This is a genomic window from Micromonospora sp. CA-248260, assembly GCF_050942205.1.
Taxonomy (GTDB): Bacteria; Actinomycetota; Actinomycetes; order Mycobacteriales; family Micromonosporaceae; genus Micromonospora; species Micromonospora antibiotica.
Map to the genome: position 1 here is coordinate 2,852,411 of NZ_CP192021.1, position 114,369 is coordinate 2,966,779.

The 114,369-nt window shown below is 73.9% G+C and carries 101 protein-coding genes (2 of these 101 only partly in view); 74 read left to right on the forward strand and 27 right to left on the reverse strand.

What is annotated here, in order from left to right; translation table 11 throughout:
* The 4 genes from ACQP2H_RS12595 to ACQP2H_RS12610 form a co-directional block, all read left to right on the forward strand.
* A protein-coding gene (locus ACQP2H_RS12595) for a sensor histidine kinase (protein WP_219460727.1) crosses the window boundary here: on the forward strand, positions 1-444 show its final stretch. Its footprint begins 675 nt before the window's first position; the window shows 444 of its 1,119 coding nt (coding positions 676-1,119); the start codon falls outside the window, past its left edge; the stop codon is at positions 442-444.
* Entirely contained in the window at positions 441-1,103 is a 663-nt protein-coding gene (locus ACQP2H_RS12600; RefSeq protein ID WP_219460731.1) for a response regulator, read from the forward strand. Before ACQP2H_RS12595 ends, ACQP2H_RS12600 begins: the two co-directional genes overlap by 4 nt.
* Before the next feature lie 108 nt (positions 1,104-1,211).
* Positions 1,212-2,120 carry a DUF2336 domain-containing protein gene (locus ACQP2H_RS12605; RefSeq protein ID WP_219460734.1) on the forward strand — a complete coding sequence of 303 codons (909 nt, stop codon included), beginning with the start codon at positions 1,212-1,214 and terminating at the stop codon, positions 2,118-2,120.
* 235 nt (positions 2,121-2,355) lie between these two features.
* Positions 2,356-3,003, forward strand: coding sequence for a TetR/AcrR family transcriptional regulator (locus tag ACQP2H_RS12610; protein WP_208570612.1), 648 nt, complete (start codon positions 2,356-2,358; stop codon positions 3,001-3,003).
* A 108-nt stretch (positions 3,004-3,111) separates the two neighbouring features.
* Here ACQP2H_RS12610 and ACQP2H_RS12615 read toward each other — a convergent pair whose 3' ends face one another.
* On the reverse strand, positions 3,112-4,260 hold the full coding sequence (locus tag ACQP2H_RS12615) for an acyl-CoA dehydrogenase family protein (RefSeq protein ID WP_433233526.1): 1,149 nt from the start codon (positions 4,258-4,260) through the stop codon (positions 3,112-3,114).
* A gap of 120 nt (positions 4,261-4,380) precedes the next feature.
* Between ACQP2H_RS12615 and ACQP2H_RS12620 the strand changes: the two genes are divergently transcribed.
* The 6 genes from ACQP2H_RS12620 (at position 4,381) to ACQP2H_RS12645 (ending at position 8,840) form a co-directional block, all read left to right on the forward strand.
* Entirely contained in the window at positions 4,381-5,352 is a 972-nt protein-coding gene (locus ACQP2H_RS12620) for a nuclear transport factor 2 family protein (protein WP_219460736.1), read from the forward strand.
* 160 nt (positions 5,353-5,512) lie between these two features.
* Entirely contained in the window at positions 5,513-5,869 is a 357-nt protein-coding gene (locus tag ACQP2H_RS12625; RefSeq protein ID WP_433233528.1) for a nitroreductase family protein, read from the forward strand.
* Positions 5,866-6,576, forward strand: coding sequence for a nitroreductase family protein (locus ACQP2H_RS12630; protein ID WP_219460738.1), 711 nt, complete (start codon positions 5,866-5,868; stop codon positions 6,574-6,576). The genes ACQP2H_RS12625 and ACQP2H_RS12630 overlap by 4 nt, the downstream gene beginning before the upstream one ends.
* Complete coding sequence (locus ACQP2H_RS12635) at positions 6,573-7,529, forward strand: zinc-binding dehydrogenase (RefSeq protein WP_433232889.1); 957 nt, start codon at positions 6,573-6,575, stop codon at positions 7,527-7,529. The genes ACQP2H_RS12630 and ACQP2H_RS12635 overlap by 4 nt, the downstream gene beginning before the upstream one ends.
* A gap of 5 nt (positions 7,530-7,534) precedes the next feature.
* On the forward strand, positions 7,535-8,278 hold the full coding sequence (locus ACQP2H_RS12640) for an enoyl-CoA hydratase/isomerase family protein (RefSeq protein WP_433232892.1): 744 nt from the start codon (positions 7,535-7,537) through the stop codon (positions 8,276-8,278).
* 73 nt (positions 8,279-8,351) lie between these two features.
* Positions 8,352-8,840, forward strand: coding sequence for a MaoC family dehydratase (locus ACQP2H_RS12645; protein ID WP_219460746.1), 489 nt, complete (start codon positions 8,352-8,354; stop codon positions 8,838-8,840).
* A gap of 144 nt (positions 8,841-8,984) precedes the next feature.
* On the opposite strand, the gene ACQP2H_RS12650 is transcribed toward ACQP2H_RS12645, so the two are convergent.
* From ACQP2H_RS12650 to ACQP2H_RS12660, 3 genes are read right to left on the reverse strand one after another with little or no spacing between them, the layout of a single operon-like run.
* The gene (locus ACQP2H_RS12650; protein ID WP_219460750.1) at positions 8,985-9,500 is read right to left on the reverse strand and encodes a flavin reductase family protein; all 516 of its coding nucleotides are present in this window, start codon (positions 9,498-9,500) and stop codon (positions 8,985-8,987) included.
* A complete protein-coding gene (locus tag ACQP2H_RS12655) occupies positions 9,497-10,315 on the reverse strand; it encodes a VOC family protein (RefSeq protein WP_219460753.1) in 819 nt (272 codons plus the stop codon). The genes ACQP2H_RS12650 and ACQP2H_RS12655 overlap by 4 nt, the downstream gene beginning before the upstream one ends.
* Positions 10,312-11,049: an enoyl-CoA hydratase/isomerase family protein gene (locus ACQP2H_RS12660; protein WP_208566425.1), complete on the reverse strand. Its 738-nt coding sequence runs from the start codon at positions 11,047-11,049 to the stop codon at positions 10,312-10,314. The genes ACQP2H_RS12655 and ACQP2H_RS12660 overlap by 4 nt, the downstream gene beginning before the upstream one ends.
* Positions 11,050-11,240: 191 nt before the next feature.
* Here ACQP2H_RS12660 and ACQP2H_RS12665 point away from each other — a divergent pair, with 191 nt between their 5' ends.
* From ACQP2H_RS12665 to ACQP2H_RS12715, 11 genes are read left to right on the forward strand one after another with little or no spacing between them, the layout of a single operon-like run.
* A complete protein-coding gene (locus tag ACQP2H_RS12665; RefSeq protein WP_433232897.1) occupies positions 11,241-12,764 on the forward strand; it encodes an ABC transporter substrate-binding protein in 1,524 nt (507 codons plus the stop codon).
* 2 nt (positions 12,765-12,766) lie between these two features.
* The gene (locus tag ACQP2H_RS12670; protein ID WP_433232900.1) at positions 12,767-13,612 is read left to right on the forward strand and encodes an ABC transporter ATP-binding protein; all 846 of its coding nucleotides are present in this window, start codon (positions 12,767-12,769) and stop codon (positions 13,610-13,612) included.
* Positions 13,609-14,532, forward strand: coding sequence for an ABC transporter permease (locus ACQP2H_RS12675; protein ID WP_433232902.1), 924 nt, complete (start codon positions 13,609-13,611; stop codon positions 14,530-14,532). The genes ACQP2H_RS12670 and ACQP2H_RS12675 overlap by 4 nt, the downstream gene beginning before the upstream one ends.
* A gap of 2 nt (positions 14,533-14,534) precedes the next feature.
* Positions 14,535-15,425 (forward strand): ABC transporter permease, encoded by an 891-nt coding sequence (locus tag ACQP2H_RS12680; protein WP_219460764.1) that lies wholly within the window; start codon positions 14,535-14,537, stop codon positions 15,423-15,425.
* On the forward strand, positions 15,422-16,213 hold the full coding sequence (locus ACQP2H_RS12685; RefSeq protein ID WP_219460767.1) for an ABC transporter ATP-binding protein: 792 nt from the start codon (positions 15,422-15,424) through the stop codon (positions 16,211-16,213). The genes ACQP2H_RS12680 and ACQP2H_RS12685 overlap by 4 nt, the downstream gene beginning before the upstream one ends.
* Before the next feature lie 17 nt (positions 16,214-16,230).
* Positions 16,231-17,643 (forward strand): zinc ribbon domain-containing protein, encoded by a 1,413-nt coding sequence (locus ACQP2H_RS12690; protein WP_219460770.1) that lies wholly within the window; start codon positions 16,231-16,233, stop codon positions 17,641-17,643.
* Positions 17,633-18,817, forward strand: a complete 1,185-nt coding sequence (locus ACQP2H_RS12695) for an acetyl-CoA acetyltransferase (protein ID WP_357533943.1) — start codon at positions 17,633-17,635, stop codon at positions 18,815-18,817. Before ACQP2H_RS12690 ends, ACQP2H_RS12695 begins: the two co-directional genes overlap by 11 nt.
* Positions 18,814-19,734 (forward strand): SDR family NAD(P)-dependent oxidoreductase, encoded by a 921-nt coding sequence (locus tag ACQP2H_RS12700; RefSeq protein ID WP_357533941.1) that lies wholly within the window; start codon positions 18,814-18,816, stop codon positions 19,732-19,734. The genes ACQP2H_RS12695 and ACQP2H_RS12700 overlap by 4 nt, the downstream gene beginning before the upstream one ends.
* Before the next feature lie 29 nt (positions 19,735-19,763).
* Positions 19,764-20,258 (forward strand): VOC family protein, encoded by a 495-nt coding sequence (locus tag ACQP2H_RS12705; RefSeq protein WP_219460777.1) that lies wholly within the window; start codon positions 19,764-19,766, stop codon positions 20,256-20,258.
* The gene (locus ACQP2H_RS12710) at positions 20,258-21,781 is read left to right on the forward strand and encodes a class I adenylate-forming enzyme family protein (protein WP_357533939.1); all 1,524 of its coding nucleotides are present in this window, start codon (positions 20,258-20,260) and stop codon (positions 21,779-21,781) included. Before ACQP2H_RS12705 ends, ACQP2H_RS12710 begins: the two co-directional genes overlap by 1 nt.
* A complete protein-coding gene (locus tag ACQP2H_RS12715; protein ID WP_433232908.1) occupies positions 21,778-23,331 on the forward strand; it encodes a class I adenylate-forming enzyme family protein in 1,554 nt (517 codons plus the stop codon). The genes ACQP2H_RS12710 and ACQP2H_RS12715 overlap by 4 nt, the downstream gene beginning before the upstream one ends.
* Positions 23,332-23,364: 33 nt before the next feature.
* Here the strand turns inward: ACQP2H_RS12715 and ACQP2H_RS12720 are convergent, their stop codons facing one another.
* Complete coding sequence (locus ACQP2H_RS12720; protein ID WP_433232910.1) at positions 23,365-24,345, reverse strand: MBL fold metallo-hydrolase; 981 nt, start codon at positions 24,343-24,345, stop codon at positions 23,365-23,367.
* 68 nt (positions 24,346-24,413) lie between these two features.
* On the opposite strand from ACQP2H_RS12720, the gene ACQP2H_RS12725 reads away from it, so the two are divergent.
* From ACQP2H_RS12725 to npdG, 12 genes are all read left to right on the forward strand, one after another.
* Entirely contained in the window at positions 24,414-25,961 is a 1,548-nt protein-coding gene (locus ACQP2H_RS12725; protein WP_433232913.1) for an AMP-binding protein, read from the forward strand.
* A 33-nt stretch (positions 25,962-25,994) separates the two neighbouring features.
* Positions 25,995-27,146, forward strand: a complete 1,152-nt coding sequence (locus ACQP2H_RS12730; protein WP_219460794.1) for an acyl-CoA dehydrogenase family protein — start codon at positions 25,995-25,997, stop codon at positions 27,144-27,146.
* Between the two features lie 13 nt (positions 27,147-27,159).
* Complete coding sequence (locus ACQP2H_RS12735) at positions 27,160-28,191, forward strand: acyl-CoA dehydrogenase (RefSeq protein ID WP_363819573.1); 1,032 nt, start codon at positions 27,160-27,162, stop codon at positions 28,189-28,191.
* A 73-nt stretch (positions 28,192-28,264) separates the two neighbouring features.
* A complete protein-coding gene (locus tag ACQP2H_RS12740) occupies positions 28,265-29,356 on the forward strand; it encodes an LLM class flavin-dependent oxidoreductase (RefSeq protein ID WP_433232917.1) in 1,092 nt (363 codons plus the stop codon).
* Positions 29,353-30,354 carry an LLM class flavin-dependent oxidoreductase gene (locus ACQP2H_RS12745; RefSeq protein ID WP_357533927.1) on the forward strand — a complete coding sequence of 334 codons (1,002 nt, stop codon included), beginning with the start codon at positions 29,353-29,355 and terminating at the stop codon, positions 30,352-30,354. Before ACQP2H_RS12740 ends, ACQP2H_RS12745 begins: the two co-directional genes overlap by 4 nt.
* A 50-nt stretch (positions 30,355-30,404) precedes the next feature.
* Positions 30,405-31,157 (forward strand): AMP-binding protein, encoded by a 753-nt coding sequence (locus ACQP2H_RS12750; protein WP_433232920.1) that lies wholly within the window; start codon positions 30,405-30,407, stop codon positions 31,155-31,157.
* On the forward strand, positions 31,085-32,290 hold the full coding sequence (locus tag ACQP2H_RS12755; RefSeq protein WP_433233530.1) for a class I adenylate-forming enzyme family protein: 1,206 nt from the start codon (positions 31,085-31,087) through the stop codon (positions 32,288-32,290). Before ACQP2H_RS12750 ends, ACQP2H_RS12755 begins: the two co-directional genes overlap by 73 nt.
* The gene (locus tag ACQP2H_RS12760; RefSeq protein ID WP_433232923.1) at positions 32,287-33,282 is read left to right on the forward strand and encodes an LLM class flavin-dependent oxidoreductase; all 996 of its coding nucleotides are present in this window, start codon (positions 32,287-32,289) and stop codon (positions 33,280-33,282) included. Before ACQP2H_RS12755 ends, ACQP2H_RS12760 begins: the two co-directional genes overlap by 4 nt.
* 15 nt (positions 33,283-33,297) lie before the next feature.
* The gene (locus ACQP2H_RS12765; RefSeq protein ID WP_208566406.1) at positions 33,298-34,269 is read left to right on the forward strand and encodes an enoyl-CoA hydratase/isomerase family protein; all 972 of its coding nucleotides are present in this window, start codon (positions 33,298-33,300) and stop codon (positions 34,267-34,269) included.
* An 8-nt stretch (positions 34,270-34,277) separates the two neighbouring features.
* Positions 34,278-35,261, forward strand: coding sequence for an LLM class flavin-dependent oxidoreductase (locus ACQP2H_RS12770; protein WP_219460811.1), 984 nt, complete (start codon positions 34,278-34,280; stop codon positions 35,259-35,261).
* Positions 35,258-35,593, forward strand: a complete 336-nt coding sequence (locus tag ACQP2H_RS12775; RefSeq protein ID WP_219460814.1) for a VOC family protein — start codon at positions 35,258-35,260, stop codon at positions 35,591-35,593. Before ACQP2H_RS12770 ends, ACQP2H_RS12775 begins: the two co-directional genes overlap by 4 nt.
* 212 nt (positions 35,594-35,805) lie before the next feature.
* Complete coding sequence (gene npdG, locus ACQP2H_RS12780) at positions 35,806-36,468, forward strand: NADPH-dependent F420 reductase (RefSeq protein ID WP_219460834.1); 663 nt, start codon at positions 35,806-35,808, stop codon at positions 36,466-36,468.
* A gap of 267 nt (positions 36,469-36,735) precedes the next feature.
* Here the strand turns inward: npdG and ACQP2H_RS12785 are convergent, their stop codons facing one another.
* The 3 genes from ACQP2H_RS12785 to ACQP2H_RS12795 all read right to left on the reverse strand — a co-directional run bounded on the left by ACQP2H_RS12785 (position 36,736) and on the right by ACQP2H_RS12795 (position 39,207).
* Positions 36,736-37,395: an HNH endonuclease family protein gene (locus ACQP2H_RS12785; RefSeq protein ID WP_208566402.1), complete on the reverse strand. Its 660-nt coding sequence runs from the start codon at positions 37,393-37,395 to the stop codon at positions 36,736-36,738.
* A 103-nt stretch (positions 37,396-37,498) separates the two neighbouring features.
* Positions 37,499-38,398 (reverse strand): RNA polymerase sigma-70 factor, encoded by a 900-nt coding sequence (locus ACQP2H_RS12790; protein ID WP_219460839.1) that lies wholly within the window; start codon positions 38,396-38,398, stop codon positions 37,499-37,501.
* Positions 38,399-38,463: 65 nt separating this feature from the next.
* Positions 38,464-39,207 (reverse strand): SDR family oxidoreductase, encoded by a 744-nt coding sequence (locus tag ACQP2H_RS12795; protein ID WP_219460842.1) that lies wholly within the window; start codon positions 39,205-39,207, stop codon positions 38,464-38,466.
* A gap of 368 nt (positions 39,208-39,575) precedes the next feature.
* Here ACQP2H_RS12795 and ACQP2H_RS12800 point away from each other — a divergent pair, with 368 nt between their 5' ends.
* The 6 genes from ACQP2H_RS12800 to ACQP2H_RS12825 all read left to right on the forward strand — a co-directional run bounded on the left by ACQP2H_RS12800 (position 39,576) and on the right by ACQP2H_RS12825 (position 44,173).
* Positions 39,576-40,370: a dienelactone hydrolase family protein gene (locus ACQP2H_RS12800; protein ID WP_433232930.1), complete on the forward strand. Its 795-nt coding sequence runs from the start codon at positions 39,576-39,578 to the stop codon at positions 40,368-40,370.
* A gap of 102 nt (positions 40,371-40,472) precedes the next feature.
* Entirely contained in the window at positions 40,473-40,742 is a 270-nt protein-coding gene (locus tag ACQP2H_RS12805; protein WP_357533916.1) for a GlsB/YeaQ/YmgE family stress response membrane protein, read from the forward strand.
* Positions 40,743-40,855: 113 nt separating this feature from the next.
* Complete coding sequence (locus ACQP2H_RS12810; protein ID WP_204926517.1) at positions 40,856-41,125, forward strand: metal-sensitive transcriptional regulator; 270 nt, start codon at positions 40,856-40,858, stop codon at positions 41,123-41,125.
* Positions 41,126-41,251: 126 nt separating this feature from the next.
* Positions 41,252-42,652, forward strand: coding sequence for a rhodanese-like domain-containing protein (locus tag ACQP2H_RS12815; RefSeq protein WP_433232934.1), 1,401 nt, complete (start codon positions 41,252-41,254; stop codon positions 42,650-42,652).
* A gap of 28 nt (positions 42,653-42,680) precedes the next feature.
* The gene (locus ACQP2H_RS12820; RefSeq protein ID WP_357017947.1) at positions 42,681-43,280 is read left to right on the forward strand and encodes a rhodanese-like domain-containing protein; all 600 of its coding nucleotides are present in this window, start codon (positions 42,681-42,683) and stop codon (positions 43,278-43,280) included.
* Positions 43,277-44,173, forward strand: coding sequence for a sulfite exporter TauE/SafE family protein (locus tag ACQP2H_RS12825; protein ID WP_363819557.1), 897 nt, complete (start codon positions 43,277-43,279; stop codon positions 44,171-44,173). Before ACQP2H_RS12820 ends, ACQP2H_RS12825 begins: the two co-directional genes overlap by 4 nt.
* A 25-nt stretch (positions 44,174-44,198) precedes the next feature.
* On the opposite strand, the gene ACQP2H_RS12830 is transcribed toward ACQP2H_RS12825, so the two are convergent.
* From ACQP2H_RS12830 to ACQP2H_RS12840, 3 genes are all read right to left on the reverse strand, one after another.
* Complete coding sequence (locus tag ACQP2H_RS12830) at positions 44,199-48,992, reverse strand: caspase family protein (RefSeq protein ID WP_433232936.1); 4,794 nt, start codon at positions 48,990-48,992, stop codon at positions 44,199-44,201.
* The gene (locus ACQP2H_RS12835; protein WP_208566394.1) at positions 48,989-49,348 is read right to left on the reverse strand and encodes an effector-associated constant component EACC1; all 360 of its coding nucleotides are present in this window, start codon (positions 49,346-49,348) and stop codon (positions 48,989-48,991) included. Before ACQP2H_RS12835 ends, ACQP2H_RS12830 begins: the two co-directional genes overlap by 4 nt.
* 162 nt (positions 49,349-49,510) lie before the next feature.
* Entirely contained in the window at positions 49,511-50,797 is a 1,287-nt protein-coding gene (locus ACQP2H_RS12840; RefSeq protein WP_357533908.1) for a PucR family transcriptional regulator, read from the reverse strand.
* A gap of 83 nt (positions 50,798-50,880) precedes the next feature.
* Between ACQP2H_RS12840 and ACQP2H_RS12845 the strand changes: the two genes are divergently transcribed.
* Both ACQP2H_RS12845 and ACQP2H_RS12850 read left to right on the forward strand, forming a co-directional pair.
* Entirely contained in the window at positions 50,881-51,972 is a 1,092-nt protein-coding gene (locus tag ACQP2H_RS12845; RefSeq protein WP_357533906.1) for a ferredoxin reductase, read from the forward strand.
* Between the two features lie 14 nt (positions 51,973-51,986).
* Positions 51,987-53,132 (forward strand): fatty acid desaturase family protein, encoded by a 1,146-nt coding sequence (locus ACQP2H_RS12850; RefSeq protein ID WP_208566391.1) that lies wholly within the window; start codon positions 51,987-51,989, stop codon positions 53,130-53,132.
* Positions 53,133-53,354: 222 nt separating this feature from the next.
* Here the strand turns inward: ACQP2H_RS12850 and ACQP2H_RS12855 are convergent, their stop codons facing one another.
* Positions 53,355-54,371: a hypothetical protein gene (locus tag ACQP2H_RS12855; protein ID WP_219460870.1), complete on the reverse strand. Its 1,017-nt coding sequence runs from the start codon at positions 54,369-54,371 to the stop codon at positions 53,355-53,357.
* Between the two features lie 277 nt (positions 54,372-54,648).
* On the opposite strand from ACQP2H_RS12855, the gene ACQP2H_RS12860 reads away from it, so the two are divergent.
* A complete protein-coding gene (locus ACQP2H_RS12860; protein WP_208566389.1) occupies positions 54,649-54,969 on the forward strand; it encodes a DMT family transporter in 321 nt (106 codons plus the stop codon).
* Between the two features lie 336 nt (positions 54,970-55,305).
* On the opposite strand, the gene ACQP2H_RS12865 is transcribed toward ACQP2H_RS12860, so the two are convergent.
* Positions 55,306-55,485, reverse strand: coding sequence for a hypothetical protein (locus ACQP2H_RS12865; RefSeq protein ID WP_208566388.1), 180 nt, complete (start codon positions 55,483-55,485; stop codon positions 55,306-55,308).
* Between the two features lie 204 nt (positions 55,486-55,689).
* On the reverse strand, positions 55,690-56,403 hold the full coding sequence (locus ACQP2H_RS12870; protein WP_357017926.1) for a spermidine synthase: 714 nt from the start codon (positions 56,401-56,403) through the stop codon (positions 55,690-55,692).
* A 194-nt stretch (positions 56,404-56,597) separates the two neighbouring features.
* Here ACQP2H_RS12870 and eccB point away from each other — a divergent pair, with 194 nt between their 5' ends.
* A complete protein-coding gene (gene eccB / locus ACQP2H_RS12875; protein WP_357533898.1) occupies positions 56,598-57,983 on the forward strand; it encodes a type VII secretion protein EccB in 1,386 nt (461 codons plus the stop codon).
* A 24-nt stretch (positions 57,984-58,007) separates the two neighbouring features.
* Here eccB and ACQP2H_RS12880 read toward each other — a convergent pair whose 3' ends face one another.
* Positions 58,008-58,613, reverse strand: coding sequence for a class I SAM-dependent methyltransferase (locus ACQP2H_RS12880; RefSeq protein ID WP_219460876.1), 606 nt, complete (start codon positions 58,611-58,613; stop codon positions 58,008-58,010).
* Between the two features lie 150 nt (positions 58,614-58,763).
* Complete coding sequence (locus tag ACQP2H_RS12885; protein WP_091239114.1) at positions 58,764-59,378, reverse strand: methyltransferase domain-containing protein; 615 nt, start codon at positions 59,376-59,378, stop codon at positions 58,764-58,766.
* Positions 59,379-60,010: 632 nt separating this feature from the next.
* Between ACQP2H_RS12885 and ACQP2H_RS12890 the strand changes: the two genes are divergently transcribed.
* The 8 genes from ACQP2H_RS12890 to ACQP2H_RS12925 are packed head-to-tail and all read left to right on the forward strand — an operon-like array spanning position 60,011 to position 85,698.
* Positions 60,011-63,547 (forward strand): beta-ketoacyl synthase N-terminal-like domain-containing protein, encoded by a 3,537-nt coding sequence (locus ACQP2H_RS12890; RefSeq protein WP_433232941.1) that lies wholly within the window; start codon positions 60,011-60,013, stop codon positions 63,545-63,547.
* The gene (locus ACQP2H_RS12895) at positions 63,544-66,714 is read left to right on the forward strand and encodes a thioesterase domain-containing protein (RefSeq protein ID WP_433232943.1); all 3,171 of its coding nucleotides are present in this window, start codon (positions 63,544-63,546) and stop codon (positions 66,712-66,714) included. Before ACQP2H_RS12890 ends, ACQP2H_RS12895 begins: the two co-directional genes overlap by 4 nt.
* A gap of 58 nt (positions 66,715-66,772) precedes the next feature.
* Positions 66,773-70,327, forward strand: coding sequence for an amino acid adenylation domain-containing protein (locus ACQP2H_RS12900; protein ID WP_433232945.1), 3,555 nt, complete (start codon positions 66,773-66,775; stop codon positions 70,325-70,327).
* A 56-nt stretch (positions 70,328-70,383) separates the two neighbouring features.
* The gene (locus tag ACQP2H_RS12905; protein WP_433232947.1) at positions 70,384-75,861 is read left to right on the forward strand and encodes an SDR family NAD(P)-dependent oxidoreductase; all 5,478 of its coding nucleotides are present in this window, start codon (positions 70,384-70,386) and stop codon (positions 75,859-75,861) included.
* 24 nt (positions 75,862-75,885) lie between these two features.
* The gene (locus ACQP2H_RS12910) at positions 75,886-76,839 is read left to right on the forward strand and encodes a TauD/TfdA family dioxygenase (protein ID WP_219460903.1); all 954 of its coding nucleotides are present in this window, start codon (positions 75,886-75,888) and stop codon (positions 76,837-76,839) included.
* A complete protein-coding gene (locus ACQP2H_RS12915) occupies positions 76,839-77,027 on the forward strand; it encodes an MbtH family protein (RefSeq protein WP_208566379.1) in 189 nt (62 codons plus the stop codon). Before ACQP2H_RS12910 ends, ACQP2H_RS12915 begins: the two co-directional genes overlap by 1 nt.
* The gene (locus ACQP2H_RS12920) at positions 77,024-80,185 is read left to right on the forward strand and encodes a non-ribosomal peptide synthetase (protein WP_433232950.1); all 3,162 of its coding nucleotides are present in this window, start codon (positions 77,024-77,026) and stop codon (positions 80,183-80,185) included. The genes ACQP2H_RS12915 and ACQP2H_RS12920 overlap by 4 nt, the downstream gene beginning before the upstream one ends.
* Entirely contained in the window at positions 80,182-85,698 is a 5,517-nt protein-coding gene (locus tag ACQP2H_RS12925) for an amino acid adenylation domain-containing protein (protein WP_433232952.1), read from the forward strand. Before ACQP2H_RS12920 ends, ACQP2H_RS12925 begins: the two co-directional genes overlap by 4 nt.
* 163 nt (positions 85,699-85,861) lie before the next feature.
* Here ACQP2H_RS12925 and ACQP2H_RS12930 read toward each other — a convergent pair whose 3' ends face one another.
* A complete protein-coding gene (locus ACQP2H_RS12930) occupies positions 85,862-86,497 on the reverse strand; it encodes a hypothetical protein (protein ID WP_433232954.1) in 636 nt (211 codons plus the stop codon).
* Positions 86,498-87,274: 777 nt separating this feature from the next.
* Entirely contained in the window at positions 87,275-87,790 is a 516-nt protein-coding gene (locus ACQP2H_RS12935) for an NUDIX hydrolase (protein ID WP_208566375.1), read from the reverse strand.
* A gap of 54 nt (positions 87,791-87,844) precedes the next feature.
* Here ACQP2H_RS12935 and ACQP2H_RS12940 point away from each other — a divergent pair, with 54 nt between their 5' ends.
* The 5 genes from ACQP2H_RS12940 (at position 87,845) to ACQP2H_RS12960 (ending at position 91,054) form a co-directional block, all read left to right on the forward strand.
* Positions 87,845-88,357: a hypothetical protein gene (locus ACQP2H_RS12940; protein WP_433232956.1), complete on the forward strand. Its 513-nt coding sequence runs from the start codon at positions 87,845-87,847 to the stop codon at positions 88,355-88,357.
* Positions 88,300-88,731 (forward strand): hypothetical protein, encoded by a 432-nt coding sequence (locus ACQP2H_RS12945; RefSeq protein ID WP_363819524.1) that lies wholly within the window; start codon positions 88,300-88,302, stop codon positions 88,729-88,731. Before ACQP2H_RS12940 ends, ACQP2H_RS12945 begins: the two co-directional genes overlap by 58 nt.
* Before the next feature lie 98 nt (positions 88,732-88,829).
* Positions 88,830-89,249, forward strand: a complete 420-nt coding sequence (locus tag ACQP2H_RS12950; protein WP_219460922.1) for a YciI family protein — start codon at positions 88,830-88,832, stop codon at positions 89,247-89,249.
* The gene (locus ACQP2H_RS12955) at positions 89,222-90,529 is read left to right on the forward strand and encodes an RNA polymerase sigma factor (protein ID WP_308290691.1); all 1,308 of its coding nucleotides are present in this window, start codon (positions 89,222-89,224) and stop codon (positions 90,527-90,529) included. The genes ACQP2H_RS12950 and ACQP2H_RS12955 overlap by 28 nt, the downstream gene beginning before the upstream one ends.
* Positions 90,530-90,559: 30 nt before the next feature.
* A complete protein-coding gene (locus ACQP2H_RS12960) occupies positions 90,560-91,054 on the forward strand; it encodes a type II toxin-antitoxin system PemK/MazF family toxin (protein WP_208566372.1) in 495 nt (164 codons plus the stop codon).
* A gap of 43 nt (positions 91,055-91,097) precedes the next feature.
* On the opposite strand, the gene ACQP2H_RS12965 is transcribed toward ACQP2H_RS12960, so the two are convergent.
* Entirely contained in the window at positions 91,098-91,748 is a 651-nt protein-coding gene (locus ACQP2H_RS12965; RefSeq protein WP_208566371.1) for a GGDEF domain-containing protein, read from the reverse strand.
* Between the two features lie 267 nt (positions 91,749-92,015).
* Between ACQP2H_RS12965 and ACQP2H_RS12970 the strand changes: the two genes are divergently transcribed.
* From ACQP2H_RS12970 to ACQP2H_RS12980, 3 genes are all read left to right on the forward strand, one after another.
* On the forward strand, positions 92,016-92,255 hold the full coding sequence (locus tag ACQP2H_RS12970; RefSeq protein WP_208566370.1) for a DUF397 domain-containing protein: 240 nt from the start codon (positions 92,016-92,018) through the stop codon (positions 92,253-92,255).
* 144 nt (positions 92,256-92,399) lie between these two features.
* The gene (locus tag ACQP2H_RS12975) at positions 92,400-93,281 is read left to right on the forward strand and encodes a helix-turn-helix domain-containing protein (RefSeq protein WP_433233532.1); all 882 of its coding nucleotides are present in this window, start codon (positions 92,400-92,402) and stop codon (positions 93,279-93,281) included.
* A 94-nt stretch (positions 93,282-93,375) separates the two neighbouring features.
* A complete protein-coding gene (locus ACQP2H_RS12980) occupies positions 93,376-94,230 on the forward strand; it encodes an SAM-dependent methyltransferase (RefSeq protein WP_208566368.1) in 855 nt (284 codons plus the stop codon).
* 104 nt (positions 94,231-94,334) lie between these two features.
* Here the strand turns inward: ACQP2H_RS12980 and ACQP2H_RS12985 are convergent, their stop codons facing one another.
* Positions 94,335-95,153 carry an MOSC domain-containing protein gene (locus tag ACQP2H_RS12985; protein WP_357533878.1) on the reverse strand — a complete coding sequence of 273 codons (819 nt, stop codon included), beginning with the start codon at positions 95,151-95,153 and terminating at the stop codon, positions 94,335-94,337.
* 72 nt (positions 95,154-95,225) lie between these two features.
* Here ACQP2H_RS12985 and ACQP2H_RS12990 point away from each other — a divergent pair, with 72 nt between their 5' ends.
* The 3 genes from ACQP2H_RS12990 (at position 95,226) to ACQP2H_RS13000 (ending at position 98,072) form a co-directional block, all read left to right on the forward strand.
* Positions 95,226-96,020 (forward strand): DedA family protein, encoded by a 795-nt coding sequence (locus ACQP2H_RS12990; protein WP_357533876.1) that lies wholly within the window; start codon positions 95,226-95,228, stop codon positions 96,018-96,020.
* A gap of 105 nt (positions 96,021-96,125) precedes the next feature.
* On the forward strand, positions 96,126-97,049 hold the full coding sequence (locus tag ACQP2H_RS12995) for a cell wall-active antibiotics response protein (protein ID WP_255597546.1): 924 nt from the start codon (positions 96,126-96,128) through the stop codon (positions 97,047-97,049).
* 48 nt (positions 97,050-97,097) lie between these two features.
* Positions 97,098-98,072, forward strand: a complete 975-nt coding sequence (locus ACQP2H_RS13000) for a pirin family protein (protein WP_219460930.1) — start codon at positions 97,098-97,100, stop codon at positions 98,070-98,072.
* Between the two features lie 255 nt (positions 98,073-98,327).
* Here ACQP2H_RS13000 and ACQP2H_RS13005 read toward each other — a convergent pair whose 3' ends face one another.
* Entirely contained in the window at positions 98,328-98,600 is a 273-nt protein-coding gene (locus ACQP2H_RS13005) for a DUF2795 domain-containing protein (RefSeq protein ID WP_219460935.1), read from the reverse strand.
* A gap of 221 nt (positions 98,601-98,821) precedes the next feature.
* Between ACQP2H_RS13005 and ACQP2H_RS13010 the strand changes: the two genes are divergently transcribed.
* The 5 genes from ACQP2H_RS13010 to ACQP2H_RS13030 all read left to right on the forward strand — a co-directional run bounded on the left by ACQP2H_RS13010 (position 98,822) and on the right by ACQP2H_RS13030 (position 102,318).
* Positions 98,822-99,235 (forward strand): DUF2267 domain-containing protein, encoded by a 414-nt coding sequence (locus ACQP2H_RS13010; RefSeq protein ID WP_219460939.1) that lies wholly within the window; start codon positions 98,822-98,824, stop codon positions 99,233-99,235.
* Between the two features lie 289 nt (positions 99,236-99,524).
* A complete protein-coding gene (locus ACQP2H_RS13015) occupies positions 99,525-100,544 on the forward strand; it encodes a TerC family protein (RefSeq protein WP_219460943.1) in 1,020 nt (339 codons plus the stop codon).
* A 110-nt stretch (positions 100,545-100,654) separates the two neighbouring features.
* On the forward strand, positions 100,655-101,245 hold the full coding sequence (locus ACQP2H_RS13020; RefSeq protein WP_208566488.1) for a sulfite oxidase-like oxidoreductase: 591 nt from the start codon (positions 100,655-100,657) through the stop codon (positions 101,243-101,245).
* Position 101,246: 1 nt separating this feature from the next.
* Positions 101,247-102,008: a ferredoxin reductase gene (locus ACQP2H_RS13025; protein ID WP_374197497.1), complete on the forward strand. Its 762-nt coding sequence runs from the start codon at positions 101,247-101,249 to the stop codon at positions 102,006-102,008.
* Between the two features lie 16 nt (positions 102,009-102,024).
* Complete coding sequence (locus ACQP2H_RS13030) at positions 102,025-102,318, forward strand: DUF6510 family protein (protein WP_208566361.1); 294 nt, start codon at positions 102,025-102,027, stop codon at positions 102,316-102,318.
* 113 nt (positions 102,319-102,431) lie between these two features.
* Here ACQP2H_RS13030 and ACQP2H_RS13035 read toward each other — a convergent pair whose 3' ends face one another.
* Positions 102,432-103,463: a LacI family DNA-binding transcriptional regulator gene (locus ACQP2H_RS13035; protein WP_433232963.1), complete on the reverse strand. Its 1,032-nt coding sequence runs from the start codon at positions 103,461-103,463 to the stop codon at positions 102,432-102,434.
* A 226-nt stretch (positions 103,464-103,689) separates the two neighbouring features.
* Complete coding sequence (locus ACQP2H_RS13040) at positions 103,690-104,775, reverse strand: hypothetical protein (protein WP_208566359.1); 1,086 nt, start codon at positions 104,773-104,775, stop codon at positions 103,690-103,692.
* A gap of 296 nt (positions 104,776-105,071) precedes the next feature.
* On the opposite strand from ACQP2H_RS13040, the gene ACQP2H_RS13045 reads away from it, so the two are divergent.
* Entirely contained in the window at positions 105,072-106,373 is a 1,302-nt protein-coding gene (locus tag ACQP2H_RS13045) for an NAD(P)/FAD-dependent oxidoreductase (RefSeq protein WP_363819509.1), read from the forward strand.
* Between the two features lie 27 nt (positions 106,374-106,400).
* On the opposite strand, the gene ACQP2H_RS13050 is transcribed toward ACQP2H_RS13045, so the two are convergent.
* The gene (locus ACQP2H_RS13050; protein WP_433232966.1) at positions 106,401-107,489 is read right to left on the reverse strand and encodes an AI-2E family transporter; all 1,089 of its coding nucleotides are present in this window, start codon (positions 107,487-107,489) and stop codon (positions 106,401-106,403) included.
* A gap of 157 nt (positions 107,490-107,646) precedes the next feature.
* Between ACQP2H_RS13050 and ACQP2H_RS13055 the strand changes: the two genes are divergently transcribed.
* On the forward strand, positions 107,647-107,982 hold the full coding sequence (locus tag ACQP2H_RS13055) for a hypothetical protein (RefSeq protein WP_208566356.1): 336 nt from the start codon (positions 107,647-107,649) through the stop codon (positions 107,980-107,982).
* A gap of 155 nt (positions 107,983-108,137) precedes the next feature.
* On the opposite strand, the gene ACQP2H_RS13060 is transcribed toward ACQP2H_RS13055, so the two are convergent.
* Both ACQP2H_RS13060 and ACQP2H_RS13065 read right to left on the reverse strand, forming a co-directional pair.
* Entirely contained in the window at positions 108,138-108,491 is a 354-nt protein-coding gene (locus ACQP2H_RS13060; protein ID WP_219460958.1) for an STAS domain-containing protein, read from the reverse strand.
* A gap of 84 nt (positions 108,492-108,575) precedes the next feature.
* Positions 108,576-108,926 (reverse strand): STAS domain-containing protein, encoded by a 351-nt coding sequence (locus ACQP2H_RS13065; protein WP_219460960.1) that lies wholly within the window; start codon positions 108,924-108,926, stop codon positions 108,576-108,578.
* 265 nt (positions 108,927-109,191) lie between these two features.
* Between ACQP2H_RS13065 and ACQP2H_RS13070 the strand changes: the two genes are divergently transcribed.
* The 5 genes from ACQP2H_RS13070 to ACQP2H_RS13090 all read left to right on the forward strand — a co-directional run bounded on the left by ACQP2H_RS13070 (position 109,192) and on the right by ACQP2H_RS13090 (position 113,701).
* Positions 109,192-110,973 carry a SpoIIE family protein phosphatase gene (locus ACQP2H_RS13070; protein ID WP_433232969.1) on the forward strand — a complete coding sequence of 594 codons (1,782 nt, stop codon included), beginning with the start codon at positions 109,192-109,194 and terminating at the stop codon, positions 110,971-110,973.
* Entirely contained in the window at positions 110,970-112,016 is a 1,047-nt protein-coding gene (locus tag ACQP2H_RS13075) for a cobalamin B12-binding domain-containing protein (RefSeq protein ID WP_433232971.1), read from the forward strand. Before ACQP2H_RS13070 ends, ACQP2H_RS13075 begins: the two co-directional genes overlap by 4 nt.
* 86 nt (positions 112,017-112,102) lie before the next feature.
* A complete protein-coding gene (locus ACQP2H_RS13080) occupies positions 112,103-112,450 on the forward strand; it encodes an STAS domain-containing protein (RefSeq protein ID WP_208566351.1) in 348 nt (115 codons plus the stop codon).
* A 128-nt stretch (positions 112,451-112,578) separates the two neighbouring features.
* Entirely contained in the window at positions 112,579-113,025 is a 447-nt protein-coding gene (locus ACQP2H_RS13085) for a response regulator (protein WP_208566350.1), read from the forward strand.
* A 157-nt stretch (positions 113,026-113,182) separates the two neighbouring features.
* Entirely contained in the window at positions 113,183-113,701 is a 519-nt protein-coding gene (locus tag ACQP2H_RS13090) for an ATPase (protein ID WP_219460963.1), read from the forward strand.
* A 145-nt stretch (positions 113,702-113,846) separates the two neighbouring features.
* Here the strand turns inward: ACQP2H_RS13090 and ACQP2H_RS13095 are convergent, their stop codons facing one another.
* Positions 113,847-114,369 carry the 3' portion of a hypothetical protein gene (locus tag ACQP2H_RS13095; RefSeq protein ID WP_433232974.1) on the reverse strand. Its footprint extends 311 nt past the window's final position, so only the last 523 of its 834 coding nucleotides appear in the window; its start codon lies beyond the right edge, outside the window — the gene reads right to left on this strand; its stop codon occupies positions 113,847-113,849.

A 114,369-nucleotide genomic window follows, 5' to 3' on the forward strand; every position in this document is an offset into this window, starting at 1 on the left:
ACCCGGGAGCTGCGGGCCACCCTGGAGGTGCTACGGGACGACGGTGGGTCCACGCCGCGCGGTCTCGACCACGTCCCGGAACTGGTGCGTCAGGCCCGGGCAGCCGGGCTGGACACCACACTGACCGTCGGGGGAGACCCGCACGACGTTCCGACGGCGGTCGGTCGGACGGCGTACCGGATCGTCCAGGAGTCCCTCACCAACGTCACCCGGCATGCCGCCGCCGCCACGGCGTCGGTCCGGATCGACTACCGTCCGGGTGCGCTGGCCATCCAGGTCGACGACGACGGCAGCGCCCTCCCGACCGGCGTGCCGACGCGCGGCGTCGGACTGCTCGGCATGCGTGAACGGGTGGCCGCGCTCGGCGGCCGGCTGCGCGCCGGACCGCGCGGGGACGGCGGGTTCACCGTCCGCGCCGAGCTTCCCACGGGTGGCACGCCGTGATCCGGGTCCTGCTGGTCGACGACCAACCGCTGCTGCGTAGCGGCTTCCGTGCGTTGCTCGACATGGAGGACGACATCGAGGTGGTGGGGGAGGCCGCCGACGGTGTGGCGGCGGTGACGCTCGCCCGCCGGCACCGGCCGGACATCGCGCTGCTCGACATCCAGATGCCGGTGATGGACGGCATCGAGGCGACCCGGCGCATCGTCGCGGACCCGACCCTGACCGGGGTGCACGTGGTCATCCTGACCAACTACGGCCTGGACGAGTACGTCTTCGACGCGTTACGCGCCGGTGCGGCCGGGTTCCTGGTCAAGGACGTCGTGCCGGAGGACTTCCTGCACGCCGTCCGGGTCGCCGCTCGGGGTGACGCCCTGCTCGCGCCGTCGATCACCCGCAGACTCATCGACCGGTACGTCGCCGCCCGCCCCCGGGTCCACGCCGGCGTCGGGTTGGCCGGGCTGACCGGCCGGGAGCGCGAGACCGTCGTCCTGGTCGCGCGGGGGCTGTCCACCGCGGAGATCGCCGCCCGGTTGGTGATCAGCCCGTTGACCGCGAAGACCCACATCAACCGGGCGATGACCAAGCTCCACGCCCGCGACCGGGCCCAACTGGTGATCATCGCCTACGAGTCCGGCCTGGTCGCCCCCGGCGGAGGATGAGCGCCACGGCGGCCCGGGTGTGACGTACGGGCGGGGTCGGGAGGGTGGCGGGTCGGGGCACCGGTCGGCCTCGCGGCGTGCCCGGTGGGCCGTGACATGATGACGCCCATGGGCAAGCAGCAGGACGTCGGCGGGACCGACCGTCGCAGTGGGTCGGGTGCCGCGGCGCAGGAGGCGACGGACGGTGGGGTCGAGGCCCGGCTCGCCCTCGCGCAGGACCCCGGCACGGCCCATCTGACCCTGATCGACCTGGCCGCCGACCCGTCGCCGGTGGTCCGCCGGGCGGTAGCCACCCGGGCCGACGCGCCCGCCCAGGCGCTGCGTCCGCTGACCCGCGACCCGGACCGTGAGGTGCGGGAGGCGGTGGCGAGGAACCCGGCGACCTCGATCGCCAACCTCCTGCGCCTGGTCAAGGACGCCGACCGGTGGGTCCGCTGGGCGGTCGCCGGCAATCCGGCCTGCGACGAATCGGTGCGTCGGGTGATGGCGCAGACCGCGGACAAGGAGCTGCGTGGTCTGCTCGCCGAGTCGCGGGAGCTGGAGCCGGAGCTGGCCGCGCGGCTGGTCGACGACGTCTCACCCGAGGTGCGGGAACGGCTCGCCACCCACACCCACGACCCCGAGGTGATCACCGCCCTGCTGGCCGATCGGACGGCCCGGGTACGCAAGGGGCTGGCCCGCAATCCGCGGACCACCGCCGTGCACCGCGGCGCGCTCGCCCGGGACCCGGTGCCGGACGTCCGCGCCGCGTTGGTGCTGACCGTCGAGTTGGACGAGGCGGATCTGCGCGACCTGGTCGACGACCGGTCGGTGCAGGTGCGGATGGCGGTGGCGACGTCGGAGTTCGTCCCGCCGCACCTGCGGCAGGTGCTCGCCGACGACCCCGACGAGATGGTGGCCGGTGCGGCCCGGGAGTTCCGCCCCGGCGCGGCGACCTCCCCGGTGGTACGCGTGCCGCGCGTCGGTCACCGGGCCGGGACGCCCGGTCGCGGCCGGTCGGGCGACGCCCGGCGCTGAGTCCGGCCGGCGCCGGGTCCGGCCCGTTCCGCCGTTCCCGCCTGCGGCGGCCCTGTGCTCCGACACCGCTGTGGTGGAGGTCGTCGGTGGTCGTGACCACGGGCGTCGCCGCCGGTATTCCCGGCGACGGCTGGTGGCCGCCGAATCTCGGGCGGATTGACCGGGGTGGCTCTCTTCGTTTCCTTCCGACCGGACGGTAGCATTGTGTGGCTGTACTCGGGATAGGAGGCCACCAATGGCGCGCGCGACGTCTCGCCCGGAGTCGACCCGACGCCGGCAACGCTGGCCCGACGGGTACGACCCGGAGAACACCCGTAACTCGTTGATCACCAGTGCGCTGGGGTTGATCGAGCAGCGTGGCTTCGACCGCACCTCGGTGCAGGAGATCGCCGACCAGGCGCAGCTCACCAAGGGCGCCTTCTATCACCATTTCGCCAGCAAGGACGACCTGCTGCGGCACATCCAGGAGGAGTACCTCGAGGCGCAGCTCGCCGCGATCCAGAAGATCGAAGCCGACAGTGACGACCCGACCGTGCGGGTACGGGAGCTGATCCGGTTCAGCCTCACCAGCGTGGCCGAGTACCGGGCCCACGTGACGATCTTCTACCAGGAGCGGCGGTATCTGACCGGGGACCTGTTCGCCGAGGTGACCCGCAAGCGTGGCCTGGTGGAGGCCGCCTTCGCCGGGATGGTCGCCGACGGTGTCGCCCGGGGGGTGTTCCGCGCGGACGTCGACCCGCGTATCGCCACCTTCGGGCTGGTCGGCATGTGCGCCTGGGCGTACCAGTGGCTCAACGTCGGTGGTCCGCTCAGCGTCGACGAGGTGGCCCGCCAGTTCGGCGCGATGGTGCTGGAGGGGCTGACCGCCCGGCCGGGCAGCTGATCCGGTGGATGGTCGGCCCGGGTCGTCGGCCCGCAAACGCCGCCGTCAGGCGGGACGGCTCGTCAGGGGGGACGGCTCGTCAGCCGGGTGCCCGCAGGTGGTTGATCGTCAGCCGGCGAGCAGCTGGCGGGCCATGACGATGCGTTGGACCTGGTTGGTGCCCTCGTAGATCTGGGTGATCTTGGCGTCGCGCATCATCCGCTCGACCGGGTAGTCCCGGGTGTAGCCGTACCCGCCCAGCAACTGCACCGCGTCGGTGGTGATCTCCATCGCCGCGTCCGAGGCGAAACACTTCGCCGCCGCCCCGAAATAGGTCAGGTCGGCGTCGCCGCGCTCCGACTTCCCGGCCGCCGCGTACGTCAACTGCCGGGCCGCCTCCAACTTCATCCCCATGTCGGCGAGCATGAACTGCACCCCCTGGAACTCCGCGACCGCCTTACCGAACTGCTTGCGCTCCTGCACGTAGCCCTTGGCGTAGTCCAGGGCCCCCTGGGCGATCCCGACGGCCTGCGCGGCGATGGTGACCCGGGTGTGGTCCAGGGTCCGCATCGCGGTGCCGAACCCGGTCCCCGGCTCGCCGATCATCCGGTCCGCCGGGATCCGCACGTTGTCGAGGTAGACCTCCCGCGTCGGAGAGCCCTTGATGCCGAGCTTCTTCTCCGGAGCGCCGAAGCTCACCCCCGGGTCGGACTTCTCCACCACGAACGCGGAGATCCCCCGCGACCGCGCCGCCGGGTCGGTCACCGCGAACACCGTGTAGAACTCCGACACGCCGGCGTTGGTGATCCACCGCTTCACCCCGTTGAGCACCCAGTGATCACCATCACGCACCGCCCGCGTCGTCATCGACGCCGCGTCACTGCCCGCCTCCGGCTCCGACAGGCAGTACGAGAACATCCCCTCACCGGCGGCCACCGGCGGCAGGTAGCGACGCCGGAGTTCCTCGGAGCCGGCCAGCAGCAGGGGCATCGTGCCGAGCTTGTTGCCGGCCGGGATGAGGGCCGACGAGGCGCAGGCCCGCGCGACCTCCTCGATGACGATGGCGGTGGCCAGGGCGTCCGCGCCGGCACCGCCGTACTCGACGGGGATGTGCGGGGCGTGGAAGTCGGCGGCCCGCAGCGCGTCGTAGGCGGCCTGCGGGAACTCGCTGTTCTCGTCGGCGGTGGCGGCGTGCGGCGCGACCCTGGCGTCGCACACCGCCCGGACGGCCTCCCGGACCGCGTCGTGCTCCTCGGGCACCTGGTACGCCTCGAACACCACAAACCCCCTCGTCAACAAGCTGCCGGTGATAATACCAGCCGGTCGGTATGTAAACATCCCTTGAGTTGCCCGGTCCGACAGGGTTAGATACCCACCAGTCGGAATGTGGGAGGCCGGATGACCCGCGCGGTCCGGACAGGCATGGACTTCGTCTCCGCGCTCGACCGGGGCAGCCTCGGTGGCCTCGCCCGGTTGTGCGCCGTCGACGCGACCTGGTGGGTGGACACCGGCCCCGACCGACGCGGCGGCGACCCGGTCCTCGCCCCGCGCGGCAGCGGGCGCTTCCCGTTGCACGGCGTCATGCGGATGGACGACAAGCTCGCGTTGATGCGGTCCCTCGGCCCGAAGGCGTTTCCGACCGGCTGCCGGCAGATCCCGCGCCGGATCATCGCCGGGGACGACACCTGCGTCATCGAGGTCGAAGGGTACGGCGTGCACGCCAGCGGCCTGGAGTACGCCAACCGCTACGGCTTCGTCTTCGACGTGAACCCGGCCGGAGCCGTCGTCGCGGTCCGGGAGTACCTCGACACCAGCCACGCGCAGCACGTCGTGGGCGGCGGCGCGGCCGTCGCCCGCAGCAGCCTCGACGACCGTCCGGCCTGCCGCGCGCCCGACCTTGCCGACGCGCCCACGGCACTGGTGACGGCGCTGGCCCCGTGGCCGGCGCTGGCCCGGGGCGACCTCGACGCGTTCGGTGCCCACTTCACCGCCGACGCCACCTGGTGGACCGACTCCGGCCGCCGCCGTGACCTCGGCCGGCAGCACCGGTGGGGCGACCTCGACGCCAACGGGCCGTTGCACGGGCGGGTCACCATGACCGGCAAGCTCGCCGCGATGCGGGCGCGGCTGTCCGGCGGGGCGTACCGGTCGGCCGCCGTCGAGGTGACCGCCGAGCGGTGGGTCGTCGACGACACCCTGGTCGCCGTCGAGGCCCGGGGCGAAGCCACTCTCGGGGACGGCTCCCGCTACCAGAACCGCTACCTCTGGGTCGTCGACGTCCAGCCCGGGGGCATCGCCGAGGTCCGTGAGTACTGCGACACCCTGCACGTCGCCGACCTGATGGGCCACGACGCGGAGGTCGGCCGATGAGCCTGCCGTTCACCGACCTCAACCACGTGCTGACCACCACCTCGTCCGGGGCCGCCTCGGCGGTGTCGACGCCGACGGCACGGTTAGTGCCCGGACCGCACGCATCCTCGCCGGTGCCGAACACCTCGCGCGGAGCATCGGCCGGGCCCCGTACCTCGTCATCCCCTGCGCGACGCGGCCCGACCCGGCCACCGGCGGCCCCGGCACCAACTCCGCCCTCCACGGGTCGCTCTATCCGGCGATCTGGCAGGTCAACCTGGCGCTACGGGCCCGCGGGCTCGGCACGGTGATCACCACCCTGCACCTGCACCACGCGGCGTCCGTCGCCGCGCTGCTCGGCATACCCGACGGCGCGGTGCAGATCACCATGCTGCCCGTCGCGTACACCGTCGGCACCGACTTCAAGGTCGCGGCCCGGCGGCCCGTCGACGCCGTCAGCTATCTCGACCGGTGGGGGACGCCGTTGCCCTACCGGGACAAGCCCGTCGACCGCCTCACCGGAGAGGACCACGGATGAGCAGCGCAGTGATCACCGACATCGACGAGGTGTTGACCACCACCCGGGCGGTGCGCCACCGGATGGACTTCGACCGGCCCGTCGGCCGGGCCGTCATCGAGGAGTGTCTGCGCCTCGCGCAGCAGGCGCCGATGGGCTCCAACCTGGAGGACTGGCGGATCGTCGCGGTCGACGACCCGACGCTCAAACGGCAGCTCTCCGAGCTGTACACCGAGATCTGGGACGCCACCGTCGCGCAGCCGCTGGCCGACGGCGAGGCGGCCACCACCGCCCGGTTGTCGCCGGGCGTACGCGCCGACCCGCAGGCCCAGGCACGGCAGCACCGGGTCCTCACCGCCGTGAAGCACCTCGTCGACCACCTGGCGCGGGTACCCGTCCTCGTCGTGCTGTGCAGCACCAAGCCGATCCCGCAGCGGCCGGTCGGCGGCACCGCGTCCGGCTACTACGGGTCGATCTTCCCGTTCGCCTGGTCGTTCCAGCTCGCGCTGCGCTCCCGGGGCCTCGGCTCGGTGCTGGCCACCGCCATGGCGCACCGGGCCACCCGGGTACGCGAAGTGCTCGGCCTGCCCGACGACTGGCGACCGGTCACCCTCGTCCCGGTCGCCTACACCCGGGGACTCGACTTCCGTCCCGCCGCCCGGGCCGACCTCGCCGACGTGGCGTTCTGGAACGGCCCCACCGAACCGGCCGGATCGGCGACGCGATGAGAGCCGCCCACGTCCTGACACCCTGCGCCGACGACCCGGTCGGCGCGCTGCGCGTCGGCGACCTCGCCGCCCCGGCGGCGCCCCCGGGCTGGGTGGACGTCGACGTCCGGGCCGGCGCGCTCAACATGCACGACCTGTGGACGCTGCGCGGCGTCGGCACCGCACCGCACGACGGGCCCCGGGTCATCGGCAGCGACGCGGCCGGGGTCGCCGAGGGTCGCGACGTGATCGTCTACCCGGTGCTGCCCACCGCGCCGAACGGCCGGACCGTCCCGCACGCCACCCTGTTCCCCGACGCCGGCCACGGTGTCCTCGCCGAGCGGATCGTCGTGCCGGCGGCACACCTCGTCCCCAAGCCGGCCGGGCTGAGCTGGGCCGAGGCGGCCAGCCTCCCGACGGCCTGGCTCACCGCGTACCGGATGTTGTTCACCAGGGCGGCGGTCGCTCCCGGGCGGGTGGTCCTGGTGCAGGGCGCGGGCGGTGGGGTCGCCACCGCCGCGATCAGCCTCGCCGTGGCCGCCGGTGCCACCGTCATGGTCACCTCCCGTTCCCCGGCCAAACGGGAACGGGCACTGGCCCTCGGCGCGGCCGTCGCCCTGGACAGCGGCGCGCGGACGCCGGAACTCGCCGACATCGTCGTCGAGACCGTCGGCCCCGCCACCTTCGCCCACTCGACCCGCTCCACCCGGGCCGGCGGCACCATCGTGGTGTGCGGCGGCACGAGTGGCTTCACCGCCGAACTGGACCTGCCGCGGCTGTTCGCCCGGGAGATCAGCGTGCACGGCGCGACCATGGGCACGCTCGACGAGTTCGTGGCCCTGGTCGGTTTCGTCGACACCCACCGCCTCCGGCCCACCGTCGACAGCGTCGTCGACCTAGCCGACATCCGCGTCCAGGCCGGCCGGATGCTCGCCGGCACCGGGTTCGGCAAGTTCTGCGTGAGCCTGACGTGACCTCCGTGGCGCTGACCCGGCGGGGGCCCGCACTCTGGGCGCGGATCGACCGTCCCGGGGCCGGCAACGCCTGCGACAGCACGGTGCTGGCCGGGCTCGAACGGTGGCTCGCCGCCGCGACCGACCCGGGCGTACGGGTGCTCGTGCTCACCGGCACCGGCCGCAGCTTCTGCGCCGGGGCCGATCTCGCCGAGGCGACCGGCCTGCTCGGGGACCTGCCGGCGCTGCTGACCCACCTCGACCGGGGCCGCCGCCTGGTACGCGGCATCCGGGCGGCCCCGGTGCCCACCGTCGCCGCGGTGAACGGGGCGGCCTTCGGCGGCGGCCTCGAACTGCTGCTCGCCTGTGATCTCGCGGTCGCCGCCGACAGTGCCCGCATCGGCGACCGGCACCTCGCCGCCGGGCAGGTCCCCGGCTGGGGGTCAAGCGTCCTGCTGCCCCTCGCCGTCGGCCCGGCGCTCGCCCGCCGCCTGCTGATCACCGGGGAAACCTGGTCGGCCGACGAGTGCGTACGCCGGGGACTGGTCAGTGCGGCGGTGTCCGACGATCACCTCGTCGGGCACGTCGACGCGCTGGCCGACGCGGTGGCCGCCCTCGACGCGACGGCGGTCCGGCGGATGCTGGGCCTCGCCCGCCCGGTGCCCGACGACGCGGCCTGGGACCGGGAGTGGGCGACCCTGACCGCACACGTCACCGCCCAGGCGGCCGTCCGCACCGGGTCGACGCCTCCGGCGGCGACCCCCGACTGACCCGTTCCGCACCGCGCCGGCCCGCCGGAGCAGGGCCGACTCCCGTACCCACCACCCGAATTGGAGCACCCGGATGCGCACCACGAGGCGAACCACCATCGACACCCCCGACGAGCTGCTGGCACTGGTCGGCGCGGAGCTGGGGGTCAGCGCGCCGCAGGTGGTGACCCAGCAGCAGGTCGACCAGTTCGCCGACGTGACCGGGGACCACCAGTGGATCCACGTCGACGTCGAGCGGGCCCGGTCCGGGCCGTTCGGCAGCACCGTCGTGCACGGGTTCCTGACCCTGGCCCTCGTCCCCCGGCTGCTCGCCGACATCCTGGAGGTGCGGACCTTCTCGATGGGGGTCAACTACGGCCTGGACCGGGTCCGGTTCGTCCGGCCGTTGCCACCGGGTGTCGAGATCCAGGGCACCGCGACGCTGGTCTCGGCGACGCCGATCGCCCCGGCGGGGGAGGGCTCGGCCGCCGGGGTCCAGGCCAAGGCGTCGATCGTGGTGGAGTTCGCCGAGACGTCGCAGCCCTGCTGCGTGGCGGAGATCCTGTTCCGCTACCACGCCTGAGGCCGCCGACCGACCCGCACCCGGGCTGACCGGGTGCGGGCGTTCACCCGGTCGCCGGCCGGCGCTCCTCCGGCTGGGCCGCCGGCCGGGGCAGACCCGGAAGGCCGGTGGCCGGGGCTGACTCGGAAGGCCGGTGGCCGGGGCTCACTCGGTCGCCGGCCGGGACGGCGTGACGAACCGGCCCCGGTAGAACGACAGCGCCGGCACGTCCGTCGGCTTCAGGTGCACCTGGTCCACGTCGAGCAGGATGATCACGTGGTCGCCGCTGGCGATCACCTCGTCGCGCCGGCCGGCGAGGATCGCCGGGGTGTCGGGCAGCAGCGGCACCCCGTCGGGGCCGGGCACCCAGGAGACCCCGTCGAGCCGCTGCGCCCCGGTCAGGCCGGAGGTGGCGAACCGGCGGGCCACGTCCTGCTGGTCCTGGCTGAGGATGTGGATGGCGATCCGGTCGGAGCCCATCAGTACCGGGAAGCTCGACGAGAAGGTGGTGACGCAGAACAGCACCTTCGCCGGCTCCAGGGAGACCGAGGTGAACGAGTTGACGGTCAGCGCGGCGACGGCGCCCTCGGCGGTCACCGCGGTCACCGCCGTCACGCCGGTGGGGAAGTGTCCGCACACCTGGCGGAACTCGGCGGAGTCGAACAGGGGCTCGGCCATCATCGGTTCACCGCCGGGTCGCTGGAGTCGTGGTCGGGGCGGAGCCCGTCTTCGAGCTGGATGAGGCACAGGGTGTGGCCGCCGGGGTCCTTCACCAGGTGCAGCCGCCCGTGTGGGGTGTCGACCGGCCCGACCGTCGGTGATCCACCGAGGGCGGTCACCCGGGCCAGCGCGTCGTCCAGGGACGCGACGGCGAAGTAGGTGATCCACCTCGACGGGATGAGGTTCGGCCAGGCGTTGTCGAGTTCGAGGACCCCGGCGACCGGCACGTCCCCGAGCGTCAGGAGCGTGTAGGGCCGGGCGGTCGGGGAGTCGTCGCGCTGCCGGGTGGTGTAGCCGAACAGGGCGCGGTAGTAGGCCACCGACGCGGCGGGTTCACCGGTGTCCAGTTCGTTCCAGCACAGCGCGCCGACCGAGTTGACCGCCTGGACGCCGACGCGTGACTCACCCTGGTAGAGGCCGAAGGCCGCGCCGAACGGGTCGACGACCGCCGCGCCGGTGCCCGCCGCCGGCAGGTAGCGGGGCGGCGAGACCAGTTCGCCGCCGAGCGTCACCGCCTGCCGCGCGGACGCGGCGACGTCGTCGACGGCGAAGTAGGTGAGCCAGCCCCGGGGCCGGTCGCCGTGCAGTGCGGCGGCGTCGGAGATCCCGGCGACGTCCCGCCCGTCGCGGCTGCACATCCGGTAGGTGGTGGCGCCGAGGCGTTCGGCCCGGACGGTCCAGCCGAGCAGCGCGCCGTAGAACACCTCGGCCTGCTCCGGGTCGGGGGTGCACAGCTCCACCCAGACCGCCTCGCCGGGTCGGAATCGTGGTCTCATCCGGCTGCTCCCTGGGTGGCCGGGCCCGCGACGATCGTGCGGGCCGAGATGTCGTACGCCTGGTCGGCGGTGCCGGTGGTCAGGCTCGACTCGATCACCTCGACCACCGCCCGCAGGGTGGACCCCGGCACGGCCAGCAGGGTGTCGACGAGGTCGTCGACCGCCCGGTCCAGCTCGTCGGTGGCGACCACCCGGGCCACCAGGCCCCAGTCGAGGAGTTGGTCGGCGGTCGCCGTCGCCGCGCCGGTCAGCAGGTGGTAGGCGTGTGGCCGGGGCACCGACCGGGCGATCGTGTGGCCGACGCCGGCCGGCGCGAAGCCGTACCGGGCCTCCGGCAGGGACAGCTGGGCGTCGGCGGCGGCGACCGGCAGGTGTACGGCGCCGAGCAGGCCGACGCCGAACCCGATGATCCGCCCCCGGACGGCGGCGACGACGGGCACCGGCAGTTGCCGGATGCGCTGTAGTGCGGCGTCGCTGGCGCGCAGGTCGGCGGCGACGGTCTCCCGGGTGGCACCGGCCAGCGCGGCGAAGGAGGAGGTGTCCCAGCCGGCGCAGAAGTGCCTGCCGGCCAGGTCGAGGCGGATGAGCACGCAGCGCGCGTCGGCGGCGGCGGTCTCCAGGGTGTCGACGAGGTCGTGCAGCGTCGCGGTGTCGAAGCAGTTGCCGCGTGCCGCGTTGTCGTAGCGGATCCGGGCGAGGCGGCCGTCGTGCCCGGAGGTGCGGGTGATGGTCACCGCGGTATCATACATACCGGTCGGTATGAATACAACGGCGCTGGCCGGCGGCCCTGTGTCACGTGAATGTCACGAGCGGGATACCCAGCCGACCCGTTGACTTGATACCGGCTGGTCGGTACTTTGTGGCGAACGTCACCGCCGCCTCACGCGGAGACATGACGGGTCCATCGCAGTGAAGGACACCCATGATGATCATGAAATCCCTGCGCTCCCGGCGCTTCCTGGCATTGGCCGCCGCGCTGACCGTCGTGGGCGCCGGCCTCACCGGGTGCGGCGGCTCCGACTCCGACGACTCCGGCGCGTCGGGCACCGCCCCGATCCGGGCGCTGCTCGCCGCCCAACCGGCGACCCTCGACCCGATCGTCGGCGCGCGCTCCGCCCAGATCGTCTGGGCGACGATGCTCGAACCCCTGATCAACACCGGTAGCGACCTCGCGCCGACCAACACCGGCCTGGTCACGAGCTGGACCCGCACCGACGCCACGACCTGGACGCTCAAGGTCCGACCCGACATCAGCTTCAGCAACGGCGAGAAGGCCGACGCGGCGGCGGTGGCCAACACCATCACGCTCACCCGCGACAGCGCGGCCTCGCAGCTCAAGTCGTACTTCGGCAACGTCACCGCGATCGAGGCACCCGACGCCACCACCGTCGTGGTCAAGACCAAGACCCCGCAGTACGACATCCCCGACCTGCTCACCACCGTCTACCTGGTGCCGCCGAAGTACTACCAGGAGAAGGGCTCGGAAGGCTTCGCCGCCGCACCCGTCGGCACCGGCCCGTACGTCTGGTCCGGCGCGAACGCCGGCCGGGACATCTCGGTCAAGCGCAACCCCGACTACTGGGGCACCAAGGCGACCAACGAGGGTGTCACCTTCACCTGGGCCAACGAGGCCGCCCAGCGGCTCGCGCTGATCCAGAGCAAGAGCGTGGACGTCTCCTTCGACCTGCCGCCGGCCCAGGCCAGCGCCGCCAAGTCCGCCGGGGTCGAGGTGGTCAGCACCGAGACCGCCATGAAGATCATCGCCTTCCTCGACTCCACGAAGGCGCCGTTCGACGACCCCAAGCTGCGCGAGGCGGCGGCCCTGGCCATCGACCGCGACGCCATCGTCAAGGGCATCTTCGACGGCCAGGCGGTCGCCGACGCCGGCCTGCTCAACGTCAAGCCCGGTCAGCAGCCGACGCAGAGCGTGACCGCCGACGCCGCCAAGGCCAAGGAACTCCTCGGCGGGGCGACCCCGACCGTGCAGATCACCTACCCGGCCGCCCAGTACACCAACATCGAAGAGGTCTCCCAGGCCGTCGGTGGCAGCCTGGAGAAGGCCGGCTTCAAGGTCAGCTACGTGCCGCTGGACTACGGCACGCTGGTCAAGCGGATCGTCGGCCGCCAGGTGCCCGGCCTGTCGATCTTCGCCGGGGTGCCGAACGTCGCCGTGCCCGACTACTTCGTCAGCGGCTTCATGAAGACCAAGTCGATCACCGGCAACTGCCCCGACCCGCAGATCGACACCCTGGCCCAGCAGGCGCTGGAACAGAACGACGCCCAGCAGGCCGCCCCGCTCTACGAGCAGCTCAACACGATCGGCGTGGTCCAGAAGCACTGCTACGTGCCGCTGTACCGGCAGGTGTTCAACTACGCGACCGGCCCCGGCGTCTCCGGCGTGGTGTTCGGCCCGCTGAACACCGTGGACTTCACGAAGGCGACCCGCTGACGATGTCCGAGGCAGCGGAGACGGGGGTGCCGGGCGAGGTCGCCCGGCACCCCCGCACCCCGGAGTCGGACACCCCCGTGCTGGAGGTCGACGACCTCGTCGTCGAGCACCGCGACGGCGGCACCGGCGCGCTCTTCCGCGCCGTCGACCAGGTGTCACTGCGGATCGGGGCCGGCGAGAGCGTCGCCGTCGTCGGCGAGTCCGGCTCCGGCAAGACCACCCTCGCGATGGCCGCCACCGGGCTCGGCCCGCGCGGCCGGGGCGACATCCGGCTGCTCGGCCACTCGCTCGCGGCGGTCAGCCGCACCCAGCTGCGTCGGCTGCGCCCCGAGGTGCAGGTGGTCTTCCAGGACCCGCACGGCTCGCTCGACCCCCGCCAATCGGTCCGCTCCGGGCTGCGGGAACTGCGGGCGCTGCAACCCGAACGGACCTCCTGGATCGACGACGCCGACCTGCTCGGCCGGGTCCGGCTCGCCCCGGACCTGCTCGACCGCTACCCCCACCAGCTCTCCGGGGGCCAGGCGCAGCGGGTCTGCATCGCCCGCGCGCTGCTCATGCGTCCCCGCCTCATCGTCGCCGACGAACCGACCTCCGGCCTCGACGTCTCCGTGCAGGCCGACGTGCTGGCCCTGCTACGGCAGATCCGGGCCACCACCGGCGCGGCGCTGCTGATGATCAGCCACGACCTGGCCGTGGTCCGTTTGCTCTGCGACGTCGTGCACGTGATGTACCGGGGCCGGGTCGTCGAGGCGGGACCCTGCGACCGGGTCTTCGGCACCCCCGAGAACGACTACACCCGCGAACTGCTCGCCGCGATGCCCGGCGCGCGCTGGAGGTCCCGCCGATGAAGGCCAGCACCGTACGCCGCGTCGGCGGCCGGCTCGCGTCGCTGTTCGCCTCGCTGCTCATCGCGCTCAGCCTGGCGTTCCTGCTCGGCCGGCTCTCCGGCGACCCGACCGCCACCATCCTCGGCCCGATGGCCCCGCCCGAGCAACGCGAGGCGCTGCGCCACGAGCTCGGCCTGGACCTGCCCGTCGTCGTGCAGTACCTCGACTACCTCAAGGGCGTGTTCACCGGCGACCTCGGCCAGTCGTTGCAGTTCTACCAGCCCAACACCTCGATGATCGCCGACCGGCTGCCGTTCACCCTGCAACTGGTCGGTGCCGGCATGGCCCTCGCCCTGCTGGTCGGCATCCCGCTCGGGGTGCTCGCGGCCACCCGGGAGGGCACCTGGTGGGACCGGGGGGCCTCCACCCTCGCCCTGCTCGGCCAGTCCGTGCCGGTCTTCTGGTTCGGCATGATGCTGGTGGTGCTGTTCGCCGTCAAACTCGGCTGGCTGCCCGCCGGCCAGTCCGGCAGCCCGAGACACCTGATCCTGCCCGCGCTGACCATGTCGGTCTACCCGATGGCGCACATCGCCCGGCTCACCCGCGCCTCGATGAGCGACGCGCTGGCCGAGCCCTACATCGACTCCGCCCGCGCCCGGGGCATCAGCACCCGCCGGGTGGTGTGGCGGCACGCCTTCACCAACGCGATGATGCCGATCCTGACGATCGTGGTGCTCCAGACCGGCATCCTGCTCTCCGGCGCGGTCGCCGTCGAGTACGTCTACTCCTGGCCCGGTCTCGGCCAGCTCGCGTTGCAGGCCATCCAGTTCCGCGACTTCCCGCTGGTGCAGGCGATCGTGGTGTTCGGCGCGCTGGTGTTCGTGCTGCTGAACCTGCTCGTCGACGTCCTGCACTCGATCGTCGACCCGAGGGTGCGGTGAGCATGAGCCAACTCGAACTTGACCCGGTCACCGCCCCGGTGTCGCCACCGCGCCGGGCCGGCCGCCGGGCGCGTACCTCGGTGTTCTGGCTGGCCCTGCCACTGGCGGTGACCGCCGTCGCGGTGTTCGTGCTGCCGCTGACCGGGCTGCTGCCCGACGGCGGCCAGGACCTCGACGCGACCCGCCAGCCGCCCGCGTTCCTTTCCGGCGGCAGCTGGGCGCACCCGCTCGGCACCGACAAGCTCGGCCAGGACCTGCTCACCCAGTTCGTCTCCGCCGGCCGGTTGACCATCGTGATCGGCCTGGTCGGCGCGCTCGTCGCGATCGGCCCCGGCACGCTGCTCGGCCTGCTGGCCGGCTATTTCCGGGGCTGGGTCGACCGGGTCATCTCGATCCTCATCGACGCCCAGCTCGCCCTGCCGTTCATCCTGGTCGCCCTCGCCATCATCGCCAACCGGGGCAGCTCCCTGCCGGTGCTGTTCCTGGTGCTGGCGCTCACCGGCTGGGCGGTGTGCGCCCGGGTCACCCGCGCGGCGACCCTGGCCATCCGGGAACGCCAGTTCGTCGTCGGCCTGCGCGCCGCCGGCGCGTCCGAACCCCGGATCGTCTTCCGGCACATCCTGCCCAACCTCGCCGGCACCATCGTCGCGCTCGGCACCCTCCAGGTCGGCACCGCGATCCTGGTCGAGAGCGCGCTGAGCTTCCTCGGCCTGGGCGTGGTGCCGCCGATGAACAGCTGGGGCTCGATGCTCGCCTCCGGCCAGGACGAACTGAGCCAGGCCTGGTGGATCGCCTTCTTCCCCGGGCTCGCCATCACCGTGCTGGTGCTGCTGGTCAACCTGCTCGGCGACGCGCTGCTCACCCACCACGACCCGCGGAAGAGGCGGCGATGAGCGCACTGCTGACACTCTCCGGACTGTCCATCACCGCCCGGCTCGCCGACGGCGAGCTGCGCCTGCTCGACGACGTCGACCTGGAGATCCGCCGGGGCCAGATCGTCGGCGTCGTCGGCGAGTCCGGCAGCGGCAAGACCACCCTCGCCCGCGCCGTCGTCGGGCTGCTCGACCGCAACGTCCGGGTCGACCAGGGCACCATCGCGGTCGCCGGTGAGCAGGTGGTGGCCCCCGGCGTCGACCGCACCGGCCGGGTCCGGGGCAGTGCCGTCGGCATGGTCTTCCAGGACGCGTCCCGGTCGCTGAATCCGCTGCTGAAGGTCCGCACCCAGCTCGCCGAGGTGCTGCGCCGCCACGTCCGGGACATCACCCGCGCCGAGGTGGAACGCCGCTCGGTGGAGGTGCTGGCCCAGATGCGCATCGACGACCCCGGCCGGGTGCTGGCCAGCTACCCCCACCAGCTCTCCGGCGGCCTGCGCCAGCGGGTCGCCATCGGGCTCGCCGTCGTCACCCGCCCCGCGCTGGTGATCGCCGACGAGTGCACCACCGCCCTGGACGTCACCACCCAGACCAAGGTCGTCGACCTGTTCCGCACCCTGGTCGACGAACTCGGCATCGGCCTGCTCTTCGTCACCCACGACCTGATGCTCGCCAGCGACCTGTGCGACCGGATCGCGGTGATGAGCGGCGGGCGGGTCGTCGAACAGGGCGACGCCCTGACCGTGCTGGACCGACCGCAGCAGGAGTACACCCGACGCCTGCTCGCCGCCATCCCCTCGTGGAGCTGAAGGAGAACCCGCGACCCATGCCCGACCAACCCGGCATCGACGCCTACGCGGCCTACCTCCCGGCGTACGCGCTCGACGACAACAGGCTCGACCCGAGCGGCCCGGCCCGTGCCGGCGGCCGTGCCCGCAGCGTCGCCGGCTACGACGAGGACGCCGTCACCATGGCCGTCGAGGCGCTGCGGCACGTCGCCGCCGACACCCCGGCCGGGCGGCACCTGCTGCTGGCCACCACCAGCGCCCCGTACGAGACGAAGACGTCCGCCGGGGTGGTCCACGAGGCGCTGGGCCTCGACCCCGGCGTCACCGCCCTCGACCTGCGCGGCCACCGGGCCGGCGCGTCCGCCCTCGACCTGGTCCTGCGGGGTGTCGCCACCGCGGCCCTGGCCGACGTGCGCACCACCCGGCCCGGTGCCCCCGACGAACTGGCCCAGGGGGACGCCGCCACGGCGTTCGTCGGCGGCTGGCGGGCCGCCGTGCTCCTCGCCCGCGCCGGCCACACCACCGAACTGCTGGACCGCTGGCGGCTGCCCGGGGAACGGCACGACCGGGTCTGGGACGAACGGTTCACCGCCGAGATCCTCGTCGCCGCCGGCCTCGACACCGCCCGCCGGGCCCTGGCGCAGGCGTCCCTCGACAGCGTCGACCAGGTGGTCGTGTCGTCGTCGAATCCCCGTGCGGCGGCGACGCTACGCAAGGCGCTCGGCGGCACCGGGCAGGACGCGACCGTCGAACGGGCCACCGGCTTCACCGGGGCCGCCCACCCCGGGCTGCTGCTCGCGGACGCCCTCGACGAGGCGGAACCGGGGCAGACCATCCTGCTGCTGTCGGCCACCGAGGGCGCCGACGCGTTCGTGCTGCGGGTCGGCGACGGGGTCCGCGCCGCCCGGGGCGGGCCGACCGTCCGCGCCCAGCTCGCCGCCCGGCAGCGCCTCGGCTACGGCCGCTACCTGCGCTGGCGGGGACTGCTCGACGTGCAGGGCCCGGCCCGGCCGGCCGCCCCGGCCCCGGCCGCCCCGCCCATGCACCGCCGGGCCGGCTGGAAGTACCGGCTGGAGGGCAGCCGCTGCGACGCCTGCGGCCGGGTCACCACACCCCCCGGCCGGGTCTGCGCCTCCTGCGGCACCGCCGGGTCCGGCACCGCCCCGGTGTCGCTGCGCGACCGCACCGCCAGGGTGGTCTCGGTGACCCGCGACCACCTGACGACCATGCCGGAACCGGAGGTCGCGATCGTCGTCGCCGACGTCGACGGCGGCGGCCGGCTCAGCGCGTACGCCACCGACGTGGCACCCGGCGACGTGGCGGTGGGGATGGCGATGGCCCCCACCTTCCGCCGGCTCTGGACCACCGACTCGATCCACAACTACTTCTGGAAGCTCCGCCCGGCACCCGCGGACGCCGCGCCAGGGAAGGACACCGCCGATGGCCAGTAGGCGCACCACCCACGACGTCGCGATCGTCGCGATGGGCTGCACCCCGTTCCGGGACCACTGGAACTCCTCCGCCGACGACCTGCTCGTCGACGCCGTGCAGGAGTGCGTCGGGTCGCTGCCCGACGTCACCCTCGACGACGTCGACGCGTTCTGGGTCGGCACCCAGGGCTCGGGCATGTCCGGGCAGACCCTCGCCCGCCCGCTGCGGCTGACCGGCAAGCCGGTGACCCGGGTGGAGAACTACTGCGCCACCGGCTCGGAGGCCCTGCGCAACGCCGCCTTCGCCGTCGCCTCCGGCGCGTACGACATGGTGATGGCGACCGGGGTGGAGAAACTCAAGGACTCCTCGTACTCCGGGCTGTCGGCGGTCTTCCCACCCGCCGACGGCACCGACGTCGACTGGACCGCCCCGGCCGGATTCTCCCTGCTCGCCCCCGCCTATCAGGCGGCGTACGGGATCGACGAGCGACAGATGCGCGCCGCGATGACCCGGGTAGCGGTGAAGAACCACGCCAACGGGGCCCGCAACGACCGCGCCCAGTTCCGTCGGGCGGTGACCACCGAGACGGTCGAGCGGTCCCCCCGCATCGCCGGGCAGCTCGGCGTCATGGACTGCTCCGGCGTCTCCGACGGTGCGGCGGCGGCGATCCTGGTCCGGGCCGAGGACGCCCACCGGTACACCGACAAACCGGTCTACCTACGGGGGATGAGCTTCGTCGCCGGCTCCGGGTCGGGTCTGGCCGCCGACGGCTACGACTTCACCACCTTCCCCGAGGTGGTCACCGCCGCCCGCGAGGCGTACGCGCAGGCCGGGGTGACCGACCCGGCGACCCAGATCTCGCTGGCCGAGGTGCACGACTGTTTCACCCCGACGGAGGTGGTGCTGATGGAGGACCTGGGCTTCTCCGCCCGCGGCAAGGCGTGGCGGGACATCCTCGACGGCCGCTACGACGCCGACGGGGCGTTGCCGGTCAACACCGACGGCGGGCTCAAGTCGTTCGGCCACCCGATCGGCGCGACCGGGCTGCGGATGATGTTCGAGTGCTTCACCCAGCTGCGCGGGGAGGCCGGGCCCCGACAGGTGCCCGACGCCCGGCTGGCGGTGGCCCAGAACCTCGGCGGGCAACCGGGCTCCTGCGTCGCGTTCGTGGCGGTCCTGGGGAACGAGCGATGAGCGCCCGGGTCACCCTCGACGGCCGGGTCGTCGTCGTCACCGGCGCGGGCAACGGCATCGGCCGGGCGCACGCGCTGACCCTCGCCGCACGGGGCGCGTCGGTGGTCGTCAACGACCTCGGTGGGACGGTCGACGGCTCCGGTTCCTCCGGCGCGGCGCAACAGGTCGTCGCCGAGATCCGCGCGGCCGGCGGCACCGCCGTCGCCTCCACCGACTCGGTGGCCACCGCCGCCGGTGGTGCGGACCTGGTCGGCCGGGCGATCGACACGTACGGCCGGCTCGACGCGGTCATCCACAACGCCGGCATCCTGCGGGACCGGACGCTTGCCAAGATGTCCGACGAGGACGTCAGCGCGGTGCTCGACGTGCACCTGGCCGGGGCGTTCCACGTGCTGCGGCCCGCCTGGCCGCACCTGGTCGCCCAGGGCTACGGCCGGATCGTGCTGACCAGTTCGTCGTCCGGCCTGTTCGGCAACTTCGGTCAGGCCAACTACGGCGCCGCCAAGACCGGCCTGATCGGGCTGATGAACGTGCTCGCGCTGGAGGGCGCCCGCCGGGGCATCCTGGTCAACGCGATCGCGCCGACGGCGGCGACCCGGATGACCGAGAACCTGCTCGGCGAGTTGACCGACCGGTTCGACCCGCAGCACGTGGCCGCCGTGGCGACCTTCCTCGCCTCGGAGCAGTGCCAGCTCAACCGGCACATCCTCACCGTGGGCGGCGGCCGGGTCGGGCGGATCTTCCTGGGCGTCACCCCCGGCTGGTACGGCGGGACCGCGCCGGCCTCGCCCGACGACATCCTCGACGCGGTGGACGAGATCTGCCGACTCGACGACTTCATCGTGCCGGACAGTGGCGCCGACGAGGTCACCCTGATCCAACGGGTCCTCGGCGGGCCGTCCGGACCGTCCGCCTGAACCGCGAACCCCATCGGAAGGCAGGCATCATGCCGGTCAGCGAAGTGCACCACGTGGCCATGACCGTCTCGGACGTCGACCGCGCCGCGGACTTCTACGAACGCGCCCTGGGCTACCGCCGGACGCTGCGTACCGACGTCGGCGGGCCGGGGATCGAGGTGTCGCTGGGGTTGCCCGCCGGCACCACCGGCCGGGTCCAGTACCTCCAGGGCCCCAGCCGGGTCGGCCAGCTCGAACTCATCGAGTGGAACGGCGTGAAGACCCGCACCGCCACCGCCGGTCACCTGGAGCTGGGCACCTTCCTGCTCAGCTTCGAGGTGCCGCGCGACGAGCTGGACGACCTGCACCGGCGGCTGACCGAGCTGGGCGCGCAGTGCCTGTCCGCGCCCAACCGGGTGCTGCTGGACAACTACGGGTACATCACCGCCTTCGCCGCCCGCGATCTCGACGGCAACCTGCTGGAGTTCGTGTCGTTGCCGTCCCGGGAGGAGATCCTGGCCCGGCGGCGGGGGAGCGGCGACTGATGGGCGGCAGCAACTTCACCGAGACGCTGCGTCGCCAGGCGTTGCGCCGCGCCGACGCCGAGGCCCTGGTCGACGGGACCACCCGCTGGTCGTACGCCGAGTTGGACGCCGACGTGGACCGGCACGCCGCGGCCCTGCGCGACGCCGGCATCGCCGACGGCGACCTGGTCGGGGTGCTGGGGCGCAACACCGCCACCTACGTCATCGAGCTGTTGGCGCTGAGCCGGCTCGGCGCGGTCTCGGTGCCGCTGAACTGGCGGCTGCACGTCAACGAGCAGGCGTACGTCATCGACCAGGCCGGCGTCACCGGGCTGCTCTACGACGACGACTTCGCCGCCGACGCCGCCCGGCTGGCGGCCACGACCGGGCTGCGGACGCTGGTCGCCAACGGCGACACGGTCGTCGGTGACGCCCGACGGCTGGCCGACCTGCTCGCCGGTCAGCCACCCGGCGTCCGGGTCGCCGACGCCGACAAGGGCCCCGCCGACGTGCACCGGCTGCTCTACACCTCGGGCACCACCGCCCGCCCCAAGGGGGTGGTGCACACCTGCGGGAACCTCACCGCGAACCACTTCGCGCAGGTCCTCGAACTGGAGTTGACCGCCGCCGACCGGATCCTCGTCTCCGCGCCGCTGTTCCACGTCAGCGGGCTGGAGGCGCCGGGCCTGGCGACGTTCGTCGCCGGGGCGACGATGGTGCTCACCCCGACGTTCAAGCCGACCGACATCGCCCGGATCGCCGCCGAGGAACGGATCACCGGCCTGGTGCTGGCCGCCCAGATCCTGTTCGGCCTGCTCGACCTGGACGACCCGCCGGACCTCGGTGCGCTGCGCTACCTGCTGTTCGCCGGGGTCGCGCCGAGCGTGCGGCAGGAGGTGAAGCGTCGGCTGCCGCACGTCCGCCTGATCGACACCTTCGGCATGACCGAGCTGTGCAACGGCGTCTGTTACCTCGACGCCGCCCACGAGCAGAGCAAGCTGGGCGCGCTCGGGGCACCGTTCCCCGGGGTGCAGATCCGCATCGTCGACGAGCACTTCCGGCCGGTCGGCCCGGACGTCGAGGGGGAGATCATCGTCCGGGGGGAGAAGGTGTCGCCCGGCTACTGGAACGACGACGAGGCCAACCGGCGCAGCCGGCGCGACGGCTGGTTCCGCACCGGCGACGTGGGCCGCATCGACGCCGACGGCTACCTGTGGTTCGTCGACCGCCGGGCCGACCTGATCAAGTCCGGTGGGGAGAACATCGCCAGCGCCGAGATCGAACGGGTCCTCGCCCAGCACCCCGACGTCGCCGAGGTCGCCGTGATCGGGGTGCCCGACCCGCAGTGGGACGAGGTGCCCAAGGCGTTCGTCATCCTCCGTGGCGGCGCGAGCGCCACCGCCGAGGAGCTGCGCGCGCACTGCCGGGCCGAACTGGCCCGTTACAAGGTCCCCCGGCACGTGCAGCTGGTGACGTCGTTGCCGCGCAACGACTCCGGCAAGGTGCTGAAGAAGGCGCTGCGCGAGGCGGCGGTGTCCGGGTGAGCACCGCGAACCTCGCCGCGATGCTGGCCGGTAACGCCCGCCGGTTCGCCGACGCCGACGCGCTCGTCTTCGCCGACCGCCGGTGGACCCACCGGCAGCTCGACGACGACGTCAACGCCCTGGCCGCCGGTCTGGCCACCGAGGGGGTACGCCGGGACGCCCGGATGGCGGTCGTCGCGGACAACGTCCCCGAGTTCCTCCTGCTCTGCCTGGCCCTGGCGAAACTCGGCGCGGTCGTGGTCCCGCTGAACTACCGGCTCACCGCGGGGGAGCTGGCCCGGTTGCTGGCGCACGCGCGGGTCGGGGCGGTCGCCACCGTGCCGGAGTTCGCCGCGCTCACCGCCGCCGCCCTCGCCGACCTGCCGGCCGTACGCCGGTTCGCGCTGGAGCCGATCGACGACGGCTGGACCGACGTGCGGGCGCTCGTCGCGGCGCACCGGGGCGCGCGGGTCGCCGACGCCGACCTCGACGACGCGGCCCTGCAACGGATCGTCTACACGTCCGGCACCACCAGCCTGCCCAAGGGGGTGCTGCTCACCCACGGCAACGTGAACCGGAACATGCACGCCCAGATCGTCGAGCTGGGGCTGCGGCCGACGGACCGGATCCTCAACGTCGCGCCGCTCTACCACGTCGGCGGCACCGACCTGCCCGGCTTCGGCATCTGGCACGTCGGGGGCGCCATGGTGCTGCACCGCCGGTTCGTGCCGGCGGCCGTGCTGCGGGCGATCGAGACGGAACGGATCACCGGCATGGTGGTCGCGGCGACCATGCTGGACCTGGTCCGCCGCGAGCCCACCGCCGCCGCCGCCGACCTGTCGTCGGTCCGCTGGCTGATCTTCTCGCAGGTCACCTCGGCGCTGTTCGGGGTGGCCCGGGGGCTGTTCCCGAACGCCCGGCTGATCGAGGGGTACGGCCTGACCGAGACGTGCAGCGGGCTGACCTACCTCGACGCCGCGCACCAGGAGTCCAAGCAGGGGTCGGTGGGGCTGCCGGTGCCGTGGGTCCAGGTCCGGGTGGTCGACCCGGACGGTGCGGACGTGCCGGTCGGCGCGCCCGGTGAGGTGGTCGCACGCGGGCCGAAGGTGAGCCCCGGCTACCTCGACGATTCTGCGGCGACCGCCGCCGCGTTCCGGGACGGCTGGTTCCACACCGGTGACATCGGCTGTTTCGACGCCGACGGTTACCTCTACATCCGTGACCGGCTCAAGGACATGATCCGCAGTGGTGGGGAGAACATGTCCAGCGCCGAGATCGAGAACGTGCTGGCCGACCATCCGCTGGTGCTGGCCGCCTCGGTGGTGGCCGCCCCGCACCCGGTGTGGCAGGAGGTGCCGGCCGCGTTCGTGGTGGCCCGGCCGGGGTTGACGCCCGAGGCGCTGATCGCGCACGCCGGGCAGCGGTTGGGTCGGTTCAAGGTGCCCAAGGAGGTCTACCTGGTGCCGGAGTTCCCCACCAACCCGTCCGGCAAGGTGCTCAAGCGGACCCTGCGGGAGCTGCGTTCGACCCTGCGCCCGGACTGGACGTACGACGACGCCCGGCGCGACTGAGCCGCTCGTCGGGTCGGGCGGGCCGCCCCGGCGTCACCTGTCGGTGGCGGCGTGGCGCAGCAGGGCGAGGGTGTGCACCAGGGCGAACCGTCGGGTGCCCCGGCCCAGCTCGTCCCACGGCTTCTTCCAGGTCATCCGCCGGGCGACGTCCCACGCGGTGTCGCCGTCGCGGGCCAGGCCCCGGACCGTCGCGACCTCGTCGCGGTGGAACGCGGTGAGGGCCTGCGCGCGGGCGGCGACGTCGCGGTAGGGGAACTGGTGGGCGGGGCAGGCGATGGCGGCCCCGAGGTCGCCGATGCGGGCCAGCGTGCCGAACAGGTCGGCGGCCGGGTCGTCGTCGGGGCGGCTGACGATGGCGAGTTGGGTCGGGCCCTCGGCCATCATCGTGTCACCGGTGAACACGAGGCCCCGGGAGTCGACGTAGACGGTGTGGCCGTAGGTGTGCCCGGGGGCGGGTAGGGCGCGGACGGTCACGTCGCCGAAGCGGAATTCGGTGTCGTCGGCCACGGCCACGTCGAGCCGCAGGTCCTCCCGGTGCACGGCGACGGCGACCGCGTCGGCGTACATGGCGGCGACGACGTCGGGCGGGGCGCCGGTCAGCTCGAGTGCGGTGCGTACCTGCTGGAGGAAGGTGCCGCGCCGCCGGTGCATGGTGGCAAAGTCGTCGGCCGCGCCCATCACCACCCGCGCGCCGGAGGCGGTGCGTACCCGGTCGGCGAACCCGACGTGGTCGGGGTGGTTGTGGGTGAGCAGGACCGCCGTGATGGTGTCGACCCGCTGGCCGATGGCGACCAGCGACCGTTGGAACGACGCCCAGCAGCTCGGGTGGTCGTAGCCGGCGTCGACGAGGACGGGGCCGTCGCCGGTGGTGATCAGGAAGACGGTGATGGACCGCAGGGCGCTGCCGTGCAGGGGGACCGGGATGGCCCAGACACCGTCGACGACCTGGGCGGGGACCGGCACCTGGCGGGCCCGCCAACTGGCGGCGTGGGCGTCGATCGCGGGTCTGGACATCGTCGGGAGGCTCCCTTACTGTGGGACACCAACATACCGGATGGTCGGAATCTAGCTCAAGGAGTCCGATGAGCGAGGAGCGGACCGGGTTCCGGCTCTGGGCAGCCGCGGAACCGGACCTGTGCGCGATCGTGACCGCCGATGACCGGCGGATCTCCTACGGTGACCTGTTCGCCGAGGTCAACCGGATCTCGCACGGGCTGCGTACCCACGCGGGCCTGCGGCCCGGCGACACCGTCGCGGCGGTGATGACCAACAGCCCCGGCCTGGTCGCGCTCTATCTCGCGGCGATGCAGTCCGGGCTCTACCTGGTCACCCTCAACTACCACCTCACCGCGCCCGAGGTCGGCTACATCCTCGCCGACAGCGCCGCCCGGGTGGTGGTGGGCTCCGAGCGGGTCGAGGACGTGGTGGTCGACGCCGCCGGTGCCGCGCCCGACATCCAGGTCTTCGTCGACGGCACGCCCCGCACCGACCGGGCCCGACCGCTCTCGGCGCTCACCGCCGACATGTCCGCCACCAGCCCGGCGCAGACCCCGGCCGGGTCGCTGATGATGTACACCTCCGGCACCACCGGCCGGCCCAAGGGGGTCAAGCGTCCGCTCAGCGGCGTCGACGCGGACACCGGCGCGCTGACCTACGTCTGGTTGTTCCGGGAGTTCGGCATGGAGCGCGACGCGTTCGCGTCCTGGCTGGTGTCGGCCCCGATGTACCACTCGGCCAACATCACCCCGGCGATGGGCGCGCTGCACGCCGGCGGCACGATGGTGCTGTTGGACGGCTGGACGCCGGAGGGCTTCCTGCGCCGGGTCCAGGAGCGTCGGGTCACCGGCACCAGCATGGTGCCGACCCACTTCTACCGGTTGCTGCAGCTGCCCGAGGTGGTCCGCGACCGCTACGACGTCTCCTCGCTGCGCTACGTGCTGCACGGCGCGGCACCCTGCCCGCGCGAGGTCAAGCAGCGCATCCTCGACTGGTTCGGCCCGGTGGTCTACGAGTACTACGGCTCGACCGAGGTCGGCACCACCGTCGCGCGACCCCACGAGTGGCTGGCCCACCCGGGCACGGTCGGCCGGCCGGCCTCGATCTCCACCCTGCGCATCCTCGACGAGCTGGGCAACGAGGTGCCCGTCGGACAGACCGGCATCGTCTACATGCGCCAGGGCGACGACCGGGTCGAATACCACAACGATCCCGGCAAGACCGACGGCGCGCGCCGCGACGGCCTGCTGACCGTCTGGGACGTCGGCCACGTCGACGCCGACGGGTTCCTCTACATCACCGGCCGCGCGGCCGAGCTGATCCTGGTCGGCGGCGTCAACGTCTACCCGGCCGAGATCGAGGCGGCGTTGATCGGCCACGACTGGGTCGCCGACGTCGGGGTCGTCGGCACGCCCGATCCGGAATTCGGCGAGGTTCCCCAGGCCCATGTCGTGCTGGCCGACACCGCGCCCGACCCGGAGGAGGCACTGGCGGAGCTGCGCCGTTACCTCACCGAGCGGTTGGCCAAGCCGAAGCGTCCGCAGTCCTACGTCGTGCGCGACGCGCTGCCCCGCGACCCGAACGGCAAGCTCTACAAGGCCCGGCTCACCCGCGCCGGACAGGCCGGCGCGTGACCGGCGACATCGACGACCAGGTGGGAGGTGGGCATGGACTTCGCTGACAGTGACACCGACCTGGCGTTCCGGCGCGAGGCCGGCAGGTGGCTCGACGGGGCGCTGGCCGACGTGCCCGACCAGGAGGAGCTGACCCAGGACGAGCGGGAGCACTGGTCGCGGGTGTGGCAGGACCGGCTCTGCGCCGGCAACTGGGCCGGGCTGTCCTGGCCGGTCGCGCACGGCGGCCGGGGGATGGATGCGCTGGCGCAGGCCGTCTTCAACGAGGAGGCCGCAGTACGCGGTGCCCCGTACCCGCTCAACGGAGTGGGCATGATGCTGGCCGGGCCGACGATCATCGTGCACGGCACCGACGCCCAGCAGGCCCGGCACCTGCCCGGCATCCTGCGTGGCGACGAGTACTGGTGTCAGGGCTTCAGTGAGCCCGGCTCCGGGTCGGACCTGGCCAGCCTGACCACGGCGGCGACCCGGGTCGACGGGGGTTGGCGGATCAACGGGGCCAAGATCTGGACGTCCAACGCGCACAACGCGTCGAAGTGCCTGCTGCTGGCGCGCACCGACCCCGACGCGCCGAAGCACCGGGGCATCACCTACTTCCTCGCCCCGATGGACGGGTTCACCGTCCGGTCACTGGTGATGATCAACGGGGACACCGAGTTCAACGAGATGTTCCTCGACGACGTGTTCGTCGCCGACGACGACGTGCTCGGCGGGGTCGGCAACGGCTGGACCGTCGCGCTCACCACGCTCGCGTTCGAACGCGGCAGCATGGCGCTGAACCTCTGGGTGTGGGCCCGCCAGGCGGTGGACCGGCTGATCGACGTCGCGGTCGAGCGGGGCGTGGCCGACGACAGCGCGTTCGCCGACGCGGTGGGCGCGTTGCAGTGCGACGCCGAGGCGGTCCGGATCGGGTCGATGCGGATGCTGGGCGAGAGCCGGGCCGGCGGCGTACCCGGGCCGGAGACCTCGGCGCTCAAGAGCCTGTGGGCCCGGGTGGTGCAGCACGCCAACCGGCTCGCCGTGCAGCTCGACGAGGCCGGCGGGGTGCTGGTCGACGGCGACGGCGCCGCCGCCCGGATGCGCCGCTACCTGCGGGCCCGCGCCCACACGATCGAGGGCGGCACGGAGGAAGTCCAGAAGTCGATTCTCGCGGAGCGGGTGCTGCGCCTGCCCCGCTCACGCTGAGCGGAGTGGTCTGGTGCGTGCGACATTCACCGAGGAACAGCGGGAGATCGGTGCGACCGTGGGCGCGCTCGCGGACGCCGACCGGGGCACGGCCCGCGAGTTGCAGGTCGGCCCGTGGCGGGCCCCGGCGGCTGACGGTCCGCTGCTGCGGGACTTCGGGCTGCTCGGGGTGCCCGAGCCGGCCGGTGGCATCGGGTCGGGCCTGATCGACCTGCTGGTCGCCGTGGAGGCGCTCGGTGGGCGGCTGGTGCCGAGCCGGTTCCCGGCGCACGCGGCGGCGGTCCAGCTGCTCTGCGGCGAGGAGCGGCGCACCGGTCCGCTCCCCGACGAGGTGCTCGACGGTCGCCGGGTGCTCACCCTGGCCGTCGACGTGCCGGGCAGCTCCGGGTGGGCCGACGGGGTGGTGCCGGACCCGCTGGTGCGGACCCTGGTGCCGTACGCGGCGCAGGCCGACGGCGTCGTCGCCCTCGGCCCGGACGGGGTCTGGTTCGCCGACCCGGTCCGGACCACCGCGCGGCAGTCGGTGGACCCGTCGGTGCCGCTGTCGGACCTGACGGTGGCCGCGCCCGAGCGGACACAGCCCGCCGGAACCGGCCCGCTGCGGGCCGCGCTGGTGGTGGCGGCCGAGCTGTGCGGGGTGGCGCAGGGGGCGATCGATCTGGCCGCCGAGCAGGCCCGGACGCGCCGGCAGTTCGGTCAGGTGATCGGCGCGTTCCAGGGGGTCGCGTTCCCGCTGGCCGAGGCGGCCACCGCCCGCAAGGCGGCATGGGACCTGACCCTGTACGCGGCGTGGGCGGTCGACACCGGTCGCCCGGACGCCGGGGTCCAGGTGCACGCCGCGAAGGCGGCGGCCGGGCAGGCGGCGGTGTTCGCCGCGGAGCGGTGCATCCAGGTGCACGGCGGGATGGGCATCACCATGGAGGCGGACCCGCACCTGTTCCTGCGCCGGGCGTTCGTGCTCGACGCCCGGTGCGGTCGGGGGTCGTGGCACCGGCGACGGACCGGGGAACTGCGTATCCGGGCACGTCGGGCCGGGCGGGGCTGACCTGCGGAAGTCTTGCCGGGCACCAACCCGGGCAGTAACATACCGGCTGGTCGGAATAAATGAGGAGAAGGCCGTGAAGTTCGGAATCATGAACCTGTTCCCGGTGGCCGACGGCGCATCGGACCACCAGGTGCTCCGAGAGACCCTCGACGAGATCCAGCTGGCCGACGAGCTGGGCTTCGACTCGATCTGGCTCGCCGAGCACCACTTCTCGAAGTACGGCATCCTCGGCAGCCCGGTGAACTTCGGCATGGCCGTCGCCGAGCGGACCCGGCAGATCACCATCGGCACCGCCGTCCTGGTCCTCCCGCTGCACCACCCGCTGCGGCTGGCCGAGGACATCGCCGCCCTCGACGTGCTCAGCGGCGGCCGGGTCTCCATCGGCGTCGGCCGCGGCTACCAGCCCGCCGAGTTCGCCGGCTTCGGGGTGCCCCTGGCGGAGTCCAAGCAGCGCTACCAGGAGACCCTGGATATCCTGCGGCTCGCGCTGTCGCAGGAGAACTTCTCCTACCACGGCGAGATCTTCCACTACGACAACGTCACCACCTACCCGAGGCCGTTCACCCCGGGCGGGCCGCCGATCCTGCAGGGCACGGTCTCCCCGGAGAGCTTCCGGGAGCGGGGCGCGGTCGGCGAGTCGATCATCACCTCACCGAACTTCACGCCGTTGGGCATCATGCAGAAGAACTTCGCCCTCTACCGGCAGAGCATGCGGGACAACGGCTTCGACATCTCCACCTACGACCTGCCGTTCATGCAACAGGTCTGGTGCGGCGACAGCGAGGAGGGCCTGCGCGCGGCGGCCCAGGCGGCGATGAACTACTACAAGTCCGTCGGCAAGGTCATCCCCGGCTCGGAGGACGCCATCGCCCAGGAGCGGTCCTACTATGCGGCCGTCGCCAAGAACATCGAACTGCTCACCCTGGAGCAGACGCTGACCCACGGCGGCAACTTCGGCTCCGCCCAGCGCGTCATCGACACCATCGAGATGCTGCGCGAACAGCTCGGCATCAACCACTACATCGGCTGGCTGCGGATCCCGTCCCTGGACCGCAAGGCCGCGCTGCGCTCGATGGAGGAGTTCGCCGACAAGGTCATCCCGCACTTCCGGGCCCAGGACCGCGCCGCCGAGCGGGTAACCACTCCTGAGGCGGTCGCCGGGTGAAGATCAGCTGCTTCCTGAGCGCCCAGTTCGACCCGTCGGCGTCGGCCACCGAGGGCATCGACGGCGTACTGGCCCAGGCCGCCGCCGCCGAGGCGGCCGGCTTCCACGCCGTCTACCTCGGCCACCACTACCTGGCCCGGTCGGCGTTCGTCCAGCCCATCCCGCTCGCCGGCTACCTCGCCCACGCCACCTCCCGGGTGCGGATCGGGTTCGGGGTCCTGCTGGCCCCGCTGCTGAATCCGGTAGCCCTCGCCGAGGACCTCGCCTCCCTCGACGTGCTCTGCGGCGGCCGGTTGACCGTCGGCATCGGCGCCGGCTACCGCCGCCGCGAGACCACCGCGTTCGGCGTCGCCTGGGAGGACCGGCTGCGCCGACTGCGGGAGTACGTGCCGATGCTGCGCGCCCTGTGGAACGGCGAGACGATCGACGCCGCCGGCAGCTGGGGCGAGGTGCCCGGCGCGTCCCTGGCGCTGCGCCCGGTCCAGCCCGGCGGCCCACCGCTGTGGATCGGCGCGTTCGCCGAACCGGCGATCCGCCGCGCCGCCCGGCTGGACGCCCCATGGCTGATCGGCCCGAAGGGCGACGACGCCGAGCTGGCCCGGATGCTCGGCATCTACCGGGCAGACCTGGCCGAGCGCGGCTTCTCCCTGGACCGGGAGTACCCGATGAGCCGCGAGGCGTACCTCGGCGACAGCTACCCGGCGGCCGTCGCGGCCGTCCGTCCGCACCTGCAACGCCAGTACGCGGGCTACAAGTCGTGGGACGACGCCCAGTCCCTCGACCTCGACCGGTACCTCGCCGAGGACTGCCTGGTCGGCTCGGCCGACGAGATCGTCGCCAAGCTGCGCCGCTGGGAGAGCGAGCTGGGCATCACCGAGGTCTCGCTGCGTCACCAGTTCGTCGGCGCGGGCCAGGACGAGGCGATGGAGCAACTCGCCCGCTTCGGCGCGGAGGTCATCCCGAGGCTCGCCGCGACCGCCCCCGGGGTGACCCGGTGAGCGCCGGTGGTCCAGCGGGCGCCGGTGGCCCGGTGGATGAGGGTGACCCGGTGAGCGCCGGCAACCTGGCCGGCATCCTGGAGGGCCGGTGCGCCGACCGGGCCGACCTACCCGGCCTGTACGGCGAGGACGGCAGGTCGTGGACGTTCGACCAGATCGACCTGCTCGCCGGGGGTGTCGCCGCGGCACTGCGGGCCGAGGGCGTCGGCCCCGGCGACCGGGTCGCCTGCTACCTGACCAACGGGCCCGAGATCGTGTTCCTGCTCTTCGGGGCCTGGAAGATCGGCGCGGTGCCGGTCACCGTCAGCAGCCTCTACAACGCCGCCGAGCTGGCCGAGTCGGTGGCCAAGACCGCGCCCCGGCTGCTGCTGGTCGACGACCGTCGCCCCGACGTGGTCGCCGCGTTCCTCGCGGCCCGGGCTGCCGCCGGGGACGCCACCCGGGCCGTCGCCGGGGACGCGGCCCGGGCGGTCGCCGGGGACGCCGCCCGGGCGGTCGCCGGGGACGCCGCCCGGGCGGTCGCCGGGGACGCCACCCGGGCCGTCGCCGGGGACGCCGCCCGGGCCGCCCCGGGAACGACGACGCCGACGGCACCGGGGCGGGTGACGTCGCCGCAGGGCCCCCGGTGCGCTCCGTCACGGCGTCGCTGGCCGGGGTGCCGGCGTTGCCGTGGCGGCGGGAGGTGCGGGTCACCGGCGTCGAGGTCGGGCCGGAGGCCGAGGCGTGCATCCTGTTCACCGGCGGCACGACCGGGCGACCGAAGGCGGTCAGTGTCACCCACGGCGGGACGCGGGAGTCGCTGATGCGGCTGGCCCGGGTCACCACCGGCACCGGGGCCGAGGGCACCGCCGCGCCGGACGCCAGGCCGAACCTCATCGCCCTGCCGCTGTTCCACAGTGGCGGCCAGCACGCGCTGCTGTTCGCGTACTTCGTCGGCCGGCCGGCGGTGGTCTGGGAACGCTTCGGCGTCGACCGGCTCGCCGACCTCATGGCGCGGTTCGGGTTCGACAACCTCTTCCTGCTGCCCACCATGGTCTTCGACATCGTGCACGCCGACCGGGACCTGCCGTTCGCCGGGGTCAAGTCGATCCTGGTGGCCGGGCAGGCGATCTCCTGGCCGGTGCGGCGCGCGTTCGAGGAGCGCTACCGGGTGCCCATCCTGGTCAACTACGGCTCGACCGAGGCCGGGCACATCGCCGGCTGGACCGGCCGGGACATGAAGGCCGGCCGGTGGAAGCCCGGCTCCGCCGGGCGGGTCTACCCGGGCGTCGAGCTGGAGATCCGCGACGACGCCGGCACCGCGCTGCCGTCCGGCGCCCAGGGTGAGGTGGTGGTCCGCTCCGCCCTGACCCGGGGGTACGTCGACGACGCCGCCGCCTCGGCCGAGCTGGTCCGCGACGGGTGGGTGCACACCGGCGACATGGGCTACGTCGACGCCGACGGGGTGCTCTTCCTGGTCGGCCGCAAACGGGACATGATCAAGTGCGGGGGTTTCCAGGTCTGGCCCGAGGAGATCGAGGACGAACTGCGGGCCCATCCGCTGGTGCGCGACGTCCGGGTGCTCGGCCGGCCGGACGACCGGCTGGGCGAGATCCCGGTGGCGCTGGTGGTCCGGGCCACCGACGGCACGGTCGACGACACCGACCTTTCCGCGCGGCTCGTCGCGTACGCCCGGGAGCGGCTGGCCCACTTCAAGACCCCCCGGCGCATCGAGTTCGTGCCGGCCCTGGAACGCAGCGCCACCGGCAAGATCAGCCGCGTGGCGGACCCGGCGGCGCAGCCGGCCGGGGCCGGCGCGGCAGCACCGTCGCCCGACCCGACCGACGCCGACCACGCGGCGGCCGCCGCACCGGCGGCGGACAGCGTCGCCTCCGTGGCGGTGTCCCGGCCGCACGACGGCCGGACCAGCCGACCGACAGCTAGGGGGAGCCGATGAGGTTCGGCATCATGGCGTCGCACCAGTATCCGCCCGGCGACGACCTCCGCAGGCACCTCGACGACCTGTTCGGCACGGTCGAGCTGGCCGCGGAGCTGGGCTACGACTCGGTGTGGACGATCAACCACTTCCAGTCCAACCTGGCCACCCCGCAGCCGATCTCGATGCTGGCGAGCCTGATCCCGCGCTCGGGGGAGATGCTGCTCGGCACCGGCATCCTGCTGCTGCCGATGTTCCACCCGGTGCACGTCGCCGAGGAGTTCGCCACCCTGGACCATCTCTCCGGCGGGCGGGTGGTCCTCGGCGTCGGTGCGGGCTACCGGGACAACGAGTTCGCCGCCTTCGGGGTCGACCCGGAGAGCCGGTTCCGCCGCTTCGACGAGAGCCTGCGGCTGATCCGGGCGCTGTGGACCGGAAAGCCGGTCACCCACGACGGGGAGTTCTATCCCCAGGTCGACGCCACCATCGGCATCCCGCCGCTGACCCCGGGCGGCCCACCGATCTGGATCGGCGCCGGGGGCAAGAAGGCGGTCCGTCGGGCCGCCCGGCTCGGTGACGCCTGGTACGCGCCGGGCAACTCCCCGAGCCGCCGGTTCCTGCCCGAACACCTGGCCGTCTACAACGAGGCGCTGGCCGAGTACGGGCGGGACCCGGCGACGGTGCAGCGGCCCGTCGGCGTGGAGCTGTACTGCGCGCCGAGCACCGAACAGGCCGTCGCGGAGGCGCTACCGCACGCCCGGGTCGAGTACTCGACGTACGCCGAGTATCCGGCGCTGCGCTGGCAGCGGGACCGGTTCGACGAACTGGTCCGCAACACGCTGCTGCTGGGCTCGCCCGAATTCCTCGTCGAGCGGATCAGCGCGCTGCGGGACCTGGGCTTCGACCACCTGATCTTCCGTCCCGGGTGGCTCGGGATGCCGACCGAGAAGCTCCGCGCCTCGCTGCGGCTGTTCGCCGCCGAGGTGATCCCCGCCTTCCGTCCCACCACCTGACCTAAGGAACCCGCCGTGAAGAAGACCGAAGCCGAGCTGCTGGAAAGCCAGTGGGACGTCGAGAACATGGAGGTCGACCCCGAGGTCCTGGCGAAGTACGTCCGCTACGACGTCGACGAGGAACGGGCCGTCGCCACCATCACCTTCGACCGCCCGGAGCGACTCAACGCCATCCCGGTGGCCGCCTTCGAACGCGTCGGCGACCTGGTGAAGGAGGCCGAGACCGACGACCGGGTCAAGGTCATCGTGTTCACGGGGGAGGGGGAGCACTTCGGCACCGGCGCCGACGCCGCCGAACTCGGCCACTACATCGGCTACAAGACCGGCACCGACAAGGCGTCCCGGCGTCGCCCGGCGCAGCGGCAGCGCATCCTGCCCGACCGCAACGTGCTCAGCTCCGGCTTCACCCGGCCGATCATCGAATCGCTCAAGGCGACCATCTGCCAGGTGCAGGGCTACTGCTACGGCGGGCACTTCCAGATCGCGCTCTCCGCCGACATCGTCATCGCCTCCCCGGACGCCCGGTTCACCCACCCGGCGTTCCGCTACCTCGGTCCCGCCCCGCAGGACATGTACCACTGGATCGAGAAGGTCGGCCTGACCACGATGAAGGACGTCATGCTCACCATGCGGGCGATCGGCGCCGAGGAGGGTGAGCGCAAGGGCCTGGTCACCAAGGTCGTACCCCGTGAGGACCTGCAACGTTGGGTCGACGACTACGCCGACGCGATCGCGGTGATGCCGCTGGACTCGCTGATGATGGGTAAGTCGATGATGCAGGTGGTGATGGAGGCCCGGGGCAAGGGTCTCGGGGCGATGACGGGTTGGGTCGGGCACGGCTGGGCCACCAACGTCAGCTTCGCCGAGGGGGACTGGAACTTCCTCAAGGAGCGCCGGGAGAAGGGCATCGGGCAGGCGCTGGCCGACCGGGACCGGCTCGTCGCCCCGTACTTCCGGCTCAGCGACAGCCGGTCGCGGGAAGAGTAGGCGACGGCGTGAAGTTCGGCATCCTGCTCGACCACCAGTACGCCCCCGGCGACGACCTGGGCCGGCGCATCGGTGAGACCGTCGAGTACGTCCAGCACGTCCGCGACCTGGGCTACGACTCGGTCTTCGGCATCCACCACTACCTGTCGTCGCTGAGCACCCCGCAGCCGCTGCCGCTGCTGAGCCGGCTCATCGACCACTCCGGGACGATGCAACTCGGCACCGGCATCCTCATCCTGCCACTGGGCCACCCGGTGCACTGGGCCGAGGAGATCGCCACCATCGACCAGATGTCCGGTGGCCGGTTCGTCCTGGGCATCGGGTCGGGCTACCGGGACGCCGAGTTCACGTCGTTCGGTATCGAACGGCGTACCCGGGTGTCCCGGATGAACGAGGCCCTCGCCGTGATGCAGCAACTGTGGACCGGGGAGCCGGTGCACCACGAGGGCAAGCACTTCACCCTGGACGGGGTGCGGTGCAGCGTACTGCCGGTGCAGCGCCCGCACCCGCCGGTCTGGGTGGGCGCCAACGGCCCGACCGGCATCGCCCGGATCGCCCGGCAGGGGCTGCCCTGGCTGGCCCCGTCCAACGTGCGCCGCAACTGGGCCGTCGGCAACCTGGCCGACTACCGCGAACAGCGACGGGCCGCCGGCTTCGACGAACGGGACGCGGTCTTCCCGATCCACCGGGACCTGTGCGTGGCCGACTCCGCCGACGCCGCGTTCGCCGTCGCCGGTGACGCGGTGAAACGCTCCTACGGCGAGTACGTCCAGTACGGCATGGACTTCTTCGAGTCGCAGTGGGACGCGATCAAGGAAAAGGCGCTCTTCTTCGGCTCGCCCGACGACATCGCCGCCAAGATCCAGGATTTCGCCGACGCCGGCTACAACCACTTCGTGTTCCGGGCCCAGTGGCTCGGCCTGCCGATCGAACGGTCGATGGAGATCGTCGAGCGGTTCGCCCGCGAGGTCATGCCGAGGTTCCGCCCATGAGGATCGGTCACGTGATCGTCCCCGCCGACGACCTGGACGCCCAACTCGCCTTCTACACCGCGCTCGGGTTGACCGTGAAGTTCCGCGACGGCGACCGGTACGCCGCGGTCACCGACGGCACGGTCACCATCGGCCTCGCCGACGCCACCCAGCAACCCGTCGCCGGCCGCACCGTGCTCAGCATCCAGGTCGACGACCTCGACGCCTGCCTGGCCCACCTGATCGCGGCCGGCGCCACCGCCACCGACCCGGTGACCGGCCCCCACGAACGCCGGGCCCTGGTCACCGACCCCACCGGCACCCCCCTGACCCTCTACCAACCCCACCCCTGACCACCCCAAACCCACCCCCACCCCGCTCCTGCTCCGGTGATCAAGAGAAAAGCGTCAGGAATGATCTCCACGATGACGTAAACCTCTTGATCAACTGACACAAATCTCTTGATCACCGCGACGGCGGGGCAGTGCGTGGGGCGGGAGGGAGGGCCGGCGGGACGGAGATCGGGACTGTGTGGGGCGGGCGGTGGGACGAGAAGGAGACGTACGTGAGTGTGAGTGACGAGCTGCGGGACCGTACCGTCGGCGTGCTCGGCGGGACCGGGCCGCAGGGGCGGGGGTTGGCCCGGCGCTTCGGGGCGGCCGGGTTGGACGTCGTGCTGGGGTCGCGGGACGCCGGGCGGGCCGCGCAGACGGCCGCCGGGTTGCCCGGCCGGGTCCGGGGCGGGTCGAACGCCGACGCCGCCGCGCAGGCCGACATCGTGGTGGTCGCGGTGCCGTGGGACGGGCATGCCGAACTGCTCACCACGCTCGCCCCGGCGCTGGCCGGGAAGATCGTCGTGGACTGCGTGAACCCGCTGGGCTTCGACAAGCAGGGTGCCTATGCCCTGCCCGTCCCGGAGGGCTCCGCCGCCCAGCAGGCCGCCGCGATCCTCACCGGGTCGCGGGTCGTCGCCGCGTTCCACCACGTCTCCGCCGTACTCCTGGAGGACCCGGATCTCGACACGGTCGACACCGACGTGCTGGTGCTCGGCGACGACCGGGAGGCCACCGACCTGGTCCGGGCGCTCGCCGACACCATTCCGGGGGTACGGGGCGTGTATGGCGGGCGGCTGCGCAACGCGCACCAGGTCGAGGCGTTCACCGCCAACCTCATCTCGGTCAACCGGCGCTACCGCGCCCACGCGGGCCTGCGGATCACCGACGTGTGATCCGGTCCGGGCAGAGGGAGCAGACGGCACCGATCTCCCCCGGACCACCGCAGGGGTCACGGTCACCCGGTTGACCCCTGCACCCGGTCCGTCGACCCGCCGGTCCTTGACCCCGTCGGTCCGTCGACCCCTGCACCCGGTCCGTCGGTCCGTCGACCCCGTCGGTGAGGTACCCCCGTCGGTCAGGTGACCCCACCCGTCGACCCGCCGGTGCGCTGGCCCCGGCGTTGCGTGTCCGCATCGGGGCGGCGCGGGCGACGGGGTCGCTCAGTACGCGTAGGTGACCGAGACGGTGGCGTTGGGGCAGCCGCCGGCCAGGCTGGTCAGGGCGCTCCTCTCGACGCTGTCCACGGTGAGCCGCCAGCGGATCTTGGTGGCCACCCATTCGGTGACGTACCGGCACCGGGCGGCGGCGTACGGCGGCAGCCAGCTGGCCGGGTCCTGGTCGCCCTTGGACTGGTTGACGTTGTCGGTGACGGCGGCCAGCGGGCGGCTGTCGCCGAGATCGTTGGCGTACGCCTGGCGGCGGCTGGTGCTCCAGGTACGCGCGCCGGAGTCCCACGCCTCGGCCAACGGCACCATGTGGTCGATGTCGAGGTCACCGGTGGCGGTCCAGGAGGCGTCGTCGTAGTAGGAGTACCAGCGTCCCCCGGTCAACGTGCAGGTGCCGGTGACGGTGGGCGCGCTGACCGCCTCGGCGAGCAGCACCTCGTTGCGGGTGGTGCAGCCGTCGCCGTCGGCGTCGATCCAGTGCGGGAAGAGGTCGCGGCTGTAGCCGGTGCGGTTCTCGGCGGCGACGGGCAGGCCGGCGACGGCGGTGGTCAGCGGGGCGGAGTAGCCGGCGGCCTCGGCGGGGTGGGCGAGGCCGAGCGTGGCGGCGAGGACCGCGGTGGGGATGGTCGCGGCGGCACGCAGGCGTCGGTTCATGGGTGCTCCGTCCGGTCAGATGCGGCTCCGTTGCCACATGTATAGACGGAAGTCGAATGGTCGGTCTACCGGTCGTTGCGTGAACGGTGGCGGAAATCGCCGGTCAGCGTCGGGCCGGCAGCCGACCCAGCTTGTCCGGGTTGACCACCAGCAGGAGCCGTTCGATGCCCCGGGCCGAGGTGTCCACCGTGATCAGGGTGACCGGGCGGTCGGTGGCGACCAGTACCGCCGGGCCGCCGTTGACCTCGACCAGGTCGACCGTCGTCGCCCGCCAGTACTTGCGTCGCACGTTGTCCAGGAAGTTCGTCACCCGGGCCACCCCGCACACGTCCAAGCGGGCCGCGTGCACCCGGCCGCCGCCGTCGGCACGGGCCACCACGTCGGCGGTGAGCAACCGTTCCAACGTGGTCAGGTCGCCGTCGCGGGCCGCGCCGAGGAACGCCCGCGTCAGCTGCCGCCGTCGCTGCGGCGGGGCGGGCGCGGACCCCGCCACGGCAAGGTGCCGCCGGGCCCGACTGGCCAGCTGCCGGGCGTTCGGCTCCGACGTGCCGAGCACCTCGGCGATCTCCCGGTACGGGTAGTCGAACGCCTCGCGCAGCACGTACGCGGCCCGTTCGGCGGGAGCCAGCCGTTCCAACAGCAACAGCACCGCCACGTCCAACGCGGCCGCCCGTTCCGCACCGAGGGTCGGGTCGGCACTCGTGTCGACCGGCTCGGGCAACCACGGCCCCACGTACGTCTCCCGGGTGGCGCGGGCGGAGGTGGCCGCGTTCACCGCGAGCCGGGTGGTCGTCGTGGTGAGGAAGGCCGCCGGGTTGCGTACCCCGCTGCGGTCGGTGCCCTGCCAGCGCAGCCACGCCTCCTGCACCACGTCCTCGGCTTCGACGACGCTGCCCAGCATCCGGTAGGCCAGCCCGAACAGCCTCGGCCGCACGTCGAGGAACGCGGCCAGGTCGGCCGCCGCGACGGCCGGTGGCTCGTCGGCGGCGGCCCCGGTCGTCATGGACCCACCGTAGGCGGTACGCCGCAGGGGCCCGACGTCACCCGACGCCGGGCCCCCGCAACGGGTCAGCGTGCGCGCCACTGCGCCAACCGGGTGCCACCGGTACGGGCGGCGTCGCCGAGCGGGACCAGCGACTGCTCCGCCAGCAACGCCCCGAAGTAGCGCCCCTGCGGGTCGGTGACCACCGGCCGGGGGTCACCGGCGGCGGTCAGCGTCTCCCGGCCCAGCTCGTCCAGGCGCAACCGCTGCGGCCCGGCCAGCTCCACGATCCCGTCGACCGGTGCGCCGGCCGCGATCTCGGCCAGCGCCGTCACCACGTCGTCGGCGGCGATCGGCTGGATCAGCGCGGGCGGCAGGCGTACCTCGTCGCCCGCCACGGCGGACTCGACGATGGCCGGCACGAACTCGAAGAACTGGGTGGCGCGCACCACCGTCCACGGGATGTCCGCCCCGGCGATCAGCGCCTCCTGCGCCACCTTGGCCCGCATGTAGCCGCTGTCCGGGATGCGGTCGGCGCCGACGATCGACAGCGCCACATGGTGCCGTACGCCGGCCTTCGCCTCCGCCTCCAGCAGGGTGCGGGTGGACGTCTCGAAGAACGTCAGGACGGCGGTCTCCTCGAACGACGGCGAGTTCGACACGTCCACCACGACGTCGGCGCCGTCGAGCGCCTCGGCCACCCCCGCGCCGGTGAGCGTGTCCACCCCGGTACGGGGGGAGGCGGCCACCGTGTCGTGGCCCTGCTGCCCGAGCAGCGCCACCAGCCTGCTGCCGATCAGTCCGCTGCCCCCGATGACGACGATCTTCATGGTCGGTCCACTCCCTGTCTGCCCGTGGCGGTCCCACCGCCCCTGCACCACCAACGACCGGGCAGACCCCCGATCCGTGACAACTCCGGCCCGGCACGCCGTCCACCTGGCGGTTTGCCGACCGCAGCCGGGCCGCCGACGCCACCCACGCGGGTCGCTGGCCTGCGGTCACCCGTCCGTCGCCGGGCTGCTGCACCGGTCACCCGTCCGTCGCCGGGCTGCTGCCACCGGTCACCCCCGTCCGTCGCCGGGCCACCCCGCCGGGCATCCCGTCCGTCGCGGGGATGCCGTGCTGTGTTCCGTCGGCTGTTCGCGCACCGGGTAGCGTTCCCGCGGTGGGTGCGCCGGCACCCGGGTGAGGAGACACCATGGCGGGCACGACGACGGTGGAGGTTCCGACCAGTGACGGCGCGGCCGAGGCGTACCTGGCCCGGCCGGCCGGGGACGGGCCGTTCCCGGCGGTGCTGTTCTTCATGGACGCCTTCGGGTTGCGTCCCCGGCTCGCCGAGATGGCCGAGCGGATCGCCGCGCAGGGGTACCTGGTGCTCGTGCCGAACCTGTTCCACCGCGCCGGTCCGATGCCGCGCGTCGACCTCGCCGACCTGGCCGATCCGCAGCGGCGCGGCGAGCTGTTCGGCCGGATCGTGCCGCTGATCACCGCGCTGACCCCGGAGCTGGTGGCCCGGGACGCCGGGGCCTACCTGGACTTCCTCGCCGCCCGCGACGACGTCGCGGCCGGGCCGGTGGCGATCGTGGGGTACTGCATGGGTGGTACCAACGCGTTGCGCGCGATCGAGGCGCATCCGGACCGGATCGCGGCGCTGGCCAGCTTCCATGCCGGCCGGGTCGTCACCGACGCGCCGGACAGCCCGCACCGGGGAGTCGGCACGGTCACCGGTGAGCTGTACTTCGCCCACGCCGACCGGGACGATTCGATGACCGCCGACGACATCGCGGCGTTGGAGGGGGCGCTCGACGCCGCCGGGGTCGCCTACCGCTCCGAGGTGTACGCCGGAGCCCCGCACGGCTTCACGATGGCCGACACCGCCATGTACGACGAACAGGCCGCCGAGCGGCACTGGACGGCGTTGTTCGACCTGTTGGAACGGACCTTCCGGGGATCGGCGCGGCGTTCGGATGACGGTCCCCACGCGAGCGCATGACAGTCGCGTGACATTTGGTCCGTGGCGTCCCGCCGTGGTTTCACCGCCCGCCCACCCGGGGCAGAGTCCAGGTCGACAGCGACTCGCGGAGGGACGACACACGTGGAAGTACAGGGCTTCTTCACCGCCATCATCATCGGTCTGATCATCGGTGCCCTGGGTCGCCTCGTGGTGCCCGGGAAGCAGAAGATCTCGATCCTGCTGACCCTGGCCATCGGCGTGGTGGCCGCGATCCTCGGCACCCTGCTCGCCGGCGCGCTCGGGGTGGACGACACCGGGGGCATCGACTGGATCGAGCTGTTCCTCCAGGTGGCCTTCGCGGCCGGCGGCGTCGCCGTTCTCGCCGGCACGTACGGCCGACGTCGGCACTGACCCGCACCCCCTCGCGTCGGCCCGCCCTCTCCCCGGGGCGGGCCGACGCGGCCGTTGCGGGCGGGTGGCGGTTCGGGTACCCCCGGGGGTATGTTGGTGGCAGGAGGTGCACCGTGAAACTGCGACCGGAGATGACCGGCGACGCGTTGACCCGGCTCAAGCGGGCCCGGGGTCAGCTCAACGCCGTGATCGAGATGATGGAGAACGGCGAGGACTGCCGGGAGGCGTTGACCCAGCTCGCGGCGGTCTCCAAGGCCATCGACCGGGCCGGTTTCAAGATCATCGCCTCCGGGATGCGGCACTGCGACGCGGCGCGTGGGCGCGGTGAGACTCCCGAGATGACCGAGGCCGAGCTGGAGAAGCTCTTCCTGGCGCTGGCCTGACCCACGAACGGCACCCCGCCCGGCCCGCCTGAGCGCGCTCCGGGCGGGTACTCCGTACCCCGGAACACGAACACCCGTCTGTCCGTTACATACCCCCAGGGGTATAAGTGAAAAGAGAGGTTTGTCATGACTGTTGAGGTGGCGGTGCTCAGCACGTCCTCCCTCGGCGACCGCAGCTACCTGGCCTCCGACGGCCAGGTGGCGGTCGTGGTCGACCCGCAGCGCGACGTCGACCGCATCCTGCGCCTGGCCGGCCAGCGCGACGTCCGGATCACCCACGTGGTGGAGACCCACCTGCACAACGACTACGTCTCCGGCGGCCGGGAACTCGCCCGGCTCACCGGGGCCGAATACCTGGTGGCCGCCGCCGACCAGGTCGGATTCCCCCGGACCCCGGTCGACGACGGCGACGAGGTGCCCGTGTCGGACACCCTGCGGCTGCGGGTGGTCGCCACCCCCGGCCACACCTTCCACCACCTGTCGTACGTCCTGGACACCGCCACCGACGGCGGCTGGCAGCCGGTCGGCGTGTTCACCGGCGGCTCCCTGCTGTTCGGCACCACCGGCCGCACCGACCTGCTCGGCCAGCAGCACGCCCACGAACTCGCCCACCGCCAGCACACCTCCGCCCGACGGCTGGCCGACCTGCTGCCCGACGGCACCCAGGTCTGGCCCACCCACGGCTTCGGCAGCTTCTGCTCCGCCACCCAGGCCGACGCCCCCGACTCCACCATCGGCCGGGAACGGCAGGTCAACCCGGTGCTCCGGCTCGCCGCCGACGACTTCGTCACCGACATCCTGGCCGGCCTGGACGCCCACCCGGCGTACTACGCGCACATGGGGGCCATCAACGCCGCCGGTGCGCCGCCGATCGACCTCACCCCGGCGACCCGCGCCGACGCCGGGCAACTGCGCGAACGGATCGCCGCCGGGCAATGGGTGGTCGACCTGCGGCACCGCAAGGCGTACGCCGCCGCGCACCTGGCCGGCACGGTCAGCCTCGGCCTCGACGGGCCGATGTCCACCTGGCTCGGTTGGCTGATCGACTGGGGCACCCCGCTCACCCTGCTCGCCGAGACCCCGGAACAGGTCGCCGAGGCCCAGCGGGAACTGGCCCGCATCGGCATCGACCGGCCTGCCGCCCAGGCCACCGGTGGCCCCGAGCGGTGGGCCGCCGACCCCGGACAGCTCCGCGAGCAGCCCGTCGCCGACTTCGCGGCCCTGGCCGCCGCCCGCGTCGGGAACCCGCCCGCCGGGCTGCCCGCCCCGCAGGTCGTCCTGGACGTGCGGATGACCAACGAGTGGACGGCCGGGCACCTCACCGACGCCGTACACGTCCCGCTGCCCGAACTGTCGGCGCGGCTCGCCGAGATTCCCCCCGGCGCGATCTGGGTGCACTGCGGCTCCGGCTACCGGGCCAGTGCCGCCGCGTCCCTGCTGGCCAACGCCGGCCGGACGGTGGTCGTCGTCGACGACCGGTTCGACCGGGCCGTGCCGGCCGGCCTCACCCTCACCACCCCCGCCTGAGACCCCGGCGAACCCGAAACGAGGAGAGATGGACCCCACCGACCCCACCCGCGAGGCCACCGTCGACACCGACACCCTGCGTGCCCTGGTCGACTCCGGCCGGGCACCCCGGCTGCTGGACGTCCGCACCCCGGCCGAGTTCGAGACCGCGCACATTCCCGGCGCCTACAACGTTCCGCTCGACCTGCTCCGCGAGCACCGCGACGAACTGCGGCGACACCTCGACGAGGAGGTGGTGCTGGTCTGCCGCTCCGGCGCACGGGCCGGCCAGGCCGGTCAGGCGCTCGCCGCCGCCGGGCTACCCCACCTGCGGGTCCTCGACGGCGGCATGCTCGCCTGGGAGAAGACCTCCGCACCGGTCCGGCGGGGCACCCCGCGCTGGGACCTGGAACGGCAGGTACGCCTCGTCGCCGGGTCGATCGTGCTGGTCAGCGTCCTCGGTTCGGTGCTGGTGCCGGGCCTGAAGTGGGTCGCCGCGCTGATCGGCGGCGGGCTCACCGTCGCCGCCCTCACCGACACCTGTGCCATGGGCATGCTGCTGGGCCGGCTGCCGTACAACCGGGGTGCCGGATGCGACCTGGACGGTGTCGTCGCCCAGCTGCGCGGTGACACCGGACGGCAGGGGTGAGCGCCACCCTGCTGCTGACCGTCGGGTTGGCCGTGCTGATCGGGGTCAGCCTCGGCCTGCTGGGCGGCGGCGGCTCCATCCTGGCCGTGCCGCTGCTGGTCTACGTCGCCGACCTGCCGGTACGGGAGGCCATCGCCACCTCCCTGCTCGTCGTCGGTGTCACCAGCCTCGTCGGGGTGCTGCCGCACGCCCGGGCGCACCGGGTCCGCTGGCGTACCGGGCTGGTGTTCGGGCTCGCCGGCATGGCCGGGGCGTACGCCGGTGGGCGGCTTTCCGGTCACCTCCCGCCGACGCTCCTGCTCACCGGCTTCGCGGTGCTGATGCTGGCCACCGCCGCCGCCATGATCCGGGGTCGACGCACCACCGGGAAGGCGGCCGGGCCGCGCGAGCTGCCCCTGGCCCGGGTGCTCGCCGACGGGGCGGTGGTCGGGCTGGCCACCGGCCTCGTCGGGGCGGGCGGGGGATTCCTCGTGGTGCCCGCGCTGGCCCTGCTCGGCGGCCTGCCCGTGCCGGTCGCGATCGGCACCTCGCTGCTGGTCATCGCGATGAAGTCGTTCGCCGGCCTCGCCGGCTACCTCTGGACCGTCGACATCAACTGGCCGCTGGCGGCCGCCGTCACCGTGGCCGCCGTGCTCGGCAGCCTGCTCGGCGGGCTGCTCACCAGCCGGGTGCCGGCCGACGTGCTGCGCCGGTCGTTCGGCTGGTTCGTGCTGGTCATGGGCGGCTTCGTGCTGGTCCGGCAGATGCCCGGCGGGGTGCGGGCCGACCCGGCGCTCTGGACCGGGCTGGCCGGCCTCACGGCCGGTGCGGTGCTCGCCGCGCTGGCCTGTGCCCGCCGGTCGCCCGGCGCACCGGTCGGCGTCGACCGGGGGTCGACCCGACCCGCCGGCTGACCACCCCGTCCGGGGCGGGCACCGGTCACCGGGGGCGGCGCAGGTTGCGCATCTTCTCCATCCCCTGCCGGGACCGGATGCTCCGCAGCAGCTCCGTGGTCACCTTCCGGAAGTGGCTGCACTGCTTGCCGAACTCACCCACCGACTCGTCCTTGCACGACTGCAGGAGCCGGTCGGCGTACTCCAGCCAGCTCTTGCCCTCCCACGGGCACGGGCCCTCGATCGGGTCGGCGGACTGAGTCAGCTCCGCGGCCAGCAGGATCGCCCGGGCCATCAGGAACCGGGTGACCGGGGTGACCCGGCCGGCGAGGTGGACCTGCTGGAAGATCCGGCACCCGTCGAAGAAGTGGAAGGCCCGGCCGGCCTGCTCGGGCTGCCGGTGCAGCTCGGCCATCCGCAGGTAGACCGCACCGAGGCCGCGCAGGAGCTGGACCTCGGTGAAGTTCTCCCGCAGGAAGTCGGCAATCGTCGAGTGGGCCTCGTCGGTCACCTCCCGGTCGGCCAGCGGATGCACCCGGGGGGAGGTGTCGAAGAGCTGGTGCAGCTGGTCGGCGAACCGGCTGCCCTCGGCGATCCGCCACACCCCCGGATCGGCGAGGCTGGTGACCACGGCGTCGCCGCTCCACCGCCGGTTGAGCATCGCCGCGACACCGGCGGTGTAGCCGTCGCTGCTCATGATCTCGGCGGCGACCTTCTCGACGTCGGCCCAGTCGATCTCCCGGGCCAGCTCCAGGTCGACCCGGGTACGCAGGATCACCAGCTGCTCCAGGAACGGCCCCTCCCGTTCCTCGGCGGCGAGCAGGTCCCCCGCCTCGACCAGCAGCGGACGGGGGTCGGGATCGTTGCGGGGCCAGGAGAACTGGGCGTAACCGACCACCGCCTCCACCATGGCCAGCCCGTGCCGCAACCGTCCCCGACCGTCGGGGGCGGTGACGGTCAACCGTCGGTAGGCCTCGATCGCCCGCCGGTACTCCCAGATGTAGCGGTGGAACTCCGCCCGGACCTCCAGCACCCCCGGGTGGTCCGGCCAACGCTGCTCGGCGGCCCGGATGAGATCCCACACCGCGCTGTTGTCGACGTCGTTGCGTCGGGTCACCCCCTGCTCGTCCCGGTAGGTCTCCAGCACCCCCAGCCACCGCCGGTACTGCCGCTCCAGCCCCACCTCCATCTGCAACAGCTCGATGGAGTGGCTGAACCGCCGCAGGTGACCGTCGAGCTTGTCCCGGCGCACCCGGTAGAGCCGACCGATGTTGGTCAGCCGTTCCTGATGCGGGATGCTGCTGACGTCGCGCCCCTCCGGGGTGGAGGCGGCCAGCAGGTTGCCCTCGTTGCTCCACCGGGCCCGGTGGCACCACAGGTCGAGCACCGCGTGGTGCCAGGTGGTGTGCTCCTGGTCGGCCAGCCAGGACTGCACCTCCCGGATCCGACGCAACAGCTTCTGGTCCCGGACCCGGGTACGGGGTGCGTCGCCGCGTGCCGGCGTGTCCACCTCGGCCCGCCAACCCCCCAACTCGCGTTGGATGCGCAGCTCACGCAGCAGCGACTGGGCGCCCGGCTGGTCGCCGTGCGCCCGTCTGGCGCACTCCAGGGCGGTCTCGGCCTCGGTCGTCGCGTCCCCGAACCGGTTGTTGCGGCGCAGGCAGTGCGCGACGAACAGGTGCACCTCCGCCTCGATGCCCGGCAACAGCGCGAACTCCCCGGCGGTCAGCACCAGGGCCATCGTCTGCTTCGCGGCCTCCAGTTGGCTGACCACGTCCGGGTCGCCGCGGTGCACGGCGTGCAGCAGCCGCCACACGTACATCCGGGTGTCGCTCGGCCACCGGCCCGGCGAACCCCACGACGACGTCAGCGCCTCGACGACCCGCCGGCCCGTCGCCGACTGGTCGGCGAAGGTCGACTGCTCGGCGACCAGCAGCGTCGTCACCCCGCACAGCCGCATGCTCCACAGACCCCGGTCGCTGTCCGACGCGGACAGGGCCAACCCCTCCTCGACCGCGGCCGTCGCCTCGGACAGGGTCGTCACCCGGTCGGCCAGGCGGTGCTGCCCCCGGGCCCGGCCGCACAGCAACCGGTGGCGCATCTGCAACACCGCGAACCGGTCCCGCAGGGTCACCGGTTCGGGCATCAGGTCGAACAGGGCGAAGGCGGTGCCGAGCGCGGCCTGCGAGTCGGTGACCCGTCCCGAGGTCAGCTGGAGGTCGACGGTGTTGAGCAGCCAGGAGATGGCCACGTTGATCAGGTCGGGTCGGCTGCCGCCGGCCGCCCGGGCGCACTCGGCCAGCACCGGCGCGGCCCGCTCCCGGGCCGGCAGCAGGCTGGTCCCCGCCCGCAGCCGACGGCCACCGATGAACAGCGCGGTGTCGATCGACTTCAGCAACCGGTGTGACAACGCGTCCCGGTCGGCCTGCCCGATCGCCTCCGCGACGGCGTCGGCGGCGGCCACGAACGCTTCGCGTACCTGCTGGGTCTGCCCGGTGGCCCGCATCGCCTGGTTGAGCTGGGCGGCACCGGCGACCACCGGATAACCGGAGGCGCGCACCGGCCGCTCGGAGCGGGCCTCCCCGCCGTCCGACGGTGACTCGGCGTCGGCCGGCGTGCCGACCGGGTCGGCGGCGGACGGCGCGGTCGCGGCCTCCAGCAGCACCGGGCTGAACGCCGCGTCGCCGGAGTGCGCGGCAGCGAGCTTGGTCAGCGTCTCCCGCAGCCGGGGATACCCGCCCACGGTCTCGTCGAGGCAGCCGATCGCCCGGTCGATGCCTTTCATGACGTGCCGGTCGGAGTTGGCCGGGTGCCGCTGCCGCTGCGTCAGCACCGCCATGACCAGGGCGAACATCGCCTCGGCGACCGGTTCGTCGAGCTGGTCGGGGGTCAGTTCGGCGCCGTCGACGAGGGCCCGGCCGTAGACGTTGCCGCCGCCGGTGCCGCGCAGGGTGGCGGTCAGCGCGTTGCTCAACGCGTGCCGGGTCGACCGGCCCAGGTCGAGCCAGAGCGTGCCGTCGTGCTCCTGCTGGGTGAGGATGCGCGCCTCGACCAGGTGGTGGGTGGCCATCGCGGTGAGCCCGCACCCCATCGACTCGAGCAGCTCGGAGGACATCCACAGACCGTCGGTGACGGCCCAGGCGGTCAACACGGCCAGCGCGCCCGGTCGACCCCGTCCGCCGTCGGTGCCGGTCCACAGCGCGAAGCAGTCGACGTCCCGCAGACCCGCGCCGACCGTCGCGGCGGAGCGGCGCAGCAGCGCGTCGACCAGGTGCTCGACACCGGCCTGTTCGATCCGCTTGTTGAGTACGTCGTTGGCGAGCTCGTCGATCCCGTTGTGCAGCACCCCCGGCAGCCGGACCAGCTTGTCGTCCAGCTCCGTCCAGAGCCGCCCCTCGGCGAGCCCGGCGATGGTCAGACCGCCGCCGTACACCGGGTCGGAGAGCACCTGGTCGACCAGCGCGGTGGCCTCGTCCTCGCTGAGTTCCCGCAGCTGGATCACCGGCAGGTAACGCAGCCGGCCGTCGCCGCTGACGCTGACCGGTGCCCGGGTCGCCACGATGACCAGCGCCTGGTCGAACACCGGCAGCTCCAGCAGCCGCTCCAGCTCGGCCCGGACCACCTCCGGCGTGGTGCCCAGCCGGGACCCCTCCACGAACAGGATCAGCCGACGCCGGTGCAGCTGCTTCTGCAACTCGTCGACCAGGGTCAGCCGGACCGCCTCCGGGTAGTCCACGCCGTAGTCGGTGACGTCGTCGATGGTCACGTCGAGTTCCCGGGCGAGCACCCCGAGCACCGGCTCGGGCGCACTGCTGTTGGGAATGTCCAGCCGCAGCAGGGCCACGTCGGCGACCCGGTCGGCCTGCTCGGCGAAGCGGGCCAGCACCTCGTCGACGAAGTACCGCTTGCCCGCGTGCCGGGGCCCGACGACCGGCAGGACGGCACCCTGCTTCCCCAGGCTGGCCGCGCCCCGGGCCAGCTCCGGGACCCGGCCCTCGAACGGCACCTGACGCGTCGGCCAGGCACTCTCGAAACCGGCCCGGTCGCTGTGCTCACCGGACGCCCCCGGCGACCGGCGGGGGAACGGCACCGGCCGCTTCTCCGGCGGTCGCCAGGCCACGTTGCGCACCCAGCCCCGGTCGAACTCGGCCGGGCTGCGGGCCGGTCGGGGATAGCCCGCGCCGGCCAGCAGCTCCCCGGCCTCCCGCAGCACGTCCGCGGGCGTCAGCCACTGCGCCGCGTCCGCCCCGCCATGGGCGAGGACGTCCAGCAGCGCCCTGGTGAACGGGGTGTGCAGCTCCTCCGGGCCGGCGTCCAGCGCCGGCCCGCTGCGGACGGCCGCCAGCAACTGCCAGCCGCTGAGTTCCTCGTCCACCCGGAACGGCTCCGCCGGCAGGGCGGCGCTGGCGTTGCCCGCGTGACAACAGTCGAGAATCAGCAGCCGGTGCCGGGCACCGGCCCCCTGCGCGGCGGCCACGAAACCCTCCACCGGGAACTCGGTGCCGGGGTTGTCGGTGGCCTCCCGGGGCAGCAGCCGCATCGACCGGCCCACCCGGACGGCGTGGCCGGCGTAGTAGACCACCAGCACGCCGTCCTCGCCGACCAGTTGCGCCGCGTCCTCGACGTAGCCGGCCAGGTCGTCGGCCGACGGGTCGTGCACCACGTTGATCCGCCGCCTCGGCAGGCCCCACACGGCGGGGTCGGCGAACGCGGTGGCCAACGCCTCGATGTTGTCCCGCGCGGCAGGCACGGTCAGCGCCAGGTGGTCGTACCGGCTGACGCCCAGCAGGACGGCGCGGGACTTCGTCGGGTCGAACCGTGGTTGGTGCGCAGTGGTCACCGCAGGCCCTGCCGGAGCACCGCGATGACGTCCTCGGCCGAGCCGCTCGCCTCGATCTTCACCTCCCGGGTGCCGTCCGGGCTGTCGGTGAGGGTGACCGTGACGGTGGTCTCCGCACCCCGACGGGCGCCGCGTCGGGCCTGGAACCAGTCGTACACCGCCTGGATCACCACGGGCAGCAGGACGTCCTGGCCGACGAACTCCAGCACCTCGGCCGCGCCCAGGGTGCCCGGTTCGGGGGCGGTGTGCAGCAGCCGGACCCGGGCGTCACGCAGCTCCGGATCGGCCGCCAACTCGTCGCGAAGGTCGTGCACCGGCGACTCGTCGGAGGCCGAGACGGAGAAAATCAGACGCATGCCGCCATCATGGCCCACGTCCTCGCGCGCTGTCAGCCGCCGGACGCGTTCCTGTCGTCCTGTCGACACAGTCACTCCGACCGTCCACTGCGGCCGGTCCCGGTGACCGAGGTGGTGGGACGCCGGACGGTCCGTAGTGGAGCGCGGTCGCGGCGTCCCGCCTCACGGCCGCCGGGCCTCGGACGAAGGCGGAGGCGCGGTGGCCGGTGGGTGCTCGGCGGGCCCGCCGTCGCCCTCGGCGGGCGGGAACGCCAGCGCCACCGTCAGGTCGAGCACCGTGCCGGGCTCGTTCAGCCGGTCGCCGTACAGCTCGCGCAGCCGACCCATCCGGTAGCGGACCGTCTGCGGGTGCACGAACAGGTCGGCGGCGACGTCGTCGCGGCGGCCCTGGTGCAGCAGCCAGGAGCGCATCGTCTCGGCCAGCCGCGCGGCGGTCGCCGGGGAGAGGTCGGCCAACGGCGCGAGCACCTGGGCGCGCAGGTCGGCCAGCGCCTCCGGGTCGGTGTGCAGCACCAACCGGGCGAGGTGCTGCTCGGTGTCCAGCGCGGTGCCGTCCGCCGGTCGCGGCACACCGAGCACGAGCGCCTTCAACACCCGCTGGTACGACCGGGCCACCGCGACCCAGGGGCGGGCCGGCCCGAGCACCGCGCGGTGCCCGTGCAGCACCGTGCCGAGCTGCCGACGCCGGCTGCCGTGCATGTCGGGTACGAGCAGCAGCGCCTCCTCCTCGGCCCGCTGCGCCCCGGGCAGGTCCTCGCCGCTCTCCAGGGTGTGCGGGGGCAGCACCGCGAGCACCCCGCGCAGGCTGCTGCGGGGCAGCACCACCACGGTCAGGGTCTGCGGCGGGGACCACTCGGCCCGTTCGGCGCTGCGCCGTAGTACCTCCTCCGGATCACCGGCGAGCAGGTGCTGGGTGAGCCGGTCCAGGTCGCGCCGCCGGGCCCGGCCGACGTTGGCCAACTCGTCGGAGTGGCCGGCGACACTGGCGGCGGAGAGTTCGTCGATGTAGGCGAACATCAGCTCGGCGAACTCGGCGACCGTCTCGGCGGACAACCCGCTGCGCACGGTGGTGGTGGAGACCTCCCGCCAGGCCACCCGGGCCCCCACCCGGTACGCGGCCAGCAGCGCGTCCATGCTCCGGCCGGCCCGCGCCTCCCCGGCGCCCAGCGCGTACGCGGCCTCCAGCGCCCGGCTCAGCGGGGTGCTCGGGTCGGCCGTCCCGGCCCGCTCGATGAGCTGGAGGAATGTGCCCAACGCCACCCGTACCGCGTTTTCGATCTTCTCGCGCATCTGGCCGGTGAGGGTGCCGGAGTAGGCGGACACCTCGGCGGTGATGGTGGTGACGGTGTGTGCGGCGACCATCGGCAGCCGGCCGCGTAACCGCTCGGCCACCTGGGCGTCGAGCTCCAGTCGACCGCCGAGCTGACCGGCTGCCCCTGATTCCGGCATGTTGTTCCCTCCGCACAAGTTACCGCATCGGATTCACCTTCCTTGGTCAAGATGTTATGCGGAATAGCGAGCACTCTGGGGTCATGACCACCACCGTCCCGCATCCCCCGGCGAAGACGTCCGTCCGGGACCGGCTCCTGCGGTTGGCCGAGACGGTCACCACCCCGCTGCTGCCGGCGGACTACCTCGACCTGGTCGCGCCGCTGCGCGCCGGGGCCGCCCTGCGCGGGCGGATCGTCGCCGTCGACCCGGAGACCCGGGACGCGGCGACCCTCACCATCCAACCCGGCCGCGACTGGCGTGGCCACCTCCCCGGCCAGTACGTCCGCCTCGGCGTCGACGTCGACGGGGTGCGACAGTGGCGGGCCTACTCGGTGACCTCTGCCCCGGACCGTCCCGACGGCCTGATCAGCGTCACCGTCAAGGCCATCCCCGACGGCCGGGTCAGCAACCACCTGGTCCACCGGACCCGGGTGGGCACCATCGTCCAGCTCGACCAGGCGACGGGCGACTTCGTCCTGCCCGACCCGATCCCGGCCCGGGTGCTCTTCCTCACCGCCGGCAGCGGCATCACCCCGGTGATGGGCATGCTGCGTTCCGGCGTGCCCACCCGGGCCGACGTGGTGGTGGTGCACTCCGCGCCGACCCCGGACGACGTCGTGTTCGGCGGGCAACTGCGTGCGCTGGCCGCCCAGGGCGGTATCCGGCTGGTCGAGCGGTACACCGACCGGGACGGCCTGCTCGGCGTCGACGAGCTGGCCGACCTGGTGCCCGACCACCTCGACCGGCAGACCTGGGCGTGCGGCCCGGTCGGGATGCTCGACGCGGTGCAGGAGCACTGGGCGGCGGCCGGCGTCGCCGACCGGCTGCACACCGAGCGGTTCCGGCCGACGGTCATCGCCCCCGGTGAGGGCGGCACCGTCACCTTCACCCGGGCCGGCCTCACCGTCGCCGCGGACGGCGGCACCCCCATCCTCGACGCCGGTGAGGCCGCCGGGGCGCTGATGCCGTCCGGTTGCCGGATGGGCATCTGCTACGGCTGCGTACTGCCGCTGCGCCAGGGCGCGGTGCGCGACCTGCGCGACGGGACCCTCACCACCGCCCTGCCCGGCGACGGTGTGCTCATTCAGACCTGCGTGTCGGCGGCGGCCGGTACCTGCGACATCGATCTCTGACCAGGAGGCCGGACGTGACCGTCATCCAGCACAAGCCCGTCAACCCGATCGCCCACCTGAGTGCCGAGGACATCGAGATCCTCGGCAAGGAGCTCGACGCCATCCGGGACCGGGTGCTCGCCGAGCGCGGCGAGAGCGACGCCGCCTACATCCGCAAGGTGATCAAGACGCAGCGGACGCTGGAGATGAGCAGCCGCGCGGTGCTGCTCTTCTCGCTCTTCCCGCCGGCCTGGGTGGTCGGCACCGCCGGCCTGGCGGTGGCCAAGATCCTTGAGAACATGGAGATCGGCCACAACATCCTGCACGGCCAGTACGACTTCATGCGCGACCCGAAGATCCACTCCACCACCTGGGAGTGGGACCACGTCTCCCCGGCCGAGCAGTGGAAGCACTCGCACAACCAGCTGCACCACACGTACACCAACGTGCTGGGCAAGGACAACGACCTCGGGTACGGCATCATGCGGGTCGACGAGGACCAGAAGTGGTACCCGATGCACCTCGGCCAGCCGCTGTGGAACTTCCTCAACGCCTGCTTCTTCGAGTACGGCATCGCCGCGTACGACCTGGAGCTGGGCCGCAACCTGCGCAAGGGCCGGCACAAGACCCCCGAGTTCCGGGCCCGGCTGCGCGGGGTCGGCCGCAAGATCCGCCGCCAGGTGCTCAAGGACTACGTCATCCACCCGCTGCTGTCCGGCCCGTCCTTCCTCAGCACCCTGGCCGCCACCTTCACCGCGAACCTGATCCGCAACCTGTGGAGCCACTCCGTGATCATGTGCGGGCACTTCCCCAACGGGGTGGAGACGTTCTCCAAGACCTCGATCGAGGGGGAGACCCGGGGTGAGTGGTACCTGCGGCAGATGCTCGGCTCGGCCAACATCAGCGGCAGCCGGCTGATGCACGTCATGACCGGCAACCTGTCCTTCCAGATCGAGCACCACCTCTTCCCCGACCTGCCCAGCAAGCGTTACCAGGAGATCGCCCCGCAGGTGCGGGCGCTGTTCGACAGGTACGGGCTGTCCTACACCACCGGCCCGCTGCCCAAGCAGGTCGCCTCCGCATGGTGGAAGGTCATCCGGCTGTCCCTGCCCAACCGTGGGGCGGCCCGGCCGACCACCGACGAGCGCCCGGCCCGCGCCCTCGCCACCTCCGGGGTCTGACCCCCGCAGACGGCGGCCCGACGGCGGCCACGGTGTACACCGTGGCCGCCTGCCGGCACCGGTGCAGGTGGTCTCGAACGCGGCCTGTGGAGCCCCACCGGGCGGGTCCGAGCCGGCGCCGGCCGGGCCGGGCGGACCGTCAGTCGTCCCCGTCGGCCCGGCCCACGCCCCGGCCAGCCCCGCCGCCCGGCCGGGACGCGGCCGGGCCCGCCGCGTGGCCCGTCAGCAGCCGGTCCAGCGCACCGGGGTGAGCCGGTCACCCACGGTCCAGCCGACCACCATGCCGTTGTCCGCGATCGCGCCCGCCCGGACAAAGCGGATCTTGTTGGTCACCCCGGGCAGCGGCGTCACCCGGTCACCGTGCCCCACCGCCGACTCGCCGAGCACCACACCGCTGGCCGTCACACCGTAGATCCGCCACCCCACCGCCGGATGGACCGGCGTCGCCGCCCCGGTGCGCAGGTTCCACCGCTGGGGGGTCCCGTCGCCCTCCTCCGGGGTGTCGTCCACCCCACCGGCGGCCCAGTCACCCCGGCCCGCGCTCGCCCAGGCGCGGGGTTTGCCGGGCACGCTGAGCCAGCGGATGCCGCCGTCGGGGCGACGTACCCAGCCCGCGTAGCTCGGCGGTCCGGACGGCCCGACTGAGGTGCCGACGACGCTGCCGTCGTCCAGGACCGCGTTGGCGATCCCGTCGGTCAGCGGCGCGACAGTCTCGACCGCGTCCGGCCGGTCAGCCGGCCACCGCAGCGGGAGCTGGGTCTCGGTGGCCTCCACCGAGCCGTGTCCCACGATGTCGCCGCGTGCGTTGATCCCCTCGGCCCAGACGTTCGAGACGGTCCCCGGGACGGGTAGTTCGGTGAGCAGGCCGTCCTGGTAACGCCAGGGGCGGTACGTCGCGGACATGGACCCGTTGCCGATCACCACGCCGGCCGGGTTGATCCCGGTGACCTCTCCGGCCAGCGGGGTGTCCACGGCGGTGACCCGGTTGCCCTGCCAGATCAGCAGGACCTGCTCCCACACCCCGTCGGTGATCCGGGTGCCGATGCCGGCGACGAACCGGCCCGTCGGGTCCACCGCCTGGGCCTCGCCGTGCGTCACCCCCGCCGGCAGCGGCAGCGGATGCAGCGCGCAGTACCGCAGGCTGTCCCGGCGTGGGTCGGCAGCCGCCGTCCCGGGCAGGCCCAGTGCCGCGGTGAGCAGGCCGACCGCAGCCCCGGCGAATACTCGTTGACCGATCATGGTGGCTCCTTCGGACGTGGTGGTCCCGGCACCCGCCCGGCCCGCCACGTCGGCCGGACCCGGCGCGACCGGCGCGGGTGGGTCCGGCGTACCGGCCCGTCCCGGTGTGTCGACCGGGCGGACCAGACGACGGTGCTGACTGTATGACGGTCGGGGTCGGGGCCGGGTTACGCGGTGTCCGATACGCGACCGGCCCCGCCGGGCCGTCCCGCGTCAGACCCCGCCGGGCCGTCCGGGGCGGTGCGCGATCATGGGGGTACGCAGCGGAGGGATTGAGATGGCCTACGTGTTCCTGCTGATCGCGATCAGCGCCGAGGTGGGCGGCACCAGCCTGCTCAAGGCGACGCAGGGGTTCACCCGGCTCTGGCCCACGGTGGGGCTGGCCGTCGCCTACCTGCTGGCCTTCGGGATGCTCGCGCTGGCCGTCCGGGACATCCCGGTCGGGGTGGCGTACGCGATGTGGTCGGGGCTGGGCACCGCGGCGATCGTCGCGATCGGCGCGGCCTTCCTCGGCGAGCCGTTGAGCGCGTCGAAGGTGATCGGGGTGGGCCTGATCATCGGGGGAGTGGTGGTACTCAACCTCGGCGGGGCGCACTGAGCCAGCCGCCTCGCCCCCGGCCCGCAGCCGGGGCCGCTGGCGGGGTGCGTGCGGGTGGGCACCGGATCGCCCGGGTCGGCACCTCCCGGTGCCGCCCGGTGGGCGCGGTGGCCGGTGGGCGCGGTGGCCGGTGGGCGCGGTGGCCGGTGGGCGCGGTGGCCGGTGGGCGCGGTGGCCGGTGGGCGCGGTGGCCGGTGGGCGCGGTGGCCGGTGGGCGCGGTGGCCGGTGGGCGCGGTGGCCGGTGGGCGCGGTGGCCGGTGCGACGCCACCGGGGAGGCGGCGGGACCCGGGCCCGCACGGCGGGACCCGGGTCCGTGCGTGGTTACCGGCGTCGGCTAGCGGCGGCCTGCGGAGTGCCGGTGCACCGCCTGCCGTCCCCGCAGGAACGCCAGCACGATCACCACCAGCAGCGCGACGAGACCGATGATCGCCAGCCAGCGGACCGCCTCCAGGAGCAGCCCGAGCAGGATGAGCGCGCCGCCGACGACACCGACGACGAAGAGCATGGCCCGCATGTCCACCTCCTCTGACAGCACTGACCGGGCGGCATTCCCGTTTGCCGCCGCCGTACGCCTCGACCGGCGTCGCGTCGCGTGTCCCGTGGGCGGTGCGCCACCTCCCGGTGGGCCGGCGTGGCCGGTGCCGGACCGGGCCCGAGCGGCCGGTGCCCCTGGGCCGGCCGCAGCGGTGGGACGGGCGTCGGGCGGGTCGCCGCAGGCTCAGCGCCGGGCGACGTAGACGGTGTTGGCGGACTCCCCGCCGGTCAGCGGGTTGGCGAACGGGACGACGTGCGCCTGCCAGGTGGGGAACACCTCGGCGAGGACCCGGCCGAACGCGTCGTCCGGCGGGTCGTCCGACCAGAGCGCGAAGACCCCCTCGGGCAGCAGCAGGTCGGCCAGCCGGCGGAGGCCGTCGGGGGTGTAGAAGGCGGCGTGGCTGGGGTGCAGCACGTTGCGGGGGGAGTGGTCGACGTCGAGCAGCACCGCGTGGAAGCGGCGGCCGGGCTGGTCCGGGTCGAAGCCGACGCCGGCGGCGACGGTGGCGAAGAAGTCGGCCCGGACGAACCGGGTCCGCGGGTCCGGGGCGAGGCCGGCGGCGAAGGGGAGCAGTTGGCGGCGGTGCCAGTCGATGACGTCCTCGATCGTCTCCACCACCAGCACCGAGCGCACCCGGGCGTCCTCCAGGGCGGTACGCGCGGTGTAGCCGAGGCCGAGGCCGCCGACGACCACGTCGAGCGGCTCGTCGGCCAGCGGGGCCAGGCCCAGCCGGGCCAGTTCGATCTCGGCCACCGGAAAGAGGCTGGACATCAGGTACTCGTCGTCGAGCTTGACCTCGTACACGTCGACGTCGAGTGCGGGGTCGCGCCGTCGGCGCAGGCTGATGGCGCCGATCGGGGTCTCCCGCCAGGCCAGTTCCTCGAATCGCACGCCCACCCGGCCACCCTTCCACCGTCGTCGTGCCGGGATGCTACCGGGGCGACCGGTTCGGACCGGTGTCGGCTCGCGCACGCCCGCCGGCCGGGGTCCGCCCCGGCCGGCTCCCGGCCCCCGCCGGTCGGCGACGGAGGGTCAACGGGACATCGACACAGCGCATATCCTGTCCGCCGAGGACTCGCGGAAGGGACGCCATGCCGTCGCGGCAGGACCAGCTCCACTCCTACCAGTTCACCGTGCAGCGGGCCGTCGCCGCCCTGGTCATGCGGGAGACCGACCCGGCGCGGTCGCCGTTTCGCCGGTTGGCCGGCACCGGGTTGGCCAGTGTCCTGGTCGCGGCGATCGGGCTGGGCGGCTTCGCCCTCTACGGTCTGTTCGCCGGTGGCGGGTCGGCCTGGCGCGACACCGGGGCGGTGGTCGTGGAAAAGGAGTCCGGGGCCCGGTTCGTCTACCGCGACGGCAGGTTGCACCCGGTGCTCAACTACGCGTCGGCGCTGCTGATCGTCGGGGCGGACCGGTCCCGCACCGTGCTGGTGTCGCGTCGGTCCATCGAGGGGGTGCCGCGCGGCCTGCCACTGGGCATCGCCGACGCGCCGGATTCACTGCCCGCCCCCGGTCGGCTCTCCACCGCCCCGTGGACGGTGTGTTCGCTGGAGCCGACGGAGGCGGGTCGGGCGACCTCCCGGTCGGCCCTGCTGATCGGCCGGGAGGCGACCGGCGGGCGGCGGCTCACCGAGGAGGCGGTCCTGGTCCGGCACCCGGACGGCGGCCTGCACCTGATCTGGCACCAACGCCGGTACCTGCTGCGCGACACCGCCCGGGTGCTCGCGGCGCTGGCCGCCACCCGGGAGCGCGCGGTTCCGGCCGCCCCGGCGTTGCTCAACGCCCTGCCGGCGGGCGTCGACCTGGCCCCGCCCCCGGTGGCCGGTCTCGGCGAGCCCTCCGCCGAGGTCGCCGGAGCGACGATCGGGGACGTCTACCTGGTCCGCAACTCCGGCGGTGGCCGACAGTACGCGGTCGCCGAGCGGGCCGGCCTGGCCGGCATCACCGAACTCCAGGCCGCCCTGCTGATGGCCCGCACCGGCCAGGACGAACCGGCCCCGGTCAGCCTGGGTCGGTTCGCCGCGCTGCCCAAGCTGCCGGATCTGGTGCCCGCGGGCCCGGCCGCGCCGCCTCCGGCCCCGCCGCGCCTGGCCGGCGTGGACGACGGCGCGCTCTGTGCCCGGGTCGGCGTCGACGGCGTGGTCCGCGACATCAGGGTCGGCGCGACCGTGCCGGACCTCTCGGCCGCCGCCCGCACCGCCGACGGCTCGGGCGGGGTGCGCGTGGACCAGGTGCTGGTCGAGCCGGGCCGGGGCGCGGTGGTCGAGTCGGTGGCCGCGCCGGGTGCGGACGGCGGTGCGGTCTCCGTGGTCACCGACCTGGGCCGCCGCTACGTGCTCGCCGACGGTGAGGTGCTCGGGATGCTCGGCTACCAGGGGGTCACCCCGGTCCGGCTCCCCGCCGGCCTGGTCAGCCTGGTCCCCGCCGGCAGCCCTCTCGACCCGGCCGCCGCCCGGGCCGTCGCCGCCCCGTCCTGACCGATTCCGCCCACCCCGGGCGGTTCAGCCGGTCGGGCGGCGCAGCAGGCTGACCGCGAAGTCGGCGTCGTCCCGCCAGGGGCGCAGGTCCCAGGTGGCGAAGCGCTGGTCGAGGCGGAGGCCGGCGGCGGCCACGTCGGCGTCGAAGTGGTCGAGCCGGTAACCCCGGTCGAGACCGAAACCGACGAGCACCACCCCGTCGGGGCGCAGGTGGGCGGCGATCCGGGTCAGCACTGTCGGTTCGGTGCCGGCGGCGACGAAGGCCATCACGTTGCCGGCGACCACGGCGGCGTCGAAGGGCTCCCCCTCGCCGGAGCCGGCGAGATCCAACTCGGTGAGGTCGGCGACCAGCCAGCGGGGCCCGGGGTGGTCGGCGCGGGCCGCCTCGATCAGGGTGGGATCGGCGTCGACCCCGACCACCCGGTGCCCCCGCGCGGCGAGGGCGGCACCGACCCGGCCGGTGCCGCAGCCGGCGTCGAGGATCCGCGAACGGGGGGCCACCACCGCGTCGACCAGGCGGGCCTCACCCGCCAGGTCGGCACCCTCGGCGGCGAGCCGCCGGAACCGGTCGATGTACCACTGCGAGTGTTCGGGGCCGGTCTCGGTCGCCCACCGGGTCGGGTTGGTCATGTCGCCACGGTAACCGGCCTGCCGGGTGCCACGCGGCGGGCACGGACAGCTCGGGTCCCGGCCCGCGACACCGGCGGCCCCCGGTCGCAGGCCCGCGGGAGCCGCGCGGCGTCCGCCTGCCGCTGGCCCGTCACCTGTGGGTGACGCGGCTCAGGGCAGCTGGGCCACCGTGACGAACTCGTTGTAGGTGAAGACCTTGCCCATCGACCGGGGGAACGGGAAGGAGTACTGCTTGACCACCGTCATGCCGAGATCGCGGGCCGCCTGCGCCGCCTCGTCGAAGCCGACGAACCGGACATGGGTCGCGTCGCTGGCGTACCCCCGCTCCTGGGGGGTGATGAAGACGGCGGTGCCGCCGGACCGCAGGAACGGCAGGTAGCCGGAGATGACCTCCAGGGCCGCCTCGGCGGGCAGGTGCTCCAGCAGGTGGGCGGCGAGCAGCGCGTCGAACGCGCCGGGCCGGGCGTGCGGGGACTGGTGGAACTCCTCGATCGTGTACGCCTCCAGGCCGGCGGCCCGGGCGTGCGCCACCGACGTCGGGTTGTGGTCCACCCCGACCGCGCCCTCACCCAGGTTGGCCAGGTTGCGACCGAGGCCGCAGCCGACGTCGAGGGTACGCCCCAGCTCGAGCCGCTGGAGGTTCCACCGGTAGGGCGCCTGCACGTCGAGCACCTGCTTCCAGCGCGCGCCACCGAGACGCTGCAGCCGTTGGGTGTAGTCCTCGCCCTCGGTGCCCGCCGCGGTGTCCTGCTCTGCTCGACTCATCGCCGGCCTCTCTGCCCGTCGCGCAACGTCGCCACCCGGCGCGCGTGCGGAGGCACCCGGCCGGCCGTCGGATGCCCACCCCGACGCGGGCACCCCGACAGATGCTACGGACCCGGGCGGCCATCGTCAGCCCCCGTGAGCGGCGGTTTGGCACCGGGTCTTACCAGGTGACGCTCGGTGGCGTGGGGCCTCACCCTGGGTGTGCGCCGCCCCTGCTCCGGGCCGGCGGGGTCGGGCGACGGGCGGCGCGAACGGCGTCGGTCGGGCGGGACCGTCCAGCCCGTCGACCCTAGGATGGCGTGGGCCGGGCGGTCGTGGAAACCCGCCTGACCTGCCGTTAAGGTGCCGTCCACGGTGGAAAATCGCCGGTTTGCAGGGGCTTTTGCCGCAAATTTACTTGCCGGTAGGCGCTTAGGCTGAAACTCCTTTTCGCGCTAGGGGGATGATCGGCCGAATTTCGCCGTCCGATCTTCAGGTGCCGGTGGGCCCTTCGGTCCGACTCCGATCGATGATCTTTTCTCGGCCGCATCGAGCCCTATTCTGCTTCCATTGTGAAGTCCTGGGGGGGATCATGATCACAATCGACTGTTCCTGCGCGCCTGCCCACAGTGGAGCCGAGCCGGCCCGCTGACATGCCGCAACAGACGATCATCCAACAGTTCGCCGGGGTCGCGGCCACCCGTCCCGACCAGCCGGCGATCCTCGGCGAGACCCACGAGGTCAGCTACGCCGCCCTGGCCGCCACCGTCGGCGGGCACGCCACCGCGCTCACCACGGCCGGTGTCCGGCCCGGCGACCTGGTCGCCCTGCTCACCGGGCACGGCGTGGCCGCCGTCGCCGCGACCCTCGGCACCCTCGCCGCCGGTGGCGCGTACGTGCCGCTGGACCCCGGGTTCCCGGTCGACCGCCTCCGACGCCTGCTCGACGTCGCCGCCGACGTGCGGGTCGTCGCCTGCACCGCCGAGCACCGCGCGCTGGCCGACACGCTGTGCGCCGCACGCCCCGGCACCGGCGTGCTGGTCCTCGACGACAGCGCGACCGCGCCGCTGCGGCCCACCCCCGTCGACCCCGACAGCCCGGCGTACGTGCTGTTCACCTCGGGCTCCACCGGCACGCCCAAGGCCGTCGCCCAGACCCACCGCAACCTGCGGCACGTCGTCGACAACCAGATCGACACCCTGGCGATCGGCCCGACCGACCGGCTCAGCCTGCTCGCCTCGTTCAGCGTCGACGCGGCCATCCCCGACCTCTACCCGGCGTTGCTCACCGGGGCCGCCCTCGTCCCGATCGACCTGCGCCGGCACGGCCTGGCGTACGCCGTCGAGTGGCTCGCCCGGCACCGGGTGACCGTCTACCACTCCACCCCGACCGTCTACCGGTTCCTGCTCGACACCCTCGGCGACCGGCGGCTGGACACCGTGCGGGTGGTGCTGCTCGGCGGTGAACAGGCCACCCACGCCGACGCCACCCGGGGCCGCGACCGGTTCGCCCCGGACTGTGTCCTGGTCAACGGGTACGGCGCCACCGAGATGACCTTCGCCGCCCGGTACGCGCTGCCGCTGGCCACCGCCGCCCCCGCCGCCCCCGCCGCCCCCGCCGCCACCGGCCCGCTGCCGATCGGCACGGCGTTGCCCGGCTACACACTGCGGCTGGCCGACTCCGGCGAGATCGTGGTGCGCAGCCGGCACCTCGCCCCCGGATACCTGGGCCAGTCGAGCGACCGGTTCGGTGTCGACCCCGACGGGATGCCCACGTACGCCACCGGTGACCTGGGGGCCAGGCTGCCCGGCGGTGAGCTGGTCTGCCTCGGCCGGCTCGACCGCCAGGTCAAGGTACGCGGGTTCCGGGTCGAGCTGACCGAGGTCGAGGCGGTCCTCGCCGACCAGCCCGGCGTCGCCGCCGTCCGCGCCATCGCCCGGGGCGGCGAACTGCTCGCGTACGCCGTGCCGGCCGAGGGTGGTCTCGACCCGGTGGCCCTGCGCGCCGCCCTCGCCCGGCGGCTGCCGGAACACGCGCTGCCCCGCGCCGTGCTGGTGCTCGACGCGTTCCCACTCACCGTCACCGGCAAGATCGACGAGCGGGCGTTGCCCGACCCGACCCCCGAGGTCCCCGCCGGGCAGGAGCCCACCACCGCCACCGAGCGCACCGTGCACGACATCTGGTGCGCGGTGCTGGGCCGCAGCGCCATCGGGCGGCAGGAGAACTTCTTCGACGCCGGCGGGCAGTCGCTGCTGCTCGGCCAGGTCCAGCAGCGCATCGCCGAGCGGTTCGGGGTGATGCCGCCCATGGTGCGGCTGTTCGCCCACCCGACGATCGCCACGCAGGCCCGCCTCCTCGACGGGGACCACCCGGCCGTCGGCCTGCACCCGCCCGAGGCGGCGGTACGCACCGCGGCGGCCCCCGCGCCGACCCTGCCCACCCCGGCCACCCCGCCGGTCGCCGCCCGCGAGTACACCGGCGACGAGATCGTGGTGGTGGGGCTCGCCGGTCGGTTCCCCGGCGCACCCGACGCGGCGACCTTCTGGTGGAACGTCTGCGCCGGCGTGGACTCGATGCACGACCACACCGACGCCGAACTGGACGCCCTCGGCATCGGGCCGCGACTGCGCGCCGACCCCCGGCACGTGCGGGCCGGCGGCCGGCTCGACGGGGTCACCGACTTCGACGCCGAGTTCTTCGCCATGGGCGACGAGGAGGCCGCCCGCACCGACCCCCAGCACCGGCTCTTCCTGGAGGCCGCGTGGGAGGCGCTGGAGGACGCCGGGCACGACCCGACCCGCTTCCCCGGCCTGGTGGGCGTCTACGCGGCCACCTCCGCCAACCGCTACTTCCTGTTCCACCTGATGGACAACCCGGCCGTGGTCGGCGACGTCGACCCGGACGACTGGGAGGCCCGGCTGATCGGCCGGCAGGCCACCGACCACCTGCCCGGCCAGGTCGCGTACCGGCTGGGGCTGACCGGGCCGGCGGTGGCGGTGCAGAGCGCCTGCTCCAGTTCGCTGGTCGCGGTCTGCCTCGCCGCCCAGAGCCTCGCCGACTACCAGTGCGACATCGCCCTCGCCGGCGGTGTCAGCGTCACCTGGCCCCGCTACCGGGCCACCCCCGGCGGGCTGGCCTCCCCGGACGGCCGCTGCCGCGCCTTCGACGAGGCCGCCGAGGGGTCCGGTTTCGGCTCCGGCGTCGGGGTGGTCGCGCTGCGTCGGCTCGCCGACGCCCAGGCCGACGGGGACCGCATCTACGCCGTCCTGCCCGGCTGGGCGGTCACCAACGACGGCCCCGACCGGGCCGGGTTCGCGGTGCCCGGCCCCGCCGGGCAGGCCGCCGCCGTCGCCAACGCCCTGGCCGCCGCCGAGGTCGCCCCCGGCGAGGTCCGCTTCATCGAAGCCCACGGCAGCGGTACGCCGCTGGGCGACGCCATCGAGGTCGCCGCCCTGCACGAGGTGTACGGCGGGGCGGCCCCCGCCGAGTCCTGCGCGCTCGGCTCGGTGAAGACCAACATCGGTCACCTCGACGCCGGGGCCGGCATCGCCGGTCTGATCAAGACGGTGCTCGCCGTCCAGCACGCGGTGATCCCGCCGAACCTGCACTTCACCCGACCCCACCCGGAGATCGACCTGGCCGGGGGCCCGTTCTACGTACCGACCAAGGCCCGGGACTGGCCGGATGCGCCGCGCCGGGTGGCCGGGGTCAGCTCGTTCGGCCTCGGCGGCACCAACGCGCACGTGGTGGTGGAACAGCCGCCCCCGGTCGCACCGGCCGAGCCGGCGGCCCCCCGGTCCTGGCTGCTGCCGGTGTCGGCGCGCACCCCGCAGGCGCTGCGCGCGGCGTTGACCCGGCTGCGTACCCACCTGGCCGGCACCGGGCCGGAACTGTCCGAGGTGGCCGCCACCCTGGCCCTGGGCCGGCGTTCCTTCGGCCGGCGGGCCGCCGTCGTCGCCGCCGACCTGACCGAGGCGATCGCCGGGCTGGACGAACTGCTCACCACCGGCGTCACCGTGGCCGGTGCGCCCGGCGCACTGCGGGACCTGGCCGCCGGGTGGGTGGCCGGCCGGGACGTCGACTGGGCCGCGCTGCACCCGGAGGGCGTCGTGCGGCGCACCGGGCTGCCCGGCTACCCCTTCCAGCGCCGGCGGCACTGGATCGATCCACCGCAGAGAGGCGCACGGTGAACTGGTTCGTCTCGCCCGGAAGCCGACCCCTGGCACCGGTGCAGTTGTTCTGCCTGCCGTATGCCGGGGGTGGGGCCAGCGCCTTCCGCCGCTGGCCGGCGGAGATCGGCCCCGACGTCGAGGTGCTGGCCGTGCAGCTGCCCGGCCGGGAGAACCGGATCAGCGAGGACGCCGCCTTCACCGTCGCGGAGGTGGCCACCGCCGTCGCCGACCGGGCCGACCGCCCGTACGCGATCTACGGGCACTCGATGGGCGGCCGGCTCGGCTTCGAGGTGGTCCGGGAACTGCGCCGCACCGGCCGTGAGCTGCCGCTACGGCTCTACGTCGGTGGTGCCCGCGCCCCGCACGTCACCGCCGCGAGTCTCTTCGACGGGCTGTCCCAGGTGGCCGACGACGAACTGCTGCGCCGGCTCGCCGACGGCGGCGGCCTGCCCGCCGGCCTGCTCGACCACCCGGAACTGGTGGAGCTGCTGCTGCCGTTGCTGCGCGCCGACTTCGGCCGGGTCGACAGTTACCGGTACGTCCCCGAGGCGCCGCTGCCGGTGCCGGTGGTGGCGTTCGGCGGCCGGGCCGACCGGGCGGTCAGCCGGGAGCACAGCGCCGGCTGGGCCGGGCACACCGCAGCCGGCTTCACCCTGCACGAACTCGACGGCGGGCACTTCTTCCTGCACGACCGGTTGCCCGACCTGCTCGGTCTGATCCGCGCCGACCTGACCGCCGCCCTCGGCTCCCCGCCGCCCACCACCCCCGGTGCCCCGCGTACCGAGACCGAGACCGGCCGGGTCGCCTCGGTCGGTGCCGGCCGCGCCCCGGGGTCCGTCGCGGCGGTGCCGGCACCCGGCACGGGTGGGCCAGCCGACCACCGGGTGCCGCTGGGCGACACCGGCTGGTCGGTGTGGCGCGACGCGATCCTGCGCAGCACCGGCTTCCCGGCCGACGGCCTCGTCCTGTTCGCCGCCCCGGCCGCCGCCGCGCTCGCCGACGAGCTGCTGGCCACCGGCAGCGGCGTCGAACGCTTCGACAAGGAGTTCGACGAGGCCGTCCGCGCCGCCGGGCAGCGGTTCACCGAACTCGCCGCCGACTCGCTGGTGCGCGAGGCGGTGACCTGGCAGAACCGGGGCGCGCTGGTGGCCTTCGACGGGCTGGTCCGGGGCGGTCCCGACGCGCCCCGCAACGTGCGCCGTCGCGACCGGGAACGGGCCCTGCTCAAGTACTGGCAGCGGTACTGCGGCAAAAACGAGACGGTCGGCTTCTTCGGCCCCAGCTGCTGGGTGACCGTCGACCCGGCGCAGCCGGAGACCGCCCGGCTGCGGGTCGGCCCGGAACTGACCCGGCGACGGTGGGTCCGGTTCGAGTCGTGGGCGCTCGACGAGTACGCCGAGTGCATCGGCGCCGAACTCGCCGTCCGGCGCTGGTGGCCGCCGGTGCTGGCCCCGCAGGTCGCGGTGCGCGACCGCAGCGTGCTGCGCCCCGGGCAACCACCGGTGGCGCTGTCCCCGGTGGAGGCCGCGCTGCTGGCCGCCGTCGACGGCCACCGCCCCGCCCACGAGCTGGTCGCCGACCCGGCCATCGGGCTGCGCCGGCCCGAGGACGGCTACACCCTGCTCGACCGGCTCGTCGAACGGGAGCTGCTCACCTGGGACGCGGCCCTGCCGGTCAGCCCGGCCGCGGAGGAGGTGCTGCGCGCCCGGATCGACGCCATCGGCGATCCGGCGGCCCGGCTGGCCGCCCGGTCCGGGCTGGACCGGCTGACGGCCGCCCGCGACGCCGTCGCCGCAGCCGCCGGTGACCCGCACCGCCTGGGCGACGCCCTCGACGCCCTCGACACCACCTTCACCGAACTGACCGGGCGGTCGCCCCGACGTCGGGAGGGCCGGATGTACGCCGGCCGCACCCTCTGCCACGAGGACACCGCCCGGGATCTCGACGTCACCCTCGGCGCCCCGTTCCTGGCCGACCTGGCCGCGCCGCTCGACGTGCTGCTGCGGGCCGCCCGGTGGATGGTGGCCGCCCTGGCGCAGGCGTACGACCGGGTGTTCCGTGAACTGTACGACGAACTGCGCGGCGAGACCGGGGACGCCCCCGTCTCCCTGGCCGACCTGTGGTACCTCGCCCAGGGACTGTTCTGGGGTGCCGGCGACCGCCCGGTCGACGCGGTCGCCGCCGACTTCGCCGCCCGCTGGGCGGGACTGTTCGGCTTCGCCGGGCTGCCACCGGGTACCCGGGAGGTGCGCCTCGCCGCCGCCGATCTCGCCGACCGCGTCGACGAGGTCTTCCCGGCCGCCCCGGCGCACTGGTCCAAGGCCGTCCTGCACAGCCCCGACCTGCAACTCTGCGCGTCCGACGCGGAGGCGTTGGCGCGCGGGGAGTACACCGTCGTGCTCGGCGAACTGCACGCCGCGTGGGCGTCCTTCGACTGCGAGGTGTTCATCCCGGCCCACCCCGACCCACAACGGCTGCGGGACGCCCTCACCACGGACCTGGGCGGGCGTCGGCTGCGGCTGCTGTACCCCACCGACTGGCCACGGCGGACCAGCCGCACCGCCGAAGCCCTCGCCGGGCCCAGCGACCGGCAGTTGGCCTTCGCGGCGGCGCCCGGGGCCGACCCGGCCCGGGTGCTGCCCACGGTGGCGCTCACCGTGTCCGAGCGGGACGGCCAGCTGGTCGCCACCGCCGCCGACGGCGAGAGCTGGCCGCTGACCGAGGTCTTCGGTGAACTGCTCAGCGCCCACGCGGTGGACGGGTTCAAGCTGGTCGCCGCCGCCCCGTACACCCCCCGGGTCACCATCGACCGGCTGGTGGTGGCCCGGCGGACCTGGCGCACCACGGTGGGGGAGAGCGGTCTGGCCGACGCCGCCGGGGAACGTGACCGGTTCCTCGCGGTGCGGGCCTGGCGACGCCGCCTCGACCTGCCCGAGCAGGTCTACGTCAAGCTCGGCAGCGAGACCAAACCCTGCTACGCCGACCTGAGCAGCCCGGCCTTCGCGAACATGTTCTGCGCCATGGTGCGGGCGGCCCGGATGGGCGACGGCCCCGGGGTCTCCCTGACGGTCAGCGAGATGCTGCCCGGCCCGGACGACGCCTGGGTGCCCGACGCGGCCGGCCGCCGGTACCTCAGCGAACTGCGCCTGCACGTGGTCGACGACACCGCCCGGGACGACCGGTGAACCGGCACACCGTCCGCCCGGTGGGGCGTACCGCACCAGCAACCGTACGGGGAGCGACGTGACCGACATCCTGTCCATCAGTGCCGTCACCGGGGAAGCACTGCCCTGGCCGGACGGGACGCTGGCCGAGCTGATCGCCGAACGGGCGGCCCGCTGCCCGGACGCGGTGGCGGTGCGCCAGTGGGACGACCGGCTCACCTACCGGGAGCTGGTCGGTCGGGCGGCGGGCCTGGCCGCCGCGCTGCGGGCCCGGGGGGTGGGCCGGCAGACCCGGGTGGGGATCTGCGCCCACCGCCGGCCCGACCTGGTGGTCGACGTGCTGGGCGTGCTGCTCGCCGGGGGCTGCTACGTGCCGTTGGAGCCCGGTGGCCCCCGGCAGCGGCTGCGGGAGATCGCCGCCGACGCCGGGGTGACGCTGGTGGTGGGGGACGCGGCGGCGGTCGAGTTCGCCGACACCCCCGGCGTCGAGGTGGTCACCGCCACCGGCCCGGCCCCGTCGGCACCCTGCCCGGCGCGGGCCGGCGACCCGGCGTACGTGCTGTTCACCTCGGGTTCCACCGGCCGACCCAAGGGGGTGCTGACCACCCACCGCAACGTGGTCGAGTTCGTCACCGGCTGCGCCGCGCTCAGCGCCGCCGACGCCGGGGTGCGCAGCCTCGGCATCGCCTCGCTCGGCTTCGACGCGGCCAGCATCGACCTGTTCGTCCCGCTGCTGCTCGGCGGCAGCGTGCAGCTGCTCGGCGTGGACGACCGCTCCGACCCGGACCGGCTGGCCCGGTTCATCGTCGCCCACGACGTGAACTGGGGTTTCATCACCCCGACCGTGTTGTCCATGCTGGACCCGGCCCGGGTGCCGGGCTGGCGGACGGTGCTCTGCGGCGGCGAGGCCGTCCCCGCCGAGCTGGCCGCCCGCTGGGCGCCGGGACGACTGCTGCTCAACGGCTACGGCCCCACCGAGACCACCGTGCTGGCGGTCAGCGGTGAGCTGACCGCCGCCGACACCGACCCGGTGCCGATCGGGCGGCCCCTGCCCAACCACCGGGCGTACGTGGTGGACGACGCGCTGCGGGCGGTGCCGCCGGGGCAGACCGGTGAGCTGCTGATCGGCGGGCCGGGGCTGGCCGACGGCTACCTCAACCGGCCCGGCCTGACCGCCGACCGGTTCGTCCCCGACCCGTTCTCCGGGCTGCCCGGCGAGCGGCTCTACCGCACGGGCGACCTGGTCCGGCAGGCCGAGGACGGGCGGATCGTCTATCTCGGCCGGGCCGACCGGCAGGTCAAGATCCGGGGCCAGCGCATCGAGTTGGGCGAGGTGGAGGCCGTGCTCGCCGGGGTGCCCGGCGTCGACCGGGTGGCCGTGGAGGCGGTGCCCGGCCCGGCCGGGACCGAACTGGTCGCATTCCTCACCCCGGCCACCGCGCCCGACGACGACACCGTCCGGGCGTACGCCGGGGGGCGGTTGACCGCCGCGATGCTGCCGGCGCGGCTGCTGCGCCGCGACGACCTGCCGGTCAGCGCCATCACCGGCAAGCTGGACCGGCCGGCGCTGCGGGCGCTGGCCGACGCCGCCCTGACCGTCGTCCCCGCCGACGGGCCGACCGACGAGCCGACCGACCCGGTCGAGCGGGTCGTGCGGCGGGTCTGGACCCGGCTGCTCGGCGCGGCACCCGCCCCGGACACCGACTTCCTCGCCGCCGGTGGCAACTCCGTCGCCGCGATGCGGCTGGTCGCGGCGTTGCGCGCCGAGCTGGGCCGGCACGTCGACACCCGGGACGTGCTGGCCGGGCGCACCCCGGCCGCGTTGGCCGCCCGGCTGCGGGCCGCCGCGCCCGCCGACGCCGACGGGCTGACCACCGGCAACCCGCCGACGTTGTCCCCGCCGCAGCGCCGACTGTGGTTCGTCGACCAGCTCGCCCCCTCCAGCGCCCCCTACAACATCGCGGTCGCGCACCGGTTGCGTGGCCCGCTGGACACCGGGGCGCTCGGGGCGGCGCTGCGGGCCGTGGCCACCCGGCACGACGTGCTGCGCTGGCGCATCCCGCAGAACGCCGGGGTGCCCTACGCGGTCTGCGAGGAACCGACCGACGTGGCGGTGCCGGTGGTCGACCTGACCGGTCGCGCCGACGCCGGGACCGAGCTGGCCGGGATGCTCGCCGCCGGTGCCGCGCACGCCTTCGACCTGGCCACCGGGCCGCCCTGGCAGGTGACCGTCTACCGGCTCGGCCCCGACGAGCACGTGCTGGCGATGACCATGCACCACGCGGTCTTCGACGGCTGGTCCGAGGCGGTCCTCTACGCCGACCTGGCCACCGGGTACGCGCAGGCCGTCGCCGGTGCGCCGCCGGCCCTGCCGCCGCTGTCCGCCTCGTACGCCGACTACGCGGTGTGGCGCGACGCGCGGGACCGCCGGCAGGGCCCCGCCGACCTCACCTGGTGGACGGAGCACCTGCGGGGCGTGCCGACCGTGCTGGATCTGCCCCGCGACCGCCCCCGCCCGGCGGTGCAGACGTACGCCGGGGCGGAGGCGGCGGTGACCCTGTCCGCCACCGCCGACCGGGCGGTGCGGGACCTGGCCGGGCGGCGCGGCGGCACCGTCGCGGCGGTGCTGCTGGCCGGCTTCGCCGAGCTGCTGCGCCGGCTCACCGGCGGCGACGACCACGTGGTCGGGGCGATCGTCGCCGACCGTCGGCTGGCCGCCTTCGACGACGTGGTCGGCTTCTTCATCGACACCGTCCCGGTGCGGTTGCGCACCGGCCGGGCCGGCGGTGCCGGCGGTCCGGGCGCGGCCGGCGGGGTGGGTTTCGGTGAACTGGTCGACCGGTGCGCCGCCGAGCTGCACGAGGCGACCGCCCACCCGGGCGCACCGCTGGAGAAGCTCGTCGAGACCCTCGGGGTGGGGCGGGACACCTCCCGGGCCCCGCTGGTGCAGGTGCTGTTCAACGTGCTCAACTTCGCCCCGCCCCGGCTGGCGCTGACCGGCCTGACCGGCGAGGTGGTCCCGGTGCCCAAGCCGGGCTCCCCGTTCGACGTCACCGTCTACGTGGTGCAGCGCGACGGCCGGTGCGGGGTGGACGTCGTCTACAACCCGGACCTGTTCGACGCCGACCGGATCGACGCGCTCCTGGCCGACCTGGTCGACCTGGTCGGCGCGCTCGCCGCCGACCCGCACAGCCCGGCCGACACGGTCGCCGTGGCGCTGCCCCGGCCCACCGTACGGGTGGCGGCGCTCGGCGCGATGACGGTGGCCGCCACCGCACCGGCCCCGGTCGCGCCGGTGCCGACCGGTCCGGACGAGCTGACCGGAACCGAGGAGCTGATCGCCGGCATCTGGCGGGAGGTGCTGGACCGCGACCGGGTCGGGGTCGCCGACAACTTCTTCGACATCGGCGGGCACTCCCTGGCCCTGGCCGCGGTGCACGCCCGGCTCACCGCCGCGACCGGCCGGTCGATCACCATGCTCGACCTGTTCCGGCACCCCACCGTCCGGGCGCTCGCCGCCAGCCTCGACGGGGCCGCCGACCGACCCGAGCTGGCCCGCGCCGCGCTGCGCGCCGCCGCCCGGCGTGGCCGGACCCGTCGTACCCCACCGCCTCGCCGACCGCACCAGCCGTGACGCCGCATTCCTCCCCACCGCCTGCGGGCGGCACCTTGCGACAAAGGACTACCCCGATGCAGAACGAGATCGACACCGCGCCGCCCTCCGACGACGGCATCGAACCCATCGCCATCGTCGGGCTCGCCGCCCGGCTGCCGGGTGCCGCCGACGTCGGCGAGTTCTGGCGCAACCTGGTCGACGGCGTCGAGTCGGTCACCGAGCTGAGCCGCGACGAGCAGCTCGCCCGGGGCGCGACCACCGACGAGGTCGACGACCCGGGCTGGGTGAGCCGGGCCCCGCTGATCGACGGGTACGACACCTTCGACGCCGGGCTGTTCGGGATGACCAGCCGCGAGGCGGAGGTGACCGATCCGCAGCACCGGCTGTTCCTGGAGAGCTGCTACACCGCGTTGCAGGACGCCGGCTACGACCCGGCCCGCTACCCCGGGGCGGTCGGCGTGTACGCCGGCACCGGCGGCAACACCTACCTGCACCGGTACGTGCTGCGCAACAAGCGGGTCGGCGGCAACCCGCACGGGGCGGTCTCGCTGGCCACGGGCAACTCGCCGAACTACGTGGCGACCAACGTGTCGTACCGGTTGGACCTGCGGGGGCCGAGCCTGACCGTGCACACCGCCTGCTCCACCTCGCTTGTCGCCTTCCACCTGGCCTGCGAGGCGCTGCGCAACCACGAGTGCGACATGGCGTTGGCCGGTGGCGTCAACGTGGAGCTGCCGCACGTCGGCTACCTGGGCATGGACGGTTTCACCTCGCCCGACGGCCGGTGCCGCCCCTTCGACGCCGGGGCCAACGGCACGGTCTGGGGCAGCGGTGTCGGGGTGACCCTGCTCAAGCGGCTCTCCGACGCGATCGCCGACGGCGACGCGATCCGTGCGGTGGTGCTGGGCAACGCCATCAACAACGACGGCGCCGGCAAGGTCGGTTTCACCGCCCCCAGCGTCGACGGGCAGGTGGAGGCGATCGCCCAGGCGGTCGGGATGGCCGGGATCGACCCGCGCACCATCAGCTACGTCGAGGCGCACGGCACCGGCACCGCGCTGGGCGACCCGATCGAGGTGGCCGCGCTGTCGGCGGTGTTCACCCGGGACACCGCCGAGCGGGGCTGGTGCGGCATCGGCTCGGTCAAGTCCAACATCGGGCACCTCAGCCAGCCGTCCGGCATCGTCAGCGTGATCAAGACGGTGCTGGCGATGGAACACGGGCTGATCCCGCCGACGATCAACTACGAGACGCCCAACCCGGGCATCGACTTCGCCGACACCCCGTTCTACGTGGCGAACACCCTGACCAAGTGGGACACCGACGGCGGGCCACGGCGGGCCGGGGTCAGCTCGTTCGGCATCGGCGGCACCAACGCGCACGTGGTGCTCGAGGAGGCGCCGGCGGCGTACCGGACGGACCGGCGGGTCCGGCCGGCGCAGCTGCTGCACGTGTCGGCGAAGACGGCGTCGGCCCTGGACAGCGCCGTCACCCGGCTCGCCGACCACCTGGCGGCGACCAGCGACGGCGGGCCGGAGCTGCTGGCCGACGTGGCGCACACGCTGCGGGTGGGCCGCCAGGAGTACCCGCACCGGGTGGCCGTGGTCGCCACCGACCTGGCCGAGGCGGTGACCGCGCTGCGTACCCCGCGCCGCCGCCAGTCCGGGGTGGTCGACGGTGCCGCGCCCCGCACCGCGTTCCTCTTCTCCGGCCAGGGCGCCCAGTACGCCGGGATGGGCGCGCAGCTCTACGCCGAGGAGCCGGCCTTCGCCGCCACCGTCGACGAGTGTGCCGCCTTGCTCCACCCGGAGCTGGGCCTGGACCTGCGGGAGCTGATCCTGGGCCGCGACCCGCAGGCGGCGGAGAAGCTCACCGAGACCCGCTACACCCAGCCGGCCCTGTTCGTCGTCGAGTACGCCCTGGCGCTGCTCTGGCAGCGGGCCGGGGTCCGCCCGGCGGCGATGATCGGCCACTCGATCGGCGAGTACGTCGCCGCCACCGTCGCCGGGGTGCTGAGCCTGCCCGACGCGCTGCGGGTGGTCGCCGCCCGGGGTCGGCTGATGCAGTCGATGCCGGCCGGGGCGATGCTGGCCGTCTCGCTCGACGAGGCGCAGGTCGCCGCCCGGCTGCCCGAGGGGCTGGCCATCGCCACCGTCAACGGCCCCGGCACCTGCGTGGTGGCCGGCGAGAGCGCCGCCGTCGCCGCGTTCGCCGACAGCCTCGGCGGCAAGAACAAGAGCAAGCAGCTGCGCACCTCGCACGCGTTCCACTCGCCGATGATGGACCCCATCCTGGCGGAGTTCACCGCGTTGATGGCGACGGTGCCGCTGCGCGCGCCGGCCATCCCGTTCCTGTCCAACGTGACGGGCACCTGGATCACCGCCGAGCAGGCCACCGACCCGGCGTACTGGGCGGCGCACCTGCGTCAGCCGGTGCGCTTCGGCGACTGCGTGGCGACCCTGCTCGGCGCGGGCACCTGGGCGCTGCTGGAGTGCGGGCCGGGCCGGCAACTGGCCAACCTGGCCCGGATGCAGGTCGCCAAGGGTTCCCCGCAGCAGCGGGCGTTGACCCCGCTGGGCAGCCTGCCGGGCCCCGGTGAGCCGGCCGGTGACCTGGCCGCCCTGCTCACCAGCGCCGCCGCGCTGTGGTGCGCCGGGGTCGGGGTGCGCCTCGACGCCGACCCGGCCGCCCGGCGGGTGCCGCTGCCGACGTACCCGTTCGAGCGCCGGCGTTACTGGGTCGACCCGGACCCGGTGGTGGCGGTGGCCGACGTGCCGGCGGAGACCGGTCCGCGTGCGCTGCCGCAGTGGTTCGCGGTGCCGGTGTGGCGGCAGGCCGCCGCCGACCCGGCGACCGTGCCGGCGGGCCGCTGCCTGGTGTTCGCCGCCGGTCCGCGCGCGGACGCCCTGGTCGCCGCGTTGCGGACCGCCGGTGACGACCCGGTCGTGGTACGCCCCGGCGCGGCGTTCACGGCGTCCGACGACGGGTACCGGCTGCGCCCCGGCCACCGCGAGGACCACGACGCGCTGGTCGCGGCGTTGACCGCAGGCGGGGTGCCGGACCGGTTGGTGCACGCCTTCGCCCTGGACGGCCCGCCGGCCGGGCTCGACGCGACGGCCGCCTGGGACGCCCAGCAGCGTGGCTTCTTCGACGCCCTGCATCTGGTGCAGGCGCTCGCCGGGGCGGGGGCGACCGCCGGGGAGCAGCCGCTCACCCTCGACCTGGTCACCGCAGGCGTCGGCGACGTCACCGGTGCCGACCTGGTCCGGCCCGAGCACGCCACCCTCGCCGGTCTGGCCCGGGTGCTGCCGGCCGAACTGCCCGGCCTGGCCGTACGGCTGGTCGACGCCGACCCGGCGGACCCCGGGGTCGAGACGCTCGCCGCCGAACTGCGCCGCCCGGTGGACCCGCAGCGGGCGGAGTTGACGTTGCGCGGCACCCGCCGCTGGGTGACCGGTTACGAGCAGGTCACCGTGGCCGCCGAGGGCGAGCCGGGGGCGCTGCGCGACGGCGGCCGTTACCTGGTCACCGGTGGCCTGGGTGGCATCGGCGTCACCCTCGCCGAGGACTTCGCCCGGCGGGCCGGGGTGAAGCTGGTGCTGCTGGCCCGGTCCGGGTTGCCGCCGCGTGAGCGGTGGGACGACCACCTGGCGGTGCACGGCGGCGCGGACCGGGCCGGCCGGGCGATCGCGGCGATCCGCCGGATGGAGGCGGCCGGCGCGACGGTGCGGGTGCTCGCCGCCGACGTCACCGACCCGGCCGACCTGCGTCGGGTCCGGGCCACCGTGGAGGCCGAGTTCGGTGGGTTGGACGGCATCGTGCACGCCGCCGGTCTGCCCGGCGGCGGCATGGCCGAGGTGAAGGAGCGGGCCGAGGCGGAGCGGGTGCTCGCCCCGAAGCTCACCGGCACCCTCGCCCTGGCCGAGGTCTTCGGTGACCTGCCGCTGGACTTCGTGGTGCTCTGCTCGTCGATCACCTCGGTGATCGGCGGGTTCGGCCAGGTCGACTACTGCGCGGCGAACGCCTTCCTCGACGCGTTCGCCCGCTCCGGCGTCGGTTTCCGGGCCCCCGTGCTGTCGCAGAACTGGGGTGGCTGGGCGGAGGTCGGCATGGCGGTGGAGACCGCCGCGCCGGCCGCGTTCCGGGCCGCCGGCCGGGACACCGTCACCACGCCGGTGGACCACCCGGTGCTCACCACGAAGGTGACCGGCCCGGAGTCGACGGTGCTGCACGGGCTGGTCTCCGCCGGCACCCACTGGCTGCTCGACGAGCACCGCATCGGCGGGGTGCCGGTGGTGCCCGGCACCGCCCACCTGGAGTCGGTGCGGGCCGCGGTGGCCGCCGGGGTGCCCACCCACGACCCGCAGGCCGTGGTGGAGCTGCGCGACGTGGTGTTCCTGGAGCCGTTCGCGGTGCCCGAGGGCACCGTCGCGCAGTACCGGGTCGAGCTGACCCCGGCCGAGGAGGGCGTCGACTTCGCGGTCCGCAGCCTCGCCGCCGGCCAGCTCCGCACCCATGTGCGCGGGTCGGCGGGCTGGGTCGTCGAGGCCGCCCCGGCGGCCCGGGTGCCGGTGGTCGACGGCCGGCGGGTCGACGACGACGCCTCGTTCGGTCGGGGCCGTACCAGCATGCTGACCTTCGGCCCGCGCTGGGCCTCGCTGACCGAGCACCGCCTCGGCGACGGCGAGGAACTGGCCCGGATCGAGGCCCCGGAGCCGGTCCGGGCCGACCTGCCGGCGTGGGGGCTGCACCCGGCGCTGCTGGACGTGGCCACCGCGTTCGGCCGGGGCCAGGGCGACGGCACCTACCTGCCGCTGTCGTACGGGCGGATCGTGGTGCGCGGGCCGCTGCCGGCGGTGTTCCACAGCCACCTGCGGCACCGGGCCAGCGCCACCGACGAGGTGGTCGCCGCCGACCTGTCGCTGACCGACACCGAGGGCCGGGAACTCGTCGCGATCGGCGACTTCGTGCTGCGCCGCGTCGACCAGGGCGCGGTCACCGGCGGGTTGACCGGCACCGCCGACGCGGGCCCGGTCGAGCCGGCGGCCGGGGCGCTCACCGAGGACATCCGCCCGGTCGACGGCGCGGAGGCGTTCCGGCGCAGCCTCACCGCCGGTCTCGGCGCGCAGGTGGTGATCGCCACCCGCCCGGTCGAGGAGATCCGACGGCGGGCCTCCCGGGTCACCACGGACAGCCTGGAGCAGGACCCGGAGCCGTCGGCAGCCGCTCCGGCGGCGACCGGGGGCGGCTCGGCGGCCCCGCGTACCGAACTGGAGATCACCATTGCCGGGGTGTGGCGGGACGGGCTGGGGGTGGCCGAGGTCGGGGTGGACGACGACTTCTTCGCCCTCGGCGGCAACTCGCTGGTCGCGGTGCAGCTGATCGCCGCGATGCGCAAGGCGACCGGGGTCCGGCTGCCGATGCGCAGCCTCTTCGAGACCCCCACCGTGGCCGGCCTGGCCGAGCGCATCGCCCAGCTGCGGGCCGCCGCCGCCGACGAACCGGCCGCGCCGGCCACCATCCCCGCCATCCCGCGGCTACCCCGCGCCTGACGTCGAGAAACAGGAGACCACGCCATGAGCGACACGATCGCCACGCTGCCGGTGGTCGTCGAGAACGACGGCACACCCCTGACCGAGCTGATCGGCCGACGCCGGGCCGAGCTGCGCGCCGACCTCGTCGCGCATGGCGGGCTGCTGTTCCGCGGCTTCGACGTGGGCGGGGTGGACGGCTTCGACGCGGTGGTGCGGGCGTTCTCCGGCGAGCCGCTGACCTACACCGAGCGGTCCTCGCCCCGGCACGCCATCAAGGGGAAGGTCTACACCTCGACCGACTACCCGCCGGACGAGGAGATCTTCCTGCACAACGAGAACTCCTACCAGGCGCGTTGGCCGCTGACGCTGTTCTTCTACTGCCTGACCGCGCCGCAGACCCTCGGCGCGACCCCGCTGGCCGACGTGCGCCGGGTGTACGCCGAGATCGACCCGGCGGTCCGTGCGGAGTTCGTCAGTCGGCGCTGGCTGCTGGTGCGCAACTTCCACGCCGACTTCGGCACCCGCTGGCAGGACGTCTTCGGCACCGACGACCGCGCCCAGGTGCAGGCGTACGCGGCGGCGAACCGGATCGAGCTGGAGTGGGTCGGCAAGGACGGGCTGCGGACCCGGGCGGTACGGGACGTGGTGCACCACCGGCCCGGCTCGGACACCCCGCGCTGGTTCAACCACGCCACCTTCTTCCACCTGAGCACCCTGCCGAAGGACTACCAGGAGGGGCTGCTGGCGATGTTCGGCCCCGAGGGGCTGCCGGCGAACACCTACTACGGCGACGGCGGCGAGATCCCCGCCGACGTGCTGGACCACCTGCGGGCCGCGTACCGGGCGGCCAGCGTCCGCTTCGACTACCAGCGCGACGACGTGCTGGTGGTCGACAACATGACCGCCGCGCACGGGCGGGAGCCGTTCACCGGACCCCGCAAGATCGCCGTCGCGATGGCCGAACCGCACACCCCCGACACCGCTGGAGCGAACTGATGGCCGACACCCGATTCCTGGTCGTGCGCAACGACGAGGAGCAGTACTCGATCTGGGCGGCCGACCGCGACCTGCCCGCCGGGTGGCACGACGCGGGCTTCGCCGGCAGCCGTGAGGAATGCCTGGCCCACGTCGACGAGGTCTGGACCGACATGCGTCCGCGTTCGGTACGGGAGCAGACGGCATGACCCGCGAGTGGACCTTCCCCGCCTCGTTCGCCCAGGAGCGGGTCTGGATCGCCAACCAGCTCGACCCGGCGTCGCCGGTCTACAACGTCTCGATGCCGTGCCGCTTCCCGGCGGGGCTGGACGTCGACGCGGTGACCGGCGTGTTCGACCAGGTCGTCGCCCGGCACGAGGCGCTGCGGACCTACCTGCGGGTCGACGACGGCAACCTGGTGCAGGTGGTCCGGGAGCACCAGCCGACCCGGCTGCCCACCGACGACCTGCGGGAACTGCCCGAGGAGGAACGCGCGCAACGCTACGCGGCGCTCTGCGTCGAGCTGGCCCGCACGCCGATCCCGTTGGACGCGCCGCCGCTGTGGCGGGCCCGGTTGGTGCGCCTCGGTGAGGCGTGGACGCTGCTGCTGGTGGTGCACCACGCGGTCTTCGACAGCCACTCGGCGGTGCTGTTCGACGCCGAGATCGCCGCGTTCGCGCAGGCCGCGTCGACCGGTGCGCCGGCCGCCGTGCCGGAGCTGCCCATCCAGTACGCCGACTTCGCGGCCTGGCAGCGCGACCAGCTCACCGGCGCGGAGCTGGCGCGGCAGCTCGCCTTCTGGACCGGTCACCTGGCCGGGGCACCGGCGGTCACCGGCCTGCCGCTGGACCGGCCCCGCCCGGCACAGCTCGGCTTCGCCGGGGACGAGGTGCGTTTCGACCTGCCCGACGGGCTGCTCGACCGGGTCGGCCGGCTGGCCGGCGGATCGGCGGCCACCCCGTACATGGTGCTGCTGGCGGGTTTCGCGGCGCTGCTGTCGCGGATCTCCGGCGACACCGACGTGGTGGTCGGGGTCTCCACCGCGGGCCGGGACACCGCCGAGTTGACCTCGCTGATCGGCATGTTCGTCAACCCGGTGGCGTTGCGCTGCGACGTGGGCGGTGACCCGTCCTTCGTCGACCTGCTGGGGCGGGTCCGCGACGCGATGGTCGACGCCCTCGACCACGGGCAGACCCCGTTCCAGCGGATCGTCGAGGCGGTCGCCCCGGAGCGGGACCCGTCGGTGCAGCCGGTCTTCCAGACCGCGCTGAACTTCATCCCCGGTTCCGGGCTGGACCTGGTGCAGCTGGGCACCACCAAGGACGACCTGGCCTTCGACATCACCACCGGGGAGAGCCGGCTGGTCTACCGTACCGACCTGTTCGACCGGTCCACCGCCGAGACGGTCGTGGCCCGTTACGTCCGGCTGCTCGACGCGGCGGTCACCGACCCGCAGCAGCCGGTGTCCGCGCTGCCGCTGCTCGCCGACGCGGAACGCGACCTGGTGCTCGGCGACTGGGCGGGGACCGGGGTGGCCGGTGCGTCGTCCACCGTGGTCGACGAGGTGCAGCGGCAGGTGGCGGCCACCCCGGACGCCACCGCGCTGGTCTGCGACGACGTCTGCCTCACCTACGCCCGGCTCAACGCCGCCGCGAACCGGCTGGCCCGGGTGCTGGTGGGCCGGGGCGTCGGCCCGGAGACCCGGGTGGCGCTGGCCCTGCCGCGCGGCCCGCAGCTGCTGGTGGCGATCCTCGCCGTACTCAAGGCCGGGGGCGCGTACGTGCCGGTGGACACCGGTTACCCGGCGGGCCGGATCGGTTACCTGCTCGCCGACGCCGCACCCGCGCTGGTGCTGGCCGTGGCGGAGACCGCCCCCCTGGTGTCGGCGGACGCGCTGCTGCTCGACGGGGTGCTCGACGTCGACCCGGCCCTCGCCGACGCCGTTGTGGCCGGTGCCGACCCGGCCCGGGGCGAGGCCGACCTCACCGACACCGACCGGGTCGCGCCGTTGCGCCCGGAGCACCCCGGTTACGTGCTCTACACCTCCGGTTCGACCGGCCGGCCCAAGGGTGTGGTGGTGGAGCACCGGGCGATCACGGCGTACCTGGCCTGGGCCCGGGACACCTACCCGGGGCTGTCCGGCACCGCGCTGCTGCACTCGCCGGTCTCGTTCGACCTGACGGTGACGGGGCTGCTCGGCCCGCTCACCGCCGGGGGCACCGTCCGGCTGGCCGGGATCGACTCCCCGGCGGCCCGCACGGGTGGGCGGCCGACCTTCCTCAAGGTCACCCCGAGCCACCTGCCGCTGCTGGAGGAGGCCCTGTCGCCCACCACCGACCTGGTGATCGGCGGTGAGGCGCTCACCGGTGAGCAGCTCGCCGACTGGCGGGCCGCGCACCCGGACGTGGCGGTGGTCAACGAGTACGGCCCCACCGAGGCGACCGTCGGCTGTGTCGCCGCCCGGATCGCCCCCGGGCAGCCGGTGCCCGCCGGCCCCGTGTCGATCGGCCGGCCCACCGCCACCAGCCGGGTGTACCTGCTCGACGCCGCGGGGCAGCCGGTCCCGCCGGGGGTGGTCGGTGAGCTGTACGTCGCCGGTGACCAGCTCGCCCGGGGCTACCTGGGCCGGCCCGGCCTGACCGCCGAACGGTTCCTGCCCTGCCCGTACGGCCCGCCGGGGCAGCGGATGTACCGCACCGGTGACCTGGCCCGGTGGCGGGCCGACGGCTCCCTCGACTACCTGGGCCGCCGCGACGACCAGGTCAAGGTGCGCGGGATGCGCATCGAGCTGGGCGAGATCGAGGCGGCGATGCGGGAGCACCCGGAGGTCCGGGAGGCGGCGGTGGCCGTGCGCACCGACTCGGGGGAGCCGACCCTGGTCGGTTACCACGTCGGCACCGCCGAGGAGGCGCACCTCGCCGCCGAGCTGGCCCGGGAGCTGCCGGCGCACCTGGTGCCGGCCGCGTTCGTCCGGCTCGACGCGTTGCCGTTGACCCCGAACGGCAAGCTGGACCGGGCGGCGCTGCCCGCCCCGCCGGAGTCCGTGGCCGGCGACGGCTACGTGCCGCCGCGCACCGACGCCGAGACCCTGGTCGCCGAGGTGTACGCCGACATCCTCCAGGTGGAGAAGGTCGGCGCGCTCGACGACTTCTTCGCCCTCGGCGGCAACTCGCTGCGCGGCATGCGGGCGATGGCCCGGATCCGGGCCGAGGTGGACGTCGACCTGCCGATGCGGGCGCTGTTCGGCAGCCCCGTGGTGGCCGACCTGGCCGCCCAGATCGAGGCGCAGATCGCCGCCGAACTGGACGACCTTTCCGAGACCGAGGTCGCCGCGCTGTTGGCGGCGGATAAGGACACTTCCGCATGACGGACCTGAAGGATTCCCGGGACGCCGCCCGGGCGGCACTGATCGCCCAACGGTTACGCCGACGGCAGGCCACCCCCGCCGCCCGCGTCACGCCGCGCCCCGAGGGTGTCGAGGTGCCGCTGTCGTACGCCCAGGAGCGGGTCTGGTTCATGGACCAGCTCGCCCCCGGCGAGGCGGCGTACCACATCGCGGTGCCGTTGCGGGTGCGTGGCCCGCTCGACGTCACGGCGCTGCGCGCCGCCCTCGCCGCGCTGACCGCCCGGCACGAGTCGCTGCGCAGCCGGTTCCCCGCCGACGCCGACGGCAAGCCGACCGTGGTGGTCGCCGACACCGTCGAGGTGCCGTTGACGGTGGTCGACGCCCCCGACGAGCGGGCCGCGCGGGAGTTGGTGGAGGCGGCCTCGCTCGCGCCGTTCGACCTGGCGGCCGGGCCGCTGCTGCGGGCGCTGCTGATCCGGCTGGCCGCCGACGACCACGTGCTGTTCCTCAGCAAGCACCACATCGTCGGTGACGGCTGGTCGGTCGACGTGCTGCTGCGCGACCTGATCACCGCCTACCGGGGCGGTGAGCTGCCCACCCTGCCGGTGCAGTACGGCGACTTCGCCGTCTGGGAGGCGCAGGAGCTGGCCGGCCCGGCGGCCCGGTCGCACCTGGACTACTGGAAGTCCCGGCTGGCCGGGATCACCCCGTTGGAGCTGCCGCTGGACCGGCCCCGCCCGGCCACCCAGACCTACCGGGGCGACTTCGTCGAGTTCCGGCTGACCCCGGCGGAGACCGAGCGGCTGACCACCCTCACCCGGGTGGCCGGCGGCACCCTGTTCATGACGCTGCTCGCCGCCTACCAGGTCTTCCTGGCCCGGCACGCCGGTCAGGAGGACTTCGCGGTCGGCGCGTCGGTGGCCGGCCGGTCCGCCCCGGAGCTGGAGGACCTCGTCGGCATGTTCATCAACATGCTGCCGCTGCGGGCCGAGTTGGGCGGTGACCCGACCTTCTCCGAGCTGCTGGAACGCACCCGGCGCAGCGTGCTCGACGGTTTCGAGCACGCCGAGGTGCCGTTCGCGCGGGTGGTCCACGAGCTGGGCCTACCCCGCGACGTCAGCCGCTCACCGGTGTTCCAGGCCATGTTCGTGTTGCAGAACTACGAGATGGGCCGGTTCACCGAGGTCTCCGACGCCACCGACGTGACGTTCGACTGGACCCCGATGGAGCTGCGGGCCACCCGGTTCGACTTCGAGCTGCACGCCGTGGAGACCGTCAACGGGCTCTGGGGCAAGCTGGTCTTCAACACCGACCTGTTCGACCGGGTCACCGTGACCCGGATGGCCGACCGCTGGGGCGCCCTGTTGCGCGCGGTGGCGGCCACCCCGGACGTGCCGGTCTCGGCGTTGGACCTGCTCCCCGCCGACGAGCGGGCGTTGCTGGCGTCGTGGAACGACACCACCGCCGACTTCCCGGCTGCCGAGACGCTGCACGGCCCGATCGAGGCGGCAGCGGCGGCGACCCCGGACGCGGTGGCCGTCACCATCGAGGGCGTCTCGACGACGTATGCGCAGCTCAACGCCGCCGCGAACCGGGTGGCGCACCGGCTGCGGGCGGCCGGCGTCGGCCCGGAGACCCTGGTCGGGGTCTGCGCGGAACGCTCCGTCGAGCTGGTCGCGGGCCTGCTCGGCGTGCTCAAGGCCGGTGGGGCGTACCTGCCGCTGGACCCGGAGTACCCGGCCGACCGGTTGGCCTTCATGCTGACCGACGCCGCCGCGCCGGTGGTGCTGGTGCAGGAGCAGCTGCGCGACGTGCTGCCCACCGTCGACGCGACGGTGCTGGCCCTGGACGATCCGACCCTCTGGGCCGACCAGCCGCAGACCGACCCGGCCCCGCTGGCCGGCCCGGAACACCTGGCGTACGTGATCTACACGTCGGGGTCGACGGGTCGCCCGAAGGGGGTGCCGAACACCCACCGGGGCATCGTCAACCGGCTCGACTGGATGCAGAAGACCTACCGGCTCGACGCCGACGACGCGGTGTTGCAGAAGACCCCGGCCAGCTTCGACGTGTCGGTGTGGGAGTTCTTCTGGCCGCTGCGCACCGGGGCCCGGCTGGTGCTGGCCAAGCCCGGCGGTCACAAGGACGCCGGTTACCTGCGTGACGTGCTGGTGGCCGAGCGGGTCACCACCGCCCACTTCGTCCCGTCGATGCTGACGGTGTTCCTGGCCGAGGAGGGGGTGGAGGCGGCCACCGCGCTGCGGCGGGTGATCTGCTCCGGTGAGGAGCTGCCGCTGGCCTCGGCGGTCGACTTCACCGCCCGGTTGCCGCACTGCGCACTGCACAACCTGTACGGCCCGACCGAGGCGGCGATCGACGTCAGCGCCTGGCACTGCGACCCGGCGCTGCTGGCCGGGTTGACCGGTGTGCCGATCGGTGGGCCCATCGCCAACCTGCGGCTGCACGTGCTCGACCCGGCCGGTCGGGAGTGCCCGGTCGGGGTGGCCGGTGAGCTGCACATCGGCGGGGTGGGGCTGGCCCGTGGTTACCACCTGCGGCCGGCGCTGACCGCCGAACGTTTCGTGCCGGACCCGTTCTCCGGTGAGCCGGGCGCCCGGCTGTACCGCACCGGTGACCTGGCCCGCTGGGTGCCCGACCCGGCGGGGCCGACGACCGGGGCCGAACCGGCCGGTGTGATCGAGTTCCTGGGCCGCATCGACCACCAGGTCAAGCTGCGCGGCCTGCGCATCGAGCTGGGCGAGATCGAGAGCGCCCTGCGCGAGCAGGCCGGGGTGGCCGAGGCGGCGGTGATCGTCCGCGAGGACAGCCCGGGCGACAAGCGGCTCACCGCCTACCTGGTGGGCGGGGCCGAGCATGCCGCGCTGAAGTCGGCGCTGAAGGAGACGCTGCCGGAGTACATGGTGCCGGCCGCGTTCGTCACCCTGGACGCGTTGCCGCTGACCCCGAACGGCAAGCTCGACCGCAAGGCGTTGCCCGCGCCGGTGGTCACCCGCGAGGCGTCGGTGGCCCTGGTCGAGCCGCGCGACGACACCGAGCGGCTGCTCGCCGGGATCTGGTCGGAGGTGCTGGGCGTGCCGACGCTCGGCATCGACGACGACTTCTTCGACCTGGGCGGGCACTCGATGCTCGCCACCCAGGTGGTGGCGAAGATCCGCCGGGCCGAGCACGGCGGCCGGGCGGTCGGCGTGATGGACCTGTTCCAGCAGCGCACCATCCGGGAACTGGCCGCGTTCATGACCGGTGACGCCGAGGCGGCCGGCCCGCGTCGGCTGCTCTACGAGCTGACCAAGCCGATCCCGGCCGGCAAGCGGGTGCTCAGCTACGTCTGCGTCCCGTACGGCGGCGGCAGCGCCATCGTCTACCAGCCGCTGGCCGACGCGTTGCCCGCCGGGCACGCCCTGTGGTCGTTGGCCATCCCCGGCCACGACGTCGGGTTGACCGAGGACGCCCTGCCGTTCGACGAGCTGACCAGCCGGGTGGCCGCCGAGATCGTGGAGCGGATCGACGGTCCGTTGGCCCTCTACGGTCACTGCGGGGTGGGCAGCGCCATCGTCGCCGAGGTGGCCCGCAAGGTGGAGGCCGCCGGGCGGGAGCTGGAGGTGGTCTACATCGGGGCGATGTTCCCGTTCGCCCGTCCGAAGGGCGCCTTCGCGGCGTTGCGCAACCGGCTGGAGCAGCTCAGCAGCAACCGGCACTACGCGAGCTGGCTCAAGAGCATGGGCGTGGACACCGACGAGCTGGAGCCGGAGCAGGCCGACCGGATCATCAGCAACATGCGGGCCGACTCCCGCGCGTCGGAGGAGTACTTCACCGGGCTGCTCGACCGGGGCGCGGAGAAGCTGCGTGCGCCGATCGTCTCGGTGGTCGGCTCCGAGGACCCGGTGACCGACTACCACGCCGAGCGGTACGCGGAGTGGCAGTTCCTCAGCGACACCCTCGGTCTGGTGGTGCTCGACCAGGCCGGGCACTTCTTCCTCAAGTACCGGGCCGACGAGCTGGCGGAGATCGTCACCCAGGTGCACCCGGCGGTGCGGGCCGGGGACGTGACGGCGCTCGGCCCGGCGGCCCGGGGTGAGGACGCCGGCTGGGTGGTCGCCGACCACCAGCGTGTCGGCGACGTCGACGGGCCCGCCCCGGCGGTGGTGAAGCCCAGCATGGCCCGGTTCGTCGCGGTCACCGCCGGGCAGCTGGTCTCCACCACCGGTTCGGCGTTGACCGCGTTCGCCCTGCCGATCTGGTTGTTCACCCGGACCGGCTCGGTGGCCGACCTGGGTCTGTTGTGGGCGTTGGCGCTGATCTGCGGGGTGCTGATGCTGCCGGTGGCCGGCGCGCTCACCGACCGGATCAGCCGGCGACGGATCATGATGATCGCCAGCTGCGTCTCCGGCACCATCCAGCTGGTGCTGGCCGCCCTGCTCTGGACCGACAACCTCGCCCTGTGGCACATCTACGGGCTGGTGGCGTTGAGTCAGGTGGCCGGGTCGTTCCAGCGGATCGCCTTCCAGTCGGCGGTGCCGCAGCTGGTGCCGAAGCGCTACCTGGGGCACGCGATGGGCATCACCCAGCTCTCCAGCGGTTTCGCGATGCTGCTGATGCCGGTCTTCGCGGCCGGCCTGCTCGCCGCGATCGGCCTCAAGGGCATCCTGCTGATCGACGTGGCGAGCTACCTGGTGGCGGTGCTGACGCTGGCCGTGGTCCGCTTCCCCGACCTGCTCGGCTGGCGGCCCCGGGAACGGCTGCTGGTGGCGATCGCCAACGGTCTGCGCTACTCGTGGCGGCACAAGGGTTTCCGGCTGATGCTCGGCTACTTCGCGCTGGGCAACGTCTTCCTCGCCCCGGCGCTGGTGCTCACCACCCCGCTGGTGCTGTCGTTCGGCACCGCCACCCAGGTGGCGCAGGTGGCGCTGGCCGAGGCGATCGGCGCGGTGGCCGGCGGGGTGCTGATGTCGCTGTGGGGTGGGCCCCGGCAGCGGCGCATGATCGGGGTGCTGATCGGCAACCTGGGCACCGCCGTCGGGTGCCTGCTGATCGGCCTCGACGCCTCCGTCGTCATGATCGCCTTCGGGGCGTTCTGGCTGGCCATGGCGATGACCACCGCCCAGTCGATCTACGCCACGATCGTGCAGGTCAAGGTGCCGCAGCGGTTCCACGGCCGGGTGTTCAGCCTGAACCAGACGATCTCCTGGTCGACCCTGCCGATCGGCTTCGCGTTGCTCGCCCCGGGCGCGACGGCCCTGTTCGAGCCGATGCTCGCCGACGGCGGCACGCTCGCCGGTTCGGTGGGCGCGGTGATCGGCACCGGTCCGGGTCGGGGCATCGGCTTCGCGTACGTCTGCTTCGGGTTGGCCCTGGTGCTGATCACGCTCGGTGGGTTCGCGATCCGGATGCTGCGCCGCTTCGACATCGAGGTGCCCGACTCGCTCCCCGACGACCTGATCGGGGCGCAGGAGCGGCAGCGGCGGCTCGCCGAGCGGGCGAAGACCCGCCCGGAACCGGCGTCGGTAGCCGGCTGACCGGTCCGCGCGGGTACGACGGCATCGAGGCGTCGTACCCGCGCGGCAGGGACACCCGGCCGCGACGGGTCCCCGGGGACGGTGCCGCCTCGGGGACGCTCGTCGCGGTCGGGGCCGGGCGGCGTCCGCCCCTCCACGGGCGGGCAGGCCGGCCCGGGCCTGGTCAGAAGGGTTCGGCCGGATCGGCGAGGTCGGTGTCCGACGGCTCCCGGGGCTCGGCCACCCAGGCGGAGAAGACCGGCACCCCGTGCCACGGCCCGGTCCCGCCGTCGCGGTGGTCGGTGGCCACCGCCAGCACCGCGTACGGGTGCCCGAAACGCAGCTCGGCGGTCCGACGGACCCCCTCCGGTGGGAGGCTGGTCAGGGCGAACGCACCGGTCACCGCGGCGGCCTCGAAGCCGTACCGGCCGTAGTGGGCAACCGCCACCTGCCGGGCCTCGACGTCCGCCTCGGTGCCGAGCAGCCCGCCGAGCGCCCGGCCCACCGCCGTGAACCCCAGCCCGGGGGCGGTCAGGTCGTGTTCGTCCCGCGCCGACCAGCAGGGCAGCACCGCGTGCCGGCGTTCCTCCCGACCGTCGCGGGCGGACGTGCGGACCCGCTCCTCGCGCAGCGTCCCGAGCGGTCCCACCCCCAGCGGCAGGTCGAACAGCGACCGCCGGCCCGGTTCCCCGTCCACCGCCGCGCCGGCCAGCGCGTAGCCGGCGGCGAGCACGTCGGCCGGGGGGACCGCCGGGTCGGCGAGCACCGAGAGCACCAGCAGCCCGGCCCCGTCGCGTTCCACCGCCGCAGCGGCGTGCACGGCGACGTCACCGGCCGGTCCGGTCGCCGCGATCCAGACCCGGTGCCCGTGTTCCGGGCTGCGCAGCGCCCGGGCCAGCCGCCCGGCCCACCCGCTGTCCGGGGCACCCCGGTCGGCGGACCCCGCCGGCCCGTGCCCGGGGCCGGCGTCGCCCCCGGCCCGGCCGGCCCGTGCGCCTGGTCGGGGCGGGGTCCCGCGCCCGGTCGGCGTTCGTCGCCGGGCAGGTCCGCCGCGCCCGGGCCGAGCATCGCGCCGGGCACCAGGTCGAACGGGGTGGCCCAGGAGATCCGGGTGGCGAGGGCGCCGGCCAGCGCCAGCAGCACCCGGGGGGAGACGGTCAGCGGGAACCGGTCGATCAGCCCCAGGGTGTGCTCGCGGGCCCAGGCGTCCAGGCCCGCCTGGTCGGGCAGCGGCCCGCTGGCGGTGGCCCGGGGCAGTCCGTCGGTCCAGCCGGCGAGCTTCGCGGTGTCCGCGCCGGGTCGGTGCCAGAGCGCGGTGGCCGACGGCACCAGCGGGTGCGGGTGGTCCAACAGGGCGGCGGCCGTCGCCGCGGCGGCCTCCCCGTCGACGCCCAACACCTCGGCCAGCTCGGCCCGGACCGCGCCGGTGGCGGCCGGCGCGGCGAGCGCCAGCAGCAGCCAGGCACCGAGCGGGGAGGCGACGTGGTGCCGGTCGCCGAGTTCGGCGTGCAGCCGGGCGGCGTACCGGGCCAGTGGGGTGTACGGGATCGTCGTCATGCCCCCACTGTGCCCACCGTTCGCGCTCGCGGCACCCCGGTCAGGACCACAGTTCGAACGGTTCGTCGATCTGCTCGCCGGCCAGGAAACCGGTGAGCAGCTCGGGCAGCCGGCCCGGATAGAACCGGGCGGTGCTGGTGACGATCTCGTCGGGCGGCCACCAGCGGAACCCGAAGTAGTCCTCCACCTCGTAGTCGAGCCGGTCGGCGCCGTCGATGTCCGGGGCGGCGGCGTCGAGGCGTACCGTCAGCACCACCTCGTCCTGGACGTGGCGCAACCGGCGGTGGATGAAACTGGCCCGCCGCCGCCAGGTGGGCGGGCCGAGCTGCGCGGCGGCGACGACGAACCCGGTCTCCTCCCGCAGTTCGCGCAGGGCGGTCTCGGGGTACGTCTCGCCGGGGTCGACGCCCCCGCCGGGCAGCTCCCACCAGGTGCCCAGCCGGGGGTGTTCCGGGTCGCGGGTGTGGAACAGCAGGATCAGGCCGTCGAGGTCGCGGACCACCAGCCGGACGGCGGTGCGTTCGATGACCGGCAGGTCCCGGGGCAGTTCGGTCATGGGCCTCCCTCGACGGGGCACCGTCGGGGCGGCGGCGGTGCGACGATGGCGATCATGGCGGAGCTCTTCGGTGAGGTGGCGGGCGACTACGACGAGATCCGGCCGGGCTACCCGGCCGCCCTCGCCGCCACCATCCTCGCCTATCACGGCGGACCACCCACCCGGCTGGTCGAGGTCGGCGCGGGCACCGGCCTGGCCACCGCGCTGCTGCGCGACCTCGCCGCCGCTGCCGGCCCGGCCCGGCCGGCGTCGGGCGTCGTGGGGTCGGGCGTCGTGGGGCCGGGCGTCGTGGGGTCGGGATCGACCGGACCGTCGCGCCCCGGCCCGGTCGGCGCCGGCCGGACCGACGTGGACCGGGCCGCGCCGGGGCGGACCCGGGTGACCTGTGTCGAGCCGGACGCGCGGATGGCGGCGGTGCTGGCCGCCCGGTTCCCCGACGTCGAGGTGGTGGTGGCCCGGTTCGAGCAGTGGTCGCCGCCCCGGCCGGCGTGCCCCTGTTGTCGTGCGCGTTGGCCTGGCACTGGCTCGACCCGGCCACCCGCAACCGGCGGGCCCACGACGCGCTGACCCCCGGCGGCACCCTGGCCGTCTTCGCCCACCGCTACGACTACGTCGACCCGGCCCAGTCGGCGGCGATCCGGGCGGCGTTCGAGTCGGTCGACCCGGTGCCGCACCACGACCAGCCGGAGGACTGGTTCCACGCCGACATCACCGGCAGTGGACTGTTCACCGACGTCCGGCCGACCGCGTTCCGCCGGGCGGTGCCGCTGACCACGGCGCAGTACCAGCGTCTCGTCGGCACCTTCTCGCCGCAGCTGCGCCGCCCACCGCGGCAGCGGGAGCGGGTCCTCGCGGCGATCGGGGCCGCCGTCGACGGCTTCGGCGGCACCGTCACCCTCGACCTGCGGACCACCCTGGTGCTGGCCCGGCGGCCGGCCTGACGAAAATTGACCGGACGGTCGTGTCGATCCGGCCCGGTCCCCGTTCGACCTGAGGGTGAGCGGGTCGAACGGCGACCCGACGACGAGGAGCGACGACGATGGCCAAGTACATGCTGATCATGCGGAACACCGACGAGTCCCTGGCGACGATGATGAAGATCCCCTTCGAGGAGATGCTGGAGACGATGGGACGGTTCAACGATGAGTTGATCCGCGCGGGCGTGCTGGTGGCCGCCGAGGGCCTGGAGGACCCGGCGCAGGGCGTGGTGGTCGACTACAGCGGGGAGACCCCGGTCGTCACCGACGGCCCGTACGGCGAGACGAAGGAGCTGTTCGGCGGCTTCTACCTGCTCGACGTGGCGTCGAAGGAGGAAGCCGTCGAGTGGGCCCGGCGGATGCCGGCGGTCAGCGGCAGCAGGTGCGAGGTGCGCCGGGTCCCCGGCATCGACGAGTTCCCGCAGGACAACGAGTTCATCGTCAGGGAGCGGGCGTGGCGCGAGCGGACCGGCCAGCTCTGAGCACGGTGCCCACCGACGACCCGCCGGGAGCCGAGGCGGCCCGGCGGGCCGTCGAGACGCTCTGGCGCATCGAGTCGGCCCGGATCGTCGGCGCGCTGGCCCGGTACACCGGCGACTTCGCGCTCGCCGAGGACGTCGCCCAGGAGGCGGTGGCGCAGGCGCTGGTCGGTTGGGCGCGCGACGGGGTGCCGGCGAACCCGGTGGGCTGGCTGCTCACCGCCGCCCGGCGGCGGGCGGTCGACGCGTTCCGCCGCCGGGCGGCGCTGGACGACCGGTACGCGGTGCTCGCCGGCCAGCTCGCCGACCCCGCCTCCGGGCACGGGGAACTGCCGTGGGACCCGGACCGGGTCGACGACGACGTCCTCGCGCTGATGTTCGTGGCGTGTCATCCGGTGCTGGCCCCCGAGGCCCGGCTGGCGCTGACGCTACGGGTGGTCGGTGGCCTGTCGAGCGAGGAGATCGCCCGGGCGCTGCTGGTGCCGGTGCCCACCGTGCAGGCGCGGATCACCCGGGCGAAGAAGACGATCGCCGCCGCACGGGTGCCGTTCGCCCTGCCCGAGCCGCCGCAGCGGCGGGAACGCCTCGGCGGGGTCCTGGGCGTGCTCTATGTGATCTTCACCGAGGGGTCGACGGCGACGACCGGCGACGAGCTGCTCCGCCCCGACCTGGCGTACGAGGCGATCCGGTTGGCCCGGACGCTCGCCGCGTTGCTGCCCGCCGAGCCGGAGGTGCACGGACTGCTCGCCCTGTGCGAGCTGACCGCCGCCCGGTTCCCGGCCCGGGTCGACGCCGACGGTGCGGCGGTGCTGCTGGCGGACCAGGACCGGCGGCGGTGGGACCGGTCGGCGATCCGGCGGGGGACGGCGGCGCTCGGCCGGGTGGTGGCGCTGGGGCGAGGCCTCGGCCCGTACGGCCTGCAGGCGTCGATCGCCGCCTGCCACGCCGGTGCCCCCTCGGTGGAGCGCACCGACTGGGCCCGGGTGGTGCTGCTCTACGAGGCGCTCGGCCGGGTGGCGCCGTCGCCGGTCGTCGAGCTGAACCGGGCCGTGGCCGTGGCGATGGCCGACGGCCCGCAGCAGGCGTTGTCCCTGGTGGACGAGGTGGCCGCCGGGGGGCGACTGGCCGGGTCACACCTGTTGCCGAGCGTGCGGGGCGAGCTGCTCGCCCGGCTCGGCCGCAGCGCCGAGGCCCGGGCGGAGCTGGAGTTCGCCGCCCGGTTGTGCCGCAACGTCCGGGAGCGGGCGGTGCTGCTGCGCAAGGTCGACGCCCTCGGCGGGTGACCCGGGCGCGACGGCGGTAGGCTGCCCGCCGTGGCAGGTCTGTTGAGGAACGTGGCGACCCGGCTCGGCCGGGTGACCGGCGTGGTCGGCGCGCGGCGGGGCACCCCGGCTGCGATCCCGGCGCAGGTGGCGCGGCGGCGGCAGGTCAGCGCCCTGCAACGGCGGGAGCTGTCGTACGCCCCCGAGCCGGACGGGCAGGCCGACCCGGGGGAGATCGTCTGGACCTGGGTCCCCTACGAGGACGACCCGAAGCAGGGCAAGGACCGTCCGGTGCTGGTGGTCGGCCGGTCCAGCCGCACCCTGTTCGGGTTGATGCTCTCCAGCCAGAGTGAGCGCGACGGTCAGCGGCACTGGCTGGCGTTGGGCCCGGGGGAGTGGGACCGTGACGCCCGGCCCAGCTGGGTTCGCCTGGACCGGGTGCTCACCATGCGGGAGGACGGCATCCGCCGGGAGGGCGCGGTGCTGGACCGGGGCCGTTTCGACCGGGTCGGACAGGCGTTGCGGGCCGGCTACGGCTGGCGTTGAGCGCTGCCGGTGTGGCCGGGGCCGTCCCGGCCGGTGGTGGGTTTCAGCACTCGGCGAGGCGGGCCACGTCGAGTAGTTGCCGGGGTGACTGACGGCTGGTGACACCCTTCGCCCGGTACATGGCGGCGTCGGCCCGGCACAGCGCGTCGGCGAGTTGGGTGGGGCCGGTGACGGGGGCGAGCCCGACCGAGGCGGTGACCCGGACGCTGCACGGGCCCAGCGGGATGGGGGCGGCCAGCGCCTCGCAGAGCCGACGGGTGGCGTGGTCGATCCAGCGTCGGTCGACCGACGGGCTGGCCAGCAGGCCGGCGAACTCGTCGCCGCCGAGCCGCGCGACCAGATTGTCGCCGGCGAAGGCGGCCAGCCGTTGGGCGACGCTGATCAGCACCTGGTCGCCGGCGGCGTGCCCGTAGCGGTCGTTGACCTGCTTGAAGTCGTTGAGGTCGAGGACGACCGCGATGAGGGGCTGCCCGCCGGCATCGGTGAGCAGCGCGGCGGCCAGCCGGTAGAAGGCCCGCCGGTTGGGCAGCCCGGTGAGCGGGTCGTGACTGGCGGCGTGCCGTTCGGCGGCCAGTTCGGCCTGGAGGTGCTCCAGTTCCGCCTCGGCCGCAAGCGCCCGGCGGCGTAGCTGCCACACCGAGACCAGGGCCCCGGCTGCGGAGACGCCGGACGCGACGGTCAACGGATCCGGCACGGGTCCTCCCTCGCAGTGTCGGCGTACGACCCGGGCGGCGGCGGCCGTCGTGCCGCGCAGGGTCGCCGTTTTCCCAGGTGAATGCCCTGGGGCTGGTCACTCAAAGTGAACGGATAAGTACCGCGCACGTGCGTTATCATGCTCGCTGTCTGGTGCAGATGCAATAGCAGATGCACGTGCAGCACGGCCGGATCTGATGTCGCACCACCCTCGAACCCGCACCATCCCCTTGCGACAGTGGGTCCGAACCCCGACAGAAAGACATCCATGCAGCAGCCTCAAAACGGCGTCCCCACCACCGAGTTGCCCCCCCTGAGGTGGGAGAAGAGCCGGCGGAGCAACCCCAGCGGCAACTGTGTCGAGTTGGCCGAACTCCCCGGCGGGGCGGGCATCGCCATGCGCAACTCGCGCCACCCCGAGGGGCCGGCCCTGATCTACACGGTGGACGAGATAGCGGCATTCGTCCTCGGCGCGCGCGACGGCGACTTCGACCATCTGATCGACTGACACCTGGTGGTCCCGCTCATGGGACCGTGTCCGTCCGGAGGATGTTCATCTCACGGACGGTCCATGGCATGCTTACTCGTCGGTCGGGCGGGGGCCCGGGGACCGTGAACGGATGGGCATGCGCGGAGGGGCGGGCACGTGACGATGGTTGCCGCCGAGGGGGGACCGGCCACCGGCCCCACGGTGTTGCGGATGCTGCTCGGCGCGCAGCTGCGCCGGCTGCGGGAGGCCAGCGGTGTCACGCGGGAGGGTGCCGGTTGGGAGATCCGCTCCTCGGAGTCGAAGATCAGCCGGATGGAGCTGGGCCGGGTCGGCTTCAAGGAGCGGGACGTCGCCGACCTGCTCACCCTCTACGGGGTCACCGCCGCCGCCGACCGCGACGCGCTGCTCAAGCTGGCCCGCGACGCCAACAGCCCCGGCTGGTGGCACCGCTACGGCGACGTGCTGCCCACCTGGTTCCAGTCCTACCTGGGCCTGGAGGCCGCCGCCGCGTTGATCCGCAGCTACGAGGTGCAGTTCGTCCCCGGCCTGCTCCAGACCCCGGAGTACGCCCGCGCGGTGGTCCTGCTCGGCCACCGGGGCGCGGCGGTCGAGGAGGTCGACCGCCGGGTGGAGCTGCGTGTCCAGCGTCAGCAGGTGCTGCACCGCCCCGACCCGCCGCAGCTCTGGGCGGTGATCGACGAGGCCGCCCTGCGCCGGCCGATCGGCGGCCCGCAGGTGATGCGGGGGCAGCTGACCGCGTTGATCGAGGCGACCCGGTCGCCGCACGTCCGGTTGCAGGTCATCCCGTTCGACGCCGGTGGCCACGCGGCGGCCGGCGGGGCGTTCACGATCCTGCGGTTCGGCGACGACGACCTGCCCGACATCGTCTACATCGAGCAGCTGACCAGTGCGCTCTACCTCGACAAGCGGGAAGACCTGGACTACTACGCGGCGGCGATGGAACGCCTCTGCGTCGAGGCCACCCCGCCGGAGCGCACACCTGAGGTCCTCGCCCGACTGCGTGACGAGCTGTACCCGCAGTGACCACCGCACCGGCCCGCCACCCCGGCGGGGCGGCCTCTACGATGATCAGAACCGCAGACAGTGGACGGACGCCATCGACCGGTGGCGCGCAGTCATGGAGGACCCGGTGACCACCGATGCCCCGACGGGCGCCGCCCAGCATCCCAGCGACCGGATCGACACCTCGGTCGCGCATCCGGCCCGCCGCTACAACTACTGGCTCGGTGGCAAGGACAACTTCCAGGCCGACCGCGACTCCGGCGACGCCATGGCCGCGGCCTTCCCGACCATCCGCACCGCCGCCCTGGAGAACCGTCGCTTCCTGCAACGGGCCGTGGCCCACCTGGCCCGTGAGGCGGGCATCCGACAGTTCCTCGACATCGGCACCGGCATCCCGACGGCGAACAACACCCACGAGGTGGCCCAGTCCGTCGCCCCGCAGTCCCGGGTGGTCTACGTCGACAACGACCCGATCGTGCTGGCCCACGCCCGCGCCCTGCTGACCAGCTCGCCCGAAGGCGCCACCGCCTACATCGACGCCGACCTGCGTGAACCCGAGAAGATCCTGCACCACCCCGAGCTGCGGCGCACCCTCGACCTGGGGCAGCCGGTCGCCCTGATGCTGGTGGCCATCCTGCACTTCGTGGGGGAGGCCGAGGACCCGTACGCCGTGGTCCGCCGGTTGCTCGCGGAACTACCGCCGGGCAGTTACCTGGCCGCCTCGCACGCCACCTACGACCACCTTCCTCCGGACGTCGCCGAGGCCGCCCGGGAGACGACCCGGGCGGGCAACCCACCGGGCGGGATCAACCTGCGCAGCCGGGACGACTTCGCCAGGTTCTTCGACGGCCTGGAGGTGGTCGAGCCCGGCTTCGTCTCGGTCGCCCGCTGGCGGGCCGAGGCCGAACCACAGCCCCGCCCCACGGTGGACGAGGTGAGTATGTACTGCGCACTCGGCCGCAAGCCCTGACCCGTCCCGTCGACCGGCCGGGCCGACGCCGGAGGGCTCCCCGCACGGGCGACCCGACGCTCCGCTCACCCCGCGTGGACTCCTACGCGGCGGGCTGCCTACGGTCAGGCCGGCCCGACCCGGTCCCCGGCGGTGACCCGACCGCCCCGCACCACCACCGCGTACGCCCCGACGCAGGGCTGCGCCCCCAGGTCGGGCACGGGGACCACCCGGTTGCGTCGGGCCGGCCGCCGCAGCGCCTCCGGATCCCCGGGTAGCTCGCCGTGTGCCAGGGTGGGCACCGCGCACCGGGGGGTCGGCGCGACCACCCGCAGCACCACCTCCGCACCGACGCGCAGCTCCCGACCCACCCAGGAGTTCTCCACGAAACCCGTCGCGTCGGTGGCGACGACCAGGTTGGGCCGGTAGCGCGGAGCCGCCTCCCAGGGCAGGTCGAGCGCGTCCAGGCTGGCCGTGGTGAGCAGGTGCAGCGGTGCGAAGTCGACCAGGCTGCCGGCCGGGGCGACGCCATCCAACGGGTTCCCGGTGACCGGCACGTCGGCATCGGCTCCCTCGGCCAGCACCGCGTCCGGGTCGGCCCGGTCCAGCAGGGCGTCGGCGGGCACCGTGCCGGTCAGCGTGACCGACCGGCCGAGCAGCCGGGACAGCGCGGTGTCCAGGCCGTCGTCGGGGTGGGCGTAGCCGGTGCCGTCGGGGAGGGTGAGGCGTACCCGGTCGGGGGCGGCACCGGTCGCGCGGACCCCGAGCAGGGCCGACCACCGGCGGGGCCGCTTCGCGCTGCCGACCCGCCCGGTGTCGCGGTCCAGCACGGCGAGCCGGCGGTCCCCGGCCAGCCCCCGACCGTCCACCATGGCGCCGTGTAGCGGTTCGCCCAGCATCGACTTGACCGGATACCGCCACACCTGAGTCAACACTCCGCCCACCGGCCCAGCGTAAACGGTCAGGTACGCACGGTCCGCGTGGTCGATTCGTCGACCGGCTCGTAACTTTGTCGGATGATCCCACGCTCCCTGGCGCTCAACTCCCGTACGGTCGTGTCCACCGCCGAGCCGTCGTCCGAGGGACCGGTGGGTTTCGTCACCGGCCTGGTGGAGCGGCTCGGCGGCCCCGGCGCGGGGTTGGCGGTGGCGCTGGAGAACCTGTTTCCGCCGATCCCCAGCGAGGTGATCCTGCCGCTGGCCGGCTTTGCCGCCGCCCAGGGGCGGATCAGCCTGGTCTCGGCGATCCTCTGGACCACCCTCGGGTCCGTGGTCGGCGCGTGGGTGCTCTACGGCATCGGCGCGGCGCTGGGGCGCGACCGGATGCGTGCCGTCGCGGCCCGGCTGCCGCTGGTCAAGCTGAGCGACGTGGACCGCACCGAGGCGTGGTTCCTCAAGCACGGGGTCAAGGCGGTGTTCTTCGGGCGGATGATCCCGATCTTCCGTAGCCTCATCTCCATCCCGGCGGGGGTGGAGCGGATGCCGATCCTGACGTTCCTGCTCTACACCACGCTGGGCAGCCTGATCTGGAACACCACCTTCGTGATGGCCGGCTTCCTGCTCGGCGACAACTGGCACGTCGTCGAGGAGTACGTCGGGTCGTTCCAGAAGGTCGTCATCGTGGTCTGCGTCGCCGCCGCCGGCTGGTTCGTGGTCAACCGGGTCCGCCGGGCCCGCGCCGCCCGCGCCGACACCCCGGCCGGCGGCGTCCCGCCCGGCGATGCCGCCGCCGGGCCGGCGGAGCCCGGCGGGGACACGACCTACCGGGGGACCGTCTACCGGGGTGGCGTCTGGGGACGCGACACCGACTGATCCGGCCCCGGCCCCGGCGACGTCCGCCACCGTACGCCGACCGGACTGATCCGTTGCGGCTGCGCGTCCGTACTGCTGTGCGGGGACCGGAACAGGGGGGGCACGATGGCGGAGCCGGATCAGGAGCACCGTCCGACGGCGGGGCAGCAGCAACCGGTCTTCGAGCCGGTGATCGAGGTGACGGGTGAGCCGGTCGAGGTGACCGACGGCGACCGGGCGGACCGGTCGCCGTGGCCCCGGGGGGCGCGGCTGCTGGCCGCCGCGGCGGTGCTGGTGGTCGCGCTCGGCGCGCTCGCGGTGGTGGTGACGATGGCCAACCCGGACCGGCTGGGGATGGTCATCTCCGGTGGCCGCGACGGGGCGCCGCCGGTGGCGGCGACCGCCGAGCCGGGTGGTGCCGGTGCCGCCGAGGCCGCCGCCGGGCGGACCGCGACCGCACCCGTGGGTGAGCTGCGCCGGGCGACCTTCGAGCTGCTGGACGGGGTGACCTCGTTCCGGCTGCGCACCGACGATCTCGGTGCCGACCTGTACCGGATCAGCAGCCCGGCCGACGCCGGCCTGACCCCCCGGCCCGAGGTCTCCGGCGACCGGGTGCAGCTGCGGGTGACCCGCCGGGACCGGCCCGGCCGGGGCGTCGTCGACGTGGTCCTCAACACGCGGGTGACCTGGCGGTTGCGGCTGATCGGCGGGGTCAGCGACCACGTCCTCGACCTCTCCGACGCGCGGCTGTCGGGTTTGGAGCTGATCGGTGGCGCGGCCCGGGTCGACCTGCGGCTACCCCCGACGACCGGCACCCGCACGGTACGGATGACCGGCGGTGTCAACCAGTTCGTGGTCCGGGCGCCCGACGGGCCCCCGGTGCGGGTCCGGGCGGGCTCCGGCGCCGGCAGCGTCGTCTGGTACGGCGATCGGCGGGACGGGCTGGCCCGGGGGGCGACCGTCGGCTCGCCGAACTGGGACCGGGCACCCGACCGGCTCTACCTCGACCTCGTCGCCGGGGCCAACACGGTCACCGTCGTCGAGGACTGAACCGGCCGGCCCCGCGCCCGGGCGGGCGGGCCGGCATAGAGTCGGACGGTGGACCGTACCGAATCGTTGCCGGCGCAGACCCGACCACCCGGCATGGCCGACGAGGACCCGGGCAGCGTGCTGCTGCCCGGCCACGACGTGCCCCTGGGTCGCTACACCACGGTGCGCCGGCTGCTGCCGCAGCGGGCCCGGCGGATGGTCGGGGCGTGGTGTTTCGTGGACCACTTCGGCCCCGACGACGTTGCGCAGCGGCCCGGCATGGAGGTGCCCCCGCACCCGCACACCGGCCTGCAGACGGTGACCTGGCTGCTCGACGGTGAGATCGTGCACCGCGACAGCCTCGGCAACGTCCAGCCGATCCGGCCCGGTCAGCTCAACGTGATGACGTCCGGGCACGGCATCGCCCACTCCGAGCGGTCACCGGCCTCCCACCCGCCGTTGATGCACGGTGTGCAGCTGTGGGTGGCGCTGCCGGATCCGGCGCGGGCCGGTGCGGCCGACTTCGCCCACCACGCCGACCTGCCCCGCTGGCGCACCGGCGACTGGGACCACACCCTGCTCGTCGGTGAGCTGGGTGGCGAGCGGTCCCCGGCGGTGGTGCACACGCCGCTGGTCGGTGCGCAGCTCCAGGCACACGGGCCGGCTCCGGCCACGCTGGGCCTGCGACCCGGCTTCGAGTACGCCCTGCTGGCGATGTCCGGCCGGGCCCGGGTCGACGGACTGTCCCTGGAGCCCGGCGCGCTGCTCCTGCTCGGCGGGGGGCGCGACCGGCTGGAGCTGACCGCCGAACCGGGGAGCCGGCTGATGCTGCTCGGCGGTGAGCCGTTCGACGAGCCGCTCGTCATGTGGTGGAACTTCGTCGGTCGTTCGCACGAGGAGGTGGCCGCCGCCCGGGACGACTGGATGGCCGGCCGGGACCGGTTCGGGCGGGTCGCCGACGACGCGGCCCCGCCGCTGCCCGCCCCGGAACTGCCGACTGTCCGGTTGAAGGCCCGGGACCGGCGGGGGGACCTGCACGGTTGACCCGCCGCCCGGCCGTGTGCTAGCCCACACTATTTCAACAATCAGCCGTACGGGTGATGGCGTGTCATATGATGATCGTGGCAGCGATGCCCACCCGGTTCGGGTGGCCACCCGGCGGTTGGCCGGTGAACAGGCACGCGTGCGCCCCAGGTCACGGTTCGTGACCCGGGGCGCCCGCCTGTGTGGGGACCCCTCCCGCCTCCCGGCCCCGCCGTCTCGCCGGCCGGGCAGCAGACCACCTTCGCCGCCGGCGGCTCAGATGCTCCGCAGGTGTTGTGCGACCCGCAGGTGACGCCTGCGGTCGCCCTGTTCCGCGCGTCGGGCCGGGTCGCCCTCCGGCGCCGGGTCGAGCGCGGCGCAGCGGGCCACCTCGGCGGTGTCGGCGTAGTCCACCGGCGGTAGCGCGCGCAACGCCCGTACCACCTCCGGTGGTGCGCCCTCCCGCTCGGCCTGGCGCACCACGGCGTCGCGCGTCGCCGGGCAGTCCAGCCGGGACAGGTACCGCAGGACCTCGGTTCGACTGGCCACCGGTGAGCCTCCTCGCCGCCTCGTGCCGGTCACGATCGGCGGCGGTTACCCGTCCGCCGGCCGGTCACGCGCCCCGAAGCGGAAAAGTGGCTCGTTGCCGGTGGTACGGCCCGCAGCGGGATCCGGCGTCGGAACCGGACCCGGGCGAGGGCGGGGAACCGGGTCGTTTCCGGGTCGCCGTGGCGGGTAACCGACCGGCCTCATGTCGAAGGGAGCCCCGCATGAACTACGACACCTTCGTCGACCAGGTGGCCCGTCGGGTCCGCACCGACCCGGAGCGGGCCGTGGTGCTGGTCCACGCGACCCTGGCCACCCTCGCCGAGCGGTTGACCGGTGGGGAGGTGCTCGACCTCGCCACCCAGTTGCCCGCGCCGCTGCGGCTGGCACTGCGGCCCAGCCCGAGCACCGAGGCGGCCGAGCGGTTCGGTGCGGCCGAGTTCGTCGCCCGGGTGGCGCAGCGGGCCGACCTGGACGAATCGGCCGCCCGGGACGTGGTGCGGGCGGTCTTCGTCACGGTCCGCGAGGCGGTCAGCGGTGGTGAGTTCGACGATCTGGTGACCCGGTTCCCCCGCGACTACCGGGAACTGGTGGAACCGGCGCTCACCCCCGGGGTGGCCGCCCTGCGCCGGGCCTGACCCCACCGGTCGACCCCGGTGCCACCGGGTGGTCGGGCTCCGGCGTGGGCGTCGGGCCGACCGCCGCCCCGGGCACACAGCCGTTGACCAGGGCAACGACGCCGTGACGGTGGTGCGCCCTGACTTGGCGAGTTGCTCGGACCTGGCCTAACCTGGACCGCACGAGGGGAGTACTTCCCACGAACCATTCCGGTCAGTACGGCGCGCCCCGGGTGCGCCTCGGGTGGTTGCCCACGGCGAACGTGGGTGAAGGAGACCTCGAACATGGCACGGTGTTCGAGGAGGCTCCATGACCGATCTGTCGTACTTTGCTGCCGGTGGGTTGTCGTCGGTCGGCACGCCCACCCTGTGGGCGGTGACCATCGTCGGCGTGCTCGCCCTGCTGGTCCTCGACTTCCTGGTCACCCGACGCCCGCACGAGGTGTCGATCCGGGAGGCGCTGGGCTGGTCGGCCTTCTACATCGCGTTGCCGTTGGCCTTCGGCGGTTGGGTCTGGTACCGCTTCGGCTCCCAGCAGGGCGTCGAGTACCTGACCGGCTACCTGGTCGAGAAGTCCCTGTCGGTCGACAACCTCTTCGTGTTCATGCTGCTGCTGGCCGCCTTCGCGGTGCCCGCGGTGCTCGCCCAACGGGTGCTGCTCTACGGCATCGCCGGGGCGCTGGTGCTGCGCGCGATCTTCATCGCCCTCGGCGCGGCGGCGTTGCAGACCCTCGACTTCGCCTTCCTGCTCTTCGCCATCATCCTGATCGCCACCGCGGTCAAGCTGCTGCGCGACGCCCTGTCCGGGCACGAGCAGGAAGTCGACATCAACAAGATGCGGTCGGTGCGGCTGCTGCGCCGGTTCATGCCGGTCGTCGAGGAGTACCACGGCACCCGGATGACGATCCGGCAGCAGGGTCGCCGGGCCCTCACCCCGTTCGCCCTGGTGGTGGTCGCGGTGCTCGCCACCGACATCGTCTTCGCGGTCGACTCGGTGCCCGCCGTCTACGGCATCACCGAGGACCCCTACCTGGTCTTCGCCACCAACGCGTTCGCGCTGCTCGGGTTGCGGGCGCTCTACTTCGTCCTGCATGCCGCGCTGAGCCGCCTGGTGCACCTCAGCTACGGTCTGGCCATCATCCTGGCCTTCATCGGCGTCAAGCTCGGCCTGCACTGGGCCCACGGGATCTGGTCGGGCGTGCCGGAGATCCCGACCCTGGCCTCGCTCGGCGTCATCATCGGCGTCCTGGCCGTGGTCACCCTGACCAGCCTGCGGGCCACCCGCGACCGGGAGCCCGGCGAGGTCGAGGTCGTCACCGACAAGCACTGACGGTACGCGCCCGGCGGCGACCCGCGACCGGGTCGCCGCCGAAGGCGTGCCGGTCGGCGGGAACCCTCCCGCGCACACCCGCCGGGTGGTACGACTGACGGGTGGGAATCGTGTCACCGGGCTTCCAGGGCCGACGCCGTACGACCGATCCGGCCCTGCCGCCGGGGCAGTACCTGACCGAGGACTTCCCGGTGCTGTCCGCCGGGCCGACCCCCCGGGTCCCGCTGGACCGTTGGGAGTTCGTCCTCGCCACCGAGACCGGCGACGAGTTCCGCTGGTCCTGGGCGGAGCTGATGGCCCTGCCGCAGGAGACCCCCACGGTGGACATCCACTGCGTCACCCGGTGGTCCAAGTTCGGCACCAGCTGGCAGGGCGTCTCGCTGGACGTGCTGCTCGACGGCGTGGACACCGCCGCCGACTACGCCCAGGCCCACTCGTACGGCGGATACACCACCAACCTGCCGCTGGACGACCTGCGTGACGGTCAGGCCTGGGTGGTGCACGGGTACGACGGCGAACCGCTGCCCGCCGAGCATGGTGGCCCGGCCCGGCTGCTGGTGCCGCACCTCTACTTCTGGAAGTCGGCCAAGTGGGTGCGGGGCCTGCGGCTGACCGTGGAGGACGAGCCCGGTTTCTGGGAGACGGCCGGCTACCACGACTACGGCGACCCGTGGCGTGAGCAGCGCTACCAGGGTGACTGAGGTGACCACAGCCGCCCCGGGTGGCCGGGTGGCCGCCCCACTGGGCTGGCGGGTGGCCCGGCTGGCGCAGCGCCGGATCGAGACGCCCACCGCGCAGACCCTCGTCCTGTCGGTGCCCGGCTGGCCGGGACACCTGCCGGGGCAGCACGTCGACGTCCGGCTCACCGCCCCCGACGGCTACCAGGCGGCCCGTTCCTATTCGTTGGCCGGCCCGCCCGACGGCGACCGGATCGCGTTGACCGTGCAGCGGGTGCCCGACGGCGAGGTGTCGCCGTACCTGACCGACGCCTGGGCCGAGGGGGACCCGGTGGAGGTGCGTGGCCCGGTCGGCGGCTGGTTCGTCTGGCGGTCCGAGCAGACCGCGCCGGTCCTGCTGGTCGCCGGGGGTTCCGGGGTGGTGCCACTGATGGCGATGGTGCGGGCCCGCCGGGCCGCCGGCAGCCGGGCGCCGTTCCGGCTGATCTACTCGGTACGCACCCCGGCGGACGTCATCTACGCCGACGAACTACGTACCCGCGCCCGCGACGACTTCGGCCTGGACGTCAGCTACGTCTACACCCGCGAGGCCCCCGACGGGTGGCGGGGCGAGCCGCACCGGATCGGTCTGGCCGACGTGAACACCCACGGCTGGCCGGCGGACCTGGAACCGCTCTGTTACGTCTGCGGTCCGACCGGTTTCGTGGAGACCGTCGCGGACCTGTTGGTGGGGCTGGGCCACCCGACCCGGCGGGTCCGGACCGAACGGTTCGGGCCGACCGGCTGACCGGCGAGGAGAACCGATGACCGAGATGTCCTACCTGGACGGCAACATGCTCGACGGGCCGTTGCGCGAGCTGCTCGCGGTGGACCTGAGCGCGGCGACCGGGCGGTGCGCGTCCTGTGGCATGGTCGGCCCGATGGCCGGACTGCGCGTCTGGGCCCACGCCCCGGGGCTGGTGGGTCGTTGTCCCTCCTGCGCCGAGGTGATGCTGCGGCTGGTCCGGGCCCCCGACCGGGCCTGGCTGGACCTGCGTGGCGCCACCTACCTCCAGGTGCCGATGCCGACCGCCGAACCGTTCCCCCGACCACTCTGACCCGCCACCTGCCTTCGTCCCCGCCGCCGTCGCGGGGTGCGACCGGGCTCGCGGCCGGACGGCCCGGACCCGTGTGGTCCGGGCCCGCGGTCGGCACCTGCGGGTTCCGCCGGTCAGTGCGGTGCGGCGGCGACCGACGCCCGGCGGACCAGCGGGCAGGGCATGGCGACGTGCCGGGCCACCCGGCGGCGGGCCCCCTTCGGCCGGTCGAGCAGCTCCACCATCGTCTCGACCGCCCACGCGCCCATCCCGTGATGCGGCAACGCCACGGTGGTCAGCGCGGGGAACAACCCGTCCGCGATGACCTCCTGGTTGTCGGAGCCGACCACCGACAGCTCCTGCGGCACCCGCAGGCCGAGTTCGGCGGCGGCCCGGTAGACGCCCATCGCCATCCGGTCGGTGAAACAGAACAGCGCCGTCGGCCGGTCGGCCGCGTCGAGCAGGACGCGGGCGGCCCGGTGCCCGCCGGCGGGGTCGCCGACGTCGGCACGTACCAGCTCCGGCCGGTACGGGACCCCGGCGGTCCACAGCGCCTCGCGGTAGCCGAGCAGCCGGCCCCGCGCGGCGGGAACGTCGTCGACGGTGGTGACGAAACCGATCCGGCGGTGCCCGTGGGCGAGCAGTTCCCGCACCGCCGCGGCGGCGCCACCGCGCTCGTCGGGCACCACCGAGGGGAGCGTGGCGTCGTTGCTGCGGGCGTTGAGCAGCACCACCGGCATCGGGCGCAGCTCGTCGGGGACCCGCACCACCCGGTGGTCCGTGGTCGCGTAGAGCACACCGTCGACCCGGTGCCGCGACAGCGCCCGGATCTCCCGCCGTTCGGCCTCGAGGTCGCGTCCGGTGGTGAGCAGCAGCACCCACCCGCGCGCCGATGCGGTCTCCTGCGCGCCGAGGATGAGCCGCCCGGCCTGCCCGGTGGCGGCGATGACGTCGCCGAGCAGCCCCAGCGCGTACGACCGTTGCAGCCGTAGCCCCCGGGCCAGCCCGTTCGCCGCGTAACCGAGTTGCCGGGCCACCGCCTCGACCCGTTCCCGGGTCTGTGCGCTGACCCGGGTGCCGGACTTGTTGTTCAACACGTGGGACACGGTGGTCACCGAGACGCCCGCCGCGGCGGCGACGTCCCGGATGCTCGCCTTCGGTCCCATCGGCTCACCTTCGTGCTGCTCGTGGCTCGGCCGCCGGGGCGACGGTCCGACAACGCTAGCCGAACCGGCCGGGAAGCGGAGACGACGTGCGGCACCCGGTCCACGGGTTGGGCGGGGCGGCGACGGCCCCCGGCACGTGCCGGGCCGGGCGGGTGCTGGCGGTACGGCGGCGTCGCCCGGGCCGATGCCCGCCCGTGCGGTGCACCGGCGGGCATCGACGTCCGGCTCAGATCCGGGAGGTGAAGGCGACCAGCACCTGGTACGGGGCGGGCGTGCCGGTGTTGTCGAAGCAGATCACGTCCACCGGGGCGTCCACCGCGTACGACCACGGCTGGGTCAGGTTGCAGTAGTTGGGCCCGGTGCCCTGCGCGGTGACCTGGGCGTGCGTCTCCTTCTGGCCGAGCTGCTTGAAGGTGACCAGGTAGCGGCCGGCCGGTGCGAGCGGTGCGATGGTGTTGACGCCCACCCCGAGCTGGGAGTTGTCGTTGGTGGGGCCGCCCGCCGCGCTGGCCAGGTGACCGAAGAACTTCGGCGGGGCCAGCGACCCGATCACCGACCGCCCCCGGTGGTAGGAGAGGGTGAAGTCGGTGTTCACCGGCGCACCGGCCTGGTCGAAGCAGAACACGTAGACCAGCACGTCCGTGCCGGAGGCGCCCCACCGGGCCACGGTGCACCGGCGCGGACCGGCGTTCGGCTGGATCGCGGTGGCCTGCACGTTGCCGGCCAGCACCCCGGCCAGCCCGACCCCGGGCAGCCGCACCGACCACTGCCCGACCCCCAGCGGGGCCAGCGCGGCGGGGGCCCCGGTGGACACGTACGACTGGACCAGGCCGCTGACCCCGCCCTGGACGTAGGCGTGTGCGGTGCCGGCCGGCAGCACCCCGGAGCTGGCGGTCCACAGCACGGTGAACCGGCTGTCGTCGCGGGTGCCGCCGGGGGCGAAGCACTGCACGTCGACGATCTCGTCGGTGCCCGACTGGAACCAGCGCACCACGGTGCAGTAGTGCCCGGCCCGGTCCACCGGGGTCACGTGCGGCACCCCGCGCGCACCGGCGCCGATCTGCGGGAAGCGTACCTGGAACCGGCCCGGGGCGAGCTTGATGCCGGTGGCCCAGGCGGCCGGGAAGGCGGTCTTCCAGGTGCCCCACTGCCGGGTGGTGTCCAGCACGGTCCAGCTGGTGACGGTGGGGTTGTCGACGTAGGCGAAACCCCAACGGTCCGCGGTGGCCGCCGCGGCGGGTGCGGTCGGCGCGAGCCCCACGGCCGCCAGCAGGGCGGCCAGTGCGACGGCGACGACACGGCGAACTCTCATCTGTCCCTCCGATTGGTGGTGGTCGAACAGGAACTCAGCGTGAGCGGAAGGCGCGTCGAAAGCAACGGTGTCGTCTACGCGGTGTGACTACAGTCGGGAGCCCGTCACTGATGTATCAGGCGGGCCGGAACGCCCTCGTGCACCGCACGCGTCCTCGCGCGGCGGCGGGAACGGTGACTCCGGGTCACCGGCCGCCCCGCTCCGCTCCGCCCCGGCGCGCTCCGCCCCGCTCCGGTGCGACGGTGCCGGGGCGATCCGACACGTTTGTCGTGCTGACCGCCGGGAAGGGAGCGGGCATGACGAAACCTCGTGTGGTGATCGTGGGCGCCGGTTTCGCCGGTTACCACGCGGCGAAGACGTTGCGGCGGTTGGCCGGTGGGCGGGCCGAGATCGTGCTGCTGAACTCGACCGACTACTTCCTCTATCTGCCGCTGCTGCCCGAGGTGGCCGCCGGGGTGGTCGAGCCGACCCGGATCTCGGTCCCGTTGACCGGCACCCTGCCCGGGGTGCGGGTCGTCGTCGGCGAGGCCGACCGGGTCGACCTGGCCAACCGCTGGGTGGGTTTCACCAACCCGGAGGGGGAGCGGGGCCAACTGGCCTACGACCGGCTGGTGCTCTGCGTCGGCAGCGTCAACAAGCTGCTGCCCATCCCCGGGGTGACCGAGTACGCCCACGGCTTCCGGGGCCTGCCCGAGGCGGTCTACCTGCACGACCACGTGGTCCGCCAGATCGAGCTGGCCGAGCAGGCGCAGGACCCGGCCGAGCAGCAGGCCCGCGCCACCTTCGTGGTGGTGGGGGCGGGTTACACCGGCACCGAGGTCGCCGCGCACGGGCAGCTCTTCACCGACGCGTTGCACGCGCAGCGCCCCCGGTTGACGGTCCGGCCCCGGTGGATGCTGCTGGACGTCGCCCCCCGGGTCCTGCCGGAGCTGGACGAGCGGATGTCGCGCACCGCCGACCGGGTGCTGCGTCGTCGGGGTGTCGACGTCAGGATGGGCACCTCGGTCGCCGAGGCCACCGCCGACGGGGTACGCCTCACCGACGGCGAGTACGTCCCGACCTGCACGCTGGCCTGGTGCGTCGGGGTCCGTCCCGACCCGTTCGTGGCCGAGTTGGGGCTGCGGACCGAGAAGGGCCGGTTGGTGGTCGACGAGTACCTCAACGTCCCCGGTTTCCCCGAGGTGTACGCCTGCGGCGACGCCGCCGCCGTGCCGGACCTGACCCGCCCCGGCCAGGTCTGCACGATGACCGCCCAGCACGCGCAGCGGCAGGGGAAGCTCGTGGCGCGCAACATCGCCGCCTCCTACGGCCAGGGCCGGCGTCACCCGTACAAGCACCACGACCTGGGTTGGGTGGTCGACCTCGGTGGGAAGGACGCGGCGGCCAACCCGCTGAAACTGTCGCTGTCCGGGTTGCCCGCCAAGGCGGTCACCCGGGGCTACCACCTGCTGGCGATGCCCGGCAACCGGGCGCGGGTGAGCGCCGACTGGGTGCTCGACGCGGCGCTGACCCGCCCGGCGACGCAGCTCGGCCTGGTCCCGGCCAACGCCGTGCCGTTGGAGAGTTCCTCGCCCGAGGTGCCGGCGCGCACCCGCTGACCGAAGCTGATCGGTCCGGCCGCCGGCTCACCCCCGGCGGCCGGGCCGGGCCGCGTCGGACCCGCCGACATCGTCACCCCTGCGGTGGCCGACGGGTCCGAACTCGCGCAGCAGCACCTGGACGACCCCGGCCGCCGGGATGGCCAACAGCGCCCCGACCAGCCCGGCCAGATCGGCCGCGACGAGCACGCTGACCAGCACGGTGAGCGGGTTCAGCCGGACCGCCCGGGACATGATCAGCGGTTGCAGCAGATGGTTCTCCACCTGCTGGTAGACGACGAAGAAGACCAGCACCACCAGCCCGGCGGTGGGGGAGCGCAGGAAGCCGGCCCCGGACGCGACGACCGCCCCGAGCGTCGCGCCGACCAGCGGAACCAGGTCGGCGATCCCCACCAGTAGCGCGATCACCGCCGCGAACGGCACCCCCACCAGCACCAGCACGACGTACGTCCCCAGTCCGCAGATCACGCTGATCAGCAGGTTGCCGCTGAGATAGCCGGTGATGACCCGCGAGGTGCCCCGCCCGATCCGCCGCAACCGCACCCCCGTGCCGGCACCGACCGCCCCGAGCATGGTCCGGATGATCCAGGGCGCCTCCAGGACCATGAGGTAGGCCAGCACGACGACGGTGACCAGGCCGGCGAGGGTCCGCAGGACGCCCCGGAACAGTTCCACCGCAGGCTGGCGCAGCTCACCGCCGTACCGCTGGACCTGGTCGCCGTGGCGACGGGCGTAGTCCAACAGGCCGGTCCGGTCGAGCAGGCCGCCCAGCGGTCCCTGCCCGGCGCGGGCCTGCCGCAGCAGTTCGGGGGCCCGGTCGGCGAACCGTCCCAGCTCGTCCAGCAGCGGCACCAGGATCACCGCGCCCACCGCCGCCAGCAGCCCGAACACGGCCAGGAAGACCAGCAGGGTGGCCGTGGCCCGGTGCCGCACCAGCCGGCGCTCCACCAGGTCCACCAGGGGTCTGAGGGCCATCGCGAGGAACGCCGCGAGCAGGATCCAGATCAGCACCCGACGGGTGGACCAGAGCAGGCCGAGCCCGATGACGACCGCCAACACCAGACCGATCACGATCAGCGCCCGGCGGGCGGTACGACGATCGTCGGTGGTCCCCATCCGGCGCGGCTACCCCCGGTCGGAGCCCGGAAACCGTTCTGCCGGACCCCCGGCGGGCGGCGGCTTCACTCGCCGGGGGTGAGGGGCGCTCACCCGTCCGGGGCAGATCATCGAGGCGACCGGAGGTCTTCCGAGGCACGCGGAAGGGAAGGTCGTCATGAAGAGGATCGTGGAGATTGTTCCGGCTCGTCCCGGCTGGTACTCGCGGTGGCGGATCGGCCCCGAGGCGACACGGTGCTACCCGGTGAGCCTCTGGGCGCTGGTGGAGGAGGCCGACGGTTCCGGTCGTGAGGTCGTCGGTGTGGACTGCGCCGGGCAGTGGCCGGGAGCGGAGGAGAACGAGTCGGGTGGGGGATTCGTCCGTTACCTGTTCCAGCTGCCCGATTCCGGTCCTCCGGAGGACGTCGAACGACCCTCCCCCGTCGAGGTCCGGTCGACCGGTCCCCGCCGGCAACCCGCCGTCGTGACGCAGGAGCCCGCCGTCGCCGGATGACCGTCGGCCGTACGCCGACGGGGTCGACCGGGCCGCCCGCCGCCCGCCGCCGGCCCCGGCACGAACATGACCGGGGCGTAGCTGACCCGCCCGGACCCCTCCCGGCCCCCGGCCCCTGGTCCCAGGGTCGGGGGCCACCCCGGCAGCCGGGTGGCTCAGCCCACCTCGCGGACATCGTCGGCGGCACCTGCCGTCGGTCGCTCCACGGCCAGCAGCTCGGTCAGGCCGGTGCGGTCGAGCAACTGCTGGAGCCGGTCACCCACCCCGGTCAGCCGCAGCGGCCCGACGCCGCCCCGGCTGAGCACCAGGAAGGCGCTCAGGCCCGACGAGTCGCACAGACCGACCCCGCCGAGGTCGACCGTCAGCTCGTGGCAGCCGTCCGCGCGGACCCGGGCCGCCGCCTCGAGCAGCTCCGGAGCGGTGTCGAAGTCGAGGTCACCGGTCAACCGCAGCCGGGCGTGGCCGGCATCGGGCCGGGTCACCTCGATGGACAACAGCTGCGGGCGCATGCCCTCATGTTCCCAGCAACCCCGGACCGGGAAACGTCGGGGGTTCGCGGGACCCATCCGGGGCCGGGCGCGGTCGCCGGGGGTTCAGGCGGTGGCGGCGGGTGGCTTCGGTGCGGCGACGGCGGACTGCTCCGGCGCCTGACGGGCCAGTAGCCCGGTGACCCCCGTCATGTCCAGGATGGTCCCCAGGAACCGGGGCGTGGCTCGCAGGCGGATCAGCGTCCCGGCCCGCTGGCCCTCGCGCCAGGCGTGCACGATGACCGACAACCCGGTGCTGTCGATGAAGGTCAGGCCGGCGAAGTCGATGACGATCACCGGAGGCCGGCCCGTGAGCAACCGGTCGATCTCGGCGCGCAACGGCGCGGAGGTGGTGTAGGCCAGCTCACCCCCGACCGCGATGACCGGTGACCGGGGGTCGGACCCGTCGACCGACATGGTCAGCGGGGCAGCTTCGAAAGTCCTGCCAGGGGATGCCACAGCGCGCCTTTCCGCAGGGCCGACGGTCGGGCTGGATCAGCCGGATCGTAACAATCTCCCGGCGGGTCCGCAGGAGCGCGTATCCGGGCCGCCGGGTGCCGTGCGGTGGCGGAACCCGCCGTGCGGCGTAGGCTGAGCGGAACAGATTGGCGCATACGGACGACCTCCGCGGCCCGGCGAACGGTGACAGGCGGACGGTGACAAGGGGAGTGGGGCTCAGCTGGTGGCTGCTGCCGACGTCAGGGGTTTCGACCCGGGCGACGGACGGATCTCCACGCCGAGTGCCGGACGGGCTCCGGCCCGGTCCGTCGGCGCCCCCGCCGTGCTGCCCCCGCTGGCACCGGACGGCACCAGCCCCGAGCCCGCCCGGTCCGAGCCCGCCTGGTCCGAGCCCGCCTGGTCCGAGGTCGTCGAGCACTTCCGTGAGGGCCTGATCATCTGTGACTCCGACGGCGTGGTGAGGCACGTCAGCCCCGTCGCCGAGCGGTTGCTGCCCGAGGTGACGCCCGGTCGTGGCCTGGCCGCCGCCGGGCTCGCCGTGCTGACCGGGGTCACCGACCCCGACGGGTTCGGCCATCACGGCCGGCGGCTGCGGATCCGCCGGGTGGCGCTGTCCGGGTCCCGCAGCTGTCTGTACGTCGAGGACGTCACCGACAGCGTCTCCCGGGCGGACGCGCTGCTCGCCGAGCGGGCCCGGTCCGCCTTCCTCGCCGTCGTGGGGGAGAAGCTCGGTAACCCGCTGCACCCCGACCGGGCCGCCGCCGCCGTCATCCGGCTGACCGTACCCACCCTGGCCGAGGTGGCGGTGCTGGTGCTGGCACCCCGGTCCGGGCGGGCCCGGTGGTGGCGGGCGACCCGGGCCGACCACGAGTCCCCCACGGTGGACAGCGGCGTGCTGCCCGCCGCCGCACTGCCCCCGGCGATCGCCGAGGGGCTGTCCGGTGTCGAGCCGCATGCCGTGGACTGGCTCGTCGAGCAGGCGGTCGAGGCCGGTTGGCTGCCGGGGCTGGCCACGTCGGAGGTGACCGCCCGGATGGTCTCGCTGCCCGGCCGGGAGGCCCCGGCCGGGGTACTGCTGGTGGCCCGCCGCACCCGCTGGTACGACGAGGCCGACCTGGATCTCGTCCGGGCCTTCGCCGCCCGGGCCGGCGCCGCGCTCACCACCGCGGTCCTCTACCGCAACCAGGCCGAGGTGGCCGACACCCTCCAGGCCAGTCTGGTGCCGGTGGAGCCGCCCGAGGTGACCGGCGTGCAGTGGGGGACGGCCTACCGGCCGGCGCAGGCGAGCCTGCGCATCGGTGGCGACTTCTACGGCGCGCACCGGCTGGCCGACGGTGGCGCGGTGTTCTTCCTCGGCGACGTCTCGGGCAAGGGGGTGGAGGCCGCGGTCTTCACCGGCCAGTTGCGTCAGTGTCTCCAGGCGCTCCATCGTGTCGAGTCGCACCCCGGCCGGCTGGTGAAGCTGCTCAACGACGCCCTGCTGGAGACCACCCAGGCGCACGGTCAGGGCCGCTTCGCCACCCTGGTGCTCGGGACGGTACGCCCGCACCGCGACGGCGGCCTGTCGCTGACGATGGCCGGTGGCGGGCACCTGCCGCCGCTGGTGCTGCGCAACTCCGGCGAGGTCGAGACGGTGCCGCTGCGCGGCATGCTGATCGGCGTGGTCCCCGACCCCCGCGTCGGTGAGGTCACCGTACGCCTGGCCGTGGGGGAGACCTGTCTGCTCTACAGCGACGGGGTGACCGAGGCCCGGGGCGGTCGACGTGGTGACGAGCAGTTCGGCCAGGACCGGTTGGTCCATGCGGTGACCGCCTGCCACCGGATGCCCGCCCCGGCGCTCGCCGAGCGGGTCGAGCAGGTCACCTGCGACTGGCTGGGGCACGGTGACCACGACGACATCGCGGTGCTGGCCCTGCGGGCGACCGGGCCGGGCGGTCGTCCCCGACGGCACCTGCACTCCGTCCCGGCTGTCCCGGGCACGGCCGAGAGGAACCCCCGATCGTGACCGTCCCGACCGCCCCGGTCGACCCGGCGCACGCCTTCGCCGACTTCCTCGCCTGTCTGGAGGAGGCGGACGAGTACGGCGCGATCGAGGTCGCCACCGGGTTGCTCGACGCCGGTGTCCCCGCGGAGCGGGTGCTGCTCGACCTGGTCGCACCGGCCCAGGTCGAGGTGGGTGAGCGGTGGGCCCGCAACGAGTGGAGTGTGGCGCAGGAACACGCGGCGACCCACATCAGCGAGCGGGTGGTGGCGGCGATCGCCGGGTACGCCGATCCGCGTCCCACCCGGGGGCGGATCGTGGTGGCCTGCATGGATGGTGAGTGGCACGCCCTGCCGCCCCGGCTGGTCGCGGAGGTGCTGCGACTGCGCGGCTGGCAGGTGACGTTCCTGGGGGCCAGTGTGCCGGCTGCGCACCTGGTGTCCTACCTGCACCGGCACGACGCGCACGCGGTCGCGGTCGCGTGTGCCCTGCCCATGCGGCTGCCGTACGCGCACCGGATGATCGAGGCGTGCCGGCGCTCGGACGTGCCGGTGGTGGTCGGCGGGCGCGGGTTCGGTGTGGACGGCCGGTGGGCCCGGCGGCTCGGGGTCGCCTGGGCGGCGGACGCCCCGGGCGCGGCCGACCTGGTCGCCGACGAGCGGCGGTTGCGTCGGGTTCCACCTGCGGAGCTGTCCCACCTCGCCGACCACGAGTACGCGGGCCTGGTGAAACGGCGTGGTGAGCTGATCGACTCGGCGGTGGCGGACCTGCGGGTCCGGGTGCCGTCGGTCGGGGAGTACACCTCGACGCAGTGGGATGCCACGATCGGTGATCTCGGCTACATCGTGGATTCGCTGGCCGCCGCCGTCTACGTCGACGACCCGGAGTTGTTCACCGACTTCGTGTCCTGGCTGGCGACGATCCTGGCCAGTCGGGGGGTACCGACCGCGGCGGTCGCGTCGACCCTGGGCCACTACGGGCACGCCCTGCGTGACTTCCCCCGGGCGGGACGGTTCGTGGCGCTGGGTGTGGCGGCGACCGTCGCATCCGGGGTCGTCCGGCACTGACGCGGCGTTGCGGGGCGCCCGGGGAGCGCTGCGTATACTTGCTGCACTGCAAGGGTCTTCCTGCGGTGGAAGCGAGAGGGACGACGTTGACCTTCACCGTCACGCACGACGAGCGCGATGGTGGCGGCGTGTGCCTGCGGCTCGCGGGCGAGTTGGATCTCGGTGCGGCCGGGGCGCTCAACGCCGAGATCGACCGGCTCGTGGCCGACGGCGAGCGGCACCTGCTGCTCGACCTCGGCGCGTTGACCTTCTGCGATTCCACAGGCATCGCGGCCTTCGTGCGCGGTGACAACCTGACGGCCGCCCGGGGCGGGTGGTTGCGGCTGTCCGGGGCGACCGGCCGGGTGGATCGGGTTCTCCAGATCACCGGGCTGGCCGAGGTGCTGCGTTACCAGCCGGACACCGCCGACCCGCGGTCGCCGTCCGCCCGGTGATGGGCTAAATTTCCCCGCCAGCGGATGACCGACCGGTTTCCCACCTCGCGGATGACCGCGTTCGGTTCTCCCGCCGACGGGGTACCGAGACCGTCGTCCCCGATCGCCGAGACAGACAGGTTGGACCCATGGACCGAGGCGCCACGAACCCCGTCCGCATCCTGGTGGTCGACGACGACCCGGGTGACGTGCTGATGATCGAGGAAGCCCTGGCGGATTCCGAGATCGCCAAGGTCATCGACGTGGTCGGTGACGGCCAGGAGGCGATGGAGTTCCTGCGTCGGGAGGGCCGGCACGTCGACGCCCGACGCCCCGACGTGATCCTGCTCGACCTGAACATGCCCCGGATGGACGGGCGTCAGGTGCTCGGCGAGGTCAAGCAGGACGACGACCTGCGGACGATCCCGATCGTGGTGCTGACCACCTCGAACGCGGACACCGACATCGTGGGCAGCTACAGCCTGCAGGCCAACGCCTACGTCACCAAGCCGATCGACCTGGACGACTTCAACGACGTGGTGCGCCGGATCGACGAGTTCTTCGGCCGGGTCGTGGTGCTGCCGAAGCGTTCCTGACCGCGCGGTTCGCCCCGGCGCGTCCCCCGCGCCGGGGCCCGGTCGGCCGCCGGCCCCGCAATTGCTGAACATTTTTCCTGAACCGCCCCCGTGTCGGCCGGCTGCCGCCAGGATCGAGCTGGAACAGACGTATCAGCTTCCTGGGGGGCGACACGTGATGAGGTTCTCCGTCGTGCGGTCCGGCTCCGACCGGCAACAGGCCGATTCCTTCCTGGACGAGCTCGGAGTCCGGTTGACCCGACTCGCCGCGCGGGCGGAGGTGATCGCCGGCGCGGGGCGGGATTGGGATCAGATCCGCCAGGAGACCACCCTGCTCCTGGCGATGGTCGACCGGCGGCGGGCCGACGCCGGCCGGGCGGTCCGCCCGGCGGAGCCGGCGGCCGAGCTGCTGGCCCGGGCCCGCGACGAGCTGGACGCCGCCCGGGAGGAGGCCCGGCAACTGCGGGAGCGGGTGTACGCCGAGGCGGTGCAGGCCAGGCGGGAGTTCGAGGCGTCGCTGCACGAACGGCGGCACCGGGCCGCCCGGGCGGATCAGCTCCTGACCGGGGTGGCCGTCGAGACGGTGCCGGTCGACACCCCGACCGCCGCCGCCGGGGGTGTGCCGGCGACCCGGGTGGCCACCGGCGTCGACGAGGTGCCGGCCGACCAGCCGGAGCCGGGGACCTGGGTGGCCTGACCGGGCCGCACCCGCTGCCGGCGACCCACCCGGGGCCGTCGGGCCTCAGCGGTCGATGCCGCCACCTGCGGCGACCGCCCGGGGTCGTCGGGCCTCAGTGGTCGGCGCCGCCACCGCTGCGGCGACCGCCCGGGGTCGTCGGGCCTCAGGTCAGCGCGGCCACCACGGTGGTGGCCCGCTGCTCGTGCCGTGCGTAGGCGTGGGGGTAGGCGGAGATCTGCACGGCCTGCGCGGCGGCGGTGACGCTGAGCTCCCGCCAGCCGGGGATCTTGGCCAGCGCCGCATAGAAGGCCCGAGCCGCATAGTCGGGGCGCATCAGCTGGGCGACGGTGCCCCAGCCGCTGCTCGGGCGTTGCTGGAACAGGCCGACCGAGTCGTGGTCGGAACCGCTGCCCTGGTGCGGGTGGTCGTACGACTCGGGCAGCACGTCGCTGGCGAGGTTGTGCAGGTCGCTCTCCTGCATGGCGGTGGCGACGGCGACCACCATGCCGCGTCGGGGCACGCCCAGATCGACACCGGCGTCGACGATCTTCTTGGCGTTGTCCATCTGGACCGGGGTGAGGCCGGCGACCGGACGGGGCCGGCCCGGCTTCCTCGGTGTCGGTGAGGCGCTGCGGGCGGCCGGTGGATGCGGGCTCGCCGACGCCGGGGCGGCCGGGGGCGAGGCG

Bases quoted from the DNA above. Each gene is read 5' to 3' on its own strand.
- ACQP2H_RS12665 (WP_433232897.1), top strand. From the start codon at position 11,241: ATGATCATGAAATCCCTGCGCTCCCGGCGCTTCCTGGCATTGGCCGCC.
- ACQP2H_RS12880 (WP_219460876.1), bottom strand. From the start codon at position 58,613: ATGACCAACCCGACCCGGTGGGCGACCGAGACCGGCCCCGAACACTCG.
- ACQP2H_RS12925 (WP_433232952.1), top strand. From the start codon at position 80,182: ATGACGGACCTGAAGGATTCCCGGGACGCCGCCCGGGCGGCACTGATC.
- ACQP2H_RS12815 (WP_433232934.1), top strand. From the start codon at position 41,252: ATGACTGTTGAGGTGGCGGTGCTCAGCACGTCCTCCCTCGGCGACCGC.
- ACQP2H_RS12645 (WP_219460746.1), top strand. From the start codon at position 8,352: ATGCGCACCACGAGGCGAACCACCATCGACACCCCCGACGAGCTGCTG.
- ACQP2H_RS12920 (WP_433232950.1), top strand. From the start codon at position 77,024: ATGACCCGCGAGTGGACCTTCCCCGCCTCGTTCGCCCAGGAGCGGGTC.
- ACQP2H_RS13045 (WP_363819509.1), top strand. From the start codon at position 105,072: ATGACGAAACCTCGTGTGGTGATCGTGGGCGCCGGTTTCGCCGGTTAC.
- ACQP2H_RS12725 (WP_433232913.1), top strand. From the start codon at position 24,414: ATGAGCGAGGAGCGGACCGGGTTCCGGCTCTGGGCAGCCGCGGAACCG.
- ACQP2H_RS12610 (WP_208570612.1), top strand. From the start codon at position 2,356: ATGGCGCGCGCGACGTCTCGCCCGGAGTCGACCCGACGCCGGCAACGC.
- ACQP2H_RS12720 (WP_433232910.1), bottom strand. From the start codon at position 24,345: ATGTCCAGACCCGCGATCGACGCCCACGCCGCCAGTTGGCGGGCCCGC.
- ACQP2H_RS13060 (WP_219460958.1), bottom strand. From the start codon at position 108,491: ATGCGCCCGCAGCTGTTGTCCATCGAGGTGACCCGGCCCGATGCCGGC.
- ACQP2H_RS13050 (WP_433232966.1), bottom strand. From the start codon at position 107,489: ATGGGGACCACCGACGATCGTCGTACCGCCCGCCGGGCGCTGATCGTG.
- ACQP2H_RS12710 (WP_357533939.1), top strand. From the start codon at position 20,258: ATGGGCGGCAGCAACTTCACCGAGACGCTGCGTCGCCAGGCGTTGCGC.
- ACQP2H_RS12700 (WP_357533941.1), top strand. From the start codon at position 18,814: ATGAGCGCCCGGGTCACCCTCGACGGCCGGGTCGTCGTCGTCACCGGC.
- ACQP2H_RS12995 (WP_255597546.1), top strand. From the start codon at position 96,126: ATGGCGGAGCCGGATCAGGAGCACCGTCCGACGGCGGGGCAGCAGCAA.
- ACQP2H_RS12705 (WP_219460777.1), top strand. From the start codon at position 19,764: ATGCCGGTCAGCGAAGTGCACCACGTGGCCATGACCGTCTCGGACGTC.
- ACQP2H_RS12675 (WP_433232902.1), top strand. From the start codon at position 13,609: ATGAAGGCCAGCACCGTACGCCGCGTCGGCGGCCGGCTCGCGTCGCTG.
- ACQP2H_RS12690 (WP_219460770.1), top strand. From the start codon at position 16,231: ATGCCCGACCAACCCGGCATCGACGCCTACGCGGCCTACCTCCCGGCG.
- ACQP2H_RS12975 (WP_433233532.1), top strand. From the start codon at position 92,400: ATGGTTGCCGCCGAGGGGGGACCGGCCACCGGCCCCACGGTGTTGCGG.
- ACQP2H_RS13090 (WP_219460963.1), top strand. From the start codon at position 113,183: ATGAGGTTCTCCGTCGTGCGGTCCGGCTCCGACCGGCAACAGGCCGAT.
- ACQP2H_RS12630 (WP_219460738.1), top strand. From the start codon at position 5,866: ATGAGCAGCGCAGTGATCACCGACATCGACGAGGTGTTGACCACCACC.
- ACQP2H_RS12795 (WP_219460842.1), bottom strand. From the start codon at position 39,207: ATGAAGATCGTCGTCATCGGGGGCAGCGGACTGATCGGCAGCAGGCTG.
- ACQP2H_RS13035 (WP_433232963.1), bottom strand. From the start codon at position 103,463: ATGGGACCGAAGGCGAGCATCCGGGACGTCGCCGCCGCGGCGGGCGTC.
- ACQP2H_RS12990 (WP_357533876.1), top strand. From the start codon at position 95,226: ATGATCCCACGCTCCCTGGCGCTCAACTCCCGTACGGTCGTGTCCACC.
- ACQP2H_RS13055 (WP_208566356.1), top strand. From the start codon at position 107,647: ATGAAGAGGATCGTGGAGATTGTTCCGGCTCGTCCCGGCTGGTACTCG.
- ACQP2H_RS12890 (WP_433232941.1), top strand. From the start codon at position 60,011: ATGCCGCAACAGACGATCATCCAACAGTTCGCCGGGGTCGCGGCCACC.
- ACQP2H_RS12935 (WP_208566375.1), bottom strand. From the start codon at position 87,790: ATGACCGAACTGCCCCGGGACCTGCCGGTCATCGAACGCACCGCCGTC.
- ACQP2H_RS12845 (WP_357533906.1), top strand. From the start codon at position 50,881: ATGACCACCACCGTCCCGCATCCCCCGGCGAAGACGTCCGTCCGGGAC.
- ACQP2H_RS12655 (WP_219460753.1), bottom strand. From the start codon at position 10,315: ATGAGACCACGATTCCGACCCGGCGAGGCGGTCTGGGTGGAGCTGTGC.
- ACQP2H_RS12905 (WP_433232947.1), top strand. From the start codon at position 70,384: ATGCAGAACGAGATCGACACCGCGCCGCCCTCCGACGACGGCATCGAA.
- ACQP2H_RS12670 (WP_433232900.1), top strand. From the start codon at position 12,767: ATGTCCGAGGCAGCGGAGACGGGGGTGCCGGGCGAGGTCGCCCGGCAC.
- ACQP2H_RS12950 (WP_219460922.1), top strand. From the start codon at position 88,830: ATGGCCAAGTACATGCTGATCATGCGGAACACCGACGAGTCCCTGGCG.
- ACQP2H_RS13010 (WP_219460939.1), top strand. From the start codon at position 98,822: ATGAACTACGACACCTTCGTCGACCAGGTGGCCCGTCGGGTCCGCACC.
- ACQP2H_RS13015 (WP_219460943.1), top strand. From the start codon at position 99,525: ATGACCGATCTGTCGTACTTTGCTGCCGGTGGGTTGTCGTCGGTCGGC.
- ACQP2H_RS12730 (WP_219460794.1), top strand. From the start codon at position 25,995: ATGGACTTCGCTGACAGTGACACCGACCTGGCGTTCCGGCGCGAGGCC.
- ACQP2H_RS12680 (WP_219460764.1), top strand. From the start codon at position 14,535: ATGAGCCAACTCGAACTTGACCCGGTCACCGCCCCGGTGTCGCCACCG.
- ACQP2H_RS12685 (WP_219460767.1), top strand. From the start codon at position 15,422: ATGAGCGCACTGCTGACACTCTCCGGACTGTCCATCACCGCCCGGCTC.
- ACQP2H_RS12800 (WP_433232930.1), top strand. From the start codon at position 39,576: ATGGCGGGCACGACGACGGTGGAGGTTCCGACCAGTGACGGCGCGGCC.
- ACQP2H_RS12855 (WP_219460870.1), bottom strand. From the start codon at position 54,371: ATGATCGGTCAACGAGTATTCGCCGGGGCTGCGGTCGGCCTGCTCACC.
- ACQP2H_RS12840 (WP_357533908.1), bottom strand. From the start codon at position 50,797: ATGCCGGAATCAGGGGCAGCCGGTCAGCTCGGCGGTCGACTGGAGCTC.
- ACQP2H_RS12775 (WP_219460814.1), top strand. From the start codon at position 35,258: ATGAGGATCGGTCACGTGATCGTCCCCGCCGACGACCTGGACGCCCAA.
- ACQP2H_RS12635 (WP_433232889.1), top strand. From the start codon at position 6,573: ATGAGAGCCGCCCACGTCCTGACACCCTGCGCCGACGACCCGGTCGGC.
- ACQP2H_RS13040 (WP_208566359.1), bottom strand. From the start codon at position 104,775: ATGAGAGTTCGCCGTGTCGTCGCCGTCGCACTGGCCGCCCTGCTGGCG.
- ACQP2H_RS12790 (WP_219460839.1), bottom strand. From the start codon at position 38,398: ATGACGACCGGGGCCGCCGCCGACGAGCCACCGGCCGTCGCGGCGGCC.
- ACQP2H_RS12970 (WP_208566370.1), top strand. From the start codon at position 92,016: ATGCAGCAGCCTCAAAACGGCGTCCCCACCACCGAGTTGCCCCCCCTG.
- ACQP2H_RS12695 (WP_357533943.1), top strand. From the start codon at position 17,633: ATGGCCAGTAGGCGCACCACCCACGACGTCGCGATCGTCGCGATGGGC.
- ACQP2H_RS12910 (WP_219460903.1), top strand. From the start codon at position 75,886: ATGAGCGACACGATCGCCACGCTGCCGGTGGTCGTCGAGAACGACGGC.
- eccB (WP_357533898.1), top strand. From the start codon at position 56,598: ATGCCGTCGCGGCAGGACCAGCTCCACTCCTACCAGTTCACCGTGCAG.
- ACQP2H_RS12835 (WP_208566394.1), bottom strand. From the start codon at position 49,348: ATGCGTCTGATTTTCTCCGTCTCGGCCTCCGACGAGTCGCCGGTGCAC.
- ACQP2H_RS12885 (WP_091239114.1), bottom strand. From the start codon at position 59,378: ATGAGTCGAGCAGAGCAGGACACCGCGGCGGGCACCGAGGGCGAGGAC.
- ACQP2H_RS13030 (WP_208566361.1), top strand. From the start codon at position 102,025: ATGACCGAGATGTCCTACCTGGACGGCAACATGCTCGACGGGCCGTTG.
- ACQP2H_RS12760 (WP_433232923.1), top strand. From the start codon at position 32,287: ATGAGGTTCGGCATCATGGCGTCGCACCAGTATCCGCCCGGCGACGAC.
- ACQP2H_RS12620 (WP_219460736.1), top strand. From the start codon at position 4,381: ATGACCCGCGCGGTCCGGACAGGCATGGACTTCGTCTCCGCGCTCGAC.
- ACQP2H_RS12785 (WP_208566402.1), bottom strand. From the start codon at position 37,395: ATGAACCGACGCCTGCGTGCCGCCGCGACCATCCCCACCGCGGTCCTC.
- ACQP2H_RS13085 (WP_208566350.1), top strand. From the start codon at position 112,579: ATGGACCGAGGCGCCACGAACCCCGTCCGCATCCTGGTGGTCGACGAC.
- ACQP2H_RS12980 (WP_208566368.1), top strand. From the start codon at position 93,376: ATGGAGGACCCGGTGACCACCGATGCCCCGACGGGCGCCGCCCAGCAT.
- ACQP2H_RS12915 (WP_208566379.1), top strand. From the start codon at position 76,839: ATGGCCGACACCCGATTCCTGGTCGTGCGCAACGACGAGGAGCAGTAC.
- ACQP2H_RS12820 (WP_357017947.1), top strand. From the start codon at position 42,681: ATGGACCCCACCGACCCCACCCGCGAGGCCACCGTCGACACCGACACC.
- ACQP2H_RS12865 (WP_208566388.1), bottom strand. From the start codon at position 55,485: ATGCGGGCCATGCTCTTCGTCGTCGGTGTCGTCGGCGGCGCGCTCATC.
- ACQP2H_RS12605 (WP_219460734.1), top strand. From the start codon at position 1,212: ATGGGCAAGCAGCAGGACGTCGGCGGGACCGACCGTCGCAGTGGGTCG.
- ACQP2H_RS12860 (WP_208566389.1), top strand. From the start codon at position 54,649: ATGGCCTACGTGTTCCTGCTGATCGCGATCAGCGCCGAGGTGGGCGGC.
- ACQP2H_RS12940 (WP_433232956.1), top strand. From the start codon at position 87,845: ATGGCGGAGCTCTTCGGTGAGGTGGCGGGCGACTACGACGAGATCCGG.
- ACQP2H_RS13065 (WP_219460960.1), bottom strand. From the start codon at position 108,926: ATGTCGGTCGACGGGTCCGACCCCCGGTCACCGGTCATCGCGGTCGGG.
- ACQP2H_RS12650 (WP_219460750.1), bottom strand. From the start codon at position 9,500: ATGATGGCCGAGCCCCTGTTCGACTCCGCCGAGTTCCGCCAGGTGTGC.